Source organism: Gracilimonas mengyeensis (genome assembly GCF_900182705.1).
GTDB lineage: Bacteria > Bacteroidota > Rhodothermia > Balneolales > Balneolaceae > Gracilimonas > Gracilimonas mengyeensis.
In genome coordinates, this window is sequence record NZ_FXTP01000002.1 from 1 (window position 1) to 115,343 (window position 115,343).

Genomic DNA, 115,343 nt, shown 5'->3' on the forward strand with positions numbered 1-115,343 from the left:
CAGCGCCGATGGTACTGCTTACGCGGTAGAGTAGGTCGTCGCCTCCTTCCTTTTTGTACCCCACAAGCCCCGGATCAACATCCGGGGCTTTTTTTGTTTTCTCAAAGAATTACAAAATTCCCTTTTAGGAATGTTTATATTATAATTCTGTGTTATAAAAGTGATCTAATAACCTATCAATGCTATGAATTTGGATTTTCAAAGTTTTTTGAAGCAGTACAAACAAAAGCTCCATGAAGTATTTACTGCCAGTAGTGAGGCAGATGAAAATACATTGGTTAGAGGAATAGAGGATTCTACTCTTAACGAAATCATGGATATTTCTCCTTTAAGCGCTTTTATACCTGAAGAGTACGGAGGCTTTGGAGCTCATACCCCTGAAGCGCTGGCTATGCTGGAAGCAAGTTCTTATGAATCACTTCCACTCTCGTTAATGATGGGGATTAATGGGGCCCTTTTTCTGCAACCAGTTGCTAACTACGGTGAAGAATCCGTTAAGAAGGAGATTTTTGGACGTGTAATTAAAAAAAATAAGTTGGGCGGATTAATGATTACCGAGCCCGACTATGGATCTGATGCCCTGAGGATGCAAACATCCTATGAAAAAGATGGTGACACTTACAAAATTGAAGGAGTTAAGCACTGGGGCGGGCTAACAGGAATGGCCGATTACTGGTTGATTACCGCCCGTGGTATGAATGAAAAAGGGGATCTTGAACGAGATATTTCATTTTTCATCCATGACAGCCGTAATGGTGGTATTGAAGTAGAAGAATATTACAATAACCTGGGCCTGTATATGCTGCCTTATGGTAAAAATCGTATCAATATTGAAGTAGATAAATCCCATAAACTTGAGCCTGAGTCTACAGGGGTAACCATGATGCTGGATCTTTTACACCGAAGCCGGTTGCAGTTTCCTGGGATGGGTATTGGTTTTTTGAGAAGAATGATGGATGAAGCCGTAACCCACTGTAAACAGAGATTTGTAGGCGGCCAAAGTTTATTTAACTACGACCAAGTGAAACACCGTTTGTCTGAAATTCAGGCATATTTCACCATTTGTTCTGCCATGTGTAATTTTACCGGCAGTAAAGTACCGCTTGATAAAAACACTTCCCGCATGGATATCGAAGCGAATGCTATTAAATCGGTAGTGACCGATTTTATGCAAAAAGCTTCTCAGTCCTTACTACAGCTTACAGGTGCTATGGGCTACCGTTTGGACCACATAGCTGGGCGATCGGTGGTAGATAGTCGGCCATTTCAGATTTTTGAAGGATCCAACGATATCTTATATCAACAGATTACTGAATCTGTATTGAAGAAAATGAGACGTTTAAAAAGTAAAAATCTTAAAGAGTTTTTAAGCGAGTTTACACTTACCAAGAGATCTTCCGAATACTTCAAAGACACCTTCAATTTTGAAGTTGATCCCAAAATGCCACAGAGAAAATTGGTTGATCTCGGTAAAGTATTGGGACGTATGATTTCCATGGAATTTACCCTAAGCCTTCAAGATCAGGGATTCAACAAAGAACTTGTACAGAATGCCCTTAAAACCATGGAGGACGAGATTTCTTCTATTATGGCAAATTATATGCATGGCGGGGATGCCGATGTTGTTGAAGATTACGAAAGAGAAAGTAATTGGTACAAATTTGCTTTAATGGATGCCTGATACGAAAATTGTTGTCATAACCGGGGCCGGAGTCAGCGCAGAAAGTGGCCTTGCCACATTCAGAGATGCAGGAGGATTGTGGGAAGGCTATGACATCAATGAAGTAGCTTCCATTGAAGGATGGAGGAAAGATCCCGAAAACGTCCTCAGTTTTTACAATTTACGAAGGAAGCAGGCAGCCAAGGCAGAACCCAATGAAGCACATCTGGCATTAGCTGAACTTGAAGATCACTATGACGTTTCTATTGTAACGCAAAACGTAGATGATCTGCATGAAAGAGCTGGCTCAAATCAAGTGCTACACCTCCATGGAGAACTCAAAAAAGTTAGAAGCATTAATGATCCTTCCCTGATCAAGGATATAGGATCAGATGCTATCGAAATGGGGGATGTGGCTGAAGATGGTGGGCAGTTGCGTCCCCATGTAGTATGGTTTGGGGAAATGGTGCCTATGATAGAACCGGCAGCTGAAGAAGTTTCCACCGCAGATATTCTGATCGTAATAGGAACTTCTTTGGTAGTATACCCTGCTGCAGGATTAATTGATTATGCCCGTCCCAACATCCCCAAATACATTGTAGACCCATCAGATCCTCAGCTTTATGATCGGGAAGATTGGCATCACTATAAAGAAAATGCAGGAACGGGCGTTAGGAAATTAGCAGACAAACTTATAAAAGAGAAAACCAACAATGGCGAATAAGAAAGCAAGCGAAGAAGAAAAAGGCGTATTAGAACAGTTTATGATCCCTTTTTATCATGTTTCTAAAAGGGTGCCACTATTTCCCGGTAAAAATAATACGAGCTCAGAGGCAGGACTTTTTGGTATTGAAGAAGAAGAGCTTAAAAGCTACAGGGAGCATTTTGAACAGAACGCCAAAGAAGCTGCTTTAGAAGTACTGAAAGATGATGAAGTAGTAGATAGTTTAGATCGGCTGCCGTTGGATGGTGAAGAGACTATTGTAGCTTTTGGTGATTCCATTACTGAAGATGCACAGGGCTGGTTTACCATTCTTAAGCATGTGCTTGAAATATCGATTGAAAAAGCTGATTTCAATTTCATCAATGCCGGCGTTTCTTATAATACGTCTTCGGAGGCTTTACGGCGAATAGACCGGGATGTATTGGTAAATGAGCCGGATTGGGTGATTGTTGCTCTTGGTACTTTTGATGCCCTAAGGCTAAATATCGCTCCAGACCGCACACTGCTTCCCCTTTCTGAAACATGGGAGAATATTGAGACCATTCAATCCGTACTGGAAAGCCGTGTTGACAATCCTCTTATATGGATTACACCTGCTCCCGTAATAACCGATATGCTTGATGAGAACCTTCTCTATGACTTTACCATCCAACCCAGAGATTTAAGCCAGGTGCAAGAGTTGGTAGCCGGTAAACAAGGGGCTATTGTGGATGGGCAAGCTAAACGAATGGGAGATGATAAACCTCAAGCCTGGAATTACCTGCCAGATGGTCTGCATCATTCCCTATCCGGACATATGGAAACCGTTAAGGCTATTATTAAAAAACTGGCTGAGCCTAAAAACTAACTTTCAGGTTAACAAGATTTACTGCAGGACTGATTTTATTTTGAATGGAGCCTGCATTTAACTGAAAAGTTTGAGTTAGCGTTGGTGAAATAAAACCAACGCTTTTCTTTTCATCAAAGTTAACGGCCAAAAGTCCATTTGCTGAGTTTGGCGAAGCTTGATTATAAGCCTGCCCTACAACGGTGCGTTCTGAAAGTAGAAAAGCATCAAATAAGCCAAAGCCAAACCCAGCCCAAGCTCCTACGGAGGAACCATATTGAAGGCCATCTAACAAAGGTTCATTCGCTACCAACATTACGGAAGTCACGACCAGTGCTCCAGCCGCAGCTCCATAAAAAGTGTCCAGCAAGACGATGATGCTCGTATTGGTACCATCGTTGAACATTCCGGAAACCAAAAGATCAGAACCTTCGGTAGAGCTGAGATCGTAAACACCAACTCCCATCCCATATAAAGTACCAAGTCCCAATCCTACCCGTAGTGGGCCAAAATCAGAATCATTGGTCAATCCCATCGTAGCTCCACCCAGCAAAGTTCCATTTACCGATCCATTCAAGGTATTGCCGGCCAGAATTTCAATAGTTTGACCAGAGGCATACTTCGGTAAAACGGTTAGTGCAGCGAGAAGAATCACAAAAACTAAGTTTTTACGGAACATATAGATATAGGTGTAATTTATTTTTGATCAAGTTAGCAAATAATGATGCTCAATACCATAGAGTTAATCAGGGTCGTTTAGAGCAACAGGCAGTATTTTACCATTATAAAATTGATGAGCGTCCAAAACAAAATCCGCTATGTAGCTACCCATTTGTTCAGGAGAAACCGGAGCCTCAAAGCCAGGAAAAGCATTTTCCAACATCTCAGTTTGCACAGCTCCTATGGCCAGGCAGTTAATGGATATTTTTTCTTCTGCAAATTCGGCACTCAAAACTTCTGTGAGTCCTGCTATTGCTGCTTTGGCTGCTCCATAAGCAGTGAGCCCTCCAAACTTCAAGCTGCCCTGATAACCGGACATACTGGAGATATTTAAGATGTGGCTGCCCTCTTTTAGTTTGGGTTTTAGTGCTTTAATCAGGCGTACGGCCGCATAAAGGTTTACATCCATGAGATGTTGCCAGGTTGAAAGGTCGGTTTCCATGAAAGGTCCACGATGTACAGCCCCGGCATTATTTACAAGCCCATGAATCTGGTCGTAATCTTCAGCTGCATTTGCTATACGTTTAATGCCTGCCACTTCAGTTAGGTCTGCCACTACAGGAATGATTTTGCCTTTTTTTGCAGCTTTGGCAAGCTCATTAAGCTTATCTTTACTGCGGGCGGTGGCAATTACGTGATGTCCGTCGTTAGCTAATTTCAGGGCCGTTTGATAGCCAATCCCCCGACTTGCGCCTGATATTAATAGTGTTTTATTCATAGGAAGTTAACAGAGTCTTTTTATGATTTAATGGCTAAACAATTGTAAATGTAAATAGTTCACAGAACTTACCACATGCTTGGAAAAAGCGCTTTTTTAGTGGTAAATTTGATGCTGTCAGTAATCAATAATCAAGTTAGTAGTTAATGAGTGAAAAAACTGGTAAACCATTAGTACCCAGTAATATAGAAAATTTGAAGCCGTATGTGGCCGGTAAAACCATTGCAGAGGTTGTCGATCAATACAAGCCGGAAAAAATTGCAAAGCTTGCCTCAAATGAAAATCGGGTTGGTTGCAGCCCCAAAGTAAAAGCTGCCATTGATGAAGCTTTTGGCAGTATACAGGACTATCCGGATCCTATTGCCCGAAAATTAAGAGCTGCTATTGCTGAACGCAATAATGTAGATCCCGAACAAGTGTTGTTGGCATCGGGTTCTGAGAGTATCATTTCTATTTTATGCCGCACCTTCTTTTTGAACCGTGAAAACGTCATTACCGCTGATGCCACTTTCGTTGGTTTTTTTGTTCAGATTGGCGTGTGTGGTGTGCATTTGAAACGAATTCCATTAACACCGGATTATCGCTATGACGTAAAAGCCATAGCCAGCGCTATGGACGAGAACACCAAGATGGTGTACATTGCGAACCCGAATAATCCTACCGGCACCTACATCAACAAAGATGAATTTGAATGGCTTATGAAGCAGGTGCCAAGTGATACGCTGGTGGTAATGGATGAGGCTTATTATGAATATGCCACTAAAGTGGAAGACTATCCGGCTACGCTGGACTACGACTACGATAATGTGATCACCTTACGCACTTTCTCAAAAGCATATGGGCTGGCGGGCTTTAGAGTAGGATACGCCATTGCTCATCCCCGGCTTATTAAAAATATGATGAAGACAAAGCTCACCTTTGAGCCTTCAACATTGGCTCAGGCGGGAGCATTGGCTGCGTTTAACGATCGTGAGTTCCTGGCTAAAGGCATTGAGGTGGTAGAGAAAAGTAAAGAACGCCTCTATCGATTTTTTGACGAACACAATGTTGAATACGTGAAGTCAGTTTCCAATTCTGTAATGATGATTTTGCCTAGTGAAGAAGAAGCTGCGGATTTCACCCAAAAGATGTTGGAGAAAGGCGTGATTCTACGCAGGATCAATGCTTTTGGGCTTCCAAATTGTATTCGTATAACCGTAGGTTTGCCGGAAGAAATGGATCATTTTGAGAATACTTTTAAAGAGATTACCGCTTCTGTCGTCTGACATCACAGATAGATTCTGTTGGTACGAACATCAAAAAAAGAAATTTAAACTAAGCAGTAAATAGTTTTTATGGCCAAAAAGAAAAAGGCATCAAGTGCTAAGGATAAGGCGCCTAAAGTGGATTGGAAAAAAGTAGCGCATCTTATGCTTACTTCGAGGGCGATGGATGAAAAAGAAGAAAATGAATTGGTACCCAATAAGGACGTACTGTATCAATTTTCGGCCCGTGGACATGAATTGGGACAGATATTGTTAGGCAGCCGCTTGAACAATAAACACGATGCAGCCAGTGCCTATTACCGATCGCGTCCGTTACTCTTAAGTCTAGGACTGTCAGAAGAGGATGCAATGGCCGCTCCAATGGGTAAGTCAGGTGGTTATAGTGATGGCCGGGATATCGGTGTGGTTTGTAATAAGCCCGATAGCGACGCTCCCAAGGTTTTACCCATGGCCGGTGACGTAGGTTCCCAATATACCCCGGCTATCGGATGGGCACAGGGTATTGAGTATCGCCGAAATGTGTTGGGTGAAAAGGAATATGAAAAAGCGATCTCAGTAATTTTAGGTGGGGATGGCTCGGTAGCTACTAACGGTTTTTGGTCGGCCTTAACCATTGCTACTACCCAAAATTTGCCGGTGCTGTTTTATATTGAAGATAATGGTTATGGAATATCGGTAACCAGCGAATACCAAACGCCGGGCGGGATCATCAGCAATAATCTCCGTTCCTTCAAAAACCTGAAGATCTATGATGGCGATGGAACTGATCCTGTGGAAGCCTCGGAATTATTGGATGAATCGGTGAATTATGTCCGGGACCGCAAAGGACCGGCCCTGATTCGTTTGACGGTTCCCCGTTTGAATGGTCACTCTTACCAGGATAATCAGGCTTATAAAGACGAAGAATTGCTCAAAAAAGAGCAGGAAAAAGATCCGCTAAAAAAATTGAAAGCTTTCATGGTGCCGGATCATATTACGGAAAGAACCTGGAAGAACTGGGAAAAGAAAGCCAAAGAGACGATAGAGGAAGCGACCGAAGCAGCCTTGCAGCGTGATGAACCCGATGCTTCAAAAACCGAGAAATTTGCTTTTGCAGAAGATGAGGTGCAAACCATTGGCGGCTTGGCACCGGAAGGTCATGAATTTCCAAAAGGCTCAGAGAAGCCCAAGCCGGAGAAACAACGCATCAACATCGTAGAAGCTATCCGGCGAACGCTACGGCATGAGCTGGATACCAATCCAAAACTCATGGTTTTTGGGGAAGATGTAGGAATGAAGGGGGGCGTGCATGCAGCCACTATGGACCTGCAATCTCAGTTCGGGGAGGACCGGGTGTTTGACACCAGTCTTTCCGAAGAAGGGATTATTGGTCGTGCTGTCGGGCTGGCGTATTCCGGTTTGATGCCGGTTGCTGAAATACAGTTTCGTAAGTATGCCGATCCTGCTACAGAACAACTAAATAATTGCGGTACCACCCGCTGGAGAACCGCCAACAGGTTTGCTGCTCCCATTGTCGTGCGGATGCCGGGCGGCCATGCCAAGTGTGGAGATCCATGGCACAGTATGAGCAACGAAGTGTTTTTTACCCATGCTATCGGTTGGCAGCTGGCTATGCCCAGCAATGCTGAAGATGCGGTGGGTTTACTTCGATCTGCCATGCGAAGTAACAACCCTACCATCTTTTTTGAACACCGGAATCTGCTGGATGCGAAATATGCCCGGAAACCGTACCCGGGAGATGAGTTTGTAGTCCCATTCGGTAAAGCCCGGAAACTTCATGAAGGCGATGATCTGACAATAGTAACCTGGGGCGCCATGTGTGAGCGTTGCGAAGAAGCCGTAGATGAGACAGGTGTTTCGGCAGATATTTTGGATTTAAGAACACTGATGCCCTGGGATAAAGAGGCTGTTTTGGAGTCAATCCAACGAACAAACCGCTGTATCATCGTTCATGAAGATAACCGTACTGCCGGCTTCGGAGCCGAAATAGCGGCAGTGCTTGTGCGCGAGGCATTTACCTATCTTGATGCCCCTGTAGAGCGCCTGACTATGCCTGATATTCCTGTTCCTTATAACGTTGGCCTTATGGAGTCGGTACTGCCAACCAAGGCTAAAATAGCAGATGCCATCAATGAACTAATGAGCTTTTAAGCAGCATTTAAATTGTTACATGAGGTTTTTTTAATATTGCGATTATAGAGATTACACAGAGGAATCTATACTTTGGAGCTTCCTTGAAATTGATTTTTATAGTTTGAGATTAGGAACCAAAATAATAATTGGCTTTATCTGTATAAGCCTTTTGCTTGCCTTAATTGGTTTTATAACAAACCGGTTTACTTCTGACATCCGGGAAGAGCAAATGCGATATGTGAATGAAGCCTCTGAAGTTGTCATTTACACAGGGCAGATGGAGAGAAATCTCTTTCAAAGCCTCAATTTTCTAAACGGCATCCGTGAAGGACTGGAAGCCAATGTTGAGAATACTACTTTTCAGGAATTACCCGCTGTATCTGAGCAAACCAAAAACTTTCAGCAAGAGCTTGTACATTTTGAGGAATCATTTGCAGCGTTAAAAGCGCTGCTAAATGAAAACGAAGAACTGCCGGAAGATCTGACTGAACTGTTAAAGAGCTATCAGGTATATAAATCTATAAGCCGGGAATGGTTGCAGCTGGGGACTGAAAATTTTGAGCAGGCCAATGTAATGTTCATTAATTCCATTGAGCCCTATTTCAGGAATAACATCATTCCGGAAATCACAGACCTTAGAAGTTATGTGTTGAATATTCAGGATCGCAGAAACCGATCGCTGGAAAATTCATTAGATAGAGCGGCTTTGGCTAATTTTCTGGCCACCCTTTTCTCTGTTCTCTTTGCCATCGCTCTTGCGGTATACATTTACCGTTCTATCGCCAATCCGCTTTCAAAGTTAAGCTTGGCGGCTAAAAAACTGGGGCAGGGAAATCTTAATGAGCGCATTGAATATCGCTCAAAAGATGAAATTGGAGAGTTGGCAGATGCTTTCAATTCTATGGCAGAGGGATTGCAGAATAAAACGGTTTCCATCACATATGTAGATAATATCATAGAATCTATTCATGAAGCCCTTTTTGTAACCGACAACGACGGTATTTTGAAACGGGTTAATTCTGCCGCTGCACGGCTTACAGGTTATTTACCGGAAGAGATGATTGGAAAGCCAGCTAAAAAGTTTTATGAGTTAGATAAACGGAATAAACCTGATGATGAGGAAGCTGAAGAGTCGGGAACTTCGTACGAATATGCCCTAAAGAAGAAAGATAATACCAGTATACCGGTATTGTTTTCCGAGGCGCGGCTTAGAGACAGCCAGGGGGAGATGGTAGGTATGGTCTCCGTAGCCAGTGATATTTCTGAGCGTATTGAGCGCGAAAAAGAAATTCGCGAAAGCCTGAAAGAAAAAGAGGTGATGCTGGCAGAGATTCATCACCGGGTAAAAAATAACCTGGCCGTAGTTTCCGGATTATTACAATTACAGAGCTTCAATGCCGAAGATAAAGAAGTACTCAAAGCCCTTACCGACAGCCAAACCAGGATTCAATCAATAGCATTGGTGCATGAAATGCTTTATGAGAGTGAATCACTGGCCTATATCAAATACAATAAATACGTCAACGATCTGCTACAGGCTATCCAAAGTATGCACCTCAACAGTTCTAATAATATTGACCTTGTAGCCGATGTAGACCCTATTTCCCTCTCAATCAACCAGGCTATACCCTGTTCATTGCTTATTAATGAACTGGTAGTAAATGCTTTTAAGCATGCTTTTGATGAAGGAAAGGAAGGGAAGATTTTTATTGATGTGAAAAAGAAAGAGAATAAAATAAGGGTTGCCATACGGGATAACGGTATTGGGATTGATTCCACACGGTTTGAAGAGGCAACCAGCCTGGGAGCCACCCTGATAAAGACACTGTCACGTCAGCTAAAAGCTAAGTTTCAGGTAATAGATAGAAAAGAAAATCAAGGCAGTGAATTTTTTATTGAATTTGTTCATGATCAATAAAAAGTTATTGTTCCCGGCATATTTTTTAGGTATCAGGTAACAAAAAGGATAAACTCTTCGTACTTACTTCTGGTGCTTTAATTTTTAAAAAATAACAGGGCTACTTTTTTACGTTGATTGATAAACGCTCCTACATATTACTAACCATCGGTTTGGCGGGTATTCTGTGTTTTTTTGTCCTTCGCCCCCATATTGATTTTTTTGCGTCTGCACCTATTGCTGAAAGTAAAGCAACGGTAGAAGAGCGTATTCAGGACTTGGCACCGGGACTTGGTTTCTCAACCGATTCACTGGCCGTTGTTTCTATGCGTAAACAACACCAGAGTTTTTTCCAGGAGATATCCGGCAAGAAAAAGGAAGAACTAAGCATTGCCGATTTGAATAAACGGGGCGTACAACTTCATAGCTGGGAAAGCATTATTGGCGAGGCAGCTGGAAGTGAAGGCTATTATGCGACTACCGAACAGGTATTTGAATCTTCAGGTAGATTACGGCTGCTTACCGCAAACAACGGTCGTATTATCCGCATGGAAGCACACCCCGAACAACCCAATCCTACCTTTATTCAGGGCGACTCTTTACTTACAATCGCAGAGTATGTGGTACAGCATTTATTTAATTACGAACTGGACAACTACCGACTGAGCGAGCAGGATTTTTCGGATTCTACGGACCTGTCAAACTTAACGGATGGTCAAAGTTCCTATCAGTCATTGGGTGAAGAGGATGAGATAGAGTCTTTAAATATTATTTGGCGTAAAATTGCCTCGGCCGACAGTTCTGCTCCTGATGAAATTGCACTAAGTCTGAATCCGGTAGTAAGGGAAATTGATGACCAGGATGGTTTTAGGACAGAATTTGGATTCAGCATAGAATCATTTGTTGCTAAAGACGATGTAGAGCCGGTAGACCTTGTTACAACCAGTGCCGGGCTGGAAGGCGAAAACATTGTATTTGTTACCCTGATGTTTGGGTCTGTATTTGTACTGTTCACCTTTATCATCATAGTAGGGGTGCGGAATATTTTTAAAGGAAAAGTAGAGTGGCGCCGGGCATTATTTATTTTGATTGCAACAGCCCTGGGTTTATACGGCTGGCGCACCCTCTTTTTTATTGATGCCTTTCAGCCCTTTTTGAGCAATCCGGGAATTTTTATCACCCATATCAATAATTTAGTATTTGCAATTATAGGGGGACTTTATGCCTCACTTGCCTACATCTGTTGGGAAGCACTGGCGCGAACACAAAAGCAAAGCCAGCTGGATGTAATCGATGCCTTATGGCAACGCAAATTCTTTTTAAGTGAGGCAGGGGCTGCTATCATAAATGGTCTGGCTTTCGGAGGGATCGCTATCGGCATCGTAACTTCTCTGGTCTTTTTTATGGATCAGATATTGATACAAACCGACAGTCAGTTTGGTTTTACCGAACCTTCCATCACTTTTAAGTTATTTAGTATCAACTTGAATGCATGGACTACCACCTGGCTGGTAACCATAGCCCAGATTGGTTTTGTCTATTCCATCCTGAAGCATTGGATAAAGAAAGAATGGGTAGTGGGAATAGCAGCTATAGTTTTTTCAGGGATATTTATGACGGTGCTGGGACGTCTTATTGGTACCACCGGAAGCATCTATCAGGATATGCTTATTTATACCGGTATAGCCGTGGTATTTGTGTATGCCATTCGCGAGTTCGGCTTGTTGAGCGTGATATCAGGTTTTTGGCTGTTTACTGTGTTTTTCATGGTATTGCCCTATTGGAATTCTCCTTCACTGGATGTGGCCTATGTAGGTTGGGGACAAATTATAGTTGTATTTGCGATCGTGGTTTATGCCGTAGCAGCTTATCGTTATGGTACAACCGTTTCGGAAGTGGGGGATTATATACCAGAGTATGAGGAGCGCATTGCACAGCACCTGCGGGTAGAAAAGGAGATTGAGATCGCCCGTGAAAGCCAGTATAAGTTAATGCCGTTGCAACCTCCTAAAGCCGATGGTATCGATGTGTATGGGTTTTTCCTGCCTTCTTTTGAAGTGGGGGGCGATTATTTTGATTATTTGGTGACCAACGATGAAAACGGTACGCCTAAAGCTTTGACGATGGCTGTGGTGGATGTATCAGGCAAGGCCATGCGTGCTGCAATGCCGGCAGTTTTTACCAGCGGTTTGTTACTGTCCAGGATGAAGCACGATTGCCCCGATGAAGTATTGACGGAGATTTCAGAACCTATTTTCCTTCGCACGGATAAACGAACATTTATAACCTGTGTGCTGGCCCGGTATGAGCTGGACAGCATGAAAATGAGTATTGCCAATGCCGGTCATTGTAGGCCTATCCTGAAAAGAAACGGTATAGCTGAATACATTCATACCCCCGAACCTGCCTATCCCTTAGGCATTAAACAAGGCGTGAAGTACAAAACCGAAGAAATAGTACTTAAAAAAGGAGATTTCTTCCTGTTGTATTCTGATGGTTTACCTGAAGCGGTAAACGAAAAAGGAGAACGTTATGGTTTTGACCAGGTACCTCGTCTTATTGAATCTATAGACACCGACAACCTGACTGCAAATGAGATAGCTCAGGAAATTAAAAGAACGGTTCAAAAGTTCAGTAACTATCAATTGGCTGATGATACCACTATCATATGCCTGAAGGTTTAAGCAAAACTTTATTTTAAAAACAAGAGCACTGTAACGCTGCCATCCCAAAACACCATATTTTATGGTTGTAGATTGGCAGTACTATGGTGTTTCCCTCTCACAAAAAAGTAAATTAACGAATTAATATGGCTCAAGATCAAAATTTTGATTTTAATGTACCGCCTCAATTCGAGAAGATTACAAAAAATATCCGGGTGATTGTTATCGGATTGATTGTGCTGCTCGTTGGTTTTTCTACCTTTTTCACGGTAGATCCGGAAGAAGTTGGTGTAGTAGTGCGGTTAGGAAAATATGTTGAAACGGTTGAACCAGGGCTGAATTACAAAATACCCCTGATCGATCAGGTAGAAAAAGTACCTGTTGAACGGCAACTGAAACAAGAGTTTGGCTATCGTACCGTAAGTGCGGGCGTTGAATCTCAGTACCGAAAAGCAGGGTATGAAGATGAATCCTTAATGCTGACTGGAGATTTAAACCTGGCAGATGTAGAGTGGGTGGTTCAATACCGTATCTTTGATCCTTACAGTTATTTGTTCAAAGTCCGTAATGCTGAATCTACCCTCTCTGATATATCTGAGGCAGCAATGCGACAGGTTGTTGGAGATCGAACGGTGAATGAGGTACTAACCGTAGGACGTGCTGAAGTTTCCATTCGGGCACAGGAACTCATCCAAGACTTGGTGACCGAATATGAACTTGGCATTACCATTGAGCAGGTTGTGCTGCAGGATATCAACCCGCCAAACCCGGTAAAACCTTCCTTTAACGCGGTGAATGAGGCTCAGCAGGAACGAGAAACCCTGATTAACCAGGCCAAAGCGGATTATAACCGGGTTATTCCGCGTGCCCGTGGACAGGCTGAAGAAACCATTCAGAGAGCCGAAGGTTATGCCTCTGAGCGCGTCAATAACGCTGAGGGTGAGGTTTCTCGATTTAATGATTTATATGCAGAGTATATAAAAGCGCCGGAAGTAACAAAGCGACGAATATTTTTAGAAACTATGGAAGAAGTTATCCCAAAAATGGGTAAAAAAATCATTACAGATCAGAACGGAAATAACGTATTGCCCCTGTTGCAAATGCAGTTAGAAGGTGCACAGCGTTCAGGTTCAACCCAAAACAATAACGGAGGCAACTAATGAAACAGGCAAAAGGAATTATTGCAGCCGTTGTTGGAGTAGTCATTTTACTAACGGCCCTCGACGGATTTTATATAGTACATGAAACAGAGCAAGTTATAATCACCCAGTTTGGTGATCCGGTAGGGGATGCGGTGGTTGAACCAGGCTTAAAGTTTAAGATCCCCTTTGTCCAAAAAGCCAATTTTTTTGATAAGCGTTACTTGGAATGGGATGGCGACCGTAATCAAATACCAACGCGTGATAAGAAGTTTATTTTTGTGGATTCATATGCCAGATGGCAGATAACCGATCCATTACAGTTTTATCAACGTTTGGGTAGCGAACGTGGTGCCCAATCGCGACTGGATGATATCCTGGATGGTGAAACCCGTAATGCCATTGCTGCACACGACCTGTTGGAGATTGTACGCTCCAGTAACCGTGAGCCGGATACTACCGGTGCATTGATGCTGGAAGTAGTGGAAGACTCGCTGGAAGACATTAACACCGGCAGGCAGCGAATTCAGGAAGACATTCAGAATTTAGGAAATCAACGAGCATCTGACCTCGGTATCGCCATTCTTGATTTTCGTATCAAACGCGTGAATTATGTGGAAGACGTACGCCGCACCGTTTACGACCGGATGATCTCAGAACGTAATCGCATCGCCGATGAATTCCGTTCGGAAGGTCAGGGTGAAGCCTCTCGTATTAATGGTGAGAAGGAGCGGGATCTTGCCCGTATTCAATCCGAAGCTTTCCGGGAAGCTGAGATTATCCGTGGAGAAGCCGATGCCCAGGCTGCAGCCATTTATAATTCTGCATACAACCGAAATGCCCAGGCACGAGAACTGTATTCTTTTATACGTTCAATGAACGCATACAGTAAAACCCTGGACAAGGAAACCAATATCATCCTGTCAACCGATAGTGACTTTTTCCGTTATCTAAATCGGATAGATTGATCAGGGTTTGAAAAGCATAAATTGTGTGAGGCGGGCCAGATGGTCCGCCTTTTTTTATGTGAACAGGTTTTGAGTGAAAGCTAATGCACGCTTTCCTTGTCACTTAAAAGGTAATACAGTTTTACGATCCTGATTTCCTGGTAGGATACCTGTTGGTCCGTGGCTTCATAAACAGGCCGCAATACGGATGTACCAAGTTCTTCGAAAGCTTTTTGAACTTCTTTGAATTGGCTGTTTTTTAAAGAAGAAGTTTCCCGGATACGATCAGCGGGGAGTTTGTATCCGGCCTGCACATATTTGGTGAGATTAGAAATTACTGTTGATTCTTTAACCCCGAAAGTATCAGCAATTTCATTGACAGACCTGCCTTCTTTAAACAAGCTGGCTACCTGGAAAGGTCGGCTATTTTTGCTCAATGTTTTCTTTTTGGGATAAGCCATTTTTCCGGCGTTTTTGGCGCGTTCTTTTAGTCCATGATGTTTGCAATATTCATGTATCACCCCTAAAAAATCTTCGCCGTAAGAATTGTGCTTTTTGTTGCCTACCCCGTGGATGCTCAACAATGCCTGGCTGGATTGCGGATAATAATAAGCCATCTCAATCAGGGTGGTATCTTCAAAAATTATGTAAGGAGGCAGCGAGTATTTTCGGGCTAGTTCCGTACGTTTTTCCCTGAGCAGCTGGAACAACTCCCGGTCATAATCCAGTGCTTCGATATCAGTTTTTGAAGTCTTAATAGTTTTTTTCTTGTCAGGCTCCTTAATCACTCCAAACACTTCTTTATTTCCCTTAAGGATGTCCACCGCTTTCGGAGCAAGCTTCAGGCTTTTGTGTTCTATATCCCGCACAATGATATCTTGCTTCATAAGCTCACGGTACAACTGTTTCCACTCCTTTCGGCTGAACTCTTTTCCAATGCCGTAGGTCGAAAGTTTATCGTGGTGATTATACAGGATGTCTTTTCGCCGGGAACCCACTAAAATGTCTTTGATGTGATGAAAGCCAAAACGCTGATCCGTACGCACCATGGTAGAGAGAAATTTTTGAGCCGGTATGGTGATATCGACCTGCTCGGGTGCTTCGCCGGTACAGATATCGCACATACCACAGTTTTCTTCCTCGAAAGTTTCCCCAAAATAATCCAGCAGCTTAATTCGCCGGCACTTGTGCGTTTCCACGAAATTCATCAGCTGCTGCAGGTGCTGCTCGGCAACCTTTTGTTCTTCCAGTGGTTTTTGATCAATGAAATAGCGGATTTTGTTGGCATCGCTGTAACTGAACAAAAACAGGCAATGCGATTGCAAGCCATCCCGTCCCGCACGGCCAATTTGCTGATAATACGACTCGATGTTTTTAGGCATATCATAATGAATCACAAAGCGTACATCGGGTTTGTCAATTCCCATTCCGAAGGCAATAGTGGCCACGATGATGTCTGTTTCATCCCGGATAAAAGCTTCCTGATTTTCCATGCGCTCAGTCTCCGAAAGTCCGGCGTGATAGGGAAGGGCCGAAAAGCCGTTGGCCGTCAAATCCTCTGCCAGTTCGTTTACTTGCCGGCGAGAAAAACAATAGATAATGCCGGACTGATCCTCATGTTTTTGCAAAAACCGGATAGTCTGATCCAGCGGACTGTTTTTATTAACAATGTCCAAATACAAGTTCTTGCGATCAAAGCTGGCTACGTAGATATTGGCTTCACGCAGGCCCAGAGAGTCCGCTATATCCTGCTGAACCCGCGGAGTGGCCGTAGCGGTTAAGCCGAGATACACCGCATCGGTAAAGCGGTTTTTGACCTCCGACAATTGCCGGTACTCCGGCCTGAAATCGTGCCCCCATTCCGAAATACAATGGGCTTCATCAATGGCGAAGCAATCAACTTGCAGCCCGGATAGTAAATGCAGGATATTGCGCTTTAAAAGAGTTTCGGGGGCCAGGTACAGCAAATCAAGCTGGTTGCGACGGATGTCATCCAGAGTGGATTGATAGTCTTCCGGACTAAGAGAACTGTTGAGATAAGAAGCGGAGATTCCATAAGCCGTTAACTTATCCACCTGATCTTTCATTAGCGAGATCAGGGGAGATACGACGATAGTGAGGCCGTCAAATAGGAGCGCAGGGATTTGGTAGCATAGTGATTTACCTCCGCCGGTGGGCATGATGGCCAGGGTGTCTTTTTTAGCGAGGATGCTTTCGATAATGTCCTGCTGCAGCGGCCGAAATTGCTTAAAGCCAAAGACTTGATGCAATACTTGTTCCGCTTGCTGAATATCGGGCATAGAAAGAGAGGGATTTTTGGTGGATTTCATAAGCTTTTCTAAGGTAAGAGCTCTGAAATCCGAATTCCTTACAAATTTTCTGTAAAAGTGGAGGCTAAATATAAGCTTGTCTGGTTATCCCGCTTCTTTTAACTCCCCAAAATTCACATCCAGCATATCACTTAGTATTTCTTTGCTTTTGGAGGTGTCGATATGTGCGCCCATTTTCATCAGCAAGTTGTAGAGGCCGAGGTGTACGCGGGTGGTATAAAGGAAATGCTGCGATCCGCGGGGTTCATTCCCGATGGGCGCATCTTTGGTATAGTGCTTGATGGAATTCCGGTAGTCTTTATCCCCGAAATCAAAAAATTCGTGCTTGTAAGGTTCGGCGAAAGTCATCCCGTAATTGCGGGCAAAATTGAAATAGCGTTCTTCGTGTTCGGGATTATCTGCATTGGGTTTGATGACATTTAGCTTTTTATAGAGTTCCCGAATAGCTTCTTCATCATCAGCAAGATGTGTAGGTAACAGCCGGAGGTAATTCATGAAAAACTCTTCAGGGAATTTCTTCACGCAACCAAAATCAATCACGCCTAATTTATCATCATAAGTGAAAAGGAAATTCCCCGGATGCGTATCGGCATGCACAAAATCCATGTCTTTTATCTGCTCATGGAAAAAATCCCATAGCAGCTGGCCAAAATGATTCCGCTGTTCCTGGCTTGGATCTTCCTTGAGGAATTCCCCGAGGTGCCGTCCCTCCAAATAAGTCATGCACAGCACTTTATCGGTTGAGTATTCTTCCACCCATTCAGGAATGACAATATTCAAGCCGCCAAAACGCTCCCGGAACAGGTCAATCTGTTTGCCTTCTTTCTGATAATCTGTTTCATCCAGCAGCGTTTGTTTCACTTCATCGAAATAGGGGTCAATGTCAGCGCCTTTCTTTACGATGCGCTTCATTAATATCTTGGCAAGGCCCAGATCCGAGTCAATGGTTTCCCGTACGTTGGGATATTGAATTTTGATAGCCACTTTGCGGCCGTCTTTCAACTCGGCTTTATGTACCTGGCCAATGGAGGCGGCTGCAAATGCTTCCGATTCAAAACTGGCAAACAGCTGCTCCGGGTATTTCCCCAACTCACGTTTTATGATAGACCGAACCAGTGCCTTGTTGATAGGTGGTACCGAGTATTGGGCCTGACTCATCACTTCGGCGAACTCTTCAGGCAAAAAACCCTGGTCCATGCTCATGCCCTGGGCAATTTTCAGGGCCGTGCCACGCAGTTTGGTAAATTCCTGGAATACCTGTTTTGCGTTTTCAGCATGAAAATTACCGTCACCGGAGTCGTCCTCTTTACCGGACTTTTTACGCAGGTAGCGTTTGGCATAGTTGGTTCCAACTTTTAATCCGGTTTTAGCGATACGGGTTCCTCGTTCAAACTTTGAGGAAGGAAAATCATTACTCATAGGGAAATGTTGAATTGTGAATGTTGAATGCGAAATGATTCATTAAGTATTCAACAGGAAATATGTAGATTATTCAGAGGTTTTATCGCTGTCATTATCACTTTCTTCCTCATCTTCGTCTTCGATATCAACGTTTACTTCTGGCTCGTCCTCAAACCAGCTGGCCACCCAGTTGTTGAGGTCTTCCACCTGTTGTTTAAAACCAGAAGTGTTTAACAGGTATTTGGCCAGGTCAAATCCCTTATCAGCAATTTTGGAATAAACCAGTTCTTGGATAAAACCGGTTATTTTATCGGTCAGGGCCCACGTGCGTGCTTTTTGTTCGCTATCGTCCTCTATCCAAAATTTTACCAGCAGCAAGTATTGGGTTTTGAGAAACCCATAAAACAGATAACCCATAAACATGGATGCACTGGTAGAAATTCGATTATCCTGCTCAAAAAAGTCTTTAAAAAGTTCTTTTAACTGGCGGTGAAAATCCCTGCCGGCTCCCGGACTGCAGGCAAACTTCTCAAATGTTTTCTGAACGAAAGCCTGCTTCTCCTCCATCATATCGAATAGCGTGAAGATGAAATTGGAGAGTTTTTCGCTGATGGTGTAAGATGCAAAATCATCGATCTCACCAATCATAGCCCGGTAGCGAATAATTAATGCAGGATAGTAGAATTCAAGAATAGCCTTCTTGCTCGGGAAAAGAGCATAAATTTCAGAAGCAGTCTTTCCGGTAGCATTCACCAGATTTGGCATACTGTAAGCATCATCCAAATACAGGGTAATGGCCGCTTCGCAAATCTCAATTTTGGTATTAAAAGTTTCAGTGTCCATAAACAAGCTCTGTTTTATCCATTAAACATTTGAACAGAATGTTCAGTTCGCGTTGATTAGATAAAAGTTACAGTAATCTTAAAAATGGAGAGATAGCGAAGCCCTATTTAAACCTGGGTTGATGAGTTGGTACACTTCTCCCATATCTAACTCCGAAGATCCCAAATGCTTAGCTAAGATCAGTTAAATATTCTTCCAAAAATTCGTTGAAACGCACTCTTATTCAGAGCAGCGTTTTTTTTACGAGCCTTGGCCTGTTCTCTTGCCGTACATTTTTGACATAGTAATCTCTTGGTATCCTCGATGGTTACTTCTTGAACTTTAACTTCATAATTACCAATTGGGTGCTTTTTGCCTTCTTCAGCCATACACCTTTCACAACGTATCATAACCTCATTACCTTAGTAGTTGGTTAAATACCCAAACCGTATTTTATCGTACCTAATAATATGTATACCAATTTAATTTAATATTGACCAAATGCGAATTAAGAAATTTTTATAGTTTATCTTTAAGCACATGTTTTGCAGGGTGAAAAGAGCTTGATTTAACTGTATGGCTCGCAAGACTTAATTGCTATAATTAATTGGTAAATTTTAACCTAAAAAGCATGTTTTTTTGAGGTCGTTTTATCTAAAGAAGGACACTTTTTAAATTTGAATGTTACCGGCTATTTGATAGGTGAAAAACGAATGCTGTGCCGGTAAAATTTGGTTTTAAAGAAAATTAATAACCACAGGTAATCATGAATATTTTAATTAGTGGCGGAACCGGATTTATAGGACAAGAACTAAGGACGCTCTTGCTAAAACAGGGACATGATTTGGTGATTTTGACTCGGAGTCCGGAAAAATATAAAGATGAAAGTGCCAAGAACCAGCGATTCGTAAGTTGGGATGATAACTTGCCGGGCCTGATGAATGACGTTGATGCCGTGGTAAATCTTGCAGGAGAAAATATATTTGCCCTGCGCTGGACCCCGGAAAAGAAAGAACGGATTTTAAACAGCCGAATTAAAACCACCCGTACATTGGTAGAGGCAATGAAAGAAGCCGGGGATAAGCCTGTGGCATTTGTTTCCTCTTCCGGAGCTAATGTATACGGAGATCGCGGAGATGAAGTATTGGATGAAAATGAACCGCCAGCAGATGACTTTTTAGCGGATGTGTGTATCCAATGGGAACAAGAAGCAGAAAAAGCCACCGAGTTTGGAGTTCGGGTTGCTAACCCCAGAACTGGGGTCGTACTTGAAAAAGAAGGCGGTGCCCTCGAAAAAATGTTGCTTCCATTTAGGATGGGAGTAGGTGGTCCCATCGGACCGGGCACCCAGTATATGAGCTGGATTCACCGAACAGATTTATGTCGCAGTATTATTTTTGCAATCGAAAACGAAGAAATGCAAGGGCCCTACAATGCCTGTGCGCCAAACCCGGTTACGATGAATGAGTTTTCAAAGACTTTAGCAGCAACACTGAACAGACCGGCTATATTTAAAGTACCTGAGTTTATCATTGAAACAGCCCTGGGAGAAGTGTCCAAGTTGGTGATTGACAGCGTACGGATGCAGCCCAAAAAGCTACAGGTAGCGGGATTTGATTTCCAGTTTGAAGAATTGGAAGAAGCACTTGCAGACATTGTATGAGCCAACATGAAGGACTTAACTAAAGCTATTTAATGCGGCCTCACGATTGGTGCTGCTGTTCTAATCTACGGCTTGATTGATGGTCCAGCAGCGCAGTCCTTCTCGGGTTTGGGCAATCAGTTCCATTTTTCCATCGCTGTTTAAGTCGGTTACTACCGGATATTTCATTCCAGAAGTAGGAAGGTTAAATAGTCGTTTTTCGGTTAGGACCTCCCAGGCAAAAAGACGTCCGAATTCTGCTAAAGCAATCACTTCTTTATCGTCGTCCTGGTTTAAGTCTATGATAATTGGATTGAGTGAGGAAGAGGATGGCTGCCCAAGACTTTGTGTAAAGCGCAACTGTCCATCTTTGTTAAACACAAAAACGGACCCATTTACACTTTGTGTTGTGATTACATCTTCACGGATAAACCCAGTTGAATCTTGTAGCAGCACTTCGGGCTGGAAAGAAAGGGTTGAAAGCTCATCATTGGAAGCGTAAAGCGCATGAATAGAAATGGAGTCTGTTCCAATGGGGGTTGCGTATTCGGCACTGAAATAAGGCTCGGTGCCAATAGAATATAAACGGCCGTCAGCACCGCTGCCCAGTACCTGATTTTCCCTAACTATGGGAGAGTCGGTGAACCGGGTATTCACAAATTGAGGAAAACCTCCTCGTACAGCTCCACTTCGTAACCAGCTGTGCAATGTATTTTCAGAATAAGCCCAAACCGACCAGATTTCATTTTGTATTTTAAATACGGGCTGAGAGGTAATAACCGTGTTAGTATTTTGAGGCCATCCTCTTACGTTTTCTCCACGGGCATCCAGTACATGCAGCTTTCGGTCTTCGGTGGCAGTTACAATTTCAGGAACTCCGTTCCGAAGCACATCGGTAACCAGTATCGGGGCAGAAATGGTTTCGCCAAGTTCAATAGGGAAGCGTGGAAGCAGGTCTCCGTTTTGGTTCCAGGCAAAAATCTGGGAACCGGCTCCCAGCAATACAATTCGTTCGCCGTTGCCGTACCAGTCATATAAAACCGGGCTTCCGACTGGAGTGAGTCCCTCTGTTGAAGTTTGCATGGCAATGGTTCCATCAGAGGCCAATGCCAATACCCGGCCTTCATTGGTAGCAAAAACCACTTCATCTGCAATGCTACCCACTAAATCTCCAAATACCGGTTTGCCACTTAACTCAAAATCGGAAAGCGGCATGACCCACAACTCTTCATAGGGCAACTCCGAACTAGAGTCGGTATGGGTATTCAGGGTCACATCCACTGTTTGTTGGCCTGCAACAAAGTGCATACTCAAAATATCAAAACGGTTTAGCAAGCCGGCTGAATTATTATCGGGCTTTAGATATGGGGCTATAAACTGGCTGAAATTATCAGCATACGACCATACAAAGCCACTGACTTCGGCCGGAAGGGATCTTCGTACTTTTGAATAAGTTTCATCGTAATAAATAACCCGGCGCCGGATGCGGTCTGAATTCACACTTTCAGCCAAGCCTTTCCGCTTCGCCATCACCAATACGTTATTGGAGAAATCGAGATAGAAATCGCGGAGTGTTGCCATTTCAGAGCCCACGAGAGTAGCCATTACGGCGCTGTTCACATGGTAACTATCTTCTTGTTTTGAGATAAGTCCTTTTTCTACAAAAGCGTCCAGTTGCTGCTGTACGGCATCAATGTTATTCATTTTGCGAAGGAACAGATACTCGCCACTGGCCAATAAGCCTGATTCTGAGAATGCCTGAAAAGCAAACTCAGTATCCAATGCACCGGCCATAGATTGATAGGTATCCAAATCATTGAGAAACAAAGAATCCAGGGGAGAAATGATACTGTCGGCCGGGGTGGTTGGGATGGATGCAGGGGGCAGACGGAGCAGGGCAAAGGCAGCCGCATTACTGGCAATGTGTCGGTCTAATGTAAGAGGTTTGTTTTCATAGGAGATGGCATCCGTCAAAACAGAGTGCCGGTTTTCTGTGAGTGGCATGCGTCCGGTTGCTTGAAATTCATTCAAAGAATCAGATCTGCTACTGATGCGCAGTGAAAAAGGGATGGTGCCATCAAATTTACCAATCACGGAAGGGCGATGAGTCACAGCCGCAAATTGTTCAACCCAGCGGTCAAGCTTTGGAGTATTTACAATAAGGGTTCCTGGCTGCGGTGTTTGTTGTAGCGCAATAGGATTGAACTCTCCATTAACGGTTCGCAAAGCATTCTCAACAACCAGGCTGGATTTTGAGATTACGATCCAATTTTGAATTTGAGCGGCATAAATATTGGTTCGGGCCCGGTGCAATTTATGGATGACATGGCCCTGGAAGTCATAGTTGTTTTGAGTGAAAGACTGGTAAAAGGCCGATGCCCAGCTATCCAAACTTTGTCCATCCGTTTCTGCTATCCATAAGAAATCAGATTCTACAGAGGTTGACGGCACCAAAGCCAATGCTTTTAATTGAAGCTGGCCGGATAATTCTCCACCCAGTTCTGTAATTTGTTGCATGGGGGCGGCAGAAAGTTCATTCAGATAGGGGAAATAGTTGGTGCTGGCTATATCCTGTACATTTAGTCCTGCTTCGGGAACAAATACGAAGGAAGATTGTTCAGGTATCAGTTCGTTCCAGCTGCTATTGGATGAGGAAGAACAAGCGGTGAGAGATACTGCAATAAAACATGAAATTAATAGCTGGAGGATGCGTTGCATTAAATACAGATACTGTGAAGTTTATTTTATAGGTTATACAAGCTAAGTGCCGGAGCTCCTAAAAGTTCCGGATCAAAATAAAGGTAACATTTTTTAAGCGCTAAATGAGTTTTCTAAACCCTCTTTTTTTAATGGCCCTTGTTGCGGTGGGACTTCCCCTGCTCATCCATTTGCTAAACCTACGACGTCCGCAAAAGGTGGCTTTTTCAACTTTGGCTTTTTTTCGGGATTTAAAGAATACTACCATCCGGCGTATTCGCATAAAAAGATACCTTCTTTTGTTGCTTCGTTTGCTGGCCATAGCCTGTTTGGCGATGGTGCTGGCGCGCCCCTTTTTGCCGCCGGGACTTACCGGAGGAGGTAACAGCCAGGCGCCAGCTCTAAACGCAGTACTTCTTGATAATAGTGTGAGCATGTCTCGGATTGGCACCCAGGGACCGCTGTTTGAGTATGCTAAAGAAATTGCTGGACGCATTAATGAAGCGGCCAAAGATGAAGACCGTTACATGCTGCAGCTCACCAATGGGGAAGCCGATTACGGAAATATCATGAATTGGGCGAATATGAAAAAAGCTTTGGAGGAAGCCGAAGTAAAATCCGCCGGTAATTTTATGGAAAACAGGCTCACCGGTTTGCTGGAGACTATAAAGGAGGCGCCTTATGCCAATAAAAGCATCTACATATTAACGGATGCACAGCACAGCCAACTGGCGCAGGCAGGCAGCGAGCTGGATATGGAAGGCGTCAACCTTACGGTGATCGATGTAGGTTCTGCAGAAGTCCAAAACACATCCATTACTTCCGTAAGTACATCCACCAACATGATTGGCGTTGATATTCCCTTTACCCTCAATGTTGAAATAGCCAATCAAAGTGAGGTAGCTGCGGTTAACCAGTTTGTGTCATTAGAGTTTGAGGGGCAGGCAGCTGGACAGTATTCAGTGTCACTGGAACCCGGTGAGCGAAGAACGTATGCCTTTGAAGTGACTCCATCTCAAGTTGGGTCTGCGCGGGCTGTTGTAAGCATAGAGGGGGACGGATTTCAGCCCGACAACCAATATTTTGTGAGCTTACAGGTACCCGAAACCCGAAATGTACTTTGGGTGAGTGAACAGGAAAACAGGAGCGGATTTATTTCCTACACCGGCGCTGTGCTACAGGCAGCTGGAGAAAACGATGCCCAGCTGGATTATGATCAAACCAACATCGAAAACTTTGATGTGGCTGACTTGTCAGCTTACGATGTGGTTTTGCTGGACGGGGTGAAAGAGATCCCGGAATATATATTCAGTCCTTTGCAAGAGTTTGTGCAAACCGGTGGAGGGGTGATGTTCTTTCCGGCTGAAGACGGAAATTTGAGAAATTACAATGACTTTTTGGGTCAATTTAATGCCGGTAGATATGTGGGCCTGCAGGGTGAATACGGCTCTTTTAACAGTGTTGCTACAGCAGACGAACTTTTGGAAGATCATCCGGCCTTTGCAGGATTATTTGAACGCGAAGGTGAACAACAGTTGCGCTTCACGAATCCGGAAATTTATTATTACTACCGGCTGAATACCTCTTCGAATGGCACGGGGTTTAGTTTGCTGAACATGAATAACGGAGATCCTTTAGTGTATGAAAAACAAGTGGGACAGGGAACTTTGGTGCTCTCGGCGGCTGGTAACGACCCAGGCTGGTCCAATTTTCCGGTTAAAGCACTTTACGCCCCTTTCTACTATCGCATTTTGCTGTATTCAGCTTCATCCGACCAGGGAGGCTTTGCTGATTTTACATTGGGACAACCCTTTGCCTGGACCGGGAACGTAGACCCCGAAAGTGTGGTATTGCAGGTAGATGACGATACAATAAAACCCGGAACAGCGGTTGTATCATCAGGGGTGCGTGTAAGCTATCCGGCAGAAGAATGGACGCCGGGCTGGATTAAAATTCAGGATGATGACGGGCAAGTAATTACACTGGCTGCCAACTTATCCCAAGAAGAATCCGTGTTCACAAAAGCTGAGCAGGAAGAGGCGGAAAATTTGTTAAGTAACGAATCATTGGTTTGGGTGGATACAGCCGATATGAATGAAGAACAGCTGCAAAATGAGATTGTAGCCTCCGGATTTGGCCGGGAAATTTGGAGCTGGTTTATGTTAGCCGGATTGTTATTTTTAATAACTGAAACCCTGGTATCCATTGGGTATCGGGCAGAAACGGTAGAATGAGGTAGGTTATGGAATACTACTTATCAATATTTTTTAAAGGTGTGATTGTTTTCTTTAGTATCGCATCTACTTTATTGGCGGCCTATTCCTATCAGAATAAGTTACGCTTGCGTACGGTACGACTGAGTTGGGGAGCTGGAAAGCTGGGCGGGTACCCTCTATTTGCCACAGTATTTTTGTTGATTATAATGGGGCTTTCCTGGGTTGTTTTATATCAGGAAGATATTTCTAGATATCCGGTGTTTTTAGCCTACATGTGGATTGGCAGCATGTGGTTTATCTCCAGCTATCTGGCGTCAAAATATTATATCACCGATTACGGCATAGTCAAGAATATCAACGAGCCCTCCCAAACCATCCCATGGTTTCAGATTATGGATTATGTAGAACGCCCAAAAACGGATGGAGTAGAATATTTGTTTACTTATTCCGAGATGGATAAAACACTGATGGATGGTTATCAAAAAGTAAAATTCTTTGTACCGAGGAGGCGATATTATGCAGTTAAAAAAATTGTATCTTTAAAACTCGAAAATCGCATAGAAGGACAGTACCTGCCGGATATTGACCTCAAGAGAATTCAAGAAGACTAATACCTCATAAGACTTAATACATTTGTTAGACGACGTAAAAAATTCTGATATAGAACGAGAACGGGTAGCATTGGTGGGCCTGTATGGTCCCGATACTACAAGATTCCAGGCTGAAGAATACCTGGATGAGCTGGAGCTTTTAGCGGATACGGCCGGGGGCATCACTGTAGAAAAGATCCTCCAGAATAAAACCCATCCCGATGTTTCCACCTACATAGGTAAGGGAAAGCTGAATGAGCTGAAACGCATCATGGGCGAGAAAAACATTGATACGGTCATTTTTGATGATGACCTGACTCCCACCCAGCTCCGCAACATTGAAAAAGGAACCGATGGCAAAGTACTGGACCGGAGTTCGCTAATCCTTGATATTTTTGCCGGCCGTGCGAAAACGGCTGCTGCCAAAACACAGGTTGAGCTCGCTCAATTGCAATATCTGCTACCACGACTGACCCGCTACTGGACTCACCTTTCCCGCCAAAAAGGTGGAATTGGAACCAAAGGTCCTGGTGAAACCCAGATTGAGACCGACCGCCGGTTGATTGGCAAGCGTATTGCTACGCTCAAAGAAAAACTGGAGAAGCTGGAGAAACAACGAACCACACAGCGCAAAGGCCGAGAGGACATGGTACGTATCTCGCTGGTTGGATATACCAACGCCGGGAAGTCAACTTTGATGAACGCCCTCACTGAAACAGGCGTATTTGCTGAAGACCGGTTGTTTGCTACTCTCGATTCTACCGTGCGGCGCCACGAGATGGAAAATCATTCCGTGCTATTATCCGACACCGTAGGCTTTATTCGTAAGCTGCCCCACAATTTGGTAGAAAGTTTTAAATCCACTTTAGATGAGGTCCGGGAAGCCGATATACTATTACATGTAGTGGATGCTTCTTCGAAGATGGCTCCAGAGTATATTGAAGTTGTTGAGGAAACTTTGGAGGAGATTGAAGCGACCAACAAGCGAACCATACTGGTGTTCAATAAAGTTGATTTACTGGATCCCGGAAAAGTCTCTGAGTTGAAGCGTGCTTATCCGAATGCAGTGCTGGTTTCGGCTGAACAGCGTATTGGTTTGAAGGAACTGGAGCAGAGCATTGAGGATATGATTGAACTGGAATATTCAACCCATACCATGCAAATTCCGGTTTCAAAATATAAAGCGGTGGCCTTTATTCACGAAAATGCAAATGTGGAAAAAGAATCGTACGAGGGCACCGATGTGGAATTAACATTTAGCATCGCTAATAAAGATTTTAAGCAATTATCCCATTTGTTGGATACTATTGGCGTTAACAGCGAAGTTGTATAACCATGTTAGTAAATGAAATCACAAATACGGAGATCTCTCCACTGAAATTAACGGATACGGTTTCAGCGGCGATGTTGCGTCTTGATTTGTTGCACAGCACACAGATTGCCGTTGTGGATGAAGACGATCAGCTTGTAGGGATGGCGTCGCTGGCCAAACTGGTGGAAGTGGTAGATGATCAGTCATTACTTTCGGAAGTGGAGTTGAGTACCCCCGTATCTGTGCCTGATTATCAGCATTTGTTTGAAGCATCGAGGGTTATGTTAGCCCATGAGCTCTATTTGCTCCCTGTAGTTGATGTTAACCGGCAGTTTCTGGGCATGGTGAAAAAGAGGGATGTACTTACTGCGCTGGGCGATGTTTTTAATCTGTCCAGTTATGGTTCCGTGATTACCGTAGAACTGAGCCAAAAAGATTTTGCACTGTCTGATCTGGTTCGAATTATTGAAATGGAAGGCGCCAAGATTTTGGGCGTAGCAGTTCAGCAGCCGCGCGCACACAATCCATCGTACAGTGTATCGTTCAAATTAAATATGGAAGATTCTTCGGTGGTAAGCTCAAGCTTGCGCCGTTTTGGCTACACAATTACCTCCGAAGCCGATAGCGAAATGCTGGAGCATAATTTTTCTGACCGTGCAGACGAACTTATTCGCTATCTTGACATATAAAGCTAAAAGAAGAAACTGTTAACCTTACATATCTCGACGAGCTTCATGCAATTCGTCCCCAAAAGTACCTTCCTGGTGTTCTTACTGTTTGTAGTAAGTTCGCAATCCATTTTTTCGCAGGACCTCCAATCACCAGCCACCCAATTGTATCGTTCGGGAATTGACCTGTACGAAAAGGGTTTTTACGAAGAATCGGCACAGCATTTCTCCGATTTTACCACTTCTTATCCTGAGCATGATTTAAGAATATCAGCTGAATACTATTTGACCCGAGCGAAAACCGGCGCTGATTCTGCCAATATAGAAGCCTATTACCAGGATTTTGTGCTACGCTATCCGGGTACGGATCTCTCTGAAGTATTGCTTAAAGATTTGGGACATCGCTTTACGGATGCAGGTGAATACGAAGCGGCCATAGAGTATTATCAGCAGGCGGTTGATTCCTGGATGAAAGAAAAGAGTGCAGCAGAAACGAAATACTGGATTGCTGAAGCCGCAGCTGAAAATCAGGATTACGAGTATTCGCGCCAATATTTTATGGCGGTAGCCGATGACCATCTGCGTTCATCCTGGGCCCCTAAAGCGTTATATGCCCGTGGGCGTTTGTATCTGGAAGAAGAGAAGTATGATGCCTCTACCGAAGCTTTTGAAGTATTGCGCGACCGATTTCCTAACAGCGAGATCACCCGTCGCGTAGGTACGGCATTGGGTGAAGCTTATTACCAGCAGGGAAGGTATGAAGAAGCAACGGAAGCTTTACGCTCAGCCTTACCTCATCTTGATACTACCTCAAGAACTAAAGCCGTATTTCTGATTGCTGAAAGTCAGAATTATTTAGGGAACTATGACGAAGCCTCGAAAGCCTATCTCCAATACATCAACCTGACCAAAGGAACACCTGAAGAACGTATTGCCCATTACGGACTGGGTTGGCTATACAACAAACAGGAAATTTACCACTGGGCGGCTGAGTCATTTGGACGAGCAGCCACCGGAGACGATGAAATTGCACGAAAAGCACTGTATTACAAAGCAGTGAATGAAAAATTGGGAAGCCAGTATGGGAAATCCCTGGATTCCTTCCGGGAGTTCGGAGATCGTTTCAAAGAAGGATTTTGGGTAGAAAAAGCCTATTACGAATGGGCGGTATCGGCTTTTGAAGTCTCCCGGTATGATGAAGCTATTGAAGTGCTGCTGGAGCTGGTACGCAGTGATATGCAACTGGAGGATGCGGGCAAGGTTTACACCATGCTGGGTGAAGCCTTTTATGCCAATGCCGAATACACACGAGCCTTACAGGCTTTTGAAGAGGCTGAAAAGGCCGGGGATATTAGTCCTCAGTTAAAGCGGCAGGCACGTTTTCAGAAAGCCTGGATTATGTATAGGAACCAGGCCTATGAGCAGGCTCAGCCTGGTTTTGAAGCTGTCTATGCGGAAGCTCCTCAAACTGAAATTGGAAAAGAAGCTTTATTCTGGAGTGCCGATACCTATTACAAAATGAACCAGTATAGCCAGGCGGCTCGCCGGTTCAAAATGTTTGTAGATAATTATCCCGACGACACTATGGCGGGAGCAGCTCTGTATTCGCTTGGATGGAGTTACTTCGAAATGGGACAGTTTCAAAATGCTGTGGGGCCACTCAGAAACTTCCTGCAAAATTATAAAGCACCCGATGAAGCATTATTCCCTTACGATACGGACACGCAGCTGCGTATTGGGGATGCTTATTATGCAGTAGGTAATTACCAGGAAGCTATTGCCAGTTACAGCCAGGCACTTGGGGCTGAGCCGGGCGGGGATTATGCCATGTTCCAGATTGCCAACAGCTACTACCGGGCCGGCCGTACTTTCGATGCCGTATCAAATTTCCGCAAAACCCTTCGCATTTATCCCTACAGCCGTCTTCGTGAACAGGCACAATACAACATCGCCTACATATATCTGAATACGAACAACTACTCACAGGCGGTTGAAGAATTTAAGGCAGTAATCAGCAAATATCCTGGTACCCATTGGGCTGCACGATCGCAATACAATATCGGGGATGCGTATTACAATGCCGGCGAATACGAACGTGCCATCCAGGCCTACAAAAAAGTGCTGGATGAATATCCGCGCAGCGATTATATCATTGAAGCCATTAACGGCATTCAGTACGCACAACTTTCGGCCGGTCGGTCAGATAGCAGTTCAGCTATTTTAGAAGACTTTTTAAGTGATAACCCCACCAGTGCTACGGCCGATCAATTGCGATACCGTCAGGCTTTGAATGTATTTCAGTCGGGTGACTATGAGAATGCCATTAGCGAATTTCGCCAGTATTTACGTGTAACAAACTCTGAAGAGCTGGTGCCCGAAACTTACGCCAACCTTGCCGAGGCTTATCAGCAGACAGATCAAGCCAAAAATGCATTAGAAGCATATCGCACCATTGCCGATGAGTATCCGGATAGTGATCAGGCGCCATCGGCTCTTAGCTCAATGGGAACTATTCAGCTTGAGCTTGGACGAAACCCCGAGGCACATACCAGCTATACCCGGTTGTTGGATAGTTATCCACGGTTCCGGCAGGAAGCCTATGTTGGGATGGGAAATGCCAGTTTAGCACAGGGTAAAACGGATCAGGCCAAACAAGAATTTGAATCGGCTCTTGAGGTAAATGCGAATAGTCAGCCCGCAAAAGTTGGTTTGGGTAAAGTGGCGGTTTCAAACGGTAATTACGAACGTGCCCGCGAGATGCTGGTTCCTGTAGCTGAAAGCAGTAGCACCGAGATAGGTGCCGAGGCTCAATACTACGTAGGACAAATGCTGCAAAAGCAGGGCTCTTATAATGAAGCAATTGAAGAATATGCAAAAGTAAAAGTATTGTTTGAAGCCTTTGACTATTGGGTGTCACAGGCTATGTATAACGGCGCAGAGTGCCATATCCGGATGGGGAATCGTGGTGAAGCAATGACAATCTTAAACTCCATCATCAACGATTATCCCGGTACTGATGCCCAGCAAAAAGCTCAGGCATTATTAGAACGAAGCGGGGAATCTTAAGTAGAAAAGAGCAACAATAACGGGGGACAAATGCAGTGCATGCCAGAGTTTGTTATGTTTAACCCGTGGTCGCTAAAATGAGTCATACACAGAAAAATAAACTCCAAGCATGATTAAAACTGTACAGCCAGCTAATTCTCTAATAGGTGAACTGCATCTGCCACCCGATAAATCCATTTCACAGCGGGCCGCTATATTTTCGCTTTTGCATGATGGAGTTTCAGTGGTTAAGAATTATTCACCTGCACAAGATCCGCAAAGTACACTGAGTTGTGTACAGCAACTAGGTGCGGAGGTAGAAAAGGCTGATGGGCAGTTAAAGATTAAAGGTACAGGCCGCGATGGACTTAAAAAGCCCGTAAAGGATTTGGATTGTGGAAATTCCGGGACAGCCATGAGGCTGCTTTCCGGAGTGTTGACCGGTGCAGGTATCTCAGCCAAACTGATTGGCGATCCCTCTCTTTCTGCTCGAACGATGAAACGAATTATTGATCCAATGGAGGCCATGGGTGCACATATTCTGGCCCGGAACAGCCAATACGCCCCGCTGTTCATTAACCGGATTGATGCGCTAAAGCCTATGAAATACGAATTGCCCATTCCCAGTGCCCAGCTGAAGTCGTGCGTGTTACTTGCCGGTTTGTTCGGGGATGAGCCTACCCAAGTGATTGAAATACTGCCCAGCCGCGACCATACAGAGCGTTTGCTTAACCTGGATCAGAAAATGGTGCAGCATCGCAAAATTATTTCGGCTAGCCGCGAGGACGTGATCCCGGAACAAAGCTATACTATCCCCGGTGATTTTTCGGCCGCCGCATTTTGGCTGGTGGCTGCTGCTATTCAGGAAAAGGCGGAGTTGGTGTTGAAGAATATAGGATTAAATCCCACGCGAAATGCCTTGCTGGATATTTTGAAGGATATGGGTGCCGATATTGCTATAGAGAATGAACATAATGAAGGTGCTGAACCAGCTGGAGATATTGTGGTGCGTCAGTCCAGCCTGAAAGCTTTAGATATTGATCCCAAAATGATTCCTAATTGTATTGATGAGCTGCCTATCATTGCGGTAGCGATGTTGTTTGCAGAGGGATCTTCAGTTATCGCCGGAGCCGAGGAGTTGCGGCATAAAGAAACGGACCGGATCATGGCCATGGCAAAGATGCTAAAAGCTGTTGGGGCTGATTTTGAAGAAAAAGAAGACGGCTTAATCATTCATGGTAATCCGGATTTCACTTTTGAGCAAGCTACCTTTGAGTCTTTTCATGATCACCGTATTGCGATGTCGGCAGCGGTGTTATCTCTGAAAAGTAGAAAAGAGTGTAAGATCCGTGATGCAGAATCGGCAGCAGTTTCCTATCCTGGTTTTTGGGAAGATCTTGGGCTTGTGGCCAAAGGGTGATTTAGTGATATGGTGAAGCGGTGATGTGCTGAGGGAGATAGTTTAATTATCCCTGGCTTTTAATGGCTGTCTGATATGGTATCCCAAAACACCTCTCACAAGCAATTCGGGAATAGCCGAATTGCTTGATCTCTCCTCAAGGAGAGACTTTTCTGAATTGTGTTCAAGCTGCGAAGCCTGGCGATGTGTCTGAAGTGGGGTTCTTAATCGAAGGAAGTCCTCCCTTGAGGGAGGTGCCTGGTTTTGACTTGTCAAAACTGGCGGAGGGTGTGAGATGGCAATTGTCACATCAATTTTTTGGAGAAGTTAAAAACCTAAAACCACCTCCATCACCGCTTCACCAAATCACTAAATTACCCGACGGATAACTTCCACAAAGCAATACTGGTAGCCACAGCGGCATTAAGGCTCTCTACGTTCTCCTGCCCGGCGCCTGATTCAATACGCACTTTTCTTCTGCTGGAGTTTAAAAGCTCTGGATTGATTCCGTTGCCCTCATTTCCTACAACCAGCACCGTTTTTTCTGTGAGTTGAACCGTCCCCAGGTTTATACTGTCCGCCCCGCCATCCAGCAGCAGGGTTTGCCAACCAGCGCTTTCTAAATCTTCAAAAATGTTTTGAAGTTCTCCGGTCATCACCGGAATGCTACCCGTTGCACCAACGGTACTACGGACTACTTTGGGGTGATACACATCTACACTTCCCTTACCGGCAATAAGTGCTTTAGCGCCAAACCAGGCGGCTGTGCGTAATATCGTGCCCATGTTGCCGGGGTCTTGGATGGCATCGGTTGCTACAATAACCCCGGCTTGATTGACAAGCTCTTCCGGAGTGATTTCTCCGGGCATTTTACAAACCGCCAAAATGCCCTGTGGATTGTCCGTATCAGCCACTTCTTCAAAGGTTCCGTGATCTACTTCACAAACTTCAACTCCCTTGAACATTGCACCTTGTATCTTAAATCTTTCCCCCACAAAAACGGTATCAATTTTTATCAACCCGTTTTCAATGACTTGTTCTACGGCGCGTTCACCTTCTACCACAAAGCGTTGTTCTTTCTCGCGGTATTTCTTACGCCCTAATTTTCGAAGCAGCTTTATTTCGTTGTTTGATGCTTTTCTCATGGGGCAAGAATACAGAACTCAGCATTCAGAATACAGCCGCTGTTTAGTTTTGGTAAGCCAAATTCTGAAGCGTTCAAAATGTGACCGACCTGTCTATCTGGCCATAGCTAAGGTGGCGCAAAAGGTTTTTGGTTTAGTCCAGAGGGATTTAGCCCATTAATGTCGGACAAATCTGCCCGACCTGCGGGTTTGAACAATTAGCTGCCGTTTGAAGCAGTCCGGTACACAAAATCCTCAAGACTTACTGCTACGCCACCACTGGATTCATCATGCCGGGTACACACGGTTTCAGGATAATAGCCGCTTAGTGCAACTTCCGGTGTGGTTTTAATGGGGAAGCAGTCATTTGGGAGTGTTTGCATGTAGCTTTGTGCCAGCATCTCCTCATAGAAAATGACTTCGGCATCGTACACCCCATAAATCCAGGAGCGGGTAAAAGGAGTTCCGGAAAACTCTGCTGCAGTGGTGTCAACCAGATGGTTGCCCATGGCGGGAGCGGCCGCACCTACGTTAATATAATCGGGATGCATCAGATGATCGGGTACGGGCTTGGTGGCAATTTCATACTGATCGCAGCGAAGAAACTCTGGACCGCAGTCGCCGCGTTGCAGGCCAAATATTTTTTCTATGGGGGCGATGTAAAAGTGCACATCAAAATGCGGTTCATTCCAAATGCCATCTGGAATATGCCCTTCCAGGTTCCAGTTTACCAAAGCCCATTTAAAAGGCATGTCCACGTTACGTGTGATGGTTGCAGGCAGGGGGATCACCCGCTCGTGCCACGGCATGCATTCGGTGTCGGTGTCAATACTTCCGCTATTGTCGTGATCAAAACATCGATTACCGTCTGAAAGCGTTGTAGGTGGACTATCGAGAGCCTCCTTTGAAAATGAGACCCCTATTTTCAGCGGATTCCCATCTTTATCAATCTCCCCAAAAGTTTCCAGTGTACCTTCACCCATGGCAACCACAGCGCCCTTTAGTGACTTGGTCTCAGTTTCATTAGCCTTAATTTTTGTACAGGCAATAACTCCGGCTAGTAAAATACAGCTCATTGCCATCCATTGAATGGTTGGTTTCATATACCCTCCTAATTTATTGTATCACCCCCTTTCCACATACCGATAGCGACCTCGAAAAAGAATAAATCAGTTTTTATTTATGAAAAATAATGTAATAAGCAGGGGTGGTTTTCAAAAAGACCAGCTTCTGAAGGTTAATGAGAATTTAAAAGCCGGTTAAAAATCTTTAATAGCCGACTTTTAAATCTTGCCGTAGAGTGCTGTTTTCTAAACCCTGACTTGACTATCTTCAGGCCAAATTCAGCTTAAATTTATTTGTTATGGAGTTTTTGAAGTCATTAGGTATTGAAGGTATTAATCCAGGGACCAGTACCGGTTGCAGGCATTTTGAGAGCAAAGAGAGTATTAGCAGTTTCACCCCTTCCGACGGGAAGAAAATTGCTACCGTAGGCACAACTACCCGCGAACAATACGAGCATGTGGTGGCAGAGGCCGAGAAAGCATTTAAAGTATGGCGCGAAATGCCCGCCCCTCAACGAGGAGATATTGTACGGCAGATCGGGGAAAAACTGCGTGAGTATAAAGAACCGCTTGGCAAACTGGTGACTTATGAAATGGGTAAGATTTACCAGGAAGGCCTTGGCGAAGTACAAGAGATGATTGATATCTGTGATTTTGCCGTGGGGCAATCACGTATGTTGTATGGAAAGACCATGCACAGCGAGCGTCCGCAGCACCGGATGTACGAGCAATGGCATCCCTTGGGTATTGTAGGTATTATTTCCGCATTTAACTTTCCGGTTGCCGTTTGGAGCTGGAATGCAATGATTGCCGCTGTTTGTGGCAACGTGATGATATGGAAAGGCTCCGAGAAAACCCCATTATGTGGCGTGGCCGTGCAAAAAATTGTAGCTAAAGTGCTCAAAGAAAATAACCTGCCCGAAGGCATTTTTAACCTGGTAACGGGGGATCGTGAAGTAGGTGAATGGATGACCGAAGATCATCGCATCCCGTTGATCTCAGCCACAGGTTCAACCCGAATGGGCCGGGAAGTAGGCAAAACGGTGGCTTCCCGCTTAGGTAAAACCATTCTGGAGCTGGGCGGAAACAACGCCATTATCATTTCTGAAAACGCAGATATCGAGATGGCCATTCGTGCTACGGTATTTGGCGCAGTGGGTACCTGCGGGCAGCGTTGCACCAGCACGCGCCGACTCATTATTCATGAATCGGTGTACGACCAGGTGAAAGAGCGCTTGATGAATATTTATGAGAATATCACCATTGGTGATCCGCTGGATGAAGATACGCTGGTGGGCCCAATGATTGACGAAGGTGCTGTGGAAAACATGCAGAAGGCACTGGAAGCCATCAAAGAACAGGGTGGAGAAGTTATCTATGGGGGAGAAGTGCTGGATGAAGATGGTTTTTATGTACGTCCTGCGCTGGCCGAGGTTGAAAACGACTATGATATTGTACAGCAAGAAACTTTTGCCCCAATCCTGTATCTCATCAAATATGAAACCCAGGAAGAAGCCATGGTAATGCACAACGGCGTGAAGCAGGGACTCAGTTCGTCCATGTTTACGCTGAATATGCGCGAAGCCGAGAAATTCTTAAGCGCGGCGGGATCAGATTGCGGAATTGCCAACATCAACATTGGCACCAGCGGGGCCGAAATAGGCGGTGCTTTTGGGGGAGAGAAAGAAACGGGAGGCGGGCGAGAATCCGGCTCGGATGCCTGGAAAGCCTACATGCGCCGTCAAACCAATACCATCAATTGGGGCGATTCATTACCGCTTGCACAGGGCATCGATTTTGATGTTTAGTATTAATTGAAGATTAAAGATTAAAAATGGAAGATTTTTTTGATCCAATGGTAGCTTTAGGAAATGACAAGCCCCCTACTGCTACTCTTGCTTCAACTTACTTTGCATAAGCATTGTAAATCTGGAAATCTTCCATTTTTTAATCTTCCATTTTAAATCATGCTCTCCTGTTTTCAGGGTTTGGATACTCGAGAAAGAGTATCCAAAAGTCTATCAACTCAAATGCCACTGCCTTGAACACCATCCAAAAACTTATTGATACGCTGGAGCTGGAAGAGCATCCCGAGGGCGGCTACTTCAAAGAGACCTACCGCAGCGAGGAAATCATCCCCGAAAAAGAATTACCGGAAGTGTTTGAAGGGGAGCGTAACTGCTGCACGGGCATCTATTTTCTGCTGACTTCCGATACCTTCTCGGCCTTCCACAAAATCCACCAGGATGAGATGTGGCATTTTTATGAGGGATCATCGTTAACCATACACATGATTTATTCCGATGGCCGGTATGAAAAACAGGAAGTCGGAATGAATTTAGAAAAAGGTGAACGTCCACAATTTACGGTGCCTAAAGAAGTTTGGTTTGCAGCTGAGGTAAGTGAACCGAATAGCTATAGTTTAGTGGGATGCACGGTTTCACCGGGATTTGATTTCCGGGATTTTGAATTGGCGGAACGGGAGTCTTTAACAAAGCGGTTTTACAATCATGGCGATATCATATCCAAATTTACTCGCGCCTGAGGCATGAAACTTCCTCATTTGCGATATTCAATCTCATACAAGATTTTATCTCAAGCAGCGTTTAGAAGGGCCTAAAATAAAATTCAGCATTATCGCAAAAAAACCAATAGTTTTATAGCTCACTCATTCAACAACCGAACTTTATGCAACAAGTAGCGAACAAAAACTGGAGTCCAACTTCCTGGAAAGAGAAACCGGTAAAACAATTGCCGGATTATCCGGATCAGGAAAAATTAGAGCAGAGCTATCAAGTACTAAAGGATTTACCGCCATTGGTAACTTCCTGGGAAATCGAGGCTCTTAAAAATAAACTGGCTGACGTAGCGGCCGGAAAAGGATTTTTACTTCAAGGGGGTGACTGTGCCGAGAGTTTTGATGCCACCAAAGCACCCAAGATTGTAAACATGGTGAAGGTGTTGCTGCAAACCAGTTTCATCCTGATTCATGAGATGGGAATCCCCGTACTACGGGTGGGCCGCATTGCCGGACAGTATGCCAAGCCGCGATCCAATGATTTTGAAACGGTGGATGGAGAAAAAATTCATAACTATCGTGGCGACCTTATCAATAGTTTTGAATCAGATTCTGGGGCACGCATGCCAGATCCTGATCGTCTCATTGAAGGATATCATAAAGCCGGGCTTACCCTGAACTTTTTGCGCGCTCTTGCGGATGAAGGCTTTGCCGATTTACATCATCCCGAGCAGTGGGAACTCGATTTTATGCGGAATAACGAGTATTACAAGGATTATGAAGACATGGTGTCATCCATCACCAAAGCCGTGAAGTTTGTGGAAGCCATTGCTCCCGATACTTTTACCACCCTGCAGAAAGTTGATTTCTACACCTCGCACGAGGCACTAAATCTGTATTACGATTCAGCCCAAACCCGTCCTGTGCCCCGCAAGAATGGCCACTTTAACCTGAGTGCACATATGGTATGGCTGGGCAACCGAACCCGTGATCTGGATGGAGCTCATGTAGAATATTTCAGAGGCATTAACAACCCGGTGGGGATTAAAATAGGACCTCCATATGAAATTGATGAGACTCTAAAACTGATTGAGGCACTGAATCCCAATCATGAAGCTGGGAAAATTGTGTTGATTACTCGTTTTGGTAAAGACATCATTGAAGATGAATTGCCTAAGTTGATCAAAGCCGTTCGTCAGGAAGGTTTCCCTGTGGTATGGAGCTCAGATCCGATGCACGGAAATACCTTTAGCACTGATGGTGGTATTAAGACCCGTAATTTCGACGCTATTTTGAGCGAGATGCAATCGGCTTTCGCCATTCACCGCTCAGAAGGAAGCTATTTGGGAGGCGTTCACCTGGAGCTTACCGGTGATAACGTGACCGAATGCGTAGGCGGAGCAAATGGCCTGGATGTGAAAGGGCTCAATAAAAACTACGAGACTTTCTGCGATCCCCGCCTGAATTATGAGCAGAGCCTGGAAATGGCCTTTCTCGTAGCCCGCGAATGGAAGAAAAGCTATTCGTAGGAAATTCAAGATTTAAGATTGGTTGTGAGCCAATTTTAGACTTTTCATGAAGCCGCGGCATTTTGCTTGCGGCTTTTTTCATGAACCGCAAAGAATGCCAGGAGGCGCAAAGTTCTCTGAAGAAATAAATGCCCCATATAATTCAAAATTCATCATCCAAAATCCTAATCTTTAATCTTTAATTTTGAATCTTTAATCACCCCACCTCTGCCATTTTGATCAGCAATTCTGCCACCGCTTCAAAAGCGTCATAATCACTTTGTCAGCTTCAAATAGCAGTCTGAAATTTCATCAGCATTTTTTGCCCGACTGTCAGGACTGCTTTCAGAGCAGTTTATTGGCACATGCCTTGCAATATTACTTGTGAATTTTTGAAACAAAGAAATCAAAATTAACAGCGAGGTTAGTTATGGCACTTATCAATTATACCCGACCAAACTTAGACGTTCAGAACAAACGATTCAGTGACATCTTAGACGAATTCTTCAACGATTCACTGAAATACCGCAATGATTCTTTCACTCCCAGTGTAGATATCTCAGAAACCGAAGAGAATTTTGAAGTTTCTGTAGCACTACCGGGAATGAATAAAGATGATATTCAGGTAGATCTTGAAAATGGTCGCCTGACTATTAGCGGTGAACGCAAATTTGAAAATGAAGACAAAGGCAAAAACTACCATCGTGTAGAATCCGGATTCGGAACCTTTAGCCGTTCCTTCCATCTGCCCGATACGGTAGACGAAAGCAGCATTTCCGCCAAATACGAAAATGGCGTACTGAACATCACTATTGCCAAGAATGAAGAGAAAGTTAAAAGACAGATCGAGGTATCGTAACCCGATCGTATTTTAGGTTAAGGGAACCGGAGCCGTTTGATTACGGCTTCGGTCTTATTTTTTGTAAGGCTTGTAAAGATTATCACAAGCATACAATTTTTTTATATACACGCGTTGTAGAGAGCGAATAACAAACTTCATCAAAACTTGAGGAATTATGAATACGACCGTTCGAAATATATTCGGGGTGGCTGCAGCAATATTGGTATTGCTTGGAGTAAACATAGCCACCGATAATATTAATGGAGCCTTCAATGGAACAGAAAAGGAAGGTAATGTCGACTCAGTAGTAAACACAGAAAAACCAACACCTGCGGAAAACCGATCTGTAGCATCTCTAAAAGATTTTAATGATGCTATTGTAGACATCGCTGAAAAAACCAACCCGGCGGTAGTTACCATCACCACCAAGCGTACCCAGGAAATAAGAAGAGTAAATCCTTTCTCCCAGTTTTTTGGGATGCCACAAGGTGAAGGACAAACTCAAGAGCGTATTCAGCGTGGGCTGGGATCCGGAGTGATTGTCTCTGAGGATGGTTATATCCTTACCAACAACCACGTGATTGATAACACCGATGAGATCACTGTACGGATGTACAGTGGCGAAGAAGTGGAAGCCGAACTGATAGGCACCGATCCACAAACTGATATTGCGGTGCTGAAAGTAGAAGAAAATAACCTGCCGGCAGTAACTTTAGGTAACAGCGACAACCTGAAAGTAGGCTCTTTTGTATTGGCTATCGGTAGTCCGCTGAGTGAAAATTTAGCACACACCGTATCCTTCGGTATTGTGAGTGCACGGGGCCGTTCGCTTACTAACCTGACAGCATATGGTGATTACATCCAGACTGATGCCGCTATCAACCCTGGAAACTCCGGAGGAGCCCTTATTGATGTGAACGGGCAACTGGTAGGCATTAACTCGGCTATAGCATCCCGCTCGGGCGGTAATGATGGTATTGGCTTTGCGATCCCTGCAAACCTTGCCAAGCGTATTATGGATGATTTAGTTGATGACGGTGAAGTTAGCCGTGGCTACCTGGGCATGACAATGGGCGGTGAAGTAGATCAAACCATGGCTAAAGCTTTAGACCTGGATGATACCCGCGGAATCATGGTAGGAAGAGTAGAAGAGGGCAGTCCGGCCGAAAATGCGGGTTTACAAGCTGAAGATGTAATCGTATCTTTGAACGGTGAGGAGATAAGAAACTGGGACAACTTCCGAACAAGCATTGCATCATTCAAACCCGGAGACGAAATAACACTGGGTATTGTTAGAGACAATGACAATATGGAACTGGAAGTAACGTTAGGTGAACGTCCCGATGATGCAACAGCATCCGCTTCTTCTCAGGATAAAGATGATTTAAATGAGCGATTAGGTTTCACCGTTACTGATTTGACTGCTGAAATAAGAAGACAGTTGGATCTCGAAAACGAAACGGAAGGCGTTATTGTTAGGAATGTACGCCAAGGCAGCGATGCCTTTGAACGAGGACTCAGAAGAGGAGATGTAATCACTTCTGTAAACAAGAATAAAATTGATTCATCCGATGAATTTTATTCTCAGCTTGAACGTTCATTATCTGAAGAAGACAACGTTGTACTATTGACAGTCCTCCGTAACGACGTGAAACAATACCTGGCTTTTGAACTATAACTTATTGAAGAACATTTGTACCCCGAAAACCCAAACCTTGATCCCTGATACGGATCAGGGTTTTTCTTAGAATGTATTGATGGGAGCGATTGATAGATTCTGTGCTGTTTACAAAAAATTGCACAGATAAAATAGAATCATTTCGTATCTTAAGGATTACAGAATTTTTGTACCCCGAAAAACCCAAACCCCGTGCTCTGATACAGCTCGGGGTTTTTTTATGGGATTTTGGTTTTGGGTAGATAAGAAATAGAACGCGGATGACACGGATTAAGCGGATAGGAAAAAAGTAATCTTGGCTTAAATTCAGATTTGCCCCGTTCTTCTTCCTTATGCCGTATCACCATCAAAACAAATTGCGGGCAAAGTAGTAGCGGATGCTGGCATTGACGTTCCAGTTAAACAATTTTTCCTTCATAGTAACAACGCTCTCTCTATTATAGATTTCCATTCCCACAGAAGCACCTCCGGTTAGAGCAATTCGATTTTCAATAAAATAGCTGAGGTTACCTGATAAATATGTTGTGTTCCTTAAATAGTCGAAGTTAGATGTATTCAGTTTACGCTTAGGATTAAGAAGCTGATTTTGCAGACGGGTGGTAAATAGATACCGGTCTGTCAAAGTCCATAGCCAGTTAAAAGAGGTTTGTGATGATAAAGTCCACTTTAAGTCACTTTCGTCTTCAAGAGGGAATTGAAGGTTATTTTCGCTGACAAAGCTGATCTGGTGATTCAGGTTCAGGTTTTTATACCATCTGATAGTGGCTGTGGTAATCAGCGCTTTATTGATGTCGGTATCGCGATCTATACTTGTTTCTCCCAATTGTTTGCTCTCTTCTCTTCGCAAACGGTTAAAGTAACTAAAGGTACCGGAAATTGAGGTTTCAAAACCTTCCAGCCGTTGTCCCAGTGTTTCGTTTAATACATCAGTGAGATATAACAAATTGTAAGCATTTATCGCATCTAATTTTCCGGATAAAACCTGGTTCATATCACCCCAAAAATATTTTTGATAGCGATCGGTAGTTCGTTGATACCCTCGTAATTTGGTAAAGTGTTCTGCAGTAGCGATAATTTCCCTGTTAGTTAAGGAGGCTTCTCCAAGGCTTTTGTATCGTTCATTAAGACGAATAGCTCGAATTTGTGGCGTGATATTTCGGAGACGGCCAAAACCAATACCGAGTTCCGGGTTTAGATATAATCGCCTTTCCAACAGATCCCTTCTTCTTTTAGGTAGTATATCATCAGAACCTTTTCGGGAATAATCAGTCCACTGGTATCTAAAGTCGGCATCAATAGCAGTAAGGAGAAAGAAATTCTCGTTTAGGTAGTTCTGAATACTTAGATCCACTTGATAATTACTGCCGTAAGAACCGTTATATATATCCCGGTCGTAACCTAAAGCCCTTATTTCAGTGTTTGAGTCATATTCATATTCAAGCTGTCTGCTTGAACCTTGCAAGCAGGTATTAACTCCTAATCGGGTATTCAAAGAGATTGTTTTATCCTCTGACTGCCGAAAATAACGATACGCCGGGGTTAAATTAATACGTATGGAATGAGTATTGTGATCGGTATCTGTTGTAACTATGCCGGATTGACTGATATCAAAAAGTTCGTCATCAATCCGTAAGTATTCACCGGAAGATTGAAACGAACCGCTCTCCAAATAAAAATTACTGTATCCCCAATCCGGCAGGCGGTAGTCGAGGATGTATTGAAAATCGGTGCTGTCCGAAAAACCGATACTTTGTTGGGCGAAAAGAGGGGAGCTACATACAGTTAAAAAGAGAAGAGCGAAAGGTAAGGCAGGTTTCTTCATGTCATCTGGGTTTAGGTTAGAACATTTTGGCATTTGTACCTGACTGTTAACATCATAAAAGACAGTATATAGTTTAATAACATGTAAATGCGACACTATAAAAAAACAGGCACGGTTTTGGATTTATTTCATCCAGAAAAGAACACAAAAGGAGATGAACCATGAATTTGAATAAATTTACTTTAAAGGCACAGGAAGCCGTACAAAAGGCACTGGAAATAGCCCAGGGAGAGAACAACCAGGCGGTGGAGCCTGCTCATATCCTGAAAGCATTTTTAAGTGACAGTGAGAGTATTGTAAACACTCTGCTGGATAAGTTGGGAGCCAACAGTCAGGGTATTGGAAATGCATTAGACAGTATCATAGCTCGTTTGCCCAATGTACAAGGGGCTTCGGTGACGGGACAATACCTGTCCAATACCAGCAAAGAGGCTTTCGATAAAGCCCAGAAACAAGCCACTGAAATGGGCGATGATTACATCAGCTCGGAGCACGTACTGATTGGTCTTACCCAGGTGAAGGGTGAAGTGAGCAGCGTGTTGAAAGATCAGGGTGTGACCAAGGATAACATCCTGAAAGTATTAACGGATGTACGCGGTAACCAATCGGTGGATGACCCCAATGCAGAAAGTCGCTACGGAGCCCTCAAGAAATACGGTCGTGATCTGAACGAGCAAGCAGAAAAGAATAAGTTGGACCCGGTGATTGGCCGTGATCAGGAAATCCGGCGCGTGATGCAGATTTTATCCCGCCGAACCAAAAACAACCCGGTGTTGATTGGCGAGCCCGGCGTGGGTAAAACCGCCATCGCCGAAGGTATGGCGCTGCGTATTGTGCGGGGGGATGTACCCGAAGGTCTCAAGTCCAAGCGTATTGTAGCCTTGGATATGGGATCACTGGTAGCCGGAACCAAATTCCGGGGTGAGTTTGAAGAACGCCTGAAAGCCATCGTGAAGGAAGTGACCGAATCCGACGGGGAAGTGATCCTGTTTATTGATGAGATTCATACCCTGGTGGGAGCCGGTGCTACTGAAGGTGCCATGGATGCCGCCAACATTCTGAAGCCGGCTCTGGCCCGTGGTGAACTGCATGCCATAGGCGCCACCACGCTGGACGAATACCGTAAGCACATCGAAAAAGACAAAGCCCTGGAGCGACGCCTGCAAACGGTGCTGATTAATGAGCCCTCGGTAGAAGATACCGTATCCATCCTTCGTGGATTGCAGGAACGCTACGAGGTGCACCACGGGGTTCGTATTAAAGATGCTGCGGTGGTGGCTGCAGCCGAGCTTTCACACCGTTACATCGGCGATCGTTTTCTGCCGGATAAAGCCATTGACCTGATTGACGAGGCCGCTTCCCGTTTGCGATTGCAGATTGACTCGTTGCCGGAAGAACTGGATGCGCTGGAGCGACAAATCCGTCAGCTTGAGATCGAACGCGAGGCCCTGAAGCGAGAGAAAGATGAATCCAAGATCGAAGGCATCGAAAAAGAACTGGCCGATTTGGAAGAGCAGCGCAAAACCATGCACGTGCAGTGGGAGAAAGAACGTGACTTGATCCAGAAAGTGCGCGAATTAAAGCAGGTGATAGATACTACCCGCAACGAAGCCGACAAAGCCGAGAGGCAGGGCAACTACGAAAAAGTGGCTGAGTTACGCTACGGTACTATCGCCCAGCTGGAAAATGATCTGAAAGAATCGCAGGCCAAGCTGGATGATATGCAGGAAAATCAATCCCTGCTAAAAGAGGAAGTGGATGCTGAAGACATCGCCGATATTGTAGCGCGCTGGACCGGCATCCCCGTCCGCAAGATGTTGCAGAGTGAGCGTAAGAAACTGCTCCACCTGGAAGAAGAATTGCACAAGCGAGTTGTTGGTCAGGATAAAGCCATTGAGGCCATTTCTGATGCCGTACGTCGCTCCCGTGCCGGTTTGCAGGATGAACAAAAGCCGATTGGGTCGTTTTTCTTCCTTGGCTCTACCGGGGTTGGTAAAACCGAGCTGGCCCGTTCGCTGGCTGATTTCCTGTTTAATGACGAGCAAGCCATGATCCGCATTGATATGAGTGAGTACATGGAGAAACACAGCGTGAGCCGTTTGGTAGGTGCGCCTCCGGGATACGTGGGCTACGATGAAGGCGGACAACTAACCGAAGCTGCTCGCCGGCATCCGTATTCTGTAATATTGCTGGATGAGATCGAGAAAGCCCACCCGGATGTGTTTAACATCCTGCTGCAGGTGCTGGATGAAGGTCGCCTGACGGACAATAAGGGCACCACGGTGGATTTCAAAAATACCATCATCATCATGACTTCCAACATTGGTTCGCACCTTATTTCTAATGAAATCGAGAAAACCGGCGGCGATATGACGGACGAGAAATACGAAGAGCTGCAGAACAAGCTGATTGATCAGCTGAAGCAGACTATTCGTCCTGAATTCCTGAACCGTGTGGACGACACCATCGTATTCCACCCGCTGGGCAAAGAGCATATCCGGTCAATAGTGGATATTCAACTGCGCCGTGTACACGAGATGCTCGGTAAAAACGAAGTGACGCTGGAGGTCCCCGAAAAAGTTAAAGACTGGCTGGCTGAGCGTGGATACGACCCGGTATACGGAGCTCGTCCGTTGAAGCGGGTAATCCAGCAGAACATTACCAACAGGCTGGCTACTCTGCTCATTAGCCGTGATGAAGAAGGTCCGGTGCACTTTGAAGCTACCATGGCGAAGAATGGCGAGTACATAGATTTTGCCGAGGTGGTGGAAGATGTAGATGCCTGGGCGGAAACGGATTAAAGATTCAAGATTTAAAATTCAAGACTTGAAAAAGAGTAGGGCGGACAGATTTGTCCGCCTTTCTTTTACATGGAAAGGATGGGAATTTTGAGTGTTGAATTAAAGTGCCGTGGAGTTCAGGTACATATCTCCAAGAACAGAAGTTGTTGCGAGCTCCGTATTCACCTCAGTTTCTGATCCAATTCAACATTCAAAATTCAAAACTTAAAATTCCTTCCACGTTTGATTCTCGTTCCGCCGCTCTGCTGCGGAATGTATGTCAGAGGCTCTGCCTCGCAAACCTCATTTGCTACTTATCTTCCATAAAATTAGATTCTATCGTCAATAGAAATAAATTTTCGGATAAAAAATGGGGTATCGAGTTTTAGGGTGCGTACTGTTAGTTCTAACGGTCTCTTGCACCTCTTCAGAAGAGCAGGAAAATAAGCAAATAGCTTTTAGCGCTACCTATAAAAAAGTGCTGGAAATCAGTGGTCAGGAAGGACCGGAGGCAAGCTGGATGTTACGCCCCGGCAATATCTCCCTGGATAAGGAAGGCCGTATTTACATCACTGATGAGCAGCGGAATTTCATACAAAAATTCGACTCATCAGGTACTTTCATTCAGAAGATAGGCGCTTCAGGCAGTGGGCCGGGCGAGTTTAACAATCTGTTTGGGGTATATGCAGATAGTGTACTCATTGGCTTTTCCAGAGGTACTTCCAGAATGCTCAGGTTTTCGCTTGATGGAGATTTTCAACAATCCTATCCCATACAAGGCGTCTCCTCAAAACCCCAAATGCACCGTATCGGAGATCAGTTCCTACTGTTTCATGTGAACTACGGGGATGCCCCGGATGAAAAATACACCCTGCATATCTACAATAAATCCTTCGAATTGATCGACGAACAGATTCATTTATCCGAATTATATGAGAACTTTAACCCCGATCACACGAACCTGGCTTTGGCTTTTCCCAATTCGGTGGTTTTTTTAGATGATAGCCGATTACTGATGGCGCCGGCCATTTATTCCGGAAAACTTTTTGAATACAAGCTGAACCCTCAAAGCGGTGAGTGGGAGCAGGCATCCGTCGTAGAAGGGAAGTCAATAGCCAAAGGGTATTCGGTGTTAAACAACAGTAAGGATGCCGATATGGTGCTTTTCCCGAAGCACAGCGATGATGGTCTGTATTTTCGCATATACGGACAATCTATGTACTTGTCGCAATTGAGGGACGGCCGGTACGTACACTTCATTCGCCGGGATGTGGATCAGATCCGGGAATATGGTATAGAGCTCTACGATGAAGACTTAAATTTCCTGGGCTACAAGGAACTGCTGACCGATCCGAACCCTAATGACGAAGAGAAAATTATTTTAAGGCAACCTCAGGATATGGATAGCAGAAACCGGTTTTACAGTATCGATTTTGGCGATGACGGGGCGATGGTGGTAGCGCACGAATTGGTGATTGAGAATTAAAGATTAAAGATTGCAGAAAATGCGCTCGTTTCACCGCGCCGTTTCGAAATGTCTTAAGGGGCTTTTTCCAGCCAAGTCCTGAAGGGACACCAGCACCAGTGCAGGGCAACGCCCTGTGAAACAAACGCCCGCCAAAGCAAAAGCCCAATGGGGCGTAATTACCAACGGACCGGGAAGTCCGGGCAGGCATTGCTCCCGAAGGGATACCCGGGACGCAACCAAATAGTTTAGGAACAAGCACGTCCAATTATTTATAGGTTAATAATTTCTAATGTAACATTGGGGGGGGTATTGCTCTTAGCTATAGATTGGTGTGGAATAAAAACCAAGGGGTAAATTCACGCCAATTATTGGAAGGACACATGAGAGTGGTTATGGTAATGGGTACAATTACAAACAAAAAAAACAGAAAGAATATGGGAAAACTTCCAATTGAGCAGGCAATAATATTTCTAAAAACTGAGATTAGAGGTGCTTACTCCAACCAAAACAGGGATAAGAAGTTAAGGGCAATTTCTTATATAGATATCAAACTGGGGGGTTGATATGCATTCCAGCTTCAAATCTGTTCAAGAAATATTAGAAAAGACCAAGAATGAAATAGTAGTCAATGGTTCTGACTTGCCACAAGATGTAAAAGACATGCTATGTTATATCCGGAAAAACTTATTCAATGATTCTTTAACTATTTCAGAAATGAGGAATGATTTAAGAATTTTGAATAAGAACTATGCTGCTAGATTTAAATTATATACTGGATATAATCCAAAAATATATATTATTGTAAAAAGACTAGAAACAGCAAAAAAAATTTTAACGAAAACTGAATTATCTATTACGCAAGTAAGTATTGCTTTGGGATTTTTATCACATTCATCTTTTAGCAAGATTTTTATAAAGAGTTTTGGGATAAGTCCTTCTAAGTGGATAGATGAGGAATTAAATTCAGATAAAAACTCACAAAAGTAAAAAACTAGTATAGTATACTATAAGAGCAATAAAATTTATACCATAATAATGAAATACTTAAAGCTGTTTTTAATTGCCACATTTTTAAGTGCAGGTGCATATTTTTTTTATTCTTCAGTAAGTAATCAAGATATTTTGAGCGAGGAAAGTGATAGAATAGAATATATTACAAATAAAGTACGCTTAGATAATATTGGTTTAAATAAGAGCCTAGATAAAAGAGATATAAGATTAGTTTTTGCATTAGAGAATGTTTCTTGTTCTTCTTGTTTGAATGAAATTGATAGCTATATAAATTTTATAGAAAAGACTTATCCAAAAAAGGATTTTAGTATTTTATTTTGGTTTAACATGGAGGATAGAGAGATTGCGGAGGGATATTATGAATCACTTGGAGGAAATTATGATTATTCATTTTCTGAGTTTGACACTACTTATTATAATTTATTAAGCAATGGTAATAAGTTATTGTTCGTGTCTGAATCAAATAATGTCTTTGCATATACAAGGGTACCTAATCTGATAACATCTGATGAAGAGAAAAAAAGCATATTCGATGATGTTGTCCATAACACTAATCTTAAAAGTAAATAATATGAGATACATAAATAACATACTAAAAATCAGTTTCATTTTTTTTGCAATATCTTTGTGCTTTTCACAATGGAATAGCTCAAAGGCATCATCTAAGAGTGACTTGAATAACAATAAATTTAGGACTAGTTGTTATTGGTGTCTTGAGGGTGATTGTCAAAGACAAGGTGGTGGGTCTGGATGGTCAGGCTGTGCTGATGGATATAGCTATTGTGGATTTAGTGGGAATAGTTGCTGTGTAAGTTGTTTTCAGTAATAAGTAAAAGAATAATCAATATTAATGGGCTGACTTTTAGTAAAGTAGCCCATTAATTTTTCTATATCACATGAAATAATGAAATCAATTAAAATAATAGCTTCATTCCTATTTTATTTTAGTTTAACTATAAGTATTGAGGCTCAGGACAAATTAAATATAGTCGTAGAAGAAGTCTCAGTTATTCAAACTGATGAAGATATATTTATAGGTGATCCAAGACATATTATTGCTGATAGTCTGATATATGTTGCAGATCATGTTGATTTGACAATAAAAGTCTTCAATAAGGGCGGGAAGTATATCTCTAAATTTGGTGGAAGGGGCCGTGGTCCTGGAGAAATGCTTGATATGTCTGTGTTCTGGAAAACTAAAAATCACTTATTAGTATTTGATAATTTAAATGCAAAAGTAATAAAATGGACTCTGGAAGGTGATTTTTTGGAAGAAATTTTTATAAAAAATAGTGAATTGCAATGGCCTAGGGCAGTAGAAAACTATAGAGAGACAAATCATTTGTTAGTATATCACTTACCGAATCCTGAAGATGAAAGCTTATTCCATATATGGGATGAAAATTTTGATAGAAGGGTAAGATCCTTTTCTATAATTTCTTTGATTGAAGATAATATGGATAATTCTCAGCTAGAAAAAAATTTAATGAAATTTCAACCTGGTTCAATAGTTATTGACCGTAATGGTAAACTTTATTATTCTCCTTTTTTGTACAGAGGTATAATTTATGAGTATGACCTATCTTCAGCAAATGATTGGAATAATGTATACAAGGGTTACTCCGTATCTAATGATGTGTATGATGAAGTTCGCCGTAAAAAAACCGGGGCAGCCAAAAATTATGACATAAGTTTTTCTTTAAATGGTATTTCTTACGCCATTTTACTAAAAAGTATAAGTGTTGGAATGTATGAAACTAAAGAAGGCTATTTAATACATTTCATATCCTTTGTTAAAAATGGAAGAAAATTATGGGGGTTTGAAGTTTATGATGAAAATAGAAACTATTTAGGCTTCAAAAACTTAGTTACTAAAGAAATAAAGGGAGAGGAGTCTACTTTGATACGGTTATTTACTAAAACAATTGATGATGAAAACCGTGTATTTGTAGTCGAAGACAAGGGGCAAGGGAAAAGGGAAATTAAATCATATAAAGTACATATCAACCAATAAAATGGGCTACCTTTGTTGAATAATACACCACGGACCGGGAGGCCCGCAAAGGCATTCCCAACCGGGTGATTGGGAACGATAACTGACGAGAGTTAATCAAGCCAAATTCTACCAAAGGTCATTCCTGCGCAGGCAGGAATCCTATTATTGATATAATATCAAAAGGTGAAAACCTGCAATGCAATGGTTCATAGTTAAGTGCATTAAACCCATCTAATGTAACAAAGCCGTTACTAATATCTCTTGAAATAAGCGGATATAGTAAAGAAGATTTAAATCCTCAAAATGGAACAAGTGGTACATAACACCTACGGCAGGTGCTGGATACCAGTATTCAGCAAATCGGTTTGTAATTGGAGCCAAAATTACGCTAAGCTACGTAGAATATATGTCAGACTTGCCAACTTTATTACCCGGATTGGGTATTAAATTTGGGTATAAATTTTGATAGATATATTTGCTATGATGAAATACATTTTTGTCCTTATTGTACTTTTTGTAGTAGATCCATTTAATGGGTACTCACAGGAGCTGAAATTATTAGCATCCTACGAAGAGCATATATATAGCCCAACTACTTTTTATGTGCTGGCAGAAGACACCATATTAACAGTAGAGTTAGGCAATAAGGAAGCAGTCCTGAACTTATTGGACTTAAAAAATAACAAAGTCATAAATTCTCAAAGGGCGGGTATGGGGCCCGGAGAGCTTGCTCAAAATGGAATGAAGTATATCACCAAAATAAGTAAAGACTCTATTTGGGTGTGGGATGATGGTCTTCGCCGGGGTATGCTATATGATCAAGAATTGAATTATATCACGGATATTAAAGCGGAGGATCATGCTATTAACGCTGCTTTGTATGTAAACGATTCAACGGTTATTGCAAAAAAACCATATGAGAACCATAGTGTAGTGGGGCTTTATCCTTTGGACAAACTTCGTATTAAAAGTATTCCTTATTACCATATTGCTTCTTACGTATACAAAAGCTTTAATCCCTTTTTTCGAAATCCCTTGCTAAATCAGGGGCCCATGTTAGTAGGTTCTAAAGAAACAGTATATATTGGTTTTGATTTTGGCTCTACTGTTCTTTCCATAGATCCAAATGGAAGTGTAGATACATTATCTACTCCTTATTTTTTTCCCTTTCCCAAGGTCACAAGCAATTCGGGATATATGGCTCCAGATCATGCAAAATCCCCCCTTACAACATTAAGTTTAAGCGGTGATGCAGAGTCAATTTATCTATTATTTTCAGGTGAAAAATTTGACGATAGTCCATTTAAAAATTTAGGTAGAGTGATTACTGGAAAAATTGCCGATGCCATTGAAGAATCTGAAAACGCAAAACAGGTATTTATATTTGATAAAAAAAGTAGAAAAGTTATTAACAGTTTTAATTTACCTGTGCAATCAAAAGTGATTCAGGTGTATAAAGATTTTCTTTATACTCTTTCCTATCAACAAGGAAAGTATGTTATACTAAAATTTGACTTTATTCGGTAATGTATTATTTAAAATTAATTTTAGGCATTTATTTTATTATTTCTAGTATAAATAGGTTTTTGACTTCCGACCATTTATTATTGGTACATAATACTTCTGATTTTTATCCGGTTTCGAAGTTATTTTTGGCAATTGTTGAATGTGGTATTGCAAGCTTGCTGTTAATATCATCAAGGCAAAAGTTGGTTGTTTTTGTAGGGCTTTTTCTTATTATTCCGGGGCTGATAATTGCGCTTGTCAATCTTCTTCTTAATTTCGGGCCATCTTGTCAAATAGGATACACCACCAATCCACCGCTATTCTCTCTCCTTCAGAAAACCTTGTTAAGCATATTGCTAATGTTAGTTTATAACGTCAAAGGATCTAGTATAAATACTGTCATTTCTCGTTTTAATAGTTAATTGATTTTTAAACACAACAACTACTCTGGCTGATATTAGTAGCATATCTACTAAAACAATAGTTTGCAAAACTCTAATATTTTGCTATACTCCGCTAAGTAACTAAAAATCTGACATTTGCTGCTTAAAAAACCCATAGCTTCGGTCATACTGGTGCTGGCGGTACTTATTTTCGGGAGTATTGCACTGGAGAGACTTTCCATCGAACTGATGCCGGACATTGCCCGTCCCACCCTGCTGGTGCGTACGGATTATACCGGTGCGCCTGCTTCTGAAGTGGAATTCCGGGTCACCGAGCAGCTGGAGGGCATGCTTTCCGGCGTGCGGGGCGTGCAGCAGATTGAGTCCCTTTCGCGGCAGGGACAAAGCCTCATCTTCCTCACCTTTGAGTGGGGTTTTGATATGGACATCGCTTTTCTGAACGTACGCGAGAAACTGGACCAGGCGCGCTACCTGTTGCCCAACCAGGCCGAGCGGCCGCAACTGGTGTACTCCTCTGCCTCGGATGAACCCATAGCCACCATCGCCCTGCAGCTTAAAAATGCCAGCAACCAGGCTTTTGATAACCGTTTGTCCCTAAAGCGCTGGGCCGACCAGGTATTTACCCGTCGGCTCGAGCAACAGGATGGCATTGCCCAGGCTTTGTTGGTGGGAGAAGTACAGCCGGAAGTCCAGATCCGGTTCAACCCGAGATTTATTGATCGATACGGACTCTCGCTGTCTCAGATTCAGCAGGCCGTGCAGGATGCCAACCTCTTTTCGTCCACCGGTGAATTACGCGACGGCTGGTACCGCTACGCTCTCAAAATCGAAAGCCGGATTGAGTCGCTGGAAGATCTCCGTAAAACTCCTGTGATCTCTTTGGCAAGCGGACGCGTATTGCTGCTGGAGGAACTGGCGGACGTCCGAATGGACGAGGCCGATCCCACCTCTTTTGCCCTGCTGGATGGTGAGGAAGTGCTGAACGTGCTGGTAAAAAAAGAATACGGCTCCAACACTGTGGAGGTATTCGAGACGCTGGAGGAGGTGCTGAAAGAAATAAGAAGTCAAAACCCGGATATCGCCATGGAGGTGATACAGGAGGATGCCAGCTACATCGAAAACTCCATTTCCAACCTCTTGCAAACATTGCTTATTGGGGGCGTGCTGGCTTTCCTGGTACTATTCCTGTTTTTGGATGACGCCCGTAGTCCTTTCACTATCGGCATCTCCATTCCTGTCAGTATCTTCCTCACCTTTGTGGTGATGTATTTGTTTGATATTCAGCTCAATATTATCTCCCTGAGCGGACTCACCCTTGGTATCGGTCTGTTGCTGGATAATGCCATTGTGGTGCTGGAAAATATCAGTCGCTATCGCCAAAAGGGGTTGGGTAGGTTTGAAGCGGCGCGGGAGGGAACCAAGGAAATTAGTCTGGCCGTGACGGCTTCTACCTTCACCACCATCTCGGTCTTTCTGCCGCTTATTTTTTTAGGGGGATTTGAAGGTGCCTTCTTTCGCGATCTGGCTGCTACGCTTTCCTTCAGTTTGATTGCTTCCCTGTTGGTGGCGTTGTTTATCCTGCCGGTATTTGTGGCACAAATCAGCAAGGAGTCAAAATCCGAAGGCATGCTGAGTCGTATATCGGCTATGCTGGACAAGGTGGTGATGGCCTATGAACGAAACCTTGGCCGGGTCATCAAAAAACCCATGCCCTTGGTTATTACCGCTTTGATTTTATTAACTGGGGCAGGGGTGGCTTTTATGACCATCCCCAAAGCGGTGCTTCCGCCGGATGAGCCTTCCGAAGTAGAATACCTGGTATCCATGCCGGGCAATACGGCATTGCGGTCGGCAAAGGCGGCTGCGGTTGAAATCACCAACATTCTGCTGGCGCGAACCGATCAAACCAATATTTTATCTCTGGGTGGCTACACGGACAACACCAATCTCCGCTCCATCACTAACGAGGGACTAAACCGGTTCACACTATCGGTGCCGGTGAGCGGTTTCGAGGAGGCCGAGGAAGTAGACCGCTTGATGGAAGGTATTGCCGACACCTATGCCAACTGGAGCTTCCGCAAGATGGATGATAATGCCACGGGAGCAGTTGGGATTGGACAGGACGCCCCGGTACAGTTCAGCGTAGTGGGCACCGACCGGAATTTCAGTGCCCGGGTGGCTGCAGCCTATGCAGACTTTATGAACCGCAATTACGGCGAAGTGGAGCTCAACTTGAAATACCCGCAGCGGATTGATGCCTACCAGGTGCAGTTTAAGACAGAAGAGTTGTTAGCCTACGAATTGGCTGAAGACGAAATCATCCGGTATCTGGAATCCCTGACGCGTGGCGCATTTATCACCGACTGGAACCGGCAGGATGAACAAATTTCCATTCGTTTGATAGGAGAGAAGAACGACAACCTGGATCCCCGGGAAATTACGCTGGATGTACAAAACAAAATCATCCCGCTGACCAACGTGGCACAAATTACTCGCATTGATGAAGCCGAGCAAATTGAGCGCATCAGGCAGGCTCCTATTTTGACCTACAACTCCGATCTCAGCTTTATGGATTGGTGGTGGGATAGTGATGAAATACAGGAACTAACCAATCGCTTTATGCAACAGACAGGGCATGAAATCCAAATCCGCGGTTCAGCTTTACAGGTCATTGATTTATTGAAAGAACTGGGCTGGCTGCTGGGCATCAGCGTGTTGTTGATTTACCTGATTCTGGCTATCCAGTATGAAAACCTGAAGTACCCCTTTATCATTATCCTGGCCATTCCTTTTGCGTGGATTGGGTCGGTGTTTGCATTGTTTATTGGCGGGGTAAGCCTGAATGCACTGTCGTTTATGGGTATTTTGATTTTGACGGGGATTGCAGTGAACGACTCCATCCTAAAGGTAGATTTCATGCGGCGTTATTACGATGAAACCGGCGAACTGGAGGAGGCTATCCGGCAGGCAGGCATCAATCGTTTTCGCCCGGTAGTGATGACGAGCATGACGACTATCCTGGCCCTCATCCCCATGTTAATTCCCTTTGGGGATGGCTATGTATTGCGTCAGTCGTTGGCTATTGCACTCATGGGCGGAATGATTACGAGTACTTTGTTGACCTTGTACTTGATTCCGCTGGTGTTTAAATGGAGTGAAGGGGTTAGAGATTCAAAATTGAAGATTTAAGATTAAAGATTGAGAAGAAGAGTTATGAATTGTGAATGTTGAATTTTGAATGATGGAATCGGAGCGGACGAGGAGCTTTCGTAAAGAAAGCAGAGAGCAAACTTTGTACAGTCTTTGCTTTCTTAACGGTTAGAAAAATTGTTCTTAGGAATCAATGTAGCAGTAAATTTAATGTTGAATACGGCAAGGAAAATTCCTCCCTTGAGGGAGGTGCAGGATTTTAACTTGTTAAAATACGCGGAGGGTGTTCGTGCTAAGGGCGGGGTTGTTTGATATAAAGCAGTGTTGCCCTTGGCGCCAACACCTCTCACAACCAATGCGGGAACAGCCGCATTGGTTGATCTCCCCTCAAGGAGAGACTTTTTGTAGTTGAAATCATTATTTGAAGCATAATGAAAGCTGTGTTATTTGTTGCGAACTCAGCGAATTCTTAGCGTTCTTTGCGGTTAGAAAAATTGATCGGACGGGCTGAAGCCGTCAGACCGAGGCCAAATGAATCTTTAATTTTAAATCTTGAATCTTAAATTACATATACAAAACGGTCAAATGTAGAAGACGGGAAACAGGTATGAAAAAATATATGAACCTACTATTGAATTACTGCTTACTGATTACGGTACTATTGGTCACTGTTACGGGGTGCAAGAGTGAAGACGAATCGGAAAACCGCCCGGATTTAGACAGTGTGGAAATTCGCCCCGAGGTGGTGTTTGATGTGGTGGATGACGAGCCGTTGCAATTTTTTATCGAAAGCCGGGGTGTGGTGGAGCCGGCCCAGCGCATCCAAATCACCCCAAGAATTGGCGGCTTTGTGGAACAGCATAATATTGTGGAGGGACGTTTTGTAGAACAGGGGTACATCCTGCTAGAACTGAACGACGATGAGTGGGTGAACGAAGAACGCCAAGCCTACAATGAATATCAGAAAGCAAAAAATGAGTATGAGATAGAATCACGGCTGCGTAACGATTCCGGGAGTGGTAGTAATGGAGATGAGAGCTTGTTGCGTATCACTACGGGACTGGCGGAGGCGGAGCTGGCATGGGAGCGTGCCAAGCTGAATCTGAGCTACGCCACCCTGGAAGCCCCTTTTAGCGGACGTGTATCGGCAGAACAGGTGGTGTCAAACGGGGCGTATGTGTCGGCGGGTCAGAATCTGGGTTTGTTGATCGATGCCAGCCGGGTGCGCATTCGCTTTGATGTGCTGGAATCAGAAATTGATGCTCTCGAAGAGGGGATGGCGGTGGAGCTTACTGGTCCGGGAGGAAAGGAGTTTGAGGGTGAAATCATAGCGATATCGCCCGTGGTAAAAACGGAAACCAAAACAGGTCAGGTGCTGGTGGAAGTGGAGAACCCGGACTACGAACTGAAAAGCGGGATGACGGTAGAGGGCCGTGTATTTGTGCGCAGTGAATCCAGTAAGGTACGCATGCCCCGTGAAGCACTTCTGGAGCGTGATGGCCGTACGCTGGTCTTCAAGCTCAATACAGATGAAGTGCAGTGGATTTACGTGACCCCGGAAGCCATGAACTCTGAATGGGTGCTGATTAATCATCCCGAAATTGCACCGGGTGATACTCTGGCCGTGGACCAGCACTTTAGTATTAGCCATCAGCAGAAGGTGGTGCCGCTTTTGGTTGATTAAAGATTCAAGATTAAAGATTGGAAATGGGAAATTTTGAATGTTGAATTGTGAATGGTTCTCGGCAATAGAAAGTCCTCCCTTGAGGGAGGTGCCTTGGTTTTGGCTCGCCAAAACCGGCGGAGGGTGTTCGTGCCAAGGCACAGGAATATCGAATATTGAACATTCAACATTGAAGTCAGAAGTAATGAGGAATTTGAAATGTTGAATTATTGGTACTGCGAACTCTGCGAAACCTTGGCGCACTTTGCGGTAAATACAATTGGTCGGATGGGCTGAAGCCGTCAGACCAAGAACACAATCTTAAATCTTTAATTTTTAATCTTAAATCCACCTTTGCGCGAGCTTTTAAATCGAAAATATCTCGTTTCCTTCTTCTATCTCATCGTGTGTGTGATTGGGATAGCGGTGTGGCGCGTGCTGCCGATTGAGAGCACCCCAGAGCTGAACCTGCCTTCGGTGACGGTGAATTATAACTGGGGGAGTACCTCACCGGAAATCATGGAGCAGGAGATCACCCGGAAGGTGGAGCGTGAAGCCAACCGCTTGCGGGATGTGACGGACATCCGTTCGGTTACCCAAGAAGGCCGATCCACGGTCACTATCACCTTTAGAAAAGGGGCGCCTGTGGATTATCGCGTGCTGGAGTTACGAGAGTATCTTTTTGGTTTGGATGAAAACCTTCCTGAAAGTATATCGCCGCCTAGCATCAGCCGGCAGGTGCCCGAGGAGCTGGAAGATCAGCAAACGTTTATCGTGTACACCTTAAATGGGGAGATGCCGCCACGGCAGCTTCTGGATTATGCCCGCACTAATATCCGCCCCAAGCTGCTGGCGTTGGATGGACTGGCAGAAGTCGCCATTCGCGGGGTGCAGGATCCGGCGCTGGTGATAGAATTTGATATCGAACAGGTAGAGAAATACGGCCTTTCTCCCATGCAAATATTGGTGCAGATTCGGGAGCAGCTGAGCTGGCGTTCGGCCGGTTTTACTGAAGAAGGGATTTCGCGCTACAGCCTCATCATTCCGCCCAAGTTTGAGAATATTGCCGATATCGCAGCACTGAAGGTGCAATTGCCCGGCGCGATGAAACAATTGCGAGTAGATGATATTGCCAAAGTCTCGGTGCAGGATTATCCCGCCAAAACTATCAAACGTATAAACGGAGACCCGGCGCTGACCATCGAGTTTGTAAAAGAATCCGGGGCTGATGCCTTTACTCTGGCCGAAAGCATCCTGGAGCGAATGGAAGAAATGGAGGCGCAATTGCCCGAAAGTCTCTCGCTGATGCTCACCGTTGATTCCACCGAAGAGCTTCGTGAGCAGTTTGATGAACTACAGCTGCAGGCCATATTCAGTGGTATCCTGGTGTTTTTGGTGGTGATATTATTCATCCGGAAAATACGGGCCCCGGTGGTAATTATCGGGAGTGTGGTTTTTTCGGTACTGCTTAGTGTGATCGTGTTGTACCTGCTGGATTACAGCCTGAATATCATTACCCTGGCCGGTATCACCATTGCGCTGGGCATGCTGATTGATAATGCCGTGGTGGTGTTTGAGCATTTGAACCCGGGTCTGCCCTCTGATAAAAGTGAAAGAATCGGCCATATCACCAATGAAATTGGCAATGCGGTGGTACCGGTGTTGGGCAGTACCTTTACCACCGTCGGTATTTTTGTACCGCTGCTTTTTGCTCTGGATGAACTCCGCATCTTCCTGGTGCCGCTGGCGGTGGCGCTGACAGTTACACTGGTGAGTTCGGTACTGATCGCCTTTACATGGATTCCATACGCTCTGGTGTGGCTAACTCCGGGCGGCATCAAACCAAAAAAGAAAAAAGGGAAAATGGGCCGTTGGGTGAAGCGTGGGCTGATGCGGAGCTTTTTGCTGAAGTCAAAACTGCGGTGGGTGCTGCCGGTGGTGCTGATTGGGGTGATTGGGATTCCACTGTTTGCCATCGAGGAGCCGGAGTGGGAGGCCGAAGAGGATACGTGGTGGCCGGAGTTTACGCAGGTGTATTTCAACAACCGGGATATGATTGATCCCTGGATCGGTGGTTTGACTCGCAAGTTTGTGACGGAGACTTATTTTGGAAGCCCATGGAAGGGACGTGAAAACGAAATCATTTCGGTGTATATCCGCTCTCCACAGGGAACGCCGTTGTCTGAAATTGACAAAATCGTCCAGAATTATGAGGAAATCGTGCAGCCTTACGAGCAGGCTTTTGAATTTTATGAGGCCAACATATCGGAATATTACGGGGCTCGAATGCAGTTCATTGTGAAGCCGGAATACCTGGTGCAGCCCGATCCCTATTACTTCTTCGGGGAAGCCATGTACATGGCGGCACGGACTGGAAATGTGGCAACGTCTGTTTCTGGTTTTAATGATGGCATCAGTACGGGTTTTGGGGGCGGATCTTCCAATCACTCCATTCAACTAACCGGCTATTCCTACGATGAGCTGCTGAATCTGGCGAAGGATTTAGAAAGACGACTTAAAACTAACCGGCGGGTACGGGAGGTGGATATCAACTCCAGCTACTACTTCAGCCGGGATGATTTTCAACAATATATTCTGCGGCTGAAGGAGGAGAAGATTCTGGCCAAAAGCCTGGACCGCAGGGAAGTCATTTCAACCCTGATGTTGGATCTCAATCCGGAGAATACGGTGGGCAAGGTGGAATTCGGCGGACAGGAAATGTATCTGATTGGCCGGAACGAGCGTGGAAAAACCTTCGAAGAAGATATGATGAACCGCACCCGGAAGTTCGGAGAGGTAAATTTCAATATGAGCACTATTGGCGAAGTGGTGAAGGAAGGAGGGCTGAGTGAAATTCGGCGCGACAATCAGTCGTACGAGCGAGTGGTTAGTGTAGATTACCTGGGCAATTATCGAATGGGGCGCGAGTATATTGAGGAAGTGCTGGAAGGTACTCCGGTGCCGGTGGGAGCGTCCATTGAGTTTGGGCGTGGTTTTTTTGGTTTTGGGGATGACGGTCAGTCGCGGAATGTGCTGTTCATTGCCTTGTTGAGTTTGTTGAGTGTATGGATGATTGTTTCGGCCTTGCTGGAAAGTGTGAAATATCCCTTGTTTGTGATTATGGCCGTACCGTACAGCCTTATCGGAATTATGCTGGGCACCCTGTCCAACGATCTTGCCTTTGACCGTGGGGCTATTGCCGGTTCGCTGTTGTGTATAGGGGTGGTGGTGAATAACGCCATCCTGATTTATCACCAAAAACAGCTGGAAAACGGAAATGGGATCTTTGGCTTGCGCTGCTGGATGCATGTATACCGCAAACGCATGCGGGCTATTTTGATCACCACAGTAACAACCATCACCGGGCTGCTTCCTATGATGTTGTTCGGAGCAAATCAGTTCTGGGAAAACCTGGCGATTGTGGTGATTTGGGGGCTTTCGGTGAGTACGTTGCTTTTACTGTTGATGACGGGACTGAGGGTTAAGAATATCGAACATTGAACAAGGAAGGGAGAAGTAATTTTGAATGATGAATGTTGAGTTTTGAATGGAGGAATCACAGATAGCAATAGGCATTGTAGTCTGCGAATATTTAACGTCCTCTGCGGTTACAACTCAATTCATCATTCAGCATTCAAAATTTAAAATTTCTAACACGCTCTGCGCTGGAACACACTATTACTGTGGGTTGGAAAAATATCCAAAATCATAATATTCAAAACATATAAATCAAAAATGGGGTAATAGAAATGAATAATCCGAAAATCAGAGGTCTGATAACAGTACAATTTGTATTGATATTAGCAATAGGGGTTGCTTGCGGCAGTAAAGAGGAATACTCGCCAATAGTTAAGGAGGATGGACTAATCCAAAATCCGGCGCAGGGATTTTTACAGGATGAAAATCCACCCGTTGAGTTTGAACTGATAGATACTTTTGACTTATCCGGGATAGACGATCCTGTAATTGGAGATATCAGCTATTTACAAATTGATGCGGAAGGTAATTTTTATTTCATCGACCGGCGTTCAAATAAACTGGTTTCTACCGATTCCGAGGGAAATCTAAGGTGGACTACCGGGCAAGGTGGCAATGGCCCCGGTGATTTCGAAAATCCTTTTGGATTAGAACTTCATCAGGAAAAGCTTTTCGTAGCCAACATTATGGGAACGCGGCTTGATGCATTCGATAAGGAGGGTAATTTTATCAAAAGTTACGATATGCCCAAAGATATTCGCTACGCTATGCTGAGGGGTATTCGGGACGATGGATTGATTCTGATGCAATCTGCTAATTTCGGAACGGTTGGCGCAATGGCGCACGTAATGGAATTGACGGACAGCCTGAGAGTAAGGCAAAATGTAAATATTAAGGAAACTGAAGATGAAAAGTACTCTATGGCTACGGTCATGGGGAGTTTGAAAATGCAGGATGAAGGATTTGTTTATTCTTTCAACACCAGGTACGCTCATCAGTTTTATGATTATGAAGGGAACCTGAAGCTGGAAGTGCAGCGAGACTTCGATGGAGTGGTGGGACCCGGAATTTATGCCGAGGGCGGAAGGGTAAGCCTCTATGGATTAGGAGAAATAAGTTCTCCGGTTTATTTGGATAACGGGCAGTATTTGGTTCAGGTCAGATACCCGGTGAATATTGATGATCCCAATGAGTACGCCCGCAGAGCTGCAACCGGTGAAACAGCCGAGCCGGTTTATGAGATCTTCATGGATGTATATAGTGCCGATCATGAGCTGTTGTATACTTTTGATGACTCCAAATTTGTGGAGGAACTCGGAGGCCTCACGGTTCGTGATCAGGAGGGATTCTACTATTCTGTATTTGGGGATGGGCTTATGATCAAGAAGTTTAGGGTGGAGATGTAACTGAACACTGAAAATCCAACATTCAACTCCGAAGGGAGAAGTGGTTTTGAATGTTGGATTTTAAATTTTGAATTAAGTAGCAACCAAAGGATAAAGAGTTGTCGTAAAGTTTGCGAGGTTTTGCGAACCCTTGTCGATCTCGGTGGTTTTAAATACAATTCAAAACTCATCATTCTTAACTCAAAATTCCCACCCTACCCGCTCAAATTTGTTTCTCCCTTAATCTTGTCATACTCCTCGTCATTTGGCTCCCAGAGTTCAATTTTGTAGCCATTGGGGTCCATGATCCAGCCGAACTTTCCGTATTCGTACACTTCCATTTCCCCGATAATCTTTACGCCTTCCTCTTCGAGCACTTTTAGCAGCTCCTCCAGGTTTTCTACCCGGTAGTTGATCATCGCATCTTTTTTACTGGGATTTGTGTATTCCGTGGTTTCGTCAAAAATGCTCCAGGCGGTGAAGCCTTTTTGATCCGGTGCTTCGGCTTTGCGCCATTCAAAGGTGCCGCCGTATTTACCACTTTGAATACCGAGGTGTTGCCGGTACCATTCTTTTGTCGCTTTGGGATCTTTGGCCTTGAGAAAAACTCCGCCAATGCCGGTTACTCGTTTTTTCATGGGGTGATGTGATTTAGGGTTTAATCGTTGTGCTGATCAAAAAGAATCTGGTTGCCATCGGGATCGGCAATACAAAAGTGGCAGGGCCCTTTTTCTTCGTGGATGGATTCAGACTCCATCAAAAATTCCACGCCCTGTTCTTTTAAGTCATGATAAACATTGCGGGCGTTAGTCGGATTAAAGATGATATTTTCTTCAAACATATCCTGGAAGAGTCCAATAAGGGAATTCCCTTTTTTCATGATGATCCAGTTGTCTTCAATGGGGCCGGTACCTTCTACCGGTTCAAAGCCCAGCTTTTCATAAAAGGTTTTGGATGCATGGATATCTTTGACGGCAAGGGAAAGAGAATGATTGTTCGGATTCATAGCATTATGGTTTTTGGAATGATGATGAAATTTTAAACCAGAGAAATCTAGAATAGAAGTATCTGGTATATTAGTTGGATAGATTGTGGGATATACCCTATACAGGACAAATTGGTTACAATTATTTTATATGATGGGGTTTGTTATTTCTGATCCGGTTAATCATCTTGATAAAAATAATAGCGCTTCCACGGCTTAAAACGAACTTTTTTAAGAGTTTTATGGGATGTAATTCACAAAACGTTCACGAATTTTTACGTTTTTGGAAGTGTCGAACAAAGACTAATACTTAATCCATAAAATCATGGCTGCAAAAGAATTCAACCTGTCGAAACACGACATCAACGTAGAAAAAATATTTAGAAATCCGGCCCCGGCTACCTTTTACGAGGAAGCAATAAAATATGACTCCGGATCAGCAATAGCCAAAAATGGAGCGCTTATTGTTCGCTCCGGAAAGCGCACAGGCCGTAGCCCCGCTGACAAACGCGTAGTGAACACCCCTGATGTTTCAGATAACATTTGGTGGGGAGATATCAACATTTCACTGGATGAGCATACCTTTAATATCAACCATCAAAGAGCAACCGATTACCTGAATACTTGCGAGCGCCTGTATGTAATAGACGGTTTTGCAGGCTGGGATCCCAAATACCGCCTGAAAGTGCGCATTATTGCCGAACGTCCTTATCATGGATTGTTCATGCATAACATGCTTATTCGTCCAACTGAAGAAGAGCTTGAAAACTTTGGCGAGCCAGATTTTGTGGTATACAATGCCGGTAAGTTTCCCGCCAACAAGTACACCGAAGGCATGACTTCTGATGCCAGTGTGGATGTAAACTTCAACCGTGGCGAAATGGTAATTCTGGGTACCGAGTATGCCGGTGAAATGAAAAAAGGTGTGTTCACTGTAATGCACTACCTGATGCCGATCAAAAATGTGCTTTCAATGCACTGTTCAGCCAACGAAGGCAAGGACAAAGACGATGTAGCCCTATTCTTCGGATTGTCAGGAACCGGTAAAACAACCCTTTCCGCAGATAATAGCCGCAAACTCATTGGCGATGACGAGCACTGCTGGAGTGATGACGGTGTATTTAATATTGAAGGCGGATGTTATGCCAAAACCATCAATCTTTCTGAAGAAAACGAACCGGAAATCTTTAATGCCATCAAGTTTGGTACCGTACTTGAAAATGTAGGATACGACGAAAATTCCCGCGTAGTGGATTATAAAGATGTATCTATTACCCAAAATACCCGGGCTTCTTACCCCATCGAGTACATTGACAACGCAAAAGTGCCTTGCGAAACCGGACATCCCAAAAACATCATCTTCTTGACTTATGATGCCTTTGGCGTTCTGCCTCCGGTAAGTAAACTTACACCTGAACAAGCCATGTACCACTTTATCAGTGGTTATACTGCTAAAGTAGCTGGTACCGAAATGGGTGTAACCGAACCACAAGCTACCTTCTCTGCCTGCTTTGGCGCCGCCTTCCTGGTATGGCCTCCTGCAAAATATGCTGAGATGTTAGCTGAGAAAATGCGTAAACATGGTTCCAATGCCTGGTTAGTAAATACAGGTATTACCGGCGGACCTTATGGAACTGGAAGCCGAATGGACCTCAAGAGCACACGTGCTATCATTAATGCCATCCATGCCGGTGAGTTGCAAGATGCACCAACGGTAACAGATGATGTATTTGGCTTTGAGATTCCAACCGAGTGCCCGAACGTAAAATCTGAAATATTGCAACCACGTAACACCTGGGACAATGCAGTAGAGTATGACAAACAGGCTGAAAAACTTGGTAGGTTGTTTGCTAAAAACTTCGAGAAGTATAAAGCAGACAGCAGTGATGAAATCATCAATGCCGGCCCAAAAGTAGGAGTTGAAGCTTAGTAGCCCTCATTCTCGTTCGTTGTTGGAGTGACTGCGGCGAGATCTGATCAGCAAAAACGGAGAGCGGGCCAGACGTGTCCGCCCCGTTTCAGTATCAGCAAAGATATAGGACCGGATAACCGGTCACTATGAGATAGGAGTTATCAAACTTCTAACATGAACCCGACGGTTTGTAGAACAGGCCGCCGGGTTTTTTGTTTAGACTGGCTGAGTTTTTGATTTAAAGGTTTATTGAGTTGCATATTATCAGAACTCAGAACTCAGAACTCAGAACTCAGAACTCAGAACTCAGAACTCAGAACTCAGAACTCAGAACTCAGAACTCAGAACTCAGAACTCAGAACTCAAAGTAATTCTTCTGGATTTAAGCCCTTAAGGTCATCTGCCACAAATTTGCGGCCTTTTCGAACCAGTTCGCCATCCAGGTACACATCGGCGCCAATGCACACCAAATCCCAGTGGATGTTACTGGAGTTGCCATTAGGGGCTACTTCGTAATCTTTACCAAGGGTAAGGTGGTTGGAGCCGTAAATTTTCTCATCAAACAGGATGTCATACATCGGGCTTTCAATCACCGGGTTTAGTCCAAAGCTGAACTCTCCGAAGCGACGGGCTCCTTCGTCGGTATCAAGGATGTCCTTGAGGGCGTCGTTGTTAGAGGAATCAAAATCGACTACTACTCCGTTTTCTACTTCCAGCTTCACAAATTCAAAGGGTTTGCCCTGGTACACCGAGGGAGCGTAGCTAATCACGCCATTAATCGAATCCAACACAGGAGAGGTAAATAACTCGCCATCCGGTACATTGCGCTTGCCAAAGCAAGGCACCCAATTCTGTCCTTTTACGGAAAATTTGATGTCGGTGCCTTCGCCTTTTAGATGAATTTCATCGGTAGCACGCAGGCGTTTTTCCAGAGGCTTCATGGCTTCTTCCAACTTGCCGTAATCTACCAGGCAGGCTTTGTAATAGAACTCCGTAAAGGCACGGGTAGGCATCTTGGCGTTCATGGCAAATGCAGGGGAGGGATAGCGCATGATGCACCAGTTGGTATTGTTCACGCGCTCATCAAAATGAACGGGCTTTAAGAAATGCTCGGAATAGGCTTTGTTGGCCTCTTTGCCGGCCTGGGAAGTTTCATAAATATTTTCAGACGCGCGGATGCCAATAAACGCATCCATTTGTTTCATTTTAGGCAGCTGATCCACTTTGGCCTGGTTTTTCCAAAACGTCTCGTTTCCCTGTTCAACCAGAATTCGCTGCGATTCGGCATCTTCAATCTGGATAAAAGGATGGGCGGCTTTGGCGCGAATCTGTTCAACCAATGCCCGTAACAGATTGATGCCATTCAAACCAATGAGCTGCACCATTACATTTTGGTCTTTCTGTACTTCGGTGCTGTGTTCCAGGATGAGCGTCGCCAGTTTTTGATCATGTTCTGATATCATGGGGAAGTAGAAATTTGAAATTAGAAATGTTGAATTGCTTACGGTTGAAAGGTAAGGGAAATGGGGGAATAAGTTGATAAGGGAATAAGGGGAGTGGCAGTGATTTTGTAACCGTAAGATACACCGAGGCTTCGCAGAATAGGCAAAGATATTTCATCCCCTGCGAAACTTTGCGAGCTCTGTGGTTACTAATAGATAATTGTCTATACCTTTAGAACCGTACTTCTGATTTGCCGTCTTCTTTCTTAAGGCTTACCACTTTAGTTTTGCCATCTACAGTGATAGCGTAATCGCCATAAAAGGCCTTTATTTCAGAAAGGCCGTCATCGTTAGCCCTGGTTGTTGTATTGGTCCACCACTCGTCAAATACTAAATCCTGGTACGCTTTAGACTGCAGGGTTGGACTAAAATCGGTTTTCCACATGGCAGATTCCGGAATCCAGTGTGGTTTCTCCCAGATACCCCAAATCAGGATGGCTTCTACTCTCGGATGGGCAAAATAAATAGGGAATAGCTTCTTGAGTTCAGCCGCACGTTCTTCGTCAGTATCCTGCGCAAACAATGCTTCGGTAATTTTGATGGGAAGATCGAATTCGAGAAAACGGTCCAGATTTCTTTGCACCATATATGGGGTGTTTTCATATGGAACCGATACTGAGCGATGGGCCTGCATCCCGATGCCGTCAAGCGGAACCCCATTGGCCAGCATTTTTCTAATCTGATTTGCGTAAGGGCCTGCGTTATGGCCTACATCCAAAATTCCGTAATCGTTGGTATATAATTTGGCATCTGGATTATGGGCTTTAACCATCCATGCCATTTCACTGATAATGCCATATCCCAGCCGGTCGCGGAAAAAGCTCCCATGAACCATCTCATTATTAAGATCATACTCGTTAATTCGTCCCTCAAAATGGTTGATGAGACTTTCGGCCCGGTCTGCTATGGCTTTGCGGAGTTCATCATTGGTGAGTTTGGTTAGCCACTCTGTATTGAACTCTTCCTTGGCCCAGAACACCGTATGTCCGCGCATAGGGATGTTCAGCGAATCCATAAGCTCATAGATACGGTCGGCTACCGCATAATTTACTTCGCCCTGTGTCTTCTCGGTATCATACCATTTCAGGGCATTCTCATGAACGGCGTAATTAAAATTGTCGGACAGTATACTTAAAAATTGTTCTCGTTCTTCAGATGTCATTGGATTTTCTGAATTCTCAGCCAGATGATTAGGAAGTGCAGCGCCGAAAAGAAATTCATGAGATTGCTGTTCAATAGTAACTTCAGCACCTGGTGCAGTATGAATTATAAGAGAACCCATACGATGCTGTTCAATTCTCTGGTTGATTGCTTCCGGGGTGATTTTTTCAAGTACCTCTTGGTTTTGAGCACGTACAGGTACGGCAAGTAGTAGAGTAAAACAGATAAATAATAGCGCTTTTACGGCCAGTGAAAATATAGAAGTCAAGCGTGTGGTTTTCATGAGAGATAAGGCTGTAGAGGTTTGAAAATTAAGGCATACTCTTTAATTGGGGCTGCTATTGATAATTCATGATGATAGCTGACTGCAAAGTATGAAATATCATGGGTTAACAAGGTTTCAAGGTGATGTATGCTCTTAGAATTATCAATCCTATAAAAGCATTTTCATAACTTTGAGCATGTTTTAGACACTTATAAGAGTAATCGAGTTTACAGGCTATAAGTTGTTCAATATACAGGGGCAAGGTTTCGCAAAATATCGATTGTTCTTTGCTCTGTTAACGCTAACTTATTGCTTTGTATATAGTCTCAGGGTAATTTTTCGTGTCAGATTAAAAATGGACCTTGAACCTATTTAAACGAATGTTAATTGAAGATTATATGAAAGAAGAGTCAAGATTCAAAGCAAATAGAGCAACTAAAAGGGCTTTGAGGATAGTCAATTTGGTTGAGCAAAAATTGCCCAATTAGACATACAAAATTGCTCAGAAATTATTTTCATTATTCACTGCTTTTGATATATTGTTGAAGGACATCAAGACCCTTATTTGGAAGCGATTTTTAACAAATGGTGGAAGAAGCGCTTTCGGTAATATGGACAATACTATTAATTAATGATAACGCAGCCACATCTGATATGAATAAAGTTTTACTAACCGTATTTACTTTGTTGTTTGGAGTCACTTTACTTTCAGCACAAAATACATCATCCGGACACGGACAAATAAGAGGAACTATAACGGACGCCGGTAACGGTGAAGTCCTGATTGGAGTAAACGTAGCCATAAAAGGAACCAGTATTGGTGCAGCCACCGATATAGATGGAAATTATATAATTCGCCGGGTGCCAGCGGGAACTCATACTTTGGTAGTGAGTTATATTGGGTACGAGAGAATTGAAGAAGAAATTGAAGTTGAAGACGGTGAAACGCTTGAATATAACGTAGAGCTTGTACAAGTAGCTGTACAAGGAGAAGGCGTAACAGTAAGTGCTCAGCGGGAAGGTCAGATTGAAGCTATTAATCAGCAGATTACATCTGACAACATTGTGAATGTGGTTTCTGAAACTAAAATTCAGGAATTACCTGATTTTAATGCAGCTGCGGCTTTAGGTCGTTTGCCGGGTGTTTCCACAACGCAAAGCTCTGGAGAGGCTAATAAAGTAGTAATCCGCGGTTTGGCACCAGAATATAATGCTATTGAAATTGAAGGGGTTCAGCTGGCTTCTACAGGTAGTTCAACCATCGGCTTATCTTCAAATCCTGGAGTTGGTTCCGGGCGTGTTAATAATGACCGTAGTGTTGACTTGACCATGGTATCTCCTTACATGATTCGCATGATTGAGGTCTACAAATCATTAACGCCAGACATGAATGCGAACTCGATTGGTGGTACGGTAAACATGGAGTTGCGTAAGGCGCCCGAGGGTTTGCACTGGGATGCCATGTGGCAACAAGGTTATACTGCTAAAAGTAACACCCTTGGTAACTACAGAGCAGTTGGTTCTGTAAGTAATCGATTCTTAAATAATAAATTAGGTGTGTACGCACTTGTTAATGCTGAATCTTATGACCGTAACTCTGATAACCTAAATACTGATTACGGTATTGCCGGCTCTATTGAAGAAGCTGATCCTGAAACAGGATTCCGGCCAGTTGAGGTAACAAGTGTAAGCTTTAATCGCCACCTGGAGACAAGAGATCGTCTAGGGGCAAACTTAATCCTTGACTATGATTTAGGTAAAGGATCTGTGAAATTTGTGAATATGTTTGCTTCTATCAATTCAGATTTTACCGACCATAACCAAAGTATCAATTACAATAATGGTCGTATGGATTGGAGAATGAGCTTGGGTGAAACGGAAATTCAGCAAAGAGTCCACTCACTCCGAGTTGATTACGATTTTGATTGGTTGCAAGTAAACTTGTCTGGTAGTTATACGGGAGCCCGTAACACTTTGGAAGATTCCCCGGTTTTAACATTTAACCAGACCCAAGCCGTAAACCCTGCGCCAAGGGATAATATTCAGCCTGAGAATTTGGTAGACCGACAAGCTGACTTTCGTGGTATTGATGATGTAATCCTGCGTAGTGGAAACCTCTTCAGTAATTATTATGAAGAAGATAAGTTTACATACAAAGCTGATTTTGAAATACCCTTCAATATAGGTGCAGGTGCTAATGGCTTCTTTAAGTTTGGAGGTCAATTTGTAGATCAGGAAACATCTACTGATCAGGAAACTCCCTATTTAGCTTTTGATGGAAATGCTAATGCTACGGATGATAATATTGCCAACTCATTATCTCGTACCCTTCGTGATCAATTTGGGTTGACTACCAATGATCAGGGCGTATTTACAGGTACTTCTCTGGAGACCAGAAATGACGATCTGTACGACGCATTTTTAGGTAATGATTATGGCCAGGTATTTTTTGCGGCTAACCCAAATACGCTGGTTGATGTACTTAACTTTGTAATTGGTAATCCTGACTTTGATGCTTCTAATGAAGAAAGAAGCTCCGGAGCACAAGGTGGCTGGTATGATGGTCCTTATCAGGCACTTTCTAATGACTATACCTATCAAGAAGATTATTTTGCGACCTATGCCATGACAAAGCTTAACTTTGGTAAGTTCATGGTTATTGGTGGTGCCCGGTACGAAGAGGTAAACTCTGAGTACTTTGCATATAACGCTCGCGACCAAAGAAATGCCCAGGCCCAGATTATGTATGATACTACCTCATCGGCCAGCAACAGCTTCTTGTTGCCAATGGTTCAGGGACGGTTTTCTGTGACAGATTGGATGGATCTTCGGTACTCTTACACTCAAACGCTATCGCGTCCGGATTATAACCTTCTGTCGCCAAAATTCACGATTACCCAGGGTAACTCAATTTATACCGGTAATCCTGATCTGAAGCCAGCCAAGTCTGAGAACCATGATATTAACCTGACGTTCCATGCTAATAAAATTGGGTTACTGTCAGTTGGTGCTTTCCAGAAATCTATTGAGAACTTTGTGTACACCGCCAGCTACCAGATAAATCTGGCAGAAGAAGCGGGTATAGATCAGGTTTCCAATTACCAGTTAATTTGTAATCAATATTATCGCGACAAGTACGACCTGAGTTGTGCTGACGGTGCTGCTCTTATTACACCCGTAGTGAACCCAACTACCGGAGCTGCTACAGCAACGGTAAGCCGACCTGTTAACAATCCAAATGATGGATTGGTACGAGGTCTTGAATTTGATTTCCAGCATAACTTCTGGTACCTGCCAAGAGCACTCAGCAATATGGTATTTGGTATCAACTATGCTCGCATTTTCTCTGAAATTGAGACCCCTTTCTACGATCAAGGTTCAAGAATTGTAGGGGAAGGCCGAAACGTACGAGAAGAATTCTTCTTGGTAGATTCTTCTTTTACTTCACGACTAAGTGGTCAGCCTAATCACGTTATGAATACCTATTTAGGATTTGACTACAAGGGCTTTTCAACAAGAATTTCCGTACTGCTGCAGACCAATACCTTTGGTGGAAGTGGTGGACGATATCCCGAGAATGACCGATTTAGTACCGATTACCTCAAAATTGATTACTCAGCCAAATACAGAGTACCAATGTTAGGTGGTAATAGTGAAATTTTCTTTGATATCTCGAATCTGAATAGTGCTAATAACCAACAGGTTCAAAGATCTATTAATGGAGATTCGAATATTCAGAACTACGGTCTTACTGCCAATCTTGGGATAAGATTTAGGTACTAAACAAACCAATATTTTTAAATCAATAATTAACCAAACAATAAGGAGTCAATATGAAGCACCTGTTACTATCTTTATCTATCGCGATGTTCTTCTGTACATCGTTGATGGCTCAAAAAGATACCGTGGTTGTTACTGGCTATTATGAGTTACTTCAAGCAGGTAACGCAGACGAAGCACGCGGTACGCTAAACAGAGCTATCGAGGATGTGAAGGCCAACGGAGATATCAACAATACTGTATTCAAGCTTAAGCCATATGAAGTGTATGTGCTTACAAGCAGTATTTTTATGGATGTTGGTGAGGACCTTGAAATAGTAGGCCCCGAACCCCTCCGTGCCGGAGAAGGAACTGACGAAGAAATTCAGAACTCAGCCCCACCACAACTTGTATGGACTGAGGAAGAAATTGACCGTGTATATATCATTCAGACTTTCGGCGACCTGAAAATGGAAAATGTCTGGGTTCGCGGAGCCGATATTCAAGGCAATCAAGTTCAAACTGGTATTGTTTTTGAAGACACCGTTGCAACCGGTCAGGAGCCTGACAAAGAATATGGCCGATTTGACGGAGTTATATTCGACTATTTCCCAATTGGTGCTGAATCAGGTGGTGCTGTTACGGTAAAAGCAGATAACTTTGTTGGGATCTTTAAAAATAGTTATTTCCGTAATTTGACCGATAGTCACTTTCAATACTATGGACGTGCTGTATCTTTCCCATATCAATCCACAGGCTTTCATTACGACAGTTTATTATTCGAAAACACTACTTTTGCGAATTTAAGTCGTATTGTGATGATGGAGGGCAATCAAAATGCATCCAATATTCACTTGAACCACGTCACGATGATCAACTCTCTTGAGTGGGCTATCCAAACAGGCTGGTGGGAAGATTTATCGATTACAAACTCCATCTTCGTGAATACCAACATGATTGGTCAGCGACCAGTTGATGTGTGCCCCGAAGGAACAGATGCTGATATTGATGATTTCTACGACGGCTTGTGTAATCCTCTTGGCGGAGGCGTGGTACAAGATCCTGTACTAGTAGATTCCCTTGGTTTTGAAGTGGACTTCACTGACCAAGACCGCCAGATTTATATCGGCAACAACGTGTTCTATATCGAGGATTACCTCGAAGATTGGTACATGAACAGTCCTTGGAGCCAGGAGCAGATTCAGTCTCGTGACGATATTCTGTTACGCTTCCCATCACCTCCAATTGGACAAGAAGCATATGAGTATGTGGATTCTACCGATTCAGAAGGTAACGATGTGTTCCCACGCATGACCATCGACTCCACTACTTTCTATGATGATCCGGCAGACTTTATTGTCCCAGCTACAAATCAGGACACCATGCTTACCTTTGTGATGTACAAATGGGATGATAACTCAGATGTTGACTGGTCTTACCGGCCTGCTGCGGGTTACAATCAAACATGGCCATTGCCTGAAAACATGGCATACAACAATACTGAGTACCAAACAGCAGCTTGGGGCGGTTATCCAATGGGTGACTTGAACTGGTATCCCGATCAATTAGCTGACTGGGAAGCCAATCAAAGAGAAGCTGATTGGGCGCAGATTGAAGAATATATGAATGAAGGTGTAGTTGTAAGCTCAGAGCGAGAAGCTGGTACTCCTAAAGGCTTTGCACTTGAGCAAAACTATCCTAACCCATTCAACCCTACCACGAATATTTCTTACAGCATCCCTGAAGCATCAGACGTAAGTCTTACAATCTACAATGCGATGGGACAAGAAGTAGCAACCCTATATCAGGGCATGCAGTCTGCAGGTAATCACACGGTTACCTTCAATGCATCTAATTTGGCTAGCGGCATCTATTTCTACCGCTTAGACTCACCTGATGCAGGAGTTTCTATTACCAGAAAACTTACGCTTATCAAATAAGCTAACAACTTTTCGATGCGGAGGGATGGGCATACTATGTGTCCATTCCGCCTCATCACTAATAATACAATGGAGGAATATATGAAGAGGATTACTATGACCTTTGCGTTGATACTCGGCCTTATATTTTCGGGGGCCAGTATCGTTTATGCGCAAACTAACGGCAATTTGGTTACGCAGTGGGGAGCCACAGAGCGAGGTACAACTTGGCCAATTCTTAATACAGCTGAAACACCTGATGGAACTGGAATTATGGGTTCAGAAGAAGGAGCAAATCAAGCTGGCTGGAAAACTATACGCGGAGGATTTGACGCCGTGAACTTAGAAGTTGGAGAGACTTTTGTGATTTCCGGGCAAATGGAATTTGTAGGAAGTGGATTAGGGGAAGCTTATTCACCTATCCGTTACGCACTTACCTATGAGGAATCTCTTGGAGAGTTAGAACATGCAAATACGGATTCTGCACTATGGACTTCGTCTGGATCATACGGGTATGAATTTACACCTACTTCAGGTGCAGGAACACTTCCGAATGGTGCTGGAGGTGGTGGAAATGTTTGGACTGTCATTAATGGGGGATGGAATAGTACCTATAGTAACGGAGGATATCCAGTGGGTACATTTGATCAGGTTCCCAGTTTAGCAGCAATAGTTGAAGGGACTTATGACTGGAGTATCTCTTATACATTAAATGCTGATTCAACCGCCGAAGTAAGATTTTATTTGGCAGAACAAAATGATGAATATTACTTTGCTGGTACAGTTACAGACACTGCCATGACAACTTCCATAAATGCCATAAATTTCGGTTTGGGTGAAAATATGGAAGATGCAGCAACACTTACTGAATTTAATGTATCTGGGGTTACCTATTATAAAGGTGATCCAATAGATGTTCCCCTGCCACCATTTGAGTCTCATTATCTGACCCAATGGGGAGCTGACGAGCGTTATTCCGACTGGCCAGTTTTACGAGACTCCAGCTCACTTGATGGCGATGCCAGCATGGGTGGAACCGGTGAAACCGTGAACGGTTGGGCCTCTTTAATTGGCGCGTTTGATTATAATGTAGGAGCTGAAATGGGCGAGGCTGTAATTGTACGTGGTGAGATGACCATTGACGGTAGCCTTGGTGCCGGTTACACTCCAATTAGATATGCATTCCTCAATCTTGAAAGCGGAGCCACACTTAACAATGCATATACAGACTCTGCAGCATGGTCTGGAACCAGCTCTTCCACGGGTTATTCCTTTATGCCACGTTCCGGAGCTGCTGACCTGGCTAACGGTAACGGAGGAAGCGGAACAGCCTGGTGGTTCGCCAATTCTAACTGGTTGAGCACATATGGAAATAATGGTCCTATGGGAACCTATTTGCAAGTTCCTTCTCTGGCAGAAATGGAAGCAGGTACGTACGAGTGGGCTATGTCAGTACATCCAATTGACAGCTTGACCAATGAGATCCGATTCTACATGATTCATGAAGATGAGGAATATTATTTTGGTGGAACGGTACAGGATACTGCTACTACGACTTCCTTTAATGCTGTAGCTTTTGGATTCCAGGGAGCCGAAGGGTTTACCCAGGTTGATTTTGAAGCTGTTGAAGTAGACAAAGGAGATCCTATCGAGGTTCCATTGCCACCATTCGATTCTCATTATCTCACCCAATGGGGTGCTGATTCACGGTACCAGGGATGGCCTATACTGCGCGATTCTACCTCAGGTGAATACCTTGCTGGTGATGCCGGAATGGGTGGAAATGGAGAGCCTGCAGACGGTTGGGCATCTCTGATTGGTGCTTTTGATTACGATGTACAAGCGGAAGCAGGTAGTGCACTGATTCTATCAGGTGAAATGACCCTGAACGGAAGCCTTGGTGCTGGATATACTCCACTAAGATTTGCACTCGCAAACTTTGAGGATTTAGGTGAACTGAATAACGCTTATACTGATTCAGCGTACTGGTCGCAACCTTCAACCAACTCCTCTGGTTATTCTTTCATGCCGCTATCCGGAGCCGGTGACTTGGCTAACGGTAATGGTGGTAGCGGAACCAACTGGTGGTACGCCAACAGTAACTGGCTGAGCACCTATGGAAACAACGCGCCGATCGGTACGTTCACTCCAATCCCTTACCTTGCTGAAATGGAAGCTGGTACATACGAGTGGGCAATCTCAGTAGAGCCTATCGATGATTTAACCAATGAAATCCGTTTCTACTTCATCCATGAAGAGGACGATTATTATTATGCTGGAACCATTCAGGATACTGCTTCAACCACTACCTTTAATGCAGTAGCATTTGGATTCCAGGGCGTGGATGGATTCACTCAGGTTAATTTTGAAGCTGTTGAAGTTGATAAAGGAGATCCTATTGAGGTTCCTGAACCAGCTTTCTATGACCATTATATTCCAACAGGATCTTTTGGGTTCTTAGGTGGAAAATATGGTGGCGACTGGACATTGACTCCGGGTGAATTTACAGGTAATACATCAGTCTCAGGTAGCGCAGCTACCGATTGGGCTGCCGTTCGAGCAGGCTTTGAAGTACCTTCTACTCCAGGTAGTGGTGACGAAGCTGCCTTGGTTATTGAGGATGCTTCTTTGAGCTTCGCCGGTGGTGGATTTGAAGAAGCTGACAGCTTCCTGTTTGGCGTGTTTGAAGCTGCCGATGCCGGAGTTGTTGACTCTACAGAAGAAAGAGGTTATGAGTGGACTGGAAGCGAAGCAATGCATACTGGTTACCTTGTAAATCCACTTGCTGGTACTGTATCAGCTATCGATAACGGCGTTTGGTATGATGCCACAGCTGAAACAGCCACAGAAATTGGCGCTGTAAGCAGTACCGGTACACCAACAGCTGGTGATTATGACTTATCAATATCCGTACAACCTGGTACAGGTGGTATGATTGTTAAAGTTTCATTGATGAAAGAGGATGGAAGCTTCAGCTTCGAAGGATCTTTTGTTGATGCAAACTCAACTGCAACCACTTTCAATGGACTGAACTTTGCAGTTAACAATTCTTCAACCACAGGATTGGATATCGAGGATGTTGAGATCACACAAGGTGCAGGACTCGCGGTATCAAACGAAGCCGAACGATCTAATGCATTGCCTAAAGTGTTTGCCTTAGAGCAAAACTATCCCAACCCATTTAACCCAACTACAAACATCAACTTTGATCTGCCTAAGTCTGCAGATGTACAACTGACTGTTTTCAACATGTTGGGTCAAAAAGTAATGACGCTTGTAAACGAAAGAATGCAGGCTGGTGCACATAATGTTACTTTCGACGCCAGAAACCTGGCTAGTGGCATGTATGTATATCGCATCCAGGCCGGTGATTTCACAAGCACTAAGAAAATGATGCTTATCAAATAAGTATTGGATGATCTTACAGCCTTCAAAAGGTTGTTAAATGCACCTGAACCTGCTTCCTGTAAAGGAAGCAGGTTTTTTTATGTCTGATATTTTATAAGGAGCTGAAATGTATACAGGAATGAGAATACCGCAGCAGTAAGGATACGCTCGGATAGCTTCAGCTAAATTCTTTACGTTACTTTGGTAAGCTTATTCAACTTACAGTACCTGAGAATGAACCCAAGCAAAGGTTAGAAGAAAAAGAAGCATAGTAAAGCTCTCATCATTGGAATTAAGTAGTGCTTTTAGGTTTTTAAGATGAGGAAGGTGATCTATAAAATTTAAGCGCTAAGGATACAATCAGTACTTCTTAACTCATTTTTTTAAAGTTTGGATTATTGGATGCTAAAGTTACTTGAGTACTATATACTTTAAGTTTTGCTAAATGAAAGTTCGGAGACGGATAAGTCTACATATTTAACCTGAGTTCGAGACAAGAATTACGCCAAAATAGGCTAGTCATCGCTGTAGCGGTTAGGTAATTTGGTAACAAAAACTGGAAAGAAAGCCCTGAAAGGGTCAAATAATAGCTCAGGGTAAAAGCTTCTAAGCGGGTAACCCCTGGATGGTTTGTCAGCAATAAAGAACCCGGGGCTTTTAGGGTATTGAATCATGAATGCTAGTTGAGGGTTGGGCGAACATGTTGGCCTGGTGGGGAATGGGAGCCCAAGCTTCGTTCCACGCATCACCCCGCCCCACTTTAGGGGCGAAGCTTGGTTTTTTGATCTCTGAAACACCGCGTTGCGCCTGCTTGCTCCTCTGAAGCGGAGGCTCAAAAAACAAGCTTACCCGGGGCTATTCAAATTTGCCCCTTTCAGGGGCTTCATAATGACTAAAACTGTCTGCAAATTATCCAACATCTATAGCAATGAGGAATATTATATCGAAAGGACGTTAATTTAACGTGAGTTCGATATAAAACCCGTCATCTTGAGCCGTTAATTTTGCCCAAAGCCGGAGTAATATCATTGAAGATATGACAGCATCTGTGATGAGTAGTCATCGCGGGCCCAGACCCGAGATCTCCTAACTACCGGCAACGCTGGACAACAACGGTGCCATGGTGTGTGCTACGCCATGTGTAGGGAGAACCCGGTTCTGTGATTCCGCTGCGCTACATCTTGACCGGGATGACAGGTCTACTTTCGTGCCGTTCTTATCTCCAACTGACGTTAATTTAACAGGCGGAAAGTGAGGATGCAGATAAACCCAAATAAAAAAGGGCACAGAGAATTGTGCCCTTTAAGCTTGATTGATATAGCCTTTGTATTATGAGAAATACAAGTATATAAATCCGATAATAAGTACCAGTAAAACAGACAAGGAGGTGTCCACCCAGGTATAACTTTCACGTGATTTACGTCTGTCCTCATCACTGAGTGTTCCGTAGGTAAGTCCGGCTATCTTATCATAAGAAGGAGGGGCGGTAAGGTAACTTACTATGAACATTACGGCTATAGAAACCACAAATATGATCAAGCTATAGTATTGGAAGAAAATGTTATTGACAATCCAAAGGAAAGAACCTTTAGGGTAGCTAAACCCTTCAATTAAAGCTACTGGCGTATCAATGGCGAGCCTGAATATCCCCAGGGCAAAACCCACAAAGAGAGCAGAAAGTGCGCCCTGTTTATTTAGCCGTTTATTGAAAATCCCCAAGAAGAATACCACAAAGATTGGAGGGGCTAAGTATGACTGTACTCCCTGGAGGTAGTCATAAAGACCTCGGCTTCCTTGAATGACCGGAATCCATAAAAGTCCGATAATAACCATGACCACTGTTGCAAGACGTCCCATCCATACCAAATGCTCTTCAGAAGATTCTGGCTTAAATTTTTGATAGAAATCCATGGTGAATAGTGTTGAGGAGGCATTAAAAACGCCAGCCAGTGAACTCATCAGGGCCGCCAATAGACCAGCCACCACAACACCTCTTAGACCCACAGGAAGAATATGAGCAACCATGAGTGGAAATGCAGCCTGGGCATTTTGAGTAATTACCCCACCTTGCTCATTGATAAGCTCTTGTTGCAACACCTGCATTTGTCCTGATTTAGCGAGAGCAAAGGCAATGATACCTGGAATGATAAAAATGAAAACAGGCAATAATTTCAGGAATGCAGCAGCGATAGTTCCTCGGCGACCTTCTTTTTCATTAGGAGCTCCTAAAGCACGCTGTACGATATATTGGTCGGTAGTCCAGTACCATAAACCCACGATGGGGGCGGCAAATAGCATTCCAAACCATGGGTAGTTGGTATTGAAGTACCATGCCATGCGCCCTTCTTCCATCACAGGTGCCCAGGTGCTGTCCATGCCTTCGGGTACCATGGGTTTCCAAAGGTCAAACATTTCAGGGCCGGCAATTTGATATAAGCTTTCCCAGCCGCCTATGGCTTGCAGTCCATAATAAAGAACCAAAACAGACCCGAACAATAGCACAAGGGTTTGTAGTGCTTCTGTGTATGCCACAGCCCGAAGGCCGCCTAATACAGTATATATGCCGGTAAATAGAATAACGAGTATTGAACCGATCCAAAAGCTGTTCATACCCCAAAAAGAAAGTTCCGGAAGCAGTACGCTGAATACAATACCACCGGCAAAAATACCTACCGCAATTTTAGTAAGCACATATGCGATCAATGAAATGCCGGATAGCACGGTTCGTGCCAAAGGCGAGAAGCGCTTTTCCAGGAATTCAGGCATGGTGAATACTTTAGATCTAATAAAGAAAGGGAGCATCACCCATCCTAAAACCAGCAAACACCATGCGTGAAGTTCATAATGAGCCATCGCAACCCCGTCAGTGGCTCCTGAGCCAGCAAGGCCTACCAAGTGCTCTGAGCCAATGTTAGAGGCGAAAATGGAGGTTCCAACAATGAGCCACCCTAAATGTCTGCCGGCAAGAAAATAATCATCAGGTGTGTCTGTTTTTTGCTTAATCACCCACCAGGCCAGGGCGGCAATGATCGCAAAGTAGAGGGCAATAAATACCCAATCAAGAATAGCAAGAGTTCCCATATGTTTTATAGATTATAATGAAGGTTAGGTAAAAAATTCTCCATAAAAAGGTCAATTTATTGCAGTCTGTAAAGACTATGCCAGGCTGCTTTTAGAGAGAAATTTCAAGTTTGATTATTTAAACGCTAAATAATCTGTTTTTAGGATAAAATCAAAGCATTATATGAATTCAAATATTTTACAAGTGTATTTAATACACTAATTAAAAGCCCGCACATGAGCAAAACTTGCTCAAATATTTAAAAAAAATTGCTCAAAAAGTTTTTCATCTATTCATTCCATTTTCTATATTAGATGTGGTGCTGTAAGCGCTTTTATTGAAAATCGTATTAAACAACCGACAAACGGAATAATTGGACATGGTAAAATTAAAATTATTTACAGCCGGACTGGTACTATTATTGATCCAAAGCACTGCTCTTTTTGCACAAGATGATGGCTATGGGAGAATTGAAGGAACTGTGACTGATGCTGTTAATCAGGAAGCCCTGATTGGGGTGAACGTAATGATTCAGGGTACAAGCTTGGGGTCGGCTTCTGATATTGATGGTAACTTTGTGATACGTCGGGTTCCTGCTGGCCAGCAAACGGTGATCGTGAGTTACATTGGCTATGATCAGGTACAAGAAGTAGTACAAATTGAAGACGGGGAAACACTGGAGCTTGATTTTGAGCTGAGCCCAACCACGGTAGAGGGAGAAGAAATTGTTATTAGTTCTCAGGCCGAAGGTCAAAAACGGGCCATCAATGAGCAGATTAGTGCACGTCAAATTAAAAATGTGGTATCTGCGGAGAAAATCCGTGAGCTGCCTGATGAAAGTGCTGCTACGGCTTTGAGTCGTTTGCCAGGTGTTTCGTTGCAGGAAGGCGATAAAGTGGTAGTTCGCGGTATTCAGGCTAAAATGAATACGATTATGGTAAATGGTGTTCAGTTGCCATCAACCGATTTAAACGACCGTTCTACCAATCTTGGTTTTATTTCTTCAAACATGCTCTCTGGTATTGAAGTTACAAAAGCAGTTACGCCAGATATGGATGCCAACTCCATTGGTGGTGTTATCAACCTGAGATTGCAGGAAGCGCCGGAAGATTTTCATTTTGATGTTATGGCTCAGGGAGGCTACAATACGCAAGATGATACCAAGGATAACTACCAGGTTTGGGGAAGTGTTAGTAACCGGTTTTTTGACGATAAACTTGGGGCTTTTTTCCAGGTTAACGCCAGAAGAGAAAATGCCGGACAGGATTATTCACAAGCTAATTTTACTTTGATCTCAGACACCCCTGAGCCTCCCCCCTACGGTGAAGCGAAGTATGGTATGGAAAGTTTCTCTTTTGGTGACCAGGTGCGAATTACCGACCAGAGGGGCGGAAGCTTAATTTTGGATTACAAACTACCTAATGGTAAGCTTGCATTACAAAACACCTATGCTTACACCGAGAATGACTTTACTGAGCACCGCGATGTAATGCAGTTTAGTCCCGTACGTCGCCAGCTTCAAATTCGTAGAGATATTCACAGCAAGCATCTTTTGGTAAATGCCCTACAGGGTGAGCACGACTTCGATGTATTTGAGATTGATTACGGTATTTCGCGTGCTTACAGTGAAAAAGATACTGATTTGAGATACGGAGAAGATTACGGTTTTGCTTTTGTAAATAGTACAGAAGTGCCTTATCCCGGTAATTTTAGCAGGGAACGACGCCTGCAAATGACTCCACAGGATGTATATGATCTGGAATTAAATCCTGCTTACACTGAAACAGCTTCTTTCTGGCAAAATGGTGCAACCCGTGATCAGGCTTTCAATGAGACTATTACATCGGGCCAGCTAAATGTGACAATCCCGGTAACTTTTTCTGAGAGTATTTCTGGTGAGTTTAAAACCGGTGGTATGTATAAAGTGACTGAGCGTGAAAATGATCTTCAGCGCACCACATCCCGTATCACGGAAAATCCCTTACAGTCTAACCGTCTTGCTGAAGAGTGGATGCGTGAGCAAGGAATCGATCCGACAGTGGCCCCGCAATTTGCTGATTTCAAAGATTACGATTATGGAGACGATCGTGGGGCCGATTTCCTTGGCGGAAACTATGTAATGGATGATGTGATGGATACTGATTTGATGGATAAATATATTCGTCTGGCTAGTCCTGCCTGGGGTGTCCATAAAGCAGATTCCGAGATTGACGATTACACCGGTAAAGAAACTTTGTCTGCCGGTTACGGAATGTTTGATTTCAGTATCGGTAATAAGATCGAGATTTTAGGTGGTGTTCGTTACGAGAACCTGCGTTCTGAGTACGACGCCAACATGGTATTACTGCAACAGGCACAGGATGGGACTTCCCGCATTCCTAATGAGGAGTATGACACTCCGGAAGTACAATCCGTTGCAGATTCATTGACCACCGCTGACCGTTCTGTTGGTCACTTTTTCCCGAACCTGCAGTTGCGGTATAAAATTACCGACTGGATGGACTTGCGCTTAGCTTATACAGAAACTATCTCACGTCCTGACTACTCAGCGATTGTACCTAATATCTATTATGAAAGTCCAAGTATAGGTAGTACCGGTAACCCAAATCTGAAGCCTTCCGAGTCATTTAACTATGATGCTTATCTCTCGTTCTATACCAATAAAGTAGGATTGTTTACGGTAGGTGCTTTTTATAAGAAGATTGAGAACATGTTTATCCAGGAAACTCGTTTTTATGAAAATCTGGATGAAAGCATCGTATATCCGAGTCCTTCTGAAATTGAACGAATTAATTACCAGGAACCAGCTTCCAAGGGTAATATCACTACTTATTTCAATAACTCTAACCCTGCTTACCTGCGTGGATTTGAGTTGGACTGGCAAACTCACTTCTGGTATCTGCCCAAACCATTGAACTTGTTGGTATTGAATGTGAACTATACCCGGGTATTCTCTGAGATGGATTACGACCAAACGATCTATGAAAATGAAACCGTTTGTGATCCCAGATGTAGTGTAGAAGTAACCGCCATTGATACAGTGCGTTCTGCCCGGTTGATTCAACAGGGAGATCACATTATTAACGCAGCACTTGGTGCCGACTACAAAGGCTTTTCAGGACGTGTTTCTTTCCGTATGCAGGGTGATGTAATTACTAACGTAGCTACGCGCCCTGAACTGGATGCCTTCACCGGAAATATTTATGGATGGGATGTGACTATTCGCCAGCAGCTGCCTGTTGATGGTTTAAGCTTGTTCTTGAATGGCTTAAATATTGGCCACTTGCCCACAAAAGATTATCAGAAATTTAGAAGAGAGGACGACGGGGATATTCTTCGAAACCTCAGAAGAACATCTTATAACCCGAGACGATTTCAGATCGGTATAAGATACAGTTATTAAAAAACTTGTTGTTGAAGAGTTTTACCAATGTAATGCCGGTGGATAACTAACCATACTTGCATTATTACCACTAAATAACCAAGCGTAACACTAACAAATAGGAGAATTCCATATGAAGAAACTAACGCTACTACTAATTATGTGCGTTGTAGGGATGGCAAGTGCCTATGCACAGGCCCCTTATGACGAATACGTAGACGAAGTCAGAGGCGATACCCTTGTGGTAAAAGACTTTGTTGGCATGGGTAACAACCCGAACTCACTGGTAAATGTGGTTTCAGCCGACTCTGTTGATGTGCCTGAAGGACGAGTGTATTTACTGCAAAGAAACGGATGGTACCCACTTCTTGAAGACCTTTTTACCCCTACCGACCGAGCTGTTGAGATTGTTGGTGAAGGCGAGGGAAGTGTTGTTCAAGGAACTATTGATGATGGCTACCCAGCCGTTATCTCCGGTATCTTTCTAAGTGAAAGCGAAAGCAATGAAGGTGACTTATTCCAGTTCCAAAACGATGCTACCCTTAAGAATGTAGCAATGACTCCTACACATAGCGAGGGAACTATCGGATGGACATTCTTCTATGCTGCTTCTGCTAATAATACGCTTACACTGGATAACGTAATCATGGAAACTACACAGTGGGTTTTTGCGCAGTCTAACGATTATGCAGGAACTGAACTGATTATCAAAAACAGTTACTTCCCCAATATGACGGGTTATACCTGTCGCCGCAATGGTGGTGTGTATGACAACGTAAGTAACAACACACAAACCATTCATGTTGAAAACACAACCCACGTTATGGGGGCCGGTACTACCTACAAGATGCGTGGCTATCCTATCAATCAAGTTACTTTCAACCATAATACCTTTGTAAATATTTCCGGTCAGGTACTGGGTACATGGGGACACCAAAACGACTATATAGTAACAAACAACCTGTTTGTGAATGCCAATGTGCAGGCTTACATCACTGGTCTTGATGCTGCTGAATTTGATCAGGATTATCTGCCACATGGTTTGATTAACGTTGACACGCTGCGATATGTAGATGTGGACGGACAAGAACGTTTAGGTATTGACTCTACCTGGATCCGTGAAAACTATGACATGGAGCCATCTGAGTTTGGTCCCGATGACAGAAAAGTACTGGTTAGTCACAATGGTATCTACTGGAATGATCGTGTGTATGAAATACCTCAAACGCTGAACAATAATGGCGTAGAATGCCCGGCTGACGAAGCTGAATCAGACTGTATTGATCCAAATGCAGAGTGGGTATCACAAGCCATGACCATGAACTCCAGAACGCAAGCCATGTTTGATAACGATGAAATGTGGCCATACCTGAATGAAGGTCCATGGATTGAAGCTGGTGCACCTGAGTTTACAGATGATGCCGGACTTATGGGGGATGAGATTCTCCAAGACCTTATTGACTGGAGTGTTTCTGCAGCCTCTACTCCTGATTCTTACATGCCACACTGGAGAAGTCCAGAAAATCCGTATGAAGAAAACGTGATTTATTCTGACTACCCTGTGTATGCTGACCTTTCTTACAGCAATGCTGCTTACTTAATGGGTAGTACTGACGGACAGCCACTTGGTGACCTGAACTGGTTCCCAGATGCAAAAGCTTCTTTCGAAGCTAATTACGATGCTCACTATGCAACGCTGAGAACTGCTCTTGAAACAGGTGCAGAAATTGGGGTAAGCAACGAGCGAGGAAGCCTGGATGTACCTAATTCCATTAAGTTGGATCAAAACTATCCAAACCCGTTCAACCCAACTACACAAATCAGTTTCAACTTGCCACAAGCGCAAGAAGTTTCGCTGAAAGTGTATGATATGCTCGGTCGCGAAGTAGCAACTCTCGTGAACAATAAGCGCTTTGCTGCCGGTGAAAGTTCTGTAACTTTCGACGCCAGCAACCTTTCAAGTGGTATGTACATTTACCGCCTAACCAGCAGTAATATTACTATCAGCAAAAAAATGACGTTGATTAAGTAATCGAATATTCAATATTTGTGTAATTGAATAGTTACAACCCCGGCTCCGATTATTCGGGACCGGGGTTTTTTATATAGTGAAAAATTCCAAAATGGGTAGTAAAAAAGCTATCATTACGCTGTAGAATTCATTTAATCTAAAGATATTTATGCATACTAAAAGATTTCTATCGATTTCATTTCTTGTTGGTGTGGCTCTCTTATTTATGTACAGTTGCAGCAACCAAGAGGATGGCAGAGCATATGATGTAATTGCAGAGGTAGAAAACATTGGTGATATAACTTTTGCAGATCTTCATAACTATTACGACAGCTATTTATACCACCTGCGTTATCCCAATGATAAACAGAAAGGCTACAAAGAGGCCCTTGAGGAATTAATTGTTAAACGCCGAAAGGAAGCAGAGTTTATAAATACCCAGATGTATACCGATGAAGAGTTGATGGAGCCTATTCAACGGTCGGTGAATGAGGAAATAAGGGCCCGGTATTTTGAGGATGAATTTCTGTCTCGTTATATCAACGAAGAGTCGATTGAGGACTACTATGAATCGATGGGACGCAAAGTAGAGTATCGGCAAATTGTAATTAACAAGCCTGCAGAGCCGGTTGAGGGGCAGTTAAGTGCTATCCGTGATACGGTAAACCTTATTGTTTCGGAACTGATGGTAGGGGAAGACTTTGGCACATATGTTGAACGGTATTCGCAGCATCAACCTTCGCTAGAGAATGCCGGATATATGCCGCCTATCAGCTGGAAAAATGTAGCCCAGAGCCCGATGTACCAAACAATTTACAACATGAGTGAGGGAGATTTGCGGGCACTCGAGAACCGCAGGGCCTTTCATATTATTAATGTGACAGATGTAGGCAAAACCGAAAAGCCCCCGCTGGTTGAGGTGGAAAACCAGATTCGAAAAAACCTGAGAGAGTTATACCTGGACCGGGCGCTGGAAGAGTACACTGAGCTTAAAAACAATATAATTAATGCGGATAGTTTTGAATGGAATGAATTAGCATTAGATGAACTCACTGAGTGGGGTAAGCAAGAGGGGTTCTATGGAGGAGCTTACAAACAAGTGCTGTCCGAGGCCATTGCTTCCGGTAATAACAAAACCATTGTAACTCACGAAAATGGTTCGGTTGATTATCAGAAATACCTGCAGCTACTTAATACTATTCTTATACCTGGAAAGGAAGAAAACATCTCCAAAGAAGATCTTAAAAAGTTCATTGATGATGCGGTGCGGACGGAACTCATTCTTGAACAGTCAAAAAAAGCGGGCGCGGATTCTGAAATTCTAACAGAGAATGCCACCAGTATTCTTCGCTTTCATTATGAGCGGATGTATACCCGCCGCCATATAACCGAGCAGATACCGGAACCAACCGATGAAGCTTTACGATCTTTCTATGAAGCTCACAAGGACTCGCTTCTTTATCAGTTTGCCAAATCTATTTTGTATGTAAAGCCCTTTGGTACGGAAGCTGAAGCAGAAGAAATGATGCAGAAAATCAATGCAGGACAATCTTTTGAACAGGCAGCAAACCGCCGGTATCAGGTCAAAACTTTTATCATCAATAAGCAGGGGGAAATAGAGGCTCATCTCAGTGATGAAAAACCGTATCTGGGTGAGGTGGCTTTTGATTTGAAAGAAGGTGAGGTAGAAGGTCCGGTGAGTTACAGTGAAGATGACACGGAAACCAAATATGCAGTGGTTAAAAACTCCTTCAGGCAGGAAGCCCGGGTTCGGGACTTTTCTGAGATCAAGGACATAGCCAAGCAGTTCAGAGAGTTTAAAAGGGGAGAAATAAGCAAACAGGTTCGAGAGAATCTGTCCCAAAAATATCCTGCAAATATTTATCAGGACATCCTGGAACAGAAAATTGAAGAAGTTATTCAATGAAGAACATCCGACTTATTTCATTAAATCTATTTCTGGTTTCAGCGGTGGTTCTTTGTTTTGAGATAATAGCTACGCGAATATCATCGGTCATTTTTGTAAATGATTACGCGTTCATGATTTTGTCGCTGGCCATTCTTGGGCTTTCCTGCGGTAGTATTTTTGCCTACTACCGGTTAAATACCAGCGACAAGGACAAATTGATTCCCGTTCTTAGAAATATACAGCTTGGTCTCGCCGGCTCATTGGGCGTTTTTATTGTGGCGGTCACTTCCTTCTCTTTTATCACCAATCATTTGGTATACTTCTTTTTATTGGTGATTCCATTTTTTCTGGCCGGCTTGTTTTATGCCAAGGTATTCGAAACCTACGCCGCAGAGAGTTTCACAGTGTATGCCGCAGATCTGGCCGGTGCAGCCATAGGTTCGGTAGCAGCTATATTGGCTATTTCAGCTTTAGGTCCGGTCAATGGTGTACTGCTATTGGCGGCCCTTATTATTTGTTCTGCTTTAAGTTTGGTGGGCAGTAAGTGGCCTAAGGCCGCTGTAACGGGCCTTTTTGTGCTTGCTATTGCAGGTGGGGGGTGGATCATCTTTAGTGGTCATAACACCTTTATGGATCGTATCCCCATTGGTGATTTTCCCGAAAAAGATTTCCATCATACCTATCCCGATCAATTTACCCAATCCATTATCACAGACAGTAGATGGAGTGTATACGGCCGGGCCGACCTCGTCGAGTACAGCCACCAAAATGTAGTTCGACATTTGTTTGTGGATGGTGCGGCTGGGACCCAAATGCTGCGTTTTAATGGAAACTTGAGCGAGCAAGATCCGGTGCTTTCGAATTTGCTGTTGGAGTCGTCCAGTTTTATACCCTATGTGTTGCTTAAACCGGAGGAAAAGGACAATATGCTGGTGATTGGGCCGGGTGGGGGTAAGGAAGTACTTGGCGGGCTGGTAACCGGTGTACGACAAATTACAGGCGTTGAAATTAATCCTGATTTTGTTGAGATCGTAAAAGATCAGCGTGCATTTAATGGTGGCATTTATACCGATTTTCCCAATGTAGAGATCTTAGTAGGCGAGGGGCGGCAATACGTAAAGCAGAAGCCCCAACTGTTTGATGTGCTTGTGATGGCCCTGCCTTCAACCCAGCAACTGCAAAGCATTGACAATTACGCCTTGAGTGAGAACTTTTTGCTTACGGTTGAAGCCATAAGAGACTACATGGATATACTTACTCCTGAGGGACAGATGATTTTCACGGTTCATAACCCCTGGGAGTTAAAACGGCTTATTGCCACGGCCATGACGGCTTTCGGTGAACGGGGTGTAGAGCCCAATGAGTTGCTAAACCATATGATCATTTTTGAAACGGATTACGCACCCACAGTTGTAATTAAAAAACAACCCTATAGCACACAGGATTTACAGGGTGTGATGCAAACTTTATCCCGGCTCCGGGAAAATGCCCCCCAGGTTACTTATGTGCCGGATCAGTGGCGCTCGTTGCCCAACACAACCGTCAATGATTTCCTCCAGGATATAAGAACTGGCCGTTCCGGATTACAAACGGTAGTTGAAAATCAGCAATACGATGTAACTCCGGTTTATGACGACAGCCCTTACTTTTACAAAATTGAACCGGGCATTCCGGAGATGTTTAACAAATTGTTTTTTGCCATACTGGCGGCCGGTTTACTCATCATAGCTTTGCCATTTATGAGTATCAGCAAAAAGCTGGTTAAATCCCAAAAAAGGTATATCCAGAAAGTGCTGCTACTGTTTACAGCCATAGGGATTGGGTTTATGGTGATTGAAATTACGTTATTTCAGAAACTTGTGCTTTACCTTGGGTCTCCTACGATCTCATTATCTATTTTGCTTAGCTCATTATTGATAGGCATGGGAGTGGGCAGTTTGACCGGTAAGAAAATATACAGGGACAGGATAGAAACCCGAATATTGGTTGTAAGTGGTTTGGTAGTAATTGCCGGAGTATTTGTAATCCTGCTCTATCCGTATCTGCTGGAAAAGCTGCTGATCTTTGATGTGATAGTTCGGGCCACTACGGCTTTCATACTGTTGTTACCCTTCGGATATCTTTTGGGGATTCTGTTTCCGTCATTTATACAGTTACTAGAAAAAGCAGAGATGGAAGAATACGTGCCCTGGATGTATGGGGTAAACGGAGCGATGTCAGTGCTGGGGTCAGTTTTGGCCGTAATGCTTTCTATGATATTTGGCTATACTCCGGCTTTTCTAATAGGGCTGGGCTTTTATCTGTTGGTTCTTCTGTTGATGTTTTTGAAGCGTGATGAGGGTTAGTTGCTTACTGTGATTTGAGATAAGAATGACTCAAAAATAGGCGATCTTCCTAAAAACACTCAGAGGCATTATCTAAGAGATTGCCACAGGCTTGGCTCCCTTCGGTCTCAGAAGCCTTCGCAATGACAGGTGTTATGTTAACTCACATTGATTAGATTCTTGCCTTTGTAGGGGTGAACTAAGAGATTTCCTGATTTCTTCCTAATTATTTCAACCCGAACTGAGATTTCAATCAAAAGAAATATTCAAGCATAAAAAAAAGCCTTCCATATGGAAGGCTTTTGCTAAATATCGAGTAGCAAAAATGCTAACGAAAACTCATCAATTCCTTAAATGTGGTTATTGATGATGTTTTCGAATAGTTCCTGCTTACCGCTCTTCATTTCTGGTTCGCCATTTTCAAGGGCAATCTTGCGGAGGTCTTCCAGCGATAGCTTGCCTTCTTCAAAAGCTTTTCCGTTACCAGAGTCGAATGAAGCATAGCGCTCAGTACGCAGTTTCTTGTAGTCAGAGTTGTTCAGTACGCTGTCTGCTACAATCAGGCTGCGCGCAAATACGTCCATAGCGCCGATGTGGGCGTGGAATAAGTCTTCTAGGTCTGTGGAGTTACGACGGCGCTTAGCGTCAAAATTTACCCCGCCAGTTTCGAATCCACCGGCTTCAAGGATAACCAGTAATGCTTCAACGGTCTCAAAAATGTTATTAGGGAACTGGTCAGTATCCCATCCATTTTGATAATCACCGCGGTTGGCGTCAATGCTTCCAAGAAGTCCGGCATCGGCAGCTACTTGCAGCTCATGCTGGAAAGTATGGCTAGCCAGGGTAGCGTGGTTCACTTCAATATTCAGCTTGAAGTCTTCTTCAAGGCCGTAATTCTTCAGGAAGGCGATCACAGTAGCCGCGTCAAAATCATACTGATGCTTGGTAGGCTCCATGGGTTTAGGCTCGATCAGGAAGGTGCCTTCAAAACCATTCTTGCGTCCGTAGTCACGGGCAGCACTCAGGAATTGAGCCAGGTGATCTTGCTCACGTTTCATTTGGGTGTTCAGCAGGCTCATATAGCCTTCACGTCCGCCCCAAAATACATAATTCTCACCGCCCAGCTCGATAGTGGCATCGATAGCAGCTTTAACTTGTGTGGAACCGTAAGCCAGTACATTAAAGTCTGGGTTGGTGGCAGCTCCATTCATGTAACGTGGGTGGCCAAACAGGTTGGCGGTTCCCCAAAGCAGCTTTACGCCGGAAGCTTCTTGCTTCTCTTTGGCATATTCAACCATAGTTTGCAAGCGTTTTTCACTTTCAGTGATGGAATCTGCCAGGTCTACCACATCCACATCGTGGAAACAGTAGAAGGGGGTTCCAAGTTTGGTGAAAAATTCAAAAGCAGCATCCATTTTAGTTTTAGCTGCAGCGATGGGATCACTTTCCGTTCCCCAGGGATAGGAATGCGTGGGGGCACCAAAAGGATCCTGACCGGTATCGCAGAACGTGTGCCAGTAAGCGATGGCAAAACGGAAGTGCTCCTTCATGGTTTTGCCGGCTATTTTGCGGTTCTCATCGTAGTATTTGAAAGCAAAGGGATTGTCAGAATCCGGGCCTTCAAATTCTACCTTATCGATGTTTTTAAAATATTCACGATCTCCGATCAGTGGTTTCATAGAATTGCTCATTAAAAATTTAGTGATTGTTTAAAAAGATAGTAGTGGCTTATTAGCTAGTGGTGCCTGCTGTGAATTCTTCTAGTTTGCCTTTCCATGATGCATAGAGCTCATCATATTGCTTCACAAGTTCTGCATCTGGTTCGATAACATCAATACGCTCAAGGCTTGCAAAAGCCTCTTCAGGGCTTTTATAAAAGCCGGCACCAAGCGCAGCTCCACGAGCTGCTCCAGCAGCTCCGTCCGTATCATATAATTCGAGTGTGGTTCCGGTTACATTCGTAAATATTTCCCGAAATGCCTTACTCAAAAACAGGTTAGAGTGACCTACCCGTATGGTTTCAGATGGAATATTCATAACATCCAGCATCTCAAAACCGATATTCATGGCAAATACAATGCCTTCCAGTCCAGCTCTTATGATGTGAGAGGAGGAATGGCGGTTAAAGTCCATATTCAATAAATGGGCGCCAACGAATTTGTTTTCTAACACACGCTCGGCGCCGTTTCCAAATGGGAAGAATAAAACACCTTCAGCGCCGGGTGCAACTTCAGAGGCCATACTGTTCATCTGCTCATAAGGAAGTACGGGCTTAGAAGTACTCAATAGCTTTTTAAGCCAGCTGTACAAAATTCCGGTTCCGTTAATACAAATAAGGATACCGTTTCTGGATTTCTGCACTTGGTTGTTTACGTGCAAAAAGGTGTTGATCCGGGATTTCTTGTCTGATGCATTCTGATCAGTTACAGCATAAATAACACCGGAAGTACCTGCCGTTGAGGCTACTTCTCCAGGCTCCAGTACATTCAATGAAAATGCGTTGTTGGGTTGATCACCGGCACGGTAAGTGATTTTTGCTTTGGGATTAAGTCCAAGCTCATCAGCAATATCTTTATCTACCTGGACGTCAGCACCAATAGCAGGTACAGTGTCTGCAATCAAATCTTTGGAGAGTCCGTAATAGTCAAGCAGCTTCTGGTTTACTTCTTTTTCTTCAAAATCCCAAAAGACACCTTCGGATAAACCGGTTTCTGTAGTAGTAATTTGTTTACTTAGCCGCATAGCGATAAAATCACCGGGCAGCATAAATTTATGCGCCTTCTCAAATACTTCAGGCTGATTCTCTTTTACCCAAGCCAATTTGGAAGCGGTAAAGTTGCCCGGAGAGTTCAGCATATGACTTTGGCAATACTCGGGGCTGAGTTCTTCGTAGGCCTTGCGTCCCAAGTCAACGGCACGGCTATCACACCAAATGATGGAGGACCGCAGTACTTCCTGGTTTTCGTCAACCAGAACCAAGCCATGCATCTGGTAAGAAATGCCAATGGCTTCAATATCTGTCGGGTTAATACCCGGTTCCTTTGAAAGTAGTTGAAGAGCTGTTTTAAAATTACCCCACCAGGTTTCAGGGTTTTGTTCGGCCCAGCCGGGATTGGGTGCATCAATTTTCATTTCTGCTTCCGGATAAGTGACTGAAGCAATTACTTTGCCGTGTTCAGGATTCAGCAAGCTTAATTTTATGGAAGAGCTACCAAGGTCAATGCCTAAATACATTCAAAAACCTATTATTTAAATATTAGAGAATTAGTGACTCCATGTTACAATTACCTGCAAACCTTAAATGAGGTTGATTGCTAATACGCAAATTTGTGCATATTTATTCAGAAATTTGCCTAAATGTCAGGCAGGCAATCATGCTGAAATAATACCAGGCATAACGATTATAACCATTATTAATACGTTGGTAAAAACACAGCTAAGACAGGCATAGTATATTTAAATAGAGAAAAAAAAGAAACCACATTTGAGCAAAAAAACGATTTTTTTGCGTAAAATTTGCTCACTTAGAAATCAGGCCAGTTCTTTGTCTTTCACAAGGGTGCTGGATTGTCTCACTTTTAGTGAAACCGGTACCATACTTACGATGCCCTGGTGCTCTATAGGTTTCTTGAGCCGGGAAAGTAAATTATCGATAGTATTCTCTGCCAGGCGGGTATAATTGGTTTCTACAGAGGTCAGGCGTGGATAATGGTTTTCGCACATGGGAAGGTTATCATAACCGACCAAAGCAACATCATCGGGGAAGGTGTATCCTGCTTCACGGGCTGCTTCCATGAACCCAAAAGCCATGGCATCGTTGGCAGCAAATACGGCATCCGGTTTTTCATCCAGTTGATGGAAGGCATGAAAGGCGCGTATGCCGGCTTGTAGGGTGTAATCCCCTTTAAAGTCCCATAAAAGGTTGGCATCGTCTTTTCGTTTAATGAAGTCCATAAACCCATTGGTTCTGAATCGTGCCTCTGGCATTTCATGCGGACCTTCAATGATGCCGAGTTTTCTAAACCCTTGCTCAAACAAATGCTTTGCTACCAGTGATGCACCTTGGTAAGCATCAAAGGTAACGGTGTCAAGCACGGAATTATCGATATTGGAACAGGAGATTACGGGGAAATCCTTGGGCGTTGCATGCAATATGTGCAGATACTGCTCTTCCTTAAGCTCAGGCACAAAGATAACAGCCGCTGCATATCCGAGGTTTCGCAGCTTCTCTATCAGGGAGCTTACAGAGTCAATATCATGAGTAACACTAAAAAGGCTGACCGTTACTTTCTTGGTGGTAGCGGCTTCCACAAAGCCATTGAAAAAGGAGGCGTAAAATTCTCCAGGGTGTAATTGAGTGATCAGCGCAATATTAGGGGGTTGGTCTTTAGGGAGCTTTCGGCCGTTAGTTGGTAAGGGGTATCCGAGTTTGTGTGCACAGGCTAAAATTTTTCGTCTGTTCTTTTCAGAAATGCGTCCTTCGCCCCTAATAGCTCTGGATATAGTTGAAACCGAAAAATTGGTAGCTTCGGATATGTCCTTAAGTGTTACTTTCATGTAGTTGGAATGTTAGACTGCGCAATATTTGCACACATATGTGGAAAAATATTTGAAACCCAAAATAATACTTTAATCGGTTACTTAGCAAATAACCACCCCTCAGAGTATCTTTTTAGGTGCATTTTGTATTCACGTAATTAAACAAAATTTTGCGCATAAAGAAAGCCCTGCCAATTAAACATTGTGTAGTCTTGTTTTTGGGTAACAAGTTATTAGGCGTGGTGTCAGAGATGTTTTTTATCATTTCTCCAACAATTTCTACCCTAAGTCAAGGTTCATTTCTGTAGTGCATAATTGTGTTTTAAAAACTTTAAGAGTGAGAAGATTATTTCACCACACCGTTGGAAGAAAATTCGAGAATGATCTGTTAGTTGCTATTCCTGTCAGCTAATCTGATAAGAGCATGCAGTGCGGGCTTGGGTTCCTTATTTCTGTCAAACAACAAAGGATAATTGGTTTGCTCAAAAGGCAGATAATTTAACCAGGATCCATCATCCGAAACACCCCACAAGGTTACGCGCGTTAAGATGTCGCTATGTTTCAGGTAGATTTCAAAAAGATCCGTGTAGACATCCGTTAGTTTTTGCTGAACGGAATCGGGCAGGCCCTCCCGGTAGATGTCGCGCTCTTTGTCATCTTCATCATATTGGTATACGGAAGCGGGGAGTACATTTAAATCCAGCTCGGTGATCATTACGTCTATTCCAAGATCAGCAAATTCGGTGATGGATTTTTCAATTTGATCCAGTGGGGGAAGGTTGTTAATGCTAAAGTGACTTTGAGAACCTACACCGGAAATAGGCACGCCGGCTTCGATCATCTCTTCAAGATACTCATGGATTCCTTGGCGTTTCTCCGGATCTTCCATGTGGTAATCGTTGTAATACAATTGGGCATTGGGATCGGCTTCATGCGCAAATTCAAAAGCTTTTTGGATGAAGTCTTCCCCGATGATATTAAACCATTTAGATTCCCGGAAACTGCCGTCGCGGTTAAAGGCCTCGTTTACCACATCGTAGCCAAAGATTTTGCCTTTATAGCGACCCACGATGGTATGGATATGATCACGCATGCGTTCCAGCAGAGCTTCGCGGCTTAATTCGTTGCCTTCCTCATCTTCGAACACCCAATCCGGAGTTTGTGCATGCCATACCAGGGTGTGGGCAACTACTTTTTTACCATGAGCCTGGGCCAATTCAACCAGTCGGTCTGCCGCTTCAAAATCATACACGCCGGGTTCGGGGTGAATCTCTTCCCACTTCATCACGTTTTCCGGGGTGATGACATTGAAGTGTTTTAGCCCAACAGCTAAACCTTTGGGATCGGTGATGATCCGTTTCTCCACAAAATAACCGCGGGCACCAGAGCGCTCCACCGTATGGGCGGCAACCGGATCACCTGCAAGAATCTGTGCACGGTTTAGTGCCGTTCCAATCAGGAAGGCATCTTCATATGCTTTGTACAGAGGTTCTGTGTCTGGATTTTGTGCTTGTATTGTAGTGCTGAGGCCGGTAAAGAAAAGGAGGCCCAACAGAAATACTGAAATAAAAGCTAAAGTGGTCTTCTTAAATTTGGAAAAGATCATGCTAAAAAGGGTTAGGTATACTTCCCGAAACAGCGGAAGAACATTGTGATTTTTTGCTTAAGTACCGAAAAAAGAACGGTCAGACTACAGAAGCTCATCTTTAGAAGAATGATGTCTATAGACCTGACCGGTTTAATAAGTTGAACTATTTATAATTGCCAAAAATTATTCAAGTTCGCCACGTCGAGCTTCAAGATCATTTTCAATTTGATCCATTTTTTCACCGTCAAGCGGATAAAATACCATGAGCAATGCTCCACAAATACCAACAATTGCACTTATCACACCTGCTAAAAATACGATACCAAATAAGGATTCTTCGGTTTGTACCTGATTGGCCTGGAAATCAAAATAAGCGAGTAACCAGCCCGTGAGAGCACCGCCAATAGCTACGCCCATCTTGAGAGCAAAAAGGGAGGCCGCCATAATCAATCCGGTAGCACGGCGTCCAAATTTCCATTCTCCATAATCGGCAGTATCTGTGTAAATAGCCCACTGTAATACAGAAACCGGACCAAAGAAAAAGCCGGAAATAATGTTACTGATATAGATTAGCTCATCTTGCGATTGATCAAGGAAAAAGAAAGGCAAACAAAAACCGGCACTTAATCCAAGCGACCATACGTACGTTTTCTTTTTATCAAAAATAGCAGCAATATATTTGGTAAGAACAGCTCCGGCCAAAGTTGCCAAAGCACCACTTGTTAAAAACGATGATTTACTGGAGCCTATGCCAACAGCTTCAAAAAATGATACAGTGTGATCTGCCAGATAATAATCAACAAGATAAGGAGAAGAGCCCCCCTTAATAACTACATACATCAATTGGAATACGGTAGCTCCGGCAATTAAAACCCAGGGTTTATTAGCCAATAAATCTTTCCAGTCAGTGGAAAGGTCAATCTTTTGTTCTTTACTTGGCTGAACACGTTCTTTTGTAGTAAAGAAAGTGAAAAGGAACAATCCGGTAGCTACAACACCGTATAGCCCCATCGTCCACATCCAACCAATCTGTTCATTTCCATTTCCAAAAAACTCAACAAATTGTTCCGTTAACCCCGTTACCACTAAAAGGCCTAAATATGCAGCTACGAAACGGTAAGAGGAGACACCCGTCCGTTCGATAGAATTCGGGGTTATTACACCCATTAAAGCAGCATATGGTACATTTATAGCAGTATAGACGGCCATCATCAAGGTATATGTTACGTACGCATATACAATTTTTCCGGTATCACTAAACTCGGGAGTGATGAACATGAAAAAACCAATCACACCAAAAGGAACTGCAAGCCAAAGCAGGTAAGGACGGAATTTACCGTATTTTGTTTGAGTACGATCAGAGATGAATCCCATTATGGGGTCGGTTACGGCATCAAAGATACGCGTCACCAGAAACATGGTACCTGCAACGGCTGCAGAGATCCCGAACACATCGGTATAGAAAAACAGCAGGTAATTTACGAAGGTCTGGAAAAACAGATTGGAAGCACCATCTCCTGCACTGTACCCAACTTTTTCTAGTATGCTAATTTTGGCTCTTTCTTTCTTCATTGAAATCTAATTATGGGTTATTCAATTGGTTGGTTTACACAAAAATGAAATTAATTTTGATTCTCTTTGTCTGCCGGTTTCAGGTTTTGCCTAATTATTTTGCTTTTGCTTCTCATTTACAATAGCATCAAAGGCAGGCTTGGGTTTGCCTTCCCGGTCAAGTATTAACGGATAATTGGTACGGCCGGGAATGGGCCAGTTATTTTTCCAGGAACCTGCATCGGTAACACCCCAGAAGGTGACGCGATTAATGTTGTCACTATGCTTCAGAAAAATGCGGAAAAACATGGCATACTGATCAGCTTGCTGCTGAGCCACAGAGTCTGGCAATCCCTCGGTATAAGGGTTTAATGCATCGGTCAGCTCCGCATCCGACATTGCCCCAACATCAGCTCCACGATAATCAGAGGCTGAAGGTAAAACGTCCATATCCAGCTCGGTGATGGCTACCACGCCCAGTTCACTAAAGCGGGTAATGCTGTTCTCGAGTTGTTCTTCGGTAGCATAATCCAGGCCATAATGACCTTGCATGCCGATCCCGGTAACCCGTGCCCCCTGCTCTTGTACGGATTTGATCAACTCATAAACGCCCTCTCTTTTGGGAGCGTCGTTGAGTGAATAATCATTATAGTACAATTCGGCTTCGGGATCCGCTTCATGCGCAAACTCAAAAGCTTTAGCTACATAATCTTCTCCAATAATTTGATACCATAAAGACTCCCGCATGGTGCCGGCACTGTCACTAATGGCTTCGTTTACTACATCCCATCCATCCACTCTGCCTTTGTATCGGCCAACCACAGTTTGGATGTGATCGCGCATACGATCCAGCAGGGCTTCGCGATCCAACAGGTTTCCGTCTTCATCTCTGAATACCCAGTCAGGGGTTTGGCTGTGCCATACCAGGGTGTGCCCAATAGTATACATGTCATTTTCTTCCGCAAATTCAATAAAAGCATCAGCCAGTTCAAAATCGTATACGCCCGGTTCAGGGTGCAGGCGCTCCCACTTCATACTGTTTTCGGCAGTTAGCGCATTAAAATGCTTCTTAACCAATTCAATGCCATCTTTATTTCGACCGGTAAAAAAACTGGGGTTTACTGCTGCACCGATGTAAAAGTCATCTTTAAATACTTCTTTAAGAGACGGGGCGCTGTCTTCTTTTTGTTGGTTGGATGTGCACCCAAAAGCCAAAATGCCAAGTGCCAAAAGTAAAAGTGAAAATCGCATAGCTAATTAATTAAGTGGTTTGATAAACCTGCAACGGTTTTGGATAACATTGTGTCAGTCAAATTGCTGCGAGGTCAATAAATTTCTTTTTGGTTGATGATTAATAATATCTGGGTGCCGGGATGTACCGGGTCTTTTCCAATTCTTTGTAATACTCAAGGTCATGCTCAGGCTTTTCGTATTGATCTGGAATGGGTTTGTTTGAATGCGTCTGGAAATACAGTACGCAGGAGTTTCTCCAAATCACAGCATCCTTCTCCTGTATTTCTAAGAGAGCTTTTACTTCTTCAAAACGATGTTCGTCAATAAGGCCTTCAATAGATTCCCATTCCTCCTGCATCCAGCGAACCGTTTCAACTCCCTGATAATATTTGTGTACCAGTTCACCCCAAAGCGTTCGGCCGGAATCCATCTCATAATCCCATGGCAGATGGTGGAACCAAAGTAAAAACTCTTCCGGGGTAGTTTCGGGATCGCTAAATTTTTCTTCAAGAGGAGCTTCGTATTGCCCAATGGCGTTAGAACCGGTTTCCGTACGATCAAAACCAATGCCATCTTCTGCCGCTTTGTGATAATAAACAGCCGTCCAGTCGGGGCGGGGCAGGTCAGAGGTCCATGGAGCGGGACCGTAGTGGTGCCCCTGTGCATACAGGTGAGTAAGACCAAGCGGTGAGCGGTAATTCACTCCGGCTTCGCGTGATTCCTGCATCACCTCAGTGATAGGTTCTACAAATTTAGGGTTGTTGGTGAAAGTCATCCGAAGCCATTCCTTGGCGATGTCTTCAGAACTCAGGGTATAATCCCAGGCCAGGCGACCAAAGGCGTACCAGCTGGATTGAATAAAGGGATGCCCGGTCCAGTTACGGTCAGTACCAAGATTCACAACTCCTGCAATACCGGTATGCTCGTAGTCAAAAACTTCGCTGGCTACAATTTTGCCAACGGTAGAGCCTTCGCCCTCAGCGTAGGTGTCATGATTAAGTGCTTCAGTGAATAACGGGCCCTGGTAAGCCAGGTGATTGGCAAAGCCAAAATATTCTTGTGTGATCTGAAGTTCTAAAACAGTATTAGTGTTGGGCAAAGCACCAAAAAGAGGGGAGAATGGTTCCCGGGGCTGGAAATCAATCGGGCCGTTTTTAACTTGCAATAAAACATTGTCCCGGAACTTGCCATCCTGTGGTACAAATTCATCATATGCTTCCCGGAAACGATCGGTTTGTTCGGGGCTGTACACGAAAGCTCTCCAGATCAGGAGGCCATCCTGTGGAGCTACGGCATCAGCCAGCATGTTGGCGCCTTCAGCATGGGTACGATTGTATTGAAAGGGGCCGGGTTGACCTTCGGAGTCGGCTTTTACCAGAAATCCGCCAAAGTCAGGAATACGTTCGTAGATATCAGCGGCTTTTTCGTTCCACCATTCCTGAACTTCCGGAGCTAAAGGATCGGCTGTTTCCAGACCGCCTACTTCAATGGGGGATTGAAAGTTCACGGATAAATACACTTTAATACCATACGGACGAAATATATCAGCGAGCACTTCTACTTTTTCGAGAAAATCCTCATTTAAAATACGTGGATCGGCATTTACATTATTGAGTACGGTTCCGTTGATACCCATCGAGGCATTCAGGCGGGCATAATCCGTGTAGCGGGGATCTTTGTATTCGGGAAGGCGCCCCCAGTCCCAAAGAGAAAGCCCGGCATAACCACGTTCAACCAGTCGGTTCAGGTTATCCCAGTGGTTCAAAATGCGGTTTTCAATTTTTGGGGATGAAGATACAGAAACGCCATCCAGGTACTGATGGGTTTGCATCATTCGTAAAAGGTGATAAACACCATATAATACTCCGATATCAGTGTTAGCCGCTATCAGGGTAATTTCCTTTCCGTCCAATTCACGACGCTGGATGATATAGCCTTCCGGGCCGGAATCGGATAAAAGCGTTTTCAGGTTTAATTCTGAAAAATCGGACAGCTCCTTTATTGTCCCAATTAAAAGTGTGCCACCTTGCACACTGCCTGCAGTGAAGTCGAATTCAGTGCCCATTAGGCCTTTTAAACCTATTTCTAGCTCTTCTTGAGCCGCTTTGAGGGTGGGGGAATCTCCCTTGATCAGCACATGATTAAACTGGGCTTGGTAAGACTTTAGTACTTCTGCATTATCAATCTTGTCATAACGCAGCCAGGCCCGATAGCCGTCTTCAGCTTGTAAGGAAAAGGGGGCTGCTATAAATAGAAGCAGGAATAGGGAGAGAAATGTTTTTCTGATAGTCATAATTAAAATCCTATTGAGTTACCGCCGTCTACAGGCAGGTTTACACCGGTTACAAATTTAGCGGCATCGGATGCCAGGTATACCGCGGCTGCGGCAATGTCGTCAGCTTGACCCAATTTATTCATAGGCGTACGGTCCATCACACGTTTTTCCCGGGCGGGATCAGAGTCAAACGCTTCGCGCAACATGGGTGAGTCTATAAATCCCGGAGCAATAGCATTAACACGAATGCCTTCGCCGGATAAATCTACGGCTAGTGAGCGGGTCATGCCCAATACCGCAGTTTTTGAGGAGGTGTAGGCGGTTACATCGGTGATGCCATACATGGCTGCCATGGAAGTGATGTTGATGATGGAACCTTTGCCTCTGGGAAGCATTTTTTTGGCTACTTCGCGAGTGAGTGAGAAAAGACCATTAACGTTGGTCTGAATAATATCATTGAATTCTTCGTCGGTTACTTCGGTGAGTGGTTTTTTCATATTGACTCCGGCATTGTTAACCAAAATATCAATAGGGCCGAAATCTGACTCCACTTGTCCCACCAAACCAGGGAGCGTATCAAATTCCGTTACGTCGTTGACGATGTAGTGAGCATTCTTTCCCAGCTTTTCCACGGCTTCTTCCAGTTTATGCTCCCTCCGGCCGGTAATAATAACAGTGGCTCCTGCTTCAATAAAAGCTTTGGTGATACCAAAACCGAGTCCTGTACCGCCACCGGTAACGATGGCTATTTTATTTTGCAGGCTGAAGAGATCAGAAGTCATAAAAAAGTAAAGAGTTTAAAAATTTGGATTAAATTTGCGCAATTTTAGACCATCATTTTAAGCCAAGGCATAAAGTATTTGCCGCATAAGTACTTTGGAATGGTATACTTTAAGTGTTTCTGAATACTCCAACAGTCAAGGATAGATTTTAGTATGACAATATCCTGTTTACATGAAGAACAGTTGAATAACCGGCAAAGGTAAAGCGTTAACTTAAAATTAAGAGCTGAAATGGAACAAATATCTTATTTGAAAAAATAAAACAGAGCTTGTTTCAGAGACAGCTCAAGGCTGTTTGAGCCAACGGTTTGGCTGCTGCGCTCAATATATTTAAAAGAGTGAAATAATGAAAAAGAGTTGAGCAATATTTACCGCAATTAAAAGCAAATTTTGCTCAACACTCTTTGTAATTAAAAAAGACAATAACCGGAGTTTAATTACTTAAGCAAGGTCATTTTGCGAACCTTGGTAAAAGATTGAGAGCCTGTAACGCTCAGTTTATAAAAATAGACTCCACTTGAAAGATGGCCGGCATCAAAATTGACGGTATGCGTTCCTGCAAATTGAGGTTGGTCTAAGAGCGTGGTGACTTTTCTTCCTGCTATGTCGAACACCTCAAGCGTAACTTCGCTTTTTACAGGTAGTTTATAGGTAATCACCGTAACAGGGTTAAAAGGGTTGGGATAGTTTTGATCCAGGGCAAATGCCGGAGGTGGTGTGGGTGAGGTCTCGTTGATACTGGTAGACATTCCTGAAAAATCCACTTCCCAGATGTGCGTTTGGCTCCATCCATTCAGCCAGCTGTTTTTAAATTCCAGCACGTAAATCTTATCACCAACAATTTCGGAATCAATGGGGTTGAGAAATCCACTGGCAATGCGGGTACTGTTCATGGTAAAGGTATCACCGGAAGGTGTGAGTTCAAGATGCAAAAGGTCTTCGCCGGGATCATTCATGTGTTGCAGTAAAAAGTAGGGATCATTGCCACCGGTAAATGCCAGCACAAAGCCATCACCGGTATAATTTCCAGATAGGGCACTATCAGCATCAAAAACGAGCCCTAAGGAAGAACGGTGGCCGGTAAAGGAAGCAATGGCAGTATCTTGTGCGCTGGCATCCAGTACTTCCCCGGTCTCGGCATCTTTATAGTTAACGCCATCCGGGCCGTAATTCAAAATAGGTTCTGTAAACTCAAGATCTTCGGGAGGGGCCGGATAGTCGGGGTCATTATAAAAGATGGCATCTCTCGAATCAGTAGAGAGTAACAGGTCTTCTTCGGGGTTGTAGCCTTCAAACTGCATAGGCGTGTCATTGCCTCCAATGCGCCATGGGAAACCGTAATGTTTGCCTTCCTGCAGCCAATTGAATTCACCGGGATCGTCACGTTCGCCGGCATTATCAGCAGAAAAAAGCCGGCCTTCTCCGTCAAAAGCTAGTCCAAAGCTATTTCGGGTACCCTCGGCAAAGATGTATCCATTTGCATTTAGGTAGTTAAGGTCATTTTCAAGAAAAAGATCGGTGGAATCGGCGGGAACCTTCAGGATTTTAGCGGTGAGAGGGACTTCGCGAGTGCCGGGATACAAGCCTTCGTCAGGATACCCTTCTCCCCAAACAGCTTGTTCCTCACCGTGGTCGGTGCGTGAGCCGCTATTGATATAAAGATATTCGTCATTCGGCCCAATCTTGATTTCATTCATGATGTGATCAAAATCGGTATTGCTTAGTGGGTAGGGGGCAGTAGTGGCTACGGTTGACCACGTCCAGGCGTCCCCGTCTATAACACCTCTTTTTATGTAAACAATGTTCGTGGCATTTTCTGTATCAGGATTATTGCCTACCAGGTAGAAGGTGCCATCTGACGAAATGGTAAGTCCCTGAGCATCTTCAATACCAAGCTCAGAAGCAGTTTGCACTTGAGTGATGGTATTTGCTTCCACATCTACGCGGTGAATTCCCGAGGACTGGGTGAGTACATATAAATAGCCGTCGGTAGGGTTGTGTGCAATTTTGACCGGCGCACTGGGTGTTTGTGCCACGGCCCGAAGCCCAAGGCTTGAATCATGAACCTGGGGAGATTGGTTCTGGGCTGTAATCAATGTTGGAATTAAGACAAAAAGTGACCATAGGATATATTTTCGCATAATAGGAAGTGAGTTAGGCTTCAATTTACCCTAAGAAATAACAAATTCAGATAAGACAAAAATTTTAATTTTTTTAGGCAAATTTTGTTCAATCTAAAGTCTGAGCTTCACTGATTAAGAAAAACCAGGGCATATTGGTTTTAAATGATGATTATTCGAATTTGTATAGTTGTAGAAAGAAAGGAGGGATTTAAGAAGTGTGGACAAATTATGAGAGGAAGGGAGGATAATTTTCACAGTAAAACAATGTCAACAGTAGGGGGCTGGAAAAAATACAGACCAAATATTGCAGATTACTTGTGCTTGGACGTTGACAAATAATCTGCAATTTCAATTGAAAACAAAGGCAGCGTTTAGTTGCCGTTCCGGAATTCAGGCACTCTTCGAACTTGTGTAGCTTGTTCAAAGCCATAGGCGATTTCAATTAACACCGGCTCACTCCAGGCACGTCCAAAAAAGGAGATGCCAACCGGCAGGCCATCAATATAGCCCATGGGTACGGTGATATTGGGATAGCCGGCGCGTGCTGCCGGTGAACTGGAGGACACTGCAAAGTTGTCGCCATTGGTGAGGTCGGTTTTCCAGGCCGGACCACCCGTAGGACCAACAATGGCATCCAGATCATGTTCTTCCATAACCTTATCGATGCCTTCTTCCCGTGTGAATTTCATCATGCGTTCCAAAGCCTCGGTATATTCCTCAGATTCTAAATTACCTTTTTCATTTGCCATGATTAGCAGGTCGTGATCGAAAAATTGCATTTCCGCGGAGTCGGCGAGCGTAGAATCTACCAGTTCGTCCATATTTTTAACTGGCGCATCATCCCCCAAAGAGGCGAAATACTTGTTCAACCCGTCTTTGAATTCATAAAGGAGGACCTGGAAAGAGTCTCCCCCAACATTTTCTCCACTTACCTGGTCTATATCAATCACCGTGGCTCCCTGTTCCTCCAGAAAGCGGCGCGTCTGGTACATCAAAGTATCCACGCGATGATGGTTTCCAAGCGGACCGGTCCAGAAGCCAATGCGCTTGCCTTGCAATCCATCAGCATTGAGGAACTGAGTATAATCGGTGTGAAAGTTGCCTTCGCTGGCAAGTGTTTTGCCATCGCTTTCATCCATCCCAACCATGGCGCCTAAAGCTATGGCAGCATCGGTTACGGTGCGGGTCATGGGCCCGGCGGTATCCTGGGTGTAAGAAATGGGGATGATACCACTGCGGCTTAATAATCCCACGGTTGGTTTGATCCCAACAATGCCATTGGCTGAAGAAGGGCAGGTGATGGAGCCATTGGTTTCTGAACCAATAGCGATGACAGCAAGATTGGCGGAAATAGCGGCACCGGGCCCAGAGCTTGATCCACAAGGATTGCGGGTTAAGTCATAGGGATTATGCACTTGGCCGCCCAGAGCGCTCCAGCCACTGGATGAAAAGCTGCTGTGAAAATTGGCCCATTCACTCAGGTTAGCTTTGCCCAAAATGACGGCTCCGGCTTCTCTTAATTTGGCAGTGATAAAGGCATCCTGGTCAGGAACCGAGCCGTCCATAATATTAGCACCCGCCGTGGTCGGCATATCATCGGTATCAATGTTGTCTTTTAAAACTACAGGTACGCCATGTAGCGGACCGCGTACGTTGCCATTTGCCCATTCCTCATCCAGTTTTTTTGCGGTTTCTACAGCTTTTGGGTTGATATAGAGCATGGAGTTGAGCTGTGGCCCAAACTGGTCAATGGCTTCAATCCGTTTCAGGTAGGCATCAGTGACCTCGGCAATGGTGAAATCACCCCGTTCATAGCCTTCCTGTAATTCTGTAACTGTAATTTCTTCCAGATTTAATTTGTGATAGCCCGATTGAGGCTGACAGGCCAGGAAAAAAATGGGTAGTACAAAAAGTATGAAACAGAACTTCTTCATGATCATTGAGATGATTTAATAGTTGAGAGTCCAGTGAATATACAAGATGAGAGGAGCCTATCCAGCGCAACCATCATTTTTTTACAAGCACTTTTCTTCTGGAGATAAACTAATCGCCAGTATTGACAGAAATTCATCTGATGTTCACAATTATTTAATACAATCATTCAAGATAATTATTGAATAAACATAGTTGGGGAAGGAACCATGAAACGTTTAGTGATTTTAGGAGCCGGTACAGCAGGAACGATGATGCTGAATAAACTCAGCAAAGCACTCGATCCCAAAGAGTGGAAACTTACCATTGTGGATAAAGAAGAAGAGCATTATTACCAACCGGGTTTTTTGTTCATCCCATTTGGGATATATGACAAGAAGGATGTCATCAAGCCAAAGAAAAAATTCTTTCCTAAAGAAGCAGAGGTTATTTATTCAGCCATTGACCGTATTGATGCGGAACAAAACAAAGTGCACCTGGATAATGGACAAACGCTTTACTACAACTACCTAATTATAGCTACCGGCACAGAGATTTGCCCCGATGAAATTGAAGGAATGAATGAAGATCTGTGGCATAAATCTATATTTGATTTTTATACCGTGGAGGGAGCGGTAGCCCTGGCAGAATTTTTAAAGGATTGGGAAGGCGGAAAGATGGTGCTGAATATTGCGGAAATGCCCATCAAGTGTCCGGTAGCACCCCTGGAGTTTGTTTTTTTGGCGGATGATTTTTTCAAGAAGAAAGGAATACGGAATAAAGTAGATATCACCCTGGTAACTCCTTTGGATGCTGCTTTCACCAAACCGGTGGCAGCAAAATCATTGGGTGGTTTTTTGGATGAAAAAGGTATCAATCTGGTGACCGAGTTTAATATTGGACGGGTGGATAACGAGCAGAAGAAAATCATCTCCTGGGACGAACGCGAGGTAGACTTCGATCTTTTGGTGGCTATACCGACCAATATGGGCAGTAAAGCCATTGAGCGAAGCGGTCTCGGAGACGAACTAAACTTTGTGCCTACCAATAAGCACACGCTCCAATCCGAAGCGCATGAAAATATTTTTGTGATCGGGGATGCGACCAATTTGCCTTCTTCCAAAGCCGGATCGGTAGCTCACTTTGAGTCTGAAGTTCTCTTTGAAAACCTGATGTCTGTCATTCATGGTGAGCCGATGAAGCAAATGTTTGACGGCCACGCCAATTGCTTTATCGAATCAGGTAACGGTAAGGGTTTGCTTATCGACTTCAACTACGACGTGGAACCATTGCCCGGCAAGTTTCCGATCCCCGGAGTGGGTCCGTTTTCATTGCTGAAAGAAACACGCATGAACCACCTGGGTAAAGTGGGATTTAAGTGGTTGTACTGGAATGCGCTGATTAAAGGAAGGGAACTGCCACTGGAGTCTCAAATGTCGATGGCAGGAAAGGAAATGCCAGACATAGAACCCCAAAAAACTAAAACACTACATCTAAATCATCATTGAGGTATAAAAATGTCTACTGAAGCAAACACAGAGAAAACAATTGTATTAGATCAGGACGGCCATCTTGCCAACCTGGAAGATTGGAACGAAGAACTAGCCCAAGACCTGGCGGATCACGAAGGCATAGGAGCACTCACTGATCGCCACTGGGAAGTGATTAATTACATCAGGGAAGAGTTCGAAAAAAACGGAGATGCTCCTTCTATTCGAAAGCTTACCAAAGAAAGCGGTGTATCTACCAAAGAACTATATCAGCTATTTCCTAAAGGTCCGGCCAAGAAAGCGGCCAAAGTAGCTGGCCTGCCTAAACCAAAAGGTTGTATTTAAAACACGGAGGTTGTGATGACTAAATTCGTAACTCATGATCAAAAAAACGGGGAGGAGCAAGCAACAGCGGCTCCCAAACCCATAGAAAAAGTATCCATCATCATTTCCAAGGGCTCGTTGGAGGAAGTGTACCCCGGCCTGATTATGGCCAATGGTGCCCGCATGGAAGGGATAGAAGCCACGATCTTTTTTACGTTCTTCGGGCTGGATGCCATCATAGATAAACGGATGGATAAGCTGAAAGTAGCTACCGTAGGTAACCCCGCCATGCATATCCCTACCATGATTGGGGGGCTGCCGGGAATGTCTGCTTTCGCCACGAAGAAAATGAAGAAGGAGATAGAAAAGCTGGATATACCTCCGGTTCGTGAATTCATAGAAATGATCCATGACACCGGTGCAGAAATCTACGCTTGCCGTGCAACGGTGGATATGTTCCATCTGGAGGAAAGTGATTTTTGTGAGCAGGTAGATGGCGTTATTTCCGTAGGTGAATTTTATGAAAAGTCGGCTGGATCGCAGATTATTTTTACCTGATAGAAGAAGGCGTTTTACCGGCAAGCTGGTTCATCAAACGTTCACATCAGGGAGCTATACTAATTTAAGTTAGCTCCCTCAAAGGGGCAGGGCATTTCAAATTAGGAAGTCATGAGAAAGCTCAACCTGCTTTTCTTTTTGCTGGTATTTGCCTTTTTCGGTTTCACATCAGAGGAACAGAATCCCGAAGTAAGCCGATGGAACCGGCACGCTTCCCAATCGGAAATTATCCGTGATGATTTCGGTATTCCTCATATCTATGGCCAGACGGATGCCGATGCCATTTTTGCAATGATGTATGCCCAGGCGGAAGATAACTTCCCCGAAATCGAGCGAAATTACATTCGAGCCACAGGGCAATTAGCAAAGATCGAAGGAGAGTATGCTTTATATAGCGACTTGAGATCGCAACTCTATATGACACGGGAAGAAGCACTTCAGCATTTCGAAGAAGCCCCGGAGTGGTTGCAGGAGTTATGTCAGGCCTGGGCGGATGGCCTTAATTATTACCTCTTCACTCATCCTGAAGTACAGCCCCAACTTATCACCAAATTTGAACCCTGGATGCCCCTCTATTTTGCAGATGGTACCATTGGGGGGACTCTGGACCGGATTTCTGTTTGGGGATTGAAGGCTTTTTATGAAGAGGATTACGCTGCAATATATTCCCCCGAAGAGGAGGAAGATCCTTATGCTGAACCTAAAGGTTCTAACGGTTTTGCTATCTCCGGAGAGCGTACTGCTTCAGGAAATCCACTGTTGCTCATCAACCCACATACTTCTTTTTATAAGCGGGGTGAAATGCATGTGGTTAGCGATGAGGGATTGAATGTGTACGGAGCGGTAGTATGGGGACAGTTTTTTGTGTACCAGGGATTTAATGAAAAAGCAGGATGGATGCACACCGCTTCCGGCGCCGATGTGGTGGATACTTTTGTACAGGAAATTACCGAACGGAACGGCCTGCCCGTCTACCGGTATGGTGATATATGGTTACCGCTGGAAAGACGTGAAGTGAAGCTTCATTACCTGCAGGATTCCCTTCAGCAGCAGGAAGCATTTACCATATACCGTACGCACCGCGGACCGGTTACCCATACCGAGGATGGAAAATGGACCGTGACGGCTATGATGTGGAACCCGGCTAAAACCCTTGAGCAATCCTTTCTTCAAACCAAATCGCGAAGTTACGATGAATTTCATGGGGTGATGGATCTTAGGGCGAACGCCTCCGGTCATACGGTGTATGCGGATGCGGATGGAAACATCGCCTATTATCATGGCAATTTTATGCCGGTGCGAAATCCGGACCTGGATTACAGCTGGGCAGAGGATGGCAGTAAACCGGCTAACGATTGGCAGGGTTTACATACCTTGGAAGAGATGGTGACTATCATCAACCCGGAAAACGGGTGGTTACAAAACTGTAATTCCACCCCTTTTGAAGCCGCGGGGAAAAGCAGTCCTGATAAAGAAGACTATCCTAGCTATATGGCTCCTGAAGCCCAAAACCTGAGAGCTGAGCATGCCATATCCTTGCTTAATAAATCAAATAACCTGACGCTTGATAGCTTAATTGCCCTTGCTTATGATTCCTATTTGCCGGCTTTTGAGATCCTGATTCCAGGCTTGGTGGAGGCTTTTGATCAAAGTGCAATGCAAGATGAAGAAATGGGCAAAGCCATTGAATACCTGAGAAACTGGGATTATCACACGTCCAAAGAATCTGTGGCCATGACCTTGGCACATTTTTACGGCATGCACACTATTTGGACTAATAAAGCCCCGGCCGGACTGTCCGCGATAGAGCGTATCCAGTTTTATGGAGCGCAATTATCCCCCGAAGACCGGCTCTATATTTTTGAAGAAGCCCTTAAACAGCTCAGAGAAGATTTTGGCGATTGGAACTTAGCTTGGGGCAGTATCAACCGCTATCAAAGGCCTGATACCGGTGAGTATGCTTTTGATGATGATAAGCAAAGCGTACCTGTAGGGCTTGCTTCTGGCCGGTGGGGAGCGCTGGCCTCGTATGGCTCCGATCAGTATCACACCAAAAAGATGTACGGAACCTCAGGGAACAGTTTTGTGGCGGTGGTAGAATTTGGAGAGCGTGTAAAAGCCAAGGGCTTGCTGGTGGGTGGACAAAGTGCAGAACCAAATTCACTTCATTTTAACGATCAGTCTCTGCGATATGCAGAGGGAAATTTCCGGGAGGTGCCTTTTTACCGTGAAGAGGTAGAGGCCCGAGCAGTAAAGCAATATCAACCCGGAGAAGAGCAGGGCATCATCCCGGGACAAGTAAGCCTTTAACGTTTTGTCCGGGATGATGAACGCCTGTGTATCGAACTAAGCTTTACCGATCAAATCCTGTGCAATGATGGAGGAAGAAAGTACGCCTGGCAATCCGGCCCCGGGATGGGTGCCTGCACCTACAAAATAGAGATTATCCACATCTTCGCTTTTGTTGTGCGGACGGAACCAGGCCGATTGCGTCAGGATAGGTTCCACTGAAAAAGCTGATCCCTTGTAGCTGTTCAGTACATTCTGGAAGTGGAGTGGATCGATATAATGTTCGGCAATGATGTTTTCCTGCAGGTCGGGCAGATAGTTTTCTTCAAGGAAATCCATGATAGCATCGCGGTATTTCGGGGCCATTTCGTTCCAGTCTGTACCGCTGTCGAGATGGGGCACGGGAGAGAGCACATAAAATCCTTCACAGCCTTCCGGCGCCATCGACGGGTCGGTGATGGTAGGCATATGCAGGTAGAGAGAGAAATCCTCCGCCAGCTCTTTTTTATGAAAGATATCCTTGAGCAACTCCTCATAGCGCTCCCCAAGAATGATATTGTGATGGGCCAGCTCGGAGTCCAAGTATCGTTTCTTGGTACCAAAATAGATCACAAATAGGGACATACTGTACTTAGTCCGCTCGATTTTGCGATCGGTGTACTTCTTACGGTGTTTGGGGTTGATGAGGTTTTTGTAGGTGAAGGCCACATCGGCATTGGAAACCACTTCATCGGCCATCAGCTTTTCCCCGTTTTTGAGGCGTACCCCTTTGGCGGATCCGTTTTCGATCAGGATTTCATCCACTTCGGCTTCTGTTTGAATCTTACCGCCCTGTTCCCGGATCAGTTTCTCCAGGGCATCAACAATGGCCCCGGTTCCACCCATGGCATAATGGACGCCCCATTCGCGTTCCAGGTAGTGGATCATGGCATAAATAGAAGTGGTATCAAAAGGATTGCCGCCTACCAGTAAAGGATGAAATGAAAAGCAGCGTTTCAGGAACTCATCATCAATAAACTGCTCCACGTATTTATACACCGTTTTATAAGATTGCAGCTTAATCAAGTCCGGGGCAACCTTCAGCATATCCGTGAATTTCAAAAAAGGCTGATCGGCGAGTTCCACAAAGCCTTTGTCAAAAATAGCCTTGGTGGTTTTGATGAATTTCTCATAGCCTTCCACATCGCCCGGGTTACGCTTGCGGATTTCTTTCAGGGTAAACTCATGATCATTGTTGTAGTCGAAGCTTTTGCCCTCGGCATCAAAAATCCGGTAAAAAGGATTGCAGGGAACAAATTTAACGTATTCTTCTCGCTTTTTGCCGGCAGCCTCGAAAATGTCATCAAACATGAAAGGGGCGGTGATTACCGTAGGTCCGCCATCAAATTTAAACCCATTGATTTCATAGACGTAGGCACGTCCGCCCAGCTTATCTCTTTTTTCCAGAATGGTTACGTCGTGGCCGGCGGAAAGCAACCGGGAAGCCGCTCCAAGTCCGCCAAATCCGCTTCCAATAACAATGATCTTCTTTTTCATAACTGCGTTCTTTTCAAGTTCTGTGCTCGTAACCGAAAAACGCCGGATATCAATCCCGAAAGGATCAGTTATTTTCTATTTGCTTCACAAAACCGTCGTGACCTGAACGCCTGAGCCGACGCATTTCTTCCCTGGCTTCATCCGGATCGGTAAAGTTTCCATAGTATAAACGATACATGATTTTATTGTTTGAAGAAACAGGTTCAATCCATGAGCCATTGATCTGTTTTTGCCGTTTCTCGGCTTGACTTTTCTCCTGATAAGAGCCCAGCTGCACGGTATAGGTGGGCACTTTGATGTCGGTAATGCGTGAGTTTTCAAGATCCCCCTCTACCAAGTAGAGCTGTACATTAGCGGTACCGGGGCCAATCATTTCTATGGCTTCTGCCGCCCCTTTGGAAAGGTCGATGATGCGGTCTTTGGCATATGGGCCGCGGTCGTTTACACGTACTTGTACCGATTTTCCGTTATCGATATTCTCTACCAATAAAATAGTACCAAAAGGAATGGTGCGGTGTGCCGCGGTGACGCCATTCATGTCGTAAATTTCCCCATTGGCGGTTAGCTTGCCATCAAAATTTGGCCCGTACCAGCTTGCGACGCCATGTTCCACCATAGGCAACTCATCCGCATCAGATACCTCTACTCGTGGAGCTGGTGGCGGTTTTTTTTCCGGATCGGTCCCCTTGCGAGTAACGCCGCACGATGCCAGGAATACAGCCAGTGCGCTGATTAGTAATATTTTTAAAAGTGATTGCATGCAGATGATAATAGTTGGCTAAAAATATATTCTGCTGAGCGGTGAGATGCTATAATGATTTTCATGCGCTAATATCGGCATGTTAGAAGTTTTGAAAATGATCAGGTTTCTCTGGGCCTCGATATGAGTCTCAATCTTGAACGTGTGTCCCTTTGGAGGGACCGATTTTGAGCAGCTAACATGCTGCGAAAAATCAGGGGGCGGGACAGTGCAAGGTACAACCTTGCCTGGCTTTTACTTTTGAGGTGTAACCTCAAAAGATCAAATGGGTTTGCGTTGAAATAGAAAAGAGCCGAAGATCGGATTTGAACCGACGACCTATTCTTTACGAGAGAATTGCTCTACCACTGAGCTACTTCGGCTTATCGGCTCAGGTGTAGGGACTCTACCACTGAGCTTCATTGAATAGATCCCAAATTTACGATTCTTTCTGAAATTTCTGCAACAGTTTTGTATTCCTCTTACCTTAAAAAGAAAAAGATGTCGGTAACCCTTATCCTGATTGCGGCCAACGTCGTTATTTCTTTGGCTGCATTGTTTGCTATCCCCCAACTTTTCAATAAAGGCATGATGATCCCTTACCGGGTTGTGCGCGAAAATACCTGGTACGAACTTATTTCTTCCGGATTTATCCATGCCGGGATTGGCCATCTTTTCCTGAATATGTTTGTGCTGTTTTTCTTTGGTATGGTACTTGAGCGTTCTATTGGTCAGGGACATTTTTTTACGCTTTACTTTAGCGGATTGATTGTATCCAGCCTTCCCTCGCTTTATCGTCATAAGGATAATCCCGAATTTGCCACGGTAGGAGCTTCGGGAGCCGTAGAAAGTGTATTGTTTGGGTTTATCCTTCTTTTTCCACTCGATCCCATTTATATCATGTTTATTCCAATAGGCATTCCCGCTATCATATTTGGCGTATTGTTCCTCGTTTACAGCGTGTGGGCCAGCAAAAGGGAGGGACGCGTAAACCACGAAGCTCATATTGCCGGCGCCATTTGGGGATTTTTATATCTCATCGTCTTTGTCCCAAATACCATTGATCATTTCTTAAGTGTATTTGGGTTGATTTGAGGGAGTGGAGGAAATAAGGGGAATTAGTTACACCACCCTCTCCTTGATCATCTCCCGTTAGAGGAAAAGCTTGTTTATCCTGGGGAGGGCTGCTGCAGTTATCATAAAAGAGCCTTTAAATCTAAAACGCAGTAATACAAACCCAATTTTCGATTACCTATTATTCCCGCCAATCCATCCGGGCGAAAATTTTTTTGCTTTGCTTCTTTGTACCTACCGACCAAACGTTCCGAAGGAACGGTAAATGATCCATAGGATCAACTGGTGGGTAGCCCAAAACAATGTGAACTGATAAACCTCCGCCCGGATAGCAGGCAGGTGGAATAGCTTGCCGGAGGTTGGTCACCGTTGTTTTATAATGAACCCCTCACTCTTATAAAGGGAGATAGTTGTATATATTATTGACCTGAATTCTTATGATGTACCGACGCTTAAAGTTCTTTGTACACTTGGCGATCTTTGCGGTTATTGAAACAGTAATAAAAAAAGGCACTGCGTATTACGCAGCGCCTTATAATTCTTCTATAAAGAAGAGAGAAAATTATCCGTTTTCGCTACGGAATTGCTTCATGAAATCAACCAGTGCCTGTACAGATTCCATTGGGCAGGCATTGTAGATGCTTGCTCGTACACCGCCCACGCTTCGGTGGCCTTTCAGGGCAACTAAGTCATGCTTAGCTGCTTCGGCTAAGAACTGAGCTTCCAGCTCTTCAGATGGCAGGCGGAAAGTCACGTTCATTTTTGAACGGGAATCCAGCTTGGCCGTACCGCGATAGAAATCATCGGAGTCAATAGTGCTGTAAAGTAACTCAGCTTTTTGGTTGTTTACCTTCTGGAAGTAATCCAGGCCGCCTTTTTCTTCAACCCACTCCAGAACCAGGTTCACCATATAAACGGCAAAAGTTGGAGGGGTATTAAAGATTTTCTCCGTGTGCGTAGTATAATCCAGCAACGTTGGGATGTCCCGGTCAGCTTGCCCTTTTATAAACTCTTTGTTTACCAGAACAACTGTTACACCGGCTGGTCCCAGGTTTTTCTGTGCACCTGCGTAAATAATTCCATACTTGTCTACGTCGATAGGTCGGGACAGAAAATCGGAAGAGGCATCACAAACCAGCGGCACGCCATTGGTTTCCGGTTCGGTAGGTAATTGCGTACCAACTACGGTATTGTTGGATGTGATATGCACGTACTTGGCGCCTTCAGTAAGGTCTAACTGGTCGGCAGAAGTTGGTACATGTGTGTAGTTATCATCCGCACTGGAAAAAGGTACATGCACTTTACCAAAGATCTCGGCTTCTGTGATGGCTTTGGCTGACCACCTGCCGGTATCAATGTAATCGGCCGTCTCATCATCCCCTAAAAGATTGTAAGGAACCTGCATGAACTGCTGGCTGGCTCCACCCTGTAAAAACAGGATATGAAATTTATCATCCAGCCCAAGGATTCGGTTTAGGCGTTCTTTGGCTTCGGCATCAATTTGAGAATAGGCTTTTCCGCGGTGACTCTGCTCCATGATGGAGG

Annotated in this window: 72 protein-coding genes and 1 tRNA gene (1 of these 73 running past the window's edge); 44 read left to right on the forward strand and 29 right to left on the reverse strand. The window is 44.1% G+C overall.

Going from position 1 to position 115,343, the window contains the following annotated elements; all coding sequences use genetic code 11:
- The first annotated feature begins 184 nt into the window (after positions 1-184).
- Genes FN815_RS02470 through FN815_RS02480 form a run of 3 tightly spaced genes read left to right on the forward strand, consistent with a single transcriptional unit; the run spans position 185 to position 3,231 of the window.
- Complete coding sequence (locus tag FN815_RS02470; RefSeq protein WP_185957145.1) at positions 185-1,681, forward strand: acyl-CoA dehydrogenase family protein; 1,497 nt, start codon at positions 185-187, stop codon at positions 1,679-1,681.
- Complete coding sequence (locus tag FN815_RS02475) at positions 1,674-2,384, forward strand: SIR2 family NAD-dependent protein deacylase (RefSeq protein ID WP_142453029.1); 711 nt, start codon at positions 1,674-1,676, stop codon at positions 2,382-2,384. The genes FN815_RS02470 and FN815_RS02475 overlap by 8 nt, the downstream gene beginning before the upstream one ends.
- Complete coding sequence (locus tag FN815_RS02480; RefSeq protein ID WP_142453030.1) at positions 2,374-3,231, forward strand: SGNH/GDSL hydrolase family protein; 858 nt, start codon at positions 2,374-2,376, stop codon at positions 3,229-3,231. The genes FN815_RS02475 and FN815_RS02480 overlap by 11 nt, the downstream gene beginning before the upstream one ends.
- Here FN815_RS02480 and FN815_RS02485 read toward each other — a convergent pair.
- Both FN815_RS02485 and FN815_RS02490 read right to left on the reverse strand, forming a co-directional pair.
- The gene (locus tag FN815_RS02485; RefSeq protein WP_142453031.1) at positions 3,221-3,889 is read right to left on the reverse strand and encodes a hypothetical protein; all 669 of its coding nucleotides are present in this window, start codon (positions 3,887-3,889) and stop codon (positions 3,221-3,223) included. The genes FN815_RS02480 and FN815_RS02485 overlap by 11 nt on opposite strands.
- A gap of 63 nt (positions 3,890-3,952) precedes the next feature.
- Positions 3,953-4,648, reverse strand: coding sequence for an SDR family NAD(P)-dependent oxidoreductase (locus FN815_RS02490; RefSeq protein WP_142453032.1), 696 nt, complete (start codon positions 4,646-4,648; stop codon positions 3,953-3,955).
- A 146-nt stretch (positions 4,649-4,794) separates the two neighbouring features.
- On the opposite strand from FN815_RS02490, the gene hisC reads away from it, so the two are divergent.
- The 6 genes from hisC (at position 4,795) to hflC (ending at position 14,713) form a co-directional block, all read left to right on the forward strand.
- On the forward strand, positions 4,795-5,913 hold the full coding sequence (hisC, locus tag FN815_RS02495; protein WP_142453033.1) for a histidinol-phosphate transaminase: 1,119 nt from the start codon (positions 4,795-4,797) through the stop codon (positions 5,911-5,913).
- Between the two features lie 69 nt (positions 5,914-5,982).
- Entirely contained in the window at positions 5,983-8,064 is a 2,082-nt protein-coding gene (locus FN815_RS02500; protein ID WP_142453034.1) for a transketolase C-terminal domain-containing protein, read from the forward strand.
- A gap of 151 nt (positions 8,065-8,215) precedes the next feature.
- Positions 8,216-9,964 (forward strand): sensor histidine kinase, encoded by a 1,749-nt coding sequence (locus FN815_RS02505; protein ID WP_142453035.1) that lies wholly within the window; start codon positions 8,216-8,218, stop codon positions 9,962-9,964.
- A 113-nt stretch (positions 9,965-10,077) separates the two neighbouring features.
- Positions 10,078-12,627, forward strand: coding sequence for a PP2C family protein-serine/threonine phosphatase (locus tag FN815_RS02510; protein WP_246075123.1), 2,550 nt, complete (start codon positions 10,078-10,080; stop codon positions 12,625-12,627).
- A 125-nt stretch (positions 12,628-12,752) separates the two neighbouring features.
- Entirely contained in the window at positions 12,753-13,766 is a 1,014-nt protein-coding gene (gene hflK, locus FN815_RS02515) for an FtsH protease activity modulator HflK (protein WP_142453036.1), read from the forward strand.
- Positions 13,766-14,713 carry a protease modulator HflC gene (gene hflC / locus FN815_RS02520; protein WP_142453037.1) on the forward strand — a complete coding sequence of 316 codons (948 nt, stop codon included), beginning with the start codon at positions 13,766-13,768 and terminating at the stop codon, positions 14,711-14,713. The genes hflK and hflC overlap by 1 nt, the downstream gene beginning before the upstream one ends.
- 80 nt (positions 14,714-14,793) lie before the next feature.
- Here the strand turns inward: hflC and recQ are convergent, their stop codons facing one another.
- The 4 genes from recQ to FN815_RS02540 form a co-directional block, all read right to left on the reverse strand.
- On the reverse strand, positions 14,794-17,022 hold the full coding sequence (recQ, locus tag FN815_RS02525; protein WP_142453038.1) for a DNA helicase RecQ: 2,229 nt from the start codon (positions 17,020-17,022) through the stop codon (positions 14,794-14,796).
- Between the two features lie 84 nt (positions 17,023-17,106).
- Complete coding sequence (locus FN815_RS02530; protein ID WP_142453039.1) at positions 17,107-18,441, reverse strand: ABC1 kinase family protein; 1,335 nt, start codon at positions 18,439-18,441, stop codon at positions 17,107-17,109.
- Between the two features lie 69 nt (positions 18,442-18,510).
- On the reverse strand, positions 18,511-19,266 hold the full coding sequence (locus tag FN815_RS02535) for a TetR/AcrR family transcriptional regulator (protein ID WP_142453040.1): 756 nt from the start codon (positions 19,264-19,266) through the stop codon (positions 18,511-18,513).
- A 179-nt stretch (positions 19,267-19,445) separates the two neighbouring features.
- Positions 19,446-19,634, reverse strand: a complete 189-nt coding sequence (locus tag FN815_RS02540; RefSeq protein WP_142453041.1) for a hypothetical protein — start codon at positions 19,632-19,634, stop codon at positions 19,446-19,448.
- 377 nt (positions 19,635-20,011) lie between these two features.
- Here FN815_RS02540 and FN815_RS02545 point away from each other — a divergent pair, with 377 nt between their 5' ends.
- Complete coding sequence (locus tag FN815_RS02545) at positions 20,012-20,908, forward strand: TIGR01777 family oxidoreductase (RefSeq protein ID WP_142453042.1); 897 nt, start codon at positions 20,012-20,014, stop codon at positions 20,906-20,908.
- A gap of 60 nt (positions 20,909-20,968) precedes the next feature.
- Here FN815_RS02545 and FN815_RS02550 read toward each other — a convergent pair whose 3' ends face one another.
- Positions 20,969-23,605: a hypothetical protein gene (locus FN815_RS02550; RefSeq protein WP_142453043.1), complete on the reverse strand. Its 2,637-nt coding sequence runs from the start codon at positions 23,603-23,605 to the stop codon at positions 20,969-20,971.
- A gap of 104 nt (positions 23,606-23,709) precedes the next feature.
- On the opposite strand from FN815_RS02550, the gene FN815_RS02555 reads away from it, so the two are divergent.
- The 6 genes from FN815_RS02555 to aroA all read left to right on the forward strand — a co-directional run bounded on the left by FN815_RS02555 (position 23,710) and on the right by aroA (position 32,835).
- Positions 23,710-25,818: a BatA domain-containing protein gene (locus FN815_RS02555; protein WP_142453044.1), complete on the forward strand. Its 2,109-nt coding sequence runs from the start codon at positions 23,710-23,712 to the stop codon at positions 25,816-25,818.
- An 8-nt stretch (positions 25,819-25,826) separates the two neighbouring features.
- The gene (locus tag FN815_RS02560) at positions 25,827-26,411 is read left to right on the forward strand and encodes a hypothetical protein (RefSeq protein ID WP_142453045.1); all 585 of its coding nucleotides are present in this window, start codon (positions 25,827-25,829) and stop codon (positions 26,409-26,411) included.
- Between the two features lie 22 nt (positions 26,412-26,433).
- Positions 26,434-27,723, forward strand: coding sequence for a GTPase HflX (gene hflX, locus FN815_RS02565; RefSeq protein ID WP_142453046.1), 1,290 nt, complete (start codon positions 26,434-26,436; stop codon positions 27,721-27,723).
- Between the two features lie 2 nt (positions 27,724-27,725).
- On the forward strand, positions 27,726-28,391 hold the full coding sequence (locus tag FN815_RS02570; RefSeq protein ID WP_142453047.1) for a CBS domain-containing protein: 666 nt from the start codon (positions 27,726-27,728) through the stop codon (positions 28,389-28,391).
- A 45-nt stretch (positions 28,392-28,436) separates the two neighbouring features.
- Positions 28,437-31,436 carry a tetratricopeptide repeat protein gene (locus tag FN815_RS02575; RefSeq protein WP_142453048.1) on the forward strand — a complete coding sequence of 1,000 codons (3,000 nt, stop codon included), beginning with the start codon at positions 28,437-28,439 and terminating at the stop codon, positions 31,434-31,436.
- 109 nt (positions 31,437-31,545) lie between these two features.
- Positions 31,546-32,835: a 3-phosphoshikimate 1-carboxyvinyltransferase gene (gene aroA, locus FN815_RS02580; RefSeq protein WP_142453049.1), complete on the forward strand. Its 1,290-nt coding sequence runs from the start codon at positions 31,546-31,548 to the stop codon at positions 32,833-32,835.
- A gap of 353 nt (positions 32,836-33,188) precedes the next feature.
- Here aroA and FN815_RS02585 read toward each other — a convergent pair whose 3' ends face one another.
- Together FN815_RS02585 and FN815_RS02590 are read right to left on the reverse strand one after the other, a co-directional pair.
- Positions 33,189-33,959 (reverse strand): TrmH family RNA methyltransferase, encoded by a 771-nt coding sequence (locus FN815_RS02585; RefSeq protein WP_142453050.1) that lies wholly within the window; start codon positions 33,957-33,959, stop codon positions 33,189-33,191.
- A 197-nt stretch (positions 33,960-34,156) separates the two neighbouring features.
- Positions 34,157-35,041, reverse strand: coding sequence for a hypothetical protein (locus FN815_RS02590; RefSeq protein WP_142453051.1), 885 nt, complete (start codon positions 35,039-35,041; stop codon positions 34,157-34,159).
- A gap of 260 nt (positions 35,042-35,301) precedes the next feature.
- Between FN815_RS02590 and amaB the strand changes: the two genes are divergently transcribed.
- From amaB to FN815_RS02615, 5 genes are all read left to right on the forward strand, one after another.
- Positions 35,302-36,810 (forward strand): L-piperidine-6-carboxylate dehydrogenase, encoded by a 1,509-nt coding sequence (gene amaB, locus FN815_RS02595; protein ID WP_142453052.1) that lies wholly within the window; start codon positions 35,302-35,304, stop codon positions 36,808-36,810.
- Between the two features lie 233 nt (positions 36,811-37,043).
- A complete protein-coding gene (locus FN815_RS02600) occupies positions 37,044-37,547 on the forward strand; it encodes a cupin domain-containing protein (RefSeq protein ID WP_142453053.1) in 504 nt (167 codons plus the stop codon).
- A gap of 143 nt (positions 37,548-37,690) precedes the next feature.
- Positions 37,691-39,049, forward strand: a complete 1,359-nt coding sequence (locus FN815_RS02605; protein ID WP_142453054.1) for a class II 3-deoxy-7-phosphoheptulonate synthase — start codon at positions 37,691-37,693, stop codon at positions 39,047-39,049.
- A gap of 409 nt (positions 39,050-39,458) precedes the next feature.
- The gene (locus FN815_RS02610) at positions 39,459-39,887 is read left to right on the forward strand and encodes an Hsp20/alpha crystallin family protein (RefSeq protein WP_142453055.1); all 429 of its coding nucleotides are present in this window, start codon (positions 39,459-39,461) and stop codon (positions 39,885-39,887) included.
- 157 nt (positions 39,888-40,044) lie between these two features.
- Positions 40,045-41,547, forward strand: coding sequence for a DegQ family serine endoprotease (locus FN815_RS02615; RefSeq protein WP_142453056.1), 1,503 nt, complete (start codon positions 40,045-40,047; stop codon positions 41,545-41,547).
- A gap of 346 nt (positions 41,548-41,893) precedes the next feature.
- On the opposite strand, the gene FN815_RS02620 is transcribed toward FN815_RS02615, so the two are convergent.
- Positions 41,894-43,369 carry a hypothetical protein gene (locus FN815_RS02620; protein ID WP_142453057.1) on the reverse strand — a complete coding sequence of 492 codons (1,476 nt, stop codon included), beginning with the start codon at positions 43,367-43,369 and terminating at the stop codon, positions 41,894-41,896.
- A gap of 161 nt (positions 43,370-43,530) precedes the next feature.
- Between FN815_RS02620 and clpB the strand changes: the two genes are divergently transcribed.
- The 10 genes from clpB to FN815_RS02670 all read left to right on the forward strand — a co-directional run bounded on the left by clpB (position 43,531) and on the right by FN815_RS02670 (position 62,230).
- On the forward strand, positions 43,531-46,170 hold the full coding sequence (gene clpB, locus FN815_RS02625; protein WP_142453058.1) for an ATP-dependent chaperone ClpB: 2,640 nt from the start codon (positions 43,531-43,533) through the stop codon (positions 46,168-46,170).
- Positions 46,171-46,519: 349 nt separating this feature from the next.
- Positions 46,520-47,635: a 6-bladed beta-propeller gene (locus tag FN815_RS02630; RefSeq protein ID WP_142453059.1), complete on the forward strand. Its 1,116-nt coding sequence runs from the start codon at positions 46,520-46,522 to the stop codon at positions 47,633-47,635.
- 546 nt (positions 47,636-48,181) lie between these two features.
- Positions 48,182-48,604: a helix-turn-helix transcriptional regulator gene (locus tag FN815_RS02635; RefSeq protein WP_142453060.1), complete on the forward strand. Its 423-nt coding sequence runs from the start codon at positions 48,182-48,184 to the stop codon at positions 48,602-48,604.
- Between the two features lie 48 nt (positions 48,605-48,652).
- On the forward strand, positions 48,653-49,198 hold the full coding sequence (locus tag FN815_RS02640) for a hypothetical protein (RefSeq protein ID WP_142453061.1): 546 nt from the start codon (positions 48,653-48,655) through the stop codon (positions 49,196-49,198).
- Positions 49,199-49,532: 334 nt separating this feature from the next.
- Positions 49,533-50,642 carry a 6-bladed beta-propeller gene (locus FN815_RS02645; RefSeq protein WP_142453062.1) on the forward strand — a complete coding sequence of 370 codons (1,110 nt, stop codon included), beginning with the start codon at positions 49,533-49,535 and terminating at the stop codon, positions 50,640-50,642.
- 462 nt (positions 50,643-51,104) lie between these two features.
- Positions 51,105-52,151 (forward strand): hypothetical protein, encoded by a 1,047-nt coding sequence (locus FN815_RS02650; RefSeq protein ID WP_142453063.1) that lies wholly within the window; start codon positions 51,105-51,107, stop codon positions 52,149-52,151.
- 518 nt (positions 52,152-52,669) lie between these two features.
- The gene (locus FN815_RS02655) at positions 52,670-55,723 is read left to right on the forward strand and encodes an efflux RND transporter permease subunit (RefSeq protein ID WP_142453064.1); all 3,054 of its coding nucleotides are present in this window, start codon (positions 52,670-52,672) and stop codon (positions 55,721-55,723) included.
- A gap of 568 nt (positions 55,724-56,291) precedes the next feature.
- Positions 56,292-57,368 (forward strand): efflux RND transporter periplasmic adaptor subunit, encoded by a 1,077-nt coding sequence (locus FN815_RS02660; RefSeq protein WP_142453065.1) that lies wholly within the window; start codon positions 56,292-56,294, stop codon positions 57,366-57,368.
- 333 nt (positions 57,369-57,701) lie between these two features.
- On the forward strand, positions 57,702-60,848 hold the full coding sequence (locus FN815_RS02665) for an efflux RND transporter permease subunit (protein WP_142453066.1): 3,147 nt from the start codon (positions 57,702-57,704) through the stop codon (positions 60,846-60,848).
- A gap of 248 nt (positions 60,849-61,096) precedes the next feature.
- Positions 61,097-62,230 (forward strand): NHL repeat-containing protein, encoded by a 1,134-nt coding sequence (locus FN815_RS02670; protein WP_142453067.1) that lies wholly within the window; start codon positions 61,097-61,099, stop codon positions 62,228-62,230.
- 194 nt (positions 62,231-62,424) lie between these two features.
- On the opposite strand, the gene FN815_RS02675 is transcribed toward FN815_RS02670, so the two are convergent.
- Both FN815_RS02675 and FN815_RS02680 read right to left on the reverse strand, forming a co-directional pair.
- Complete coding sequence (locus tag FN815_RS02675) at positions 62,425-62,847, reverse strand: VOC family protein (protein ID WP_142453068.1); 423 nt, start codon at positions 62,845-62,847, stop codon at positions 62,425-62,427.
- Between the two features lie 20 nt (positions 62,848-62,867).
- Positions 62,868-63,215: a VOC family protein gene (locus FN815_RS02680; RefSeq protein ID WP_142453069.1), complete on the reverse strand. Its 348-nt coding sequence runs from the start codon at positions 63,213-63,215 to the stop codon at positions 62,868-62,870.
- Between the two features lie 304 nt (positions 63,216-63,519).
- Between FN815_RS02680 and pckA the strand changes: the two genes are divergently transcribed.
- Positions 63,520-65,124 (forward strand): phosphoenolpyruvate carboxykinase (ATP), encoded by a 1,605-nt coding sequence (gene pckA / locus FN815_RS02685; RefSeq protein ID WP_142453070.1) that lies wholly within the window; start codon positions 63,520-63,522, stop codon positions 65,122-65,124.
- Positions 65,125-65,468: 344 nt separating this feature from the next.
- On the opposite strand, the gene FN815_RS02690 is transcribed toward pckA, so the two are convergent.
- Together FN815_RS02690 and FN815_RS02695 are read right to left on the reverse strand one after the other, a co-directional pair.
- The gene (locus FN815_RS02690) at positions 65,469-66,569 is read right to left on the reverse strand and encodes an aminopeptidase (RefSeq protein WP_142453071.1); all 1,101 of its coding nucleotides are present in this window, start codon (positions 66,567-66,569) and stop codon (positions 65,469-65,471) included.
- A gap of 211 nt (positions 66,570-66,780) precedes the next feature.
- Positions 66,781-68,052 (reverse strand): endo-1,4-beta-xylanase, encoded by a 1,272-nt coding sequence (locus tag FN815_RS02695; RefSeq protein ID WP_142453072.1) that lies wholly within the window; start codon positions 68,050-68,052, stop codon positions 66,781-66,783.
- Between the two features lie 636 nt (positions 68,053-68,688).
- On the opposite strand from FN815_RS02695, the gene FN815_RS02700 reads away from it, so the two are divergent.
- The 3 genes from FN815_RS02700 (at position 68,689) to FN815_RS19090 (ending at position 77,120) form a co-directional block, all read left to right on the forward strand.
- Positions 68,689-71,817, forward strand: a complete 3,129-nt coding sequence (locus FN815_RS02700; protein ID WP_185957146.1) for a TonB-dependent receptor — start codon at positions 68,689-68,691, stop codon at positions 71,815-71,817.
- A gap of 50 nt (positions 71,818-71,867) precedes the next feature.
- Positions 71,868-73,733: a T9SS type A sorting domain-containing protein gene (locus FN815_RS02705; RefSeq protein WP_142453074.1), complete on the forward strand. Its 1,866-nt coding sequence runs from the start codon at positions 71,868-71,870 to the stop codon at positions 73,731-73,733.
- 81 nt (positions 73,734-73,814) lie between these two features.
- Positions 73,815-77,120 (forward strand): T9SS type A sorting domain-containing protein, encoded by a 3,306-nt coding sequence (locus tag FN815_RS19090; protein ID WP_246075125.1) that lies wholly within the window; start codon positions 73,815-73,817, stop codon positions 77,118-77,120.
- A 1,308-nt stretch (positions 77,121-78,428) separates the two neighbouring features.
- Here FN815_RS19090 and FN815_RS02715 read toward each other — a convergent pair.
- Positions 78,429-80,180, reverse strand: coding sequence for a sodium:solute symporter (locus FN815_RS02715; RefSeq protein ID WP_142453075.1), 1,752 nt, complete (start codon positions 80,178-80,180; stop codon positions 78,429-78,431).
- A 359-nt stretch (positions 80,181-80,539) separates the two neighbouring features.
- Between FN815_RS02715 and FN815_RS02720 the strand changes: the two genes are divergently transcribed.
- From FN815_RS02720 to FN815_RS02735, 4 genes are all read left to right on the forward strand, one after another.
- Positions 80,540-83,563 carry a TonB-dependent receptor gene (locus tag FN815_RS02720; protein ID WP_142453076.1) on the forward strand — a complete coding sequence of 1,008 codons (3,024 nt, stop codon included), beginning with the start codon at positions 80,540-80,542 and terminating at the stop codon, positions 83,561-83,563.
- Positions 83,564-83,675: 112 nt separating this feature from the next.
- A complete protein-coding gene (locus FN815_RS02725; protein ID WP_142453077.1) occupies positions 83,676-85,574 on the forward strand; it encodes a T9SS type A sorting domain-containing protein in 1,899 nt (632 codons plus the stop codon).
- Between the two features lie 148 nt (positions 85,575-85,722).
- Complete coding sequence (locus tag FN815_RS02730; protein ID WP_142453078.1) at positions 85,723-87,480, forward strand: peptidylprolyl isomerase; 1,758 nt, start codon at positions 85,723-85,725, stop codon at positions 87,478-87,480.
- The gene (locus FN815_RS02735; protein ID WP_142453079.1) at positions 87,477-89,807 is read left to right on the forward strand and encodes a spermidine synthase family protein; all 2,331 of its coding nucleotides are present in this window, start codon (positions 87,477-87,479) and stop codon (positions 89,805-89,807) included. The genes FN815_RS02730 and FN815_RS02735 overlap by 4 nt, the downstream gene beginning before the upstream one ends.
- A 329-nt stretch (positions 89,808-90,136) precedes the next feature.
- Here the strand turns inward: FN815_RS02735 and xylA are convergent, their stop codons facing one another.
- The 10 genes from xylA to FN815_RS02785 form a co-directional block, all read right to left on the reverse strand.
- Positions 90,137-91,465: a xylose isomerase gene (gene xylA / locus FN815_RS02740; protein ID WP_142453080.1), complete on the reverse strand. Its 1,329-nt coding sequence runs from the start codon at positions 91,463-91,465 to the stop codon at positions 90,137-90,139.
- Between the two features lie 52 nt (positions 91,466-91,517).
- On the reverse strand, positions 91,518-93,020 hold the full coding sequence (locus FN815_RS02745; protein WP_142453081.1) for a xylulokinase: 1,503 nt from the start codon (positions 93,018-93,020) through the stop codon (positions 91,518-91,520).
- A gap of 297 nt (positions 93,021-93,317) precedes the next feature.
- Positions 93,318-94,343 (reverse strand): LacI family DNA-binding transcriptional regulator, encoded by a 1,026-nt coding sequence (locus tag FN815_RS02750; RefSeq protein WP_142453082.1) that lies wholly within the window; start codon positions 94,341-94,343, stop codon positions 93,318-93,320.
- A 370-nt stretch (positions 94,344-94,713) separates the two neighbouring features.
- On the reverse strand, positions 94,714-95,931 hold the full coding sequence (locus FN815_RS02755) for an endo-1,4-beta-xylanase (protein ID WP_142453083.1): 1,218 nt from the start codon (positions 95,929-95,931) through the stop codon (positions 94,714-94,716).
- 165 nt (positions 95,932-96,096) lie between these two features.
- Entirely contained in the window at positions 96,097-97,485 is a 1,389-nt protein-coding gene (locus FN815_RS02760) for an MFS transporter (protein ID WP_142453084.1), read from the reverse strand.
- Between the two features lie 90 nt (positions 97,486-97,575).
- Entirely contained in the window at positions 97,576-98,715 is a 1,140-nt protein-coding gene (locus tag FN815_RS02765; RefSeq protein ID WP_142453085.1) for an endo-1,4-beta-xylanase, read from the reverse strand.
- A gap of 100 nt (positions 98,716-98,815) precedes the next feature.
- The gene (locus FN815_RS02770; RefSeq protein ID WP_142453086.1) at positions 98,816-100,990 is read right to left on the reverse strand and encodes an alpha-glucuronidase family glycosyl hydrolase; all 2,175 of its coding nucleotides are present in this window, start codon (positions 100,988-100,990) and stop codon (positions 98,816-98,818) included.
- Positions 100,991-100,992: 2 nt separating this feature from the next.
- Complete coding sequence (locus FN815_RS02775) at positions 100,993-101,754, reverse strand: SDR family NAD(P)-dependent oxidoreductase (protein ID WP_142453087.1); 762 nt, start codon at positions 101,752-101,754, stop codon at positions 100,993-100,995.
- Between the two features lie 437 nt (positions 101,755-102,191).
- Positions 102,192-103,895 (reverse strand): T9SS type A sorting domain-containing protein, encoded by a 1,704-nt coding sequence (locus FN815_RS02780; protein WP_142453088.1) that lies wholly within the window; start codon positions 103,893-103,895, stop codon positions 102,192-102,194.
- 353 nt (positions 103,896-104,248) lie between these two features.
- Positions 104,249-105,811 (reverse strand): amidase, encoded by a 1,563-nt coding sequence (locus FN815_RS02785; protein ID WP_142453089.1) that lies wholly within the window; start codon positions 105,809-105,811, stop codon positions 104,249-104,251.
- Positions 105,812-106,018: 207 nt separating this feature from the next.
- On the opposite strand from FN815_RS02785, the gene sqr reads away from it, so the two are divergent.
- The 4 genes from sqr to FN815_RS02805 all read left to right on the forward strand — a co-directional run bounded on the left by sqr (position 106,019) and on the right by FN815_RS02805 (position 110,470).
- Positions 106,019-107,296 carry a type III sulfide quinone reductase, selenoprotein subtype gene (gene sqr, locus FN815_RS02790; RefSeq protein ID WP_142453090.1) on the forward strand — a complete coding sequence of 426 codons (1,278 nt, stop codon included), beginning with the start codon at positions 106,019-106,021 and terminating at the stop codon, positions 107,294-107,296.
- A gap of 9 nt (positions 107,297-107,305) precedes the next feature.
- Positions 107,306-107,623, forward strand: coding sequence for a TusE/DsrC/DsvC family sulfur relay protein (locus FN815_RS02795; RefSeq protein WP_142453091.1), 318 nt, complete (start codon positions 107,306-107,308; stop codon positions 107,621-107,623).
- 15 nt (positions 107,624-107,638) lie between these two features.
- The gene (locus tag FN815_RS02800; protein WP_142453092.1) at positions 107,639-108,160 is read left to right on the forward strand and encodes a DsrE/DsrF/DrsH-like family protein; all 522 of its coding nucleotides are present in this window, start codon (positions 107,639-107,641) and stop codon (positions 108,158-108,160) included.
- Positions 108,161-108,271: 111 nt separating this feature from the next.
- Positions 108,272-110,470 carry a penicillin acylase family protein gene (locus tag FN815_RS02805; protein WP_142453093.1) on the forward strand — a complete coding sequence of 733 codons (2,199 nt, stop codon included), beginning with the start codon at positions 108,272-108,274 and terminating at the stop codon, positions 110,468-110,470.
- A gap of 36 nt (positions 110,471-110,506) precedes the next feature.
- On the opposite strand, the gene FN815_RS02810 is transcribed toward FN815_RS02805, so the two are convergent.
- The 3 genes from FN815_RS02810 to FN815_RS02820 all read right to left on the reverse strand — a co-directional run bounded on the left by FN815_RS02810 (position 110,507) and on the right by FN815_RS02820 (position 113,107).
- Complete coding sequence (locus tag FN815_RS02810; protein ID WP_142453094.1) at positions 110,507-111,985, reverse strand: phytoene desaturase; 1,479 nt, start codon at positions 111,983-111,985, stop codon at positions 110,507-110,509.
- Positions 111,986-112,049: 64 nt separating this feature from the next.
- Positions 112,050-112,745, reverse strand: coding sequence for a septal ring lytic transglycosylase RlpA family protein (locus tag FN815_RS19200; protein WP_142453095.1), 696 nt, complete (start codon positions 112,743-112,745; stop codon positions 112,050-112,052).
- Positions 112,746-113,035: 290 nt separating this feature from the next.
- Positions 113,036-113,107: transfer RNA gene (locus FN815_RS02820), tRNA-Thr, on the reverse strand.
- A gap of 118 nt (positions 113,108-113,225) precedes the next feature.
- Between FN815_RS02820 and FN815_RS02825 the strand changes: the two genes are divergently transcribed.
- The gene (locus FN815_RS02825; RefSeq protein WP_142453096.1) at positions 113,226-113,819 is read left to right on the forward strand and encodes a rhomboid family intramembrane serine protease; all 594 of its coding nucleotides are present in this window, start codon (positions 113,226-113,228) and stop codon (positions 113,817-113,819) included.
- A gap of 541 nt (positions 113,820-114,360) precedes the next feature.
- Here FN815_RS02825 and serC read toward each other — a convergent pair.
- Positions 114,361-115,343 carry the 3' portion of a 3-phosphoserine/phosphohydroxythreonine transaminase gene (serC, locus tag FN815_RS02830; RefSeq protein WP_142453097.1) on the reverse strand. 100 nt of this gene lie beyond the right edge of the window, so the window shows 983 of its 1,083 coding nt (coding positions 101-1,083); the start codon falls outside the window, past its right edge; it ends in the stop codon at positions 114,361-114,363.

Coding starts and splice junctions, on each gene's coding strand:
- FN815_RS02730 (WP_142453078.1), top strand. CDS start 85,723: ATGCATACTAAAAGATTTCTATCGATTTCATTTCTTGTTGGTGTGGCT.
- FN815_RS02780 (WP_142453088.1), bottom strand. CDS start 103,895: ATGCGAAAATATATCCTATGGTCACTTTTTGTCTTAATTCCAACATTG.
- FN815_RS02785 (WP_142453089.1), bottom strand. CDS start 105,811: ATGAAGAAGTTCTGTTTCATACTTTTTGTACTACCCATTTTTTTCCTG.
- FN815_RS02560 (WP_142453045.1), top strand. CDS start 25,827: ATGGAATACTACTTATCAATATTTTTTAAAGGTGTGATTGTTTTCTTT.
- pckA (WP_142453070.1), top strand. CDS start 63,520: ATGGCTGCAAAAGAATTCAACCTGTCGAAACACGACATCAACGTAGAA.
- FN815_RS02775 (WP_142453087.1), bottom strand. CDS start 101,754: ATGACTTCTGATCTCTTCAGCCTGCAAAATAAAATAGCCATCGTTACC.
- FN815_RS19200 (WP_142453095.1), bottom strand. CDS start 112,745: ATGCAATCACTTTTAAAAATATTACTAATCAGCGCACTGGCTGTATTC.
- FN815_RS02645 (WP_142453062.1), top strand. CDS start 49,533: ATGAAATCAATTAAAATAATAGCTTCATTCCTATTTTATTTTAGTTTA.
- FN815_RS02640 (WP_142453061.1), top strand. CDS start 48,653: ATGAAATACTTAAAGCTGTTTTTAATTGCCACATTTTTAAGTGCAGGT.
- FN815_RS02725 (WP_142453077.1), top strand. CDS start 83,676: ATGAAGAAACTAACGCTACTACTAATTATGTGCGTTGTAGGGATGGCA.
- FN815_RS02755 (WP_142453083.1), bottom strand. CDS start 95,931: ATGATCTTTTCCAAATTTAAGAAGACCACTTTAGCTTTTATTTCAGTA.
- FN815_RS02575 (WP_142453048.1), top strand. CDS start 28,437: ATGCAATTCGTCCCCAAAAGTACCTTCCTGGTGTTCTTACTGTTTGTA.
- FN815_RS02670 (WP_142453067.1), top strand. CDS start 61,097: ATGAATAATCCGAAAATCAGAGGTCTGATAACAGTACAATTTGTATTG.
- FN815_RS02500 (WP_142453034.1), top strand. CDS start 5,983: ATGGCCAAAAAGAAAAAGGCATCAAGTGCTAAGGATAAGGCGCCTAAA.
- hflK (WP_142453036.1), top strand. CDS start 12,753: ATGGCTCAAGATCAAAATTTTGATTTTAATGTACCGCCTCAATTCGAG.
- FN815_RS02480 (WP_142453030.1), top strand. CDS start 2,374: ATGGCGAATAAGAAAGCAAGCGAAGAAGAAAAAGGCGTATTAGAACAG.
- hflC (WP_142453037.1), top strand. CDS start 13,766: ATGAAACAGGCAAAAGGAATTATTGCAGCCGTTGTTGGAGTAGTCATT.
- FN815_RS02530 (WP_142453039.1), bottom strand. CDS start 18,441: ATGAGTAATGATTTTCCTTCCTCAAAGTTTGAACGAGGAACCCGTATC.
- FN815_RS02735 (WP_142453079.1), top strand. CDS start 87,477: ATGAAGAACATCCGACTTATTTCATTAAATCTATTTCTGGTTTCAGCG.
- xylA (WP_142453080.1), bottom strand. CDS start 91,465: ATGAAACCACTGATCGGAGATCGTGAATATTTTAAAAACATCGATAAG.
- FN815_RS02470 (WP_185957145.1), top strand. CDS start 185: ATGAATTTGGATTTTCAAAGTTTTTTGAAGCAGTACAAACAAAAGCTC.
- FN815_RS02570 (WP_142453047.1), top strand. CDS start 27,726: ATGTTAGTAAATGAAATCACAAATACGGAGATCTCTCCACTGAAATTA.
- recQ (WP_142453038.1), bottom strand. CDS start 17,022: ATGAAATCCACCAAAAATCCCTCTCTTTCTATGCCCGATATTCAGCAA.
- FN815_RS02680 (WP_142453069.1), bottom strand. CDS start 63,215: ATGAATCCGAACAATCATTCTCTTTCCCTTGCCGTCAAAGATATCCAT.
- FN815_RS02795 (WP_142453091.1), top strand. CDS start 107,306: ATGTCTACTGAAGCAAACACAGAGAAAACAATTGTATTAGATCAGGAC.
- FN815_RS02770 (WP_142453086.1), bottom strand. CDS start 100,990: ATGACTATCAGAAAAACATTTCTCTCCCTATTCCTGCTTCTATTTATA.
- FN815_RS02490 (WP_142453032.1), bottom strand. CDS start 4,648: ATGAATAAAACACTATTAATATCAGGCGCAAGTCGGGGGATTGGCTAT.
- amaB (WP_142453052.1), top strand. CDS start 35,302: ATGGAGTTTTTGAAGTCATTAGGTATTGAAGGTATTAATCCAGGGACC.
- FN815_RS02475 (WP_142453029.1), top strand. CDS start 1,674: ATGCCTGATACGAAAATTGTTGTCATAACCGGGGCCGGAGTCAGCGCA.
- FN815_RS02715 (WP_142453075.1), bottom strand. CDS start 80,180: ATGGGAACTCTTGCTATTCTTGATTGGGTATTTATTGCCCTCTACTTT.
- FN815_RS02800 (WP_142453092.1), top strand. CDS start 107,639: ATGACTAAATTCGTAACTCATGATCAAAAAAACGGGGAGGAGCAAGCA.
- FN815_RS02615 (WP_142453056.1), top strand. CDS start 40,045: ATGAATACGACCGTTCGAAATATATTCGGGGTGGCTGCAGCAATATTG.
- FN815_RS02550 (WP_142453043.1), bottom strand. CDS start 23,605: ATGCAACGCATCCTCCAGCTATTAATTTCATGTTTTATTGCAGTATCT.
- FN815_RS02720 (WP_142453076.1), top strand. CDS start 80,540: ATGGTAAAATTAAAATTATTTACAGCCGGACTGGTACTATTATTGATC.
- clpB (WP_142453058.1), top strand. CDS start 43,531: ATGAATTTGAATAAATTTACTTTAAAGGCACAGGAAGCCGTACAAAAG.
- FN815_RS02675 (WP_142453068.1), bottom strand. CDS start 62,847: ATGAAAAAACGAGTAACCGGCATTGGCGGAGTTTTTCTCAAGGCCAAA.
- FN815_RS02620 (WP_142453057.1), bottom strand. CDS start 43,369: ATGAAGAAACCTGCCTTACCTTTCGCTCTTCTCTTTTTAACTGTATGT.
- FN815_RS19090 (WP_246075125.1), top strand. CDS start 73,815: ATGAAGAGGATTACTATGACCTTTGCGTTGATACTCGGCCTTATATTT.
- FN815_RS02760 (WP_142453084.1), bottom strand. CDS start 97,485: ATGAAGAAAGAAAGAGCCAAAATTAGCATACTAGAAAAAGTTGGGTAC.
- FN815_RS02650 (WP_142453063.1), top strand. CDS start 51,105: ATGATGAAATACATTTTTGTCCTTATTGTACTTTTTGTAGTAGATCCA.
- FN815_RS02705 (WP_142453074.1), top strand. CDS start 71,868: ATGAAGCACCTGTTACTATCTTTATCTATCGCGATGTTCTTCTGTACA.
- FN815_RS02585 (WP_142453050.1), bottom strand. CDS start 33,959: ATGAGAAAAGCATCAAACAACGAAATAAAGCTGCTTCGAAAATTAGGG.
- hisC (WP_142453033.1), top strand. CDS start 4,795: ATGAGTGAAAAAACTGGTAAACCATTAGTACCCAGTAATATAGAAAAT.
- FN815_RS02810 (WP_142453094.1), bottom strand. CDS start 111,985: ATGAAAAAGAAGATCATTGTTATTGGAAGCGGATTTGGCGGACTTGGA.
- sqr (WP_142453090.1), top strand. CDS start 106,019: ATGAAACGTTTAGTGATTTTAGGAGCCGGTACAGCAGGAACGATGATG.
- FN815_RS02690 (WP_142453071.1), bottom strand. CDS start 66,569: ATGATATCAGAACATGATCAAAAACTGGCGACGCTCATCCTGGAACAC.
- aroA (WP_142453049.1), top strand. CDS start 31,546: ATGATTAAAACTGTACAGCCAGCTAATTCTCTAATAGGTGAACTGCAT.
- FN815_RS02610 (WP_142453055.1), top strand. CDS start 39,459: ATGGCACTTATCAATTATACCCGACCAAACTTAGACGTTCAGAACAAA.
- FN815_RS02700 (WP_185957146.1), top strand. CDS start 68,689: ATGAATAAAGTTTTACTAACCGTATTTACTTTGTTGTTTGGAGTCACT.
- FN815_RS02590 (WP_142453051.1), bottom strand. CDS start 35,041: ATGAAACCAACCATTCAATGGATGGCAATGAGCTGTATTTTACTAGCC.
- FN815_RS02535 (WP_142453040.1), bottom strand. CDS start 19,266: ATGGACACTGAAACTTTTAATACCAAAATTGAGATTTGCGAAGCGGCC.
- FN815_RS02805 (WP_142453093.1), top strand. CDS start 108,272: ATGAGAAAGCTCAACCTGCTTTTCTTTTTGCTGGTATTTGCCTTTTTC.
- FN815_RS02485 (WP_142453031.1), bottom strand. CDS start 3,889: ATGTTCCGTAAAAACTTAGTTTTTGTGATTCTTCTCGCTGCACTAACC.
- FN815_RS02745 (WP_142453081.1), bottom strand. CDS start 93,020: ATGTATTTAGGCATTGACCTTGGTAGCTCTTCCATAAAATTAAGCTTG.
- FN815_RS02635 (WP_142453060.1), top strand. CDS start 48,182: ATGCATTCCAGCTTCAAATCTGTTCAAGAAATATTAGAAAAGACCAAG.
- FN815_RS02545 (WP_142453042.1), top strand. CDS start 20,012: ATGAATATTTTAATTAGTGGCGGAACCGGATTTATAGGACAAGAACTA.
- FN815_RS02695 (WP_142453072.1), bottom strand. CDS start 68,052: ATGAAAACCACACGCTTGACTTCTATATTTTCACTGGCCGTAAAAGCG.
- FN815_RS02660 (WP_142453065.1), top strand. CDS start 56,292: ATGAAAAAATATATGAACCTACTATTGAATTACTGCTTACTGATTACG.
- FN815_RS02555 (WP_142453044.1), top strand. CDS start 23,710: ATGAGTTTTCTAAACCCTCTTTTTTTAATGGCCCTTGTTGCGGTGGGA.
- FN815_RS02630 (WP_142453059.1), top strand. CDS start 46,520: ATGGGGTATCGAGTTTTAGGGTGCGTACTGTTAGTTCTAACGGTCTCT.
- FN815_RS02825 (WP_142453096.1), top strand. CDS start 113,226: ATGTCGGTAACCCTTATCCTGATTGCGGCCAACGTCGTTATTTCTTTG.
- FN815_RS02765 (WP_142453085.1), bottom strand. CDS start 98,715: ATGCGATTTTCACTTTTACTTTTGGCACTTGGCATTTTGGCTTTTGGG.
- FN815_RS02540 (WP_142453041.1), bottom strand. CDS start 19,634: ATGGCTGAAGAAGGCAAAAAGCACCCAATTGGTAATTATGAAGTTAAA.
- FN815_RS02750 (WP_142453082.1), bottom strand. CDS start 94,343: ATGAAAGTAACACTTAAGGACATATCCGAAGCTACCAATTTTTCGGTT.
- FN815_RS02605 (WP_142453054.1), top strand. CDS start 37,691: ATGCAACAAGTAGCGAACAAAAACTGGAGTCCAACTTCCTGGAAAGAG.